This is a genomic window from Streptomyces sp. NPDC006430 (genome assembly GCF_040612395.1).
Taxonomy (GTDB): Bacteria; Actinomycetota; Actinomycetes; order Streptomycetales; family Streptomycetaceae; genus Streptomyces.
This window is the reverse complement of record NZ_JBEXQA010000011.1, coordinates 103,461-212,702: the sequence shown is the minus strand read 5'-3', so window position 1 is coordinate 212,702 and position 109,242 is coordinate 103,461. Positions and strand designations below refer to the sequence as shown.

Annotated in this window: 108 protein-coding genes, 2 tRNA genes, 3 pseudogenes and 1 riboswitch (1 of these 114 cut by a window edge); of the genes and pseudogenes, 63 read left to right on the top strand and 50 right to left on the bottom strand. The window is 71.7% G+C overall.

Going from position 1 to position 109,242, the window contains the following annotated elements; genetic code table 11:
* Nucleotides 1-2,016 carry the 5' portion of an RNA degradosome polyphosphate kinase gene (locus ABZZ20_RS18975; RefSeq protein WP_356870839.1) on the bottom strand. 258 nt of this gene lie to the left of the window's left edge, so the window shows 2,016 of its 2,274 coding nt (coding positions 1-2,016); it begins with the start codon at nucleotides 2,014-2,016; its stop codon lies beyond the left edge, outside the window.
* A gap of 223 nt (nucleotides 2,017-2,239) precedes the next feature.
* Nucleotides 2,240-3,172, bottom strand: coding sequence for a mycothiol synthase (gene mshD / locus ABZZ20_RS18970; protein ID WP_356870837.1), 933 nt, complete (start codon nucleotides 3,170-3,172; stop codon nucleotides 2,240-2,242).
* Nucleotides 3,173-3,348: 176 nt separating this feature from the next.
* Between mshD and ABZZ20_RS18965 the strand changes: the two are divergent.
* Nucleotides 3,349-4,272 (top strand): annotated as a pseudogene (locus ABZZ20_RS18965) (bifunctional metallophosphatase/5'-nucleotidase); the annotation flags it as partial.
* Nucleotides 4,273-4,360: 88 nt separating this feature from the next.
* On the opposite strand, the pseudogene ABZZ20_RS18960 reads toward ABZZ20_RS18965, so the two are convergent.
* Nucleotides 4,361-4,411: pseudogene (locus ABZZ20_RS18960) on the bottom strand (hypothetical protein); the annotation flags it as partial.
* A 65-nt stretch (nucleotides 4,412-4,476) separates the two neighbouring features.
* Between ABZZ20_RS18960 and ABZZ20_RS18955 the strand changes: the two are divergent.
* Nucleotides 4,477-5,163, top strand: coding sequence for a 5'-nucleotidase (locus ABZZ20_RS18955; protein ID WP_356870930.1), 687 nt, complete (start codon nucleotides 4,477-4,479; stop codon nucleotides 5,161-5,163).
* A 123-nt stretch (nucleotides 5,164-5,286) separates the two neighbouring features.
* On the opposite strand, the gene ABZZ20_RS18950 is transcribed toward ABZZ20_RS18955, so the two are convergent.
* A complete protein-coding gene (locus ABZZ20_RS18950) occupies nucleotides 5,287-6,066 on the bottom strand; it encodes an alpha/beta hydrolase (RefSeq protein ID WP_356870835.1) in 780 nt (259 codons plus the stop codon).
* Nucleotides 6,067-6,196: 130 nt separating this feature from the next.
* Here ABZZ20_RS18950 and ABZZ20_RS18945 point away from each other — a divergent pair, with 130 nt between their 5' ends.
* The gene (locus ABZZ20_RS18945; protein ID WP_356870833.1) at nucleotides 6,197-6,766 is read left to right on the top strand and encodes a helix-turn-helix domain-containing protein; all 570 of its coding nucleotides are present in this window, start codon (nucleotides 6,197-6,199) and stop codon (nucleotides 6,764-6,766) included.
* A gap of 102 nt (nucleotides 6,767-6,868) precedes the next feature.
* Complete coding sequence (locus ABZZ20_RS18940; RefSeq protein ID WP_356870831.1) at nucleotides 6,869-7,747, top strand: phosphatidylinositol-specific phospholipase C; 879 nt, start codon at nucleotides 6,869-6,871, stop codon at nucleotides 7,745-7,747.
* Here the strand turns inward: ABZZ20_RS18940 and ABZZ20_RS18935 are convergent.
* From ABZZ20_RS18935 to ABZZ20_RS18915, 5 genes are all read right to left on the bottom strand, one after another.
* On the bottom strand, nucleotides 7,727-9,208 hold the full coding sequence (locus tag ABZZ20_RS18935) for a HAMP domain-containing sensor histidine kinase (protein WP_356870829.1): 1,482 nt from the start codon (nucleotides 9,206-9,208) through the stop codon (nucleotides 7,727-7,729). The two genes, ABZZ20_RS18940 and ABZZ20_RS18935, sit on opposite strands and share 21 nt — an antisense overlap.
* Nucleotides 9,205-9,951 (bottom strand): response regulator transcription factor, encoded by a 747-nt coding sequence (locus ABZZ20_RS18930; RefSeq protein ID WP_356870827.1) that lies wholly within the window; start codon nucleotides 9,949-9,951, stop codon nucleotides 9,205-9,207. Before ABZZ20_RS18930 ends, ABZZ20_RS18935 begins: the two co-directional genes overlap by 4 nt.
* Before the next feature lie 52 nt (nucleotides 9,952-10,003).
* Nucleotides 10,004-11,227, bottom strand: a complete 1,224-nt coding sequence (locus tag ABZZ20_RS18925; protein ID WP_356870825.1) for a trypsin-like peptidase domain-containing protein — start codon at nucleotides 11,225-11,227, stop codon at nucleotides 10,004-10,006.
* A gap of 98 nt (nucleotides 11,228-11,325) precedes the next feature.
* Entirely contained in the window at nucleotides 11,326-12,348 is a 1,023-nt protein-coding gene (locus ABZZ20_RS18920; protein WP_356870823.1) for a LacI family DNA-binding transcriptional regulator, read from the bottom strand.
* Nucleotides 12,349-12,371: 23 nt separating this feature from the next.
* Nucleotides 12,372-13,211 (bottom strand): response regulator transcription factor, encoded by an 840-nt coding sequence (locus ABZZ20_RS18915; protein WP_356870821.1) that lies wholly within the window; start codon nucleotides 13,209-13,211, stop codon nucleotides 12,372-12,374.
* Between the two features lie 486 nt (nucleotides 13,212-13,697).
* On the opposite strand from ABZZ20_RS18915, the gene ABZZ20_RS18910 reads away from it, so the two are divergent.
* The 13 genes from ABZZ20_RS18910 (at nucleotide 13,698) to ABZZ20_RS18850 (ending at nucleotide 23,588) form a co-directional block, all read left to right on the top strand.
* Complete coding sequence (locus tag ABZZ20_RS18910) at nucleotides 13,698-13,952, top strand: MoaD/ThiS family protein (RefSeq protein ID WP_356870819.1); 255 nt, start codon at nucleotides 13,698-13,700, stop codon at nucleotides 13,950-13,952.
* A 10-nt stretch (nucleotides 13,953-13,962) separates the two neighbouring features.
* Complete coding sequence (locus ABZZ20_RS18905) at nucleotides 13,963-15,540, top strand: hypothetical protein (protein WP_356870817.1); 1,578 nt, start codon at nucleotides 13,963-13,965, stop codon at nucleotides 15,538-15,540.
* 97 nt (nucleotides 15,541-15,637) lie between these two features.
* Entirely contained in the window at nucleotides 15,638-16,348 is a 711-nt protein-coding gene (locus ABZZ20_RS18900; protein ID WP_356870815.1) for a DUF2993 domain-containing protein, read from the top strand.
* 155 nt (nucleotides 16,349-16,503) lie between these two features.
* Nucleotides 16,504-16,593 (top strand): Ms5788A family Cys-rich leader peptide, encoded by a 90-nt coding sequence (locus ABZZ20_RS18895; protein WP_350875872.1) that lies wholly within the window; start codon nucleotides 16,504-16,506, stop codon nucleotides 16,591-16,593.
* Nucleotides 16,594-16,796: 203 nt separating this feature from the next.
* Entirely contained in the window at nucleotides 16,797-17,642 is an 846-nt protein-coding gene (locus ABZZ20_RS18890) for a sulfurtransferase (RefSeq protein ID WP_356870813.1), read from the top strand.
* 62 nt (nucleotides 17,643-17,704) lie between these two features.
* Entirely contained in the window at nucleotides 17,705-17,995 is a 291-nt protein-coding gene (locus ABZZ20_RS18885) for a DUF1416 domain-containing protein (RefSeq protein WP_356870811.1), read from the top strand.
* A 122-nt stretch (nucleotides 17,996-18,117) separates the two neighbouring features.
* Entirely contained in the window at nucleotides 18,118-18,381 is a 264-nt protein-coding gene (locus ABZZ20_RS18880; protein WP_356870809.1) for a DUF3099 domain-containing protein, read from the top strand.
* A 113-nt stretch (nucleotides 18,382-18,494) separates the two neighbouring features.
* Nucleotides 18,495-19,265, top strand: coding sequence for a hypothetical protein (locus tag ABZZ20_RS18875; protein WP_356870808.1), 771 nt, complete (start codon nucleotides 18,495-18,497; stop codon nucleotides 19,263-19,265).
* On the top strand, nucleotides 19,262-20,203 hold the full coding sequence (locus ABZZ20_RS18870; RefSeq protein WP_356870806.1) for a hypothetical protein: 942 nt from the start codon (nucleotides 19,262-19,264) through the stop codon (nucleotides 20,201-20,203). Before ABZZ20_RS18875 ends, ABZZ20_RS18870 begins: the two co-directional genes overlap by 4 nt.
* Entirely contained in the window at nucleotides 20,200-21,096 is an 897-nt protein-coding gene (locus ABZZ20_RS18865; RefSeq protein WP_356870805.1) for a hypothetical protein, read from the top strand. The genes ABZZ20_RS18870 and ABZZ20_RS18865 overlap by 4 nt, the downstream gene beginning before the upstream one ends.
* A 309-nt stretch (nucleotides 21,097-21,405) precedes the next feature.
* Nucleotides 21,406-21,978, top strand: a complete 573-nt coding sequence (locus ABZZ20_RS18860) for an FABP family protein (RefSeq protein ID WP_356870803.1) — start codon at nucleotides 21,406-21,408, stop codon at nucleotides 21,976-21,978.
* A gap of 152 nt (nucleotides 21,979-22,130) precedes the next feature.
* Nucleotides 22,131-22,586 (top strand): Fur family transcriptional regulator, encoded by a 456-nt coding sequence (locus ABZZ20_RS18855; protein WP_356870801.1) that lies wholly within the window; start codon nucleotides 22,131-22,133, stop codon nucleotides 22,584-22,586.
* Between the two features lie 33 nt (nucleotides 22,587-22,619).
* Nucleotides 22,620-23,588, top strand: coding sequence for a folate-binding protein (locus ABZZ20_RS18850; protein ID WP_356870800.1), 969 nt, complete (start codon nucleotides 22,620-22,622; stop codon nucleotides 23,586-23,588).
* Nucleotides 23,589-23,647: 59 nt separating this feature from the next.
* On the opposite strand, the gene dtd is transcribed toward ABZZ20_RS18850, so the two are convergent.
* Nucleotides 23,648-24,073: a D-aminoacyl-tRNA deacylase gene (dtd, locus tag ABZZ20_RS18845; protein WP_356870798.1), complete on the bottom strand. Its 426-nt coding sequence runs from the start codon at nucleotides 24,071-24,073 to the stop codon at nucleotides 23,648-23,650.
* 162 nt (nucleotides 24,074-24,235) lie between these two features.
* Between dtd and ABZZ20_RS18840 the strand changes: the two genes are divergently transcribed.
* The 4 genes from ABZZ20_RS18840 (at nucleotide 24,236) to ABZZ20_RS18825 (ending at nucleotide 27,747) form a co-directional block, all read left to right on the top strand.
* The gene (locus ABZZ20_RS18840) at nucleotides 24,236-24,847 is read left to right on the top strand and encodes an AmfC protein (protein ID WP_356870796.1); all 612 of its coding nucleotides are present in this window, start codon (nucleotides 24,236-24,238) and stop codon (nucleotides 24,845-24,847) included.
* A gap of 71 nt (nucleotides 24,848-24,918) precedes the next feature.
* Entirely contained in the window at nucleotides 24,919-26,163 is a 1,245-nt protein-coding gene (locus ABZZ20_RS18835; RefSeq protein WP_356870794.1) for a GNAT family N-acetyltransferase, read from the top strand.
* Nucleotides 26,164-26,213: 50 nt separating this feature from the next.
* The gene (locus tag ABZZ20_RS18830; RefSeq protein WP_356870792.1) at nucleotides 26,214-26,990 is read left to right on the top strand and encodes a putative protein N(5)-glutamine methyltransferase; all 777 of its coding nucleotides are present in this window, start codon (nucleotides 26,214-26,216) and stop codon (nucleotides 26,988-26,990) included.
* A 244-nt stretch (nucleotides 26,991-27,234) separates the two neighbouring features.
* Complete coding sequence (locus ABZZ20_RS18825; protein ID WP_356870790.1) at nucleotides 27,235-27,747, top strand: hypothetical protein; 513 nt, start codon at nucleotides 27,235-27,237, stop codon at nucleotides 27,745-27,747.
* 215 nt (nucleotides 27,748-27,962) lie between these two features.
* Here the strand turns inward: ABZZ20_RS18825 and ABZZ20_RS18820 are convergent, their stop codons facing one another.
* On the bottom strand, nucleotides 27,963-29,162 hold the full coding sequence (locus ABZZ20_RS18820) for an SMI1/KNR4 family protein (protein ID WP_356870788.1): 1,200 nt from the start codon (nucleotides 29,160-29,162) through the stop codon (nucleotides 27,963-27,965).
* 328 nt (nucleotides 29,163-29,490) lie between these two features.
* Here ABZZ20_RS18820 and ABZZ20_RS18815 point away from each other — a divergent pair, with 328 nt between their 5' ends.
* The 3 genes from ABZZ20_RS18815 to ABZZ20_RS18805 all read left to right on the top strand — a co-directional run bounded on the left by ABZZ20_RS18815 (nucleotide 29,491) and on the right by ABZZ20_RS18805 (nucleotide 30,984).
* Nucleotides 29,491-29,883 carry a helix-turn-helix domain-containing protein gene (locus tag ABZZ20_RS18815; protein ID WP_356870786.1) on the top strand — a complete coding sequence of 131 codons (393 nt, stop codon included), beginning with the start codon at nucleotides 29,491-29,493 and terminating at the stop codon, nucleotides 29,881-29,883.
* Between the two features lie 25 nt (nucleotides 29,884-29,908).
* Nucleotides 29,909-30,481 (top strand): hypothetical protein, encoded by a 573-nt coding sequence (locus tag ABZZ20_RS18810; protein ID WP_356870784.1) that lies wholly within the window; start codon nucleotides 29,909-29,911, stop codon nucleotides 30,479-30,481.
* A 158-nt stretch (nucleotides 30,482-30,639) separates the two neighbouring features.
* Nucleotides 30,640-30,984 (top strand): DUF2516 family protein, encoded by a 345-nt coding sequence (locus ABZZ20_RS18805; protein ID WP_356870782.1) that lies wholly within the window; start codon nucleotides 30,640-30,642, stop codon nucleotides 30,982-30,984.
* 88 nt (nucleotides 30,985-31,072) lie between these two features.
* Here ABZZ20_RS18805 and ABZZ20_RS18800 read toward each other — a convergent pair whose 3' ends face one another.
* The 3 genes from ABZZ20_RS18800 to ABZZ20_RS18790 form a co-directional block, all read right to left on the bottom strand.
* On the bottom strand, nucleotides 31,073-32,401 hold the full coding sequence (locus ABZZ20_RS18800) for a SpoIIE family protein phosphatase (protein ID WP_356870780.1): 1,329 nt from the start codon (nucleotides 32,399-32,401) through the stop codon (nucleotides 31,073-31,075).
* Nucleotides 32,402-32,740: 339 nt separating this feature from the next.
* Nucleotides 32,741-33,811: an NlpC/P60 family protein gene (locus ABZZ20_RS18795; RefSeq protein WP_356870778.1), complete on the bottom strand. Its 1,071-nt coding sequence runs from the start codon at nucleotides 33,809-33,811 to the stop codon at nucleotides 32,741-32,743.
* A gap of 210 nt (nucleotides 33,812-34,021) precedes the next feature.
* On the bottom strand, nucleotides 34,022-34,858 hold the full coding sequence (locus tag ABZZ20_RS18790) for a class I SAM-dependent methyltransferase (protein ID WP_356870776.1): 837 nt from the start codon (nucleotides 34,856-34,858) through the stop codon (nucleotides 34,022-34,024).
* Nucleotides 34,859-35,123: 265 nt separating this feature from the next.
* Here ABZZ20_RS18790 and mshA point away from each other — a divergent pair, with 265 nt between their 5' ends.
* Together mshA and ABZZ20_RS18780 are read left to right on the top strand one after the other, a co-directional pair.
* On the top strand, nucleotides 35,124-36,461 hold the full coding sequence (gene mshA, locus ABZZ20_RS18785; RefSeq protein WP_356870928.1) for a D-inositol-3-phosphate glycosyltransferase: 1,338 nt from the start codon (nucleotides 35,124-35,126) through the stop codon (nucleotides 36,459-36,461).
* Nucleotides 36,454-36,942 (top strand): YbjN domain-containing protein, encoded by a 489-nt coding sequence (locus ABZZ20_RS18780; RefSeq protein WP_356870774.1) that lies wholly within the window; start codon nucleotides 36,454-36,456, stop codon nucleotides 36,940-36,942. Before mshA ends, ABZZ20_RS18780 begins: the two co-directional genes overlap by 8 nt.
* 105 nt (nucleotides 36,943-37,047) lie before the next feature.
* Here ABZZ20_RS18780 and ABZZ20_RS18775 read toward each other — a convergent pair whose 3' ends face one another.
* Nucleotides 37,048-38,391 (bottom strand): MFS transporter, encoded by a 1,344-nt coding sequence (locus ABZZ20_RS18775; RefSeq protein WP_356870772.1) that lies wholly within the window; start codon nucleotides 38,389-38,391, stop codon nucleotides 37,048-37,050.
* 152 nt (nucleotides 38,392-38,543) lie between these two features.
* On the opposite strand from ABZZ20_RS18775, the gene ABZZ20_RS18770 reads away from it, so the two are divergent.
* Nucleotides 38,544-39,302, top strand: a complete 759-nt coding sequence (locus ABZZ20_RS18770) for a phosphoglyceromutase (protein WP_356870770.1) — start codon at nucleotides 38,544-38,546, stop codon at nucleotides 39,300-39,302.
* 81 nt (nucleotides 39,303-39,383) lie between these two features.
* Here the strand turns inward: ABZZ20_RS18770 and ABZZ20_RS18765 are convergent.
* The 3 genes from ABZZ20_RS18765 to phoU form a co-directional block, all read right to left on the bottom strand.
* A tRNA-Trp gene (locus ABZZ20_RS18765) sits at nucleotides 39,384-39,458 on the bottom strand.
* Between the two features lie 134 nt (nucleotides 39,459-39,592).
* On the bottom strand, nucleotides 39,593-39,742 hold the full coding sequence (locus tag ABZZ20_RS18760) for a hypothetical protein (RefSeq protein ID WP_356870768.1): 150 nt from the start codon (nucleotides 39,740-39,742) through the stop codon (nucleotides 39,593-39,595).
* 108 nt (nucleotides 39,743-39,850) lie between these two features.
* The gene (phoU, locus tag ABZZ20_RS18755; RefSeq protein WP_112449136.1) at nucleotides 39,851-40,528 is read right to left on the bottom strand and encodes a phosphate signaling complex protein PhoU; all 678 of its coding nucleotides are present in this window, start codon (nucleotides 40,526-40,528) and stop codon (nucleotides 39,851-39,853) included.
* 215 nt (nucleotides 40,529-40,743) lie between these two features.
* On the opposite strand from phoU, the gene ABZZ20_RS18750 reads away from it, so the two are divergent.
* Both ABZZ20_RS18750 and ABZZ20_RS18745 read left to right on the top strand, forming a co-directional pair.
* Complete coding sequence (locus ABZZ20_RS18750) at nucleotides 40,744-41,982, top strand: ATP-binding protein (protein WP_356870766.1); 1,239 nt, start codon at nucleotides 40,744-40,746, stop codon at nucleotides 41,980-41,982.
* A gap of 36 nt (nucleotides 41,983-42,018) precedes the next feature.
* Nucleotides 42,019-42,699, top strand: coding sequence for a response regulator transcription factor (locus ABZZ20_RS18745; RefSeq protein ID WP_007265514.1), 681 nt, complete (start codon nucleotides 42,019-42,021; stop codon nucleotides 42,697-42,699).
* A gap of 115 nt (nucleotides 42,700-42,814) precedes the next feature.
* Here ABZZ20_RS18745 and ABZZ20_RS18740 read toward each other — a convergent pair whose 3' ends face one another.
* Complete coding sequence (locus ABZZ20_RS18740) at nucleotides 42,815-43,468, bottom strand: DUF461 domain-containing protein (RefSeq protein WP_356870764.1); 654 nt, start codon at nucleotides 43,466-43,468, stop codon at nucleotides 42,815-42,817.
* A gap of 671 nt (nucleotides 43,469-44,139) precedes the next feature.
* Here ABZZ20_RS18740 and ABZZ20_RS18735 point away from each other — a divergent pair.
* From ABZZ20_RS18735 to ABZZ20_RS18710, 6 genes are all read left to right on the top strand, one after another.
* Nucleotides 44,140-44,622, top strand: a complete 483-nt coding sequence (locus ABZZ20_RS18735; protein WP_003953493.1) for a CarD family transcriptional regulator — start codon at nucleotides 44,140-44,142, stop codon at nucleotides 44,620-44,622.
* Nucleotides 44,623-44,859: 237 nt separating this feature from the next.
* The gene (ispD, locus tag ABZZ20_RS18730) at nucleotides 44,860-45,606 is read left to right on the top strand and encodes a 2-C-methyl-D-erythritol 4-phosphate cytidylyltransferase (protein ID WP_356870762.1); all 747 of its coding nucleotides are present in this window, start codon (nucleotides 44,860-44,862) and stop codon (nucleotides 45,604-45,606) included.
* The gene (gene ispF, locus ABZZ20_RS18725) at nucleotides 45,596-46,207 is read left to right on the top strand and encodes a 2-C-methyl-D-erythritol 2,4-cyclodiphosphate synthase (protein ID WP_356870760.1); all 612 of its coding nucleotides are present in this window, start codon (nucleotides 45,596-45,598) and stop codon (nucleotides 46,205-46,207) included. Before ispD ends, ispF begins: the two co-directional genes overlap by 11 nt.
* A 116-nt stretch (nucleotides 46,208-46,323) precedes the next feature.
* Nucleotides 46,324-47,724: a cysteine--tRNA ligase gene (cysS, locus tag ABZZ20_RS18720; RefSeq protein WP_356870758.1), complete on the top strand. Its 1,401-nt coding sequence runs from the start codon at nucleotides 46,324-46,326 to the stop codon at nucleotides 47,722-47,724.
* Nucleotides 47,725-47,837: 113 nt separating this feature from the next.
* Nucleotides 47,838-48,794 carry a 23S rRNA (guanosine(2251)-2'-O)-methyltransferase RlmB gene (gene rlmB / locus ABZZ20_RS18715; RefSeq protein ID WP_356870756.1) on the top strand — a complete coding sequence of 319 codons (957 nt, stop codon included), beginning with the start codon at nucleotides 47,838-47,840 and terminating at the stop codon, nucleotides 48,792-48,794.
* Between the two features lie 155 nt (nucleotides 48,795-48,949).
* Entirely contained in the window at nucleotides 48,950-50,500 is a 1,551-nt protein-coding gene (locus ABZZ20_RS18710) for a DoxX family membrane protein (protein ID WP_356870754.1), read from the top strand.
* 79 nt (nucleotides 50,501-50,579) lie between these two features.
* On the opposite strand, the gene ABZZ20_RS18705 is transcribed toward ABZZ20_RS18710, so the two are convergent.
* The 3 genes from ABZZ20_RS18705 to ugpC form a co-directional block, all read right to left on the bottom strand.
* Complete coding sequence (locus ABZZ20_RS18705) at nucleotides 50,580-51,362, bottom strand: nucleotidyltransferase family protein (protein ID WP_356870752.1); 783 nt, start codon at nucleotides 51,360-51,362, stop codon at nucleotides 50,580-50,582.
* 48 nt (nucleotides 51,363-51,410) lie between these two features.
* Nucleotides 51,411-51,824, bottom strand: a complete 414-nt coding sequence (locus ABZZ20_RS18700) for a hypothetical protein (protein WP_356870750.1) — start codon at nucleotides 51,822-51,824, stop codon at nucleotides 51,411-51,413.
* A 179-nt stretch (nucleotides 51,825-52,003) separates the two neighbouring features.
* Nucleotides 52,004-53,092, bottom strand: coding sequence for a sn-glycerol-3-phosphate ABC transporter ATP-binding protein UgpC (gene ugpC, locus ABZZ20_RS18695; protein WP_356870748.1), 1,089 nt, complete (start codon nucleotides 53,090-53,092; stop codon nucleotides 52,004-52,006).
* 243 nt (nucleotides 53,093-53,335) lie between these two features.
* On the opposite strand from ugpC, the gene ABZZ20_RS18690 reads away from it, so the two are divergent.
* Nucleotides 53,336-53,411, top strand: a tRNA-Thr gene (locus ABZZ20_RS18690).
* Nucleotides 53,412-53,505: 94 nt separating this feature from the next.
* On the opposite strand, the gene ABZZ20_RS18685 is transcribed toward ABZZ20_RS18690, so the two are convergent.
* A complete protein-coding gene (locus ABZZ20_RS18685) occupies nucleotides 53,506-54,885 on the bottom strand; it encodes an FAD-dependent oxidoreductase (RefSeq protein WP_356870746.1) in 1,380 nt (459 codons plus the stop codon).
* A 109-nt stretch (nucleotides 54,886-54,994) separates the two neighbouring features.
* On the opposite strand from ABZZ20_RS18685, the gene ABZZ20_RS18680 reads away from it, so the two are divergent.
* Nucleotides 54,995-55,474: a GNAT family N-acetyltransferase gene (locus ABZZ20_RS18680; RefSeq protein WP_356870744.1), complete on the top strand. Its 480-nt coding sequence runs from the start codon at nucleotides 54,995-54,997 to the stop codon at nucleotides 55,472-55,474.
* 33 nt (nucleotides 55,475-55,507) lie between these two features.
* Here ABZZ20_RS18680 and ABZZ20_RS18675 read toward each other — a convergent pair whose 3' ends face one another.
* On the bottom strand, nucleotides 55,508-56,011 hold the full coding sequence (locus ABZZ20_RS18675) for an FBP domain-containing protein (protein WP_356870742.1): 504 nt from the start codon (nucleotides 56,009-56,011) through the stop codon (nucleotides 55,508-55,510).
* 135 nt (nucleotides 56,012-56,146) lie between these two features.
* Between ABZZ20_RS18675 and ABZZ20_RS18670 the strand changes: the two genes are divergently transcribed.
* Nucleotides 56,147-56,824: a pentapeptide repeat-containing protein gene (locus tag ABZZ20_RS18670; protein ID WP_356870740.1), complete on the top strand. Its 678-nt coding sequence runs from the start codon at nucleotides 56,147-56,149 to the stop codon at nucleotides 56,822-56,824.
* 177 nt (nucleotides 56,825-57,001) lie between these two features.
* Here the strand turns inward: ABZZ20_RS18670 and ABZZ20_RS18665 are convergent, their stop codons facing one another.
* The 3 genes from ABZZ20_RS18665 to ABZZ20_RS18655 all read right to left on the bottom strand — a co-directional run bounded on the left by ABZZ20_RS18665 (nucleotide 57,002) and on the right by ABZZ20_RS18655 (nucleotide 59,367).
* Nucleotides 57,002-57,505 (bottom strand): hypothetical protein, encoded by a 504-nt coding sequence (locus ABZZ20_RS18665; protein ID WP_356870738.1) that lies wholly within the window; start codon nucleotides 57,503-57,505, stop codon nucleotides 57,002-57,004.
* Nucleotides 57,506-57,631: 126 nt separating this feature from the next.
* Nucleotides 57,632-58,255 (bottom strand): response regulator transcription factor, encoded by a 624-nt coding sequence (locus tag ABZZ20_RS18660; protein WP_356870736.1) that lies wholly within the window; start codon nucleotides 58,253-58,255, stop codon nucleotides 57,632-57,634.
* Nucleotides 58,252-59,367: a sensor histidine kinase gene (locus ABZZ20_RS18655; protein ID WP_356870926.1), complete on the bottom strand. Its 1,116-nt coding sequence runs from the start codon at nucleotides 59,365-59,367 to the stop codon at nucleotides 58,252-58,254. Before ABZZ20_RS18655 ends, ABZZ20_RS18660 begins: the two co-directional genes overlap by 4 nt.
* A 312-nt stretch (nucleotides 59,368-59,679) precedes the next feature.
* Here ABZZ20_RS18655 and ABZZ20_RS18650 point away from each other — a divergent pair, with 312 nt between their 5' ends.
* Complete coding sequence (locus ABZZ20_RS18650) at nucleotides 59,680-60,252, top strand: heme-binding protein (protein ID WP_356870734.1); 573 nt, start codon at nucleotides 59,680-59,682, stop codon at nucleotides 60,250-60,252.
* A 124-nt stretch (nucleotides 60,253-60,376) separates the two neighbouring features.
* A complete protein-coding gene (locus ABZZ20_RS18645; RefSeq protein ID WP_356870732.1) occupies nucleotides 60,377-61,798 on the top strand; it encodes a M1 family metallopeptidase in 1,422 nt (473 codons plus the stop codon).
* Between the two features lie 185 nt (nucleotides 61,799-61,983).
* Here the strand turns inward: ABZZ20_RS18645 and ABZZ20_RS18640 are convergent, their stop codons facing one another.
* A complete protein-coding gene (locus ABZZ20_RS18640; RefSeq protein ID WP_356870730.1) occupies nucleotides 61,984-62,559 on the bottom strand; it encodes a TerD family protein in 576 nt (191 codons plus the stop codon).
* Nucleotides 62,560-62,813: 254 nt separating this feature from the next.
* Here ABZZ20_RS18640 and arfB point away from each other — a divergent pair, with 254 nt between their 5' ends.
* Entirely contained in the window at nucleotides 62,814-63,239 is a 426-nt protein-coding gene (gene arfB / locus ABZZ20_RS18635; RefSeq protein ID WP_356870728.1) for an alternative ribosome rescue aminoacyl-tRNA hydrolase ArfB, read from the top strand.
* Nucleotides 63,240-63,252: 13 nt separating this feature from the next.
* Here arfB and ABZZ20_RS18630 read toward each other — a convergent pair whose 3' ends face one another.
* A complete protein-coding gene (locus tag ABZZ20_RS18630) occupies nucleotides 63,253-63,798 on the bottom strand; it encodes a flavin reductase family protein (RefSeq protein WP_356870922.1) in 546 nt (181 codons plus the stop codon).
* Between the two features lie 326 nt (nucleotides 63,799-64,124).
* Between ABZZ20_RS18630 and cdgB the strand changes: the two genes are divergently transcribed.
* On the top strand, nucleotides 64,125-65,822 hold the full coding sequence (gene cdgB, locus ABZZ20_RS18625; RefSeq protein WP_356870726.1) for a diguanylate cyclase CdgB: 1,698 nt from the start codon (nucleotides 64,125-64,127) through the stop codon (nucleotides 65,820-65,822).
* A gap of 68 nt (nucleotides 65,823-65,890) precedes the next feature.
* Nucleotides 65,891-66,895: a carbohydrate-binding protein gene (locus ABZZ20_RS18620; protein WP_356870724.1), complete on the top strand. Its 1,005-nt coding sequence runs from the start codon at nucleotides 65,891-65,893 to the stop codon at nucleotides 66,893-66,895.
* A 16-nt stretch (nucleotides 66,896-66,911) separates the two neighbouring features.
* On the opposite strand, the gene ABZZ20_RS18615 is transcribed toward ABZZ20_RS18620, so the two are convergent.
* From ABZZ20_RS18615 to ABZZ20_RS18605, 3 genes are all read right to left on the bottom strand, one after another.
* Nucleotides 66,912-67,829 (bottom strand): 1-phosphofructokinase family hexose kinase, encoded by a 918-nt coding sequence (locus ABZZ20_RS18615; protein ID WP_356870722.1) that lies wholly within the window; start codon nucleotides 67,827-67,829, stop codon nucleotides 66,912-66,914.
* 93 nt (nucleotides 67,830-67,922) lie between these two features.
* On the bottom strand, nucleotides 67,923-69,110 hold the full coding sequence (gene nagA, locus ABZZ20_RS18610) for an N-acetylglucosamine-6-phosphate deacetylase (RefSeq protein ID WP_356870720.1): 1,188 nt from the start codon (nucleotides 69,108-69,110) through the stop codon (nucleotides 67,923-67,925).
* Nucleotides 69,110-70,066 (bottom strand): ROK family protein, encoded by a 957-nt coding sequence (locus ABZZ20_RS18605; protein WP_356870920.1) that lies wholly within the window; start codon nucleotides 70,064-70,066, stop codon nucleotides 69,110-69,112. Before ABZZ20_RS18605 ends, nagA begins: the two co-directional genes overlap by 1 nt.
* 199 nt (nucleotides 70,067-70,265) lie before the next feature.
* Here ABZZ20_RS18605 and ABZZ20_RS18600 point away from each other — a divergent pair, with 199 nt between their 5' ends.
* The 3 genes from ABZZ20_RS18600 to otsB all read left to right on the top strand — a co-directional run bounded on the left by ABZZ20_RS18600 (nucleotide 70,266) and on the right by otsB (nucleotide 72,787).
* Entirely contained in the window at nucleotides 70,266-71,567 is a 1,302-nt protein-coding gene (locus ABZZ20_RS18600) for an extracellular solute-binding protein (RefSeq protein ID WP_356870718.1), read from the top strand.
* 80 nt (nucleotides 71,568-71,647) lie between these two features.
* Nucleotides 71,648-71,884 carry a DUF3263 domain-containing protein gene (locus tag ABZZ20_RS18595; protein ID WP_356870716.1) on the top strand — a complete coding sequence of 79 codons (237 nt, stop codon included), beginning with the start codon at nucleotides 71,648-71,650 and terminating at the stop codon, nucleotides 71,882-71,884.
* A 54-nt stretch (nucleotides 71,885-71,938) separates the two neighbouring features.
* On the top strand, nucleotides 71,939-72,787 hold the full coding sequence (otsB, locus tag ABZZ20_RS18590) for a trehalose-phosphatase (RefSeq protein WP_356870715.1): 849 nt from the start codon (nucleotides 71,939-71,941) through the stop codon (nucleotides 72,785-72,787).
* A 79-nt stretch (nucleotides 72,788-72,866) separates the two neighbouring features.
* On the opposite strand, the gene ABZZ20_RS18585 is transcribed toward otsB, so the two are convergent.
* Nucleotides 72,867-74,318: a trehalose-6-phosphate synthase gene (locus ABZZ20_RS18585; protein ID WP_356870714.1), complete on the bottom strand. Its 1,452-nt coding sequence runs from the start codon at nucleotides 74,316-74,318 to the stop codon at nucleotides 72,867-72,869.
* 167 nt (nucleotides 74,319-74,485) lie between these two features.
* Nucleotides 74,486-75,499, bottom strand: coding sequence for a glucosyl-3-phosphoglycerate synthase (locus ABZZ20_RS18580; RefSeq protein WP_356870918.1), 1,014 nt, complete (start codon nucleotides 75,497-75,499; stop codon nucleotides 74,486-74,488).
* Between the two features lie 197 nt (nucleotides 75,500-75,696).
* A riboswitch (SAM riboswitch) is annotated at nucleotides 75,697-75,846 on the top strand.
* A gap of 17 nt (nucleotides 75,847-75,863) precedes the next feature.
* On the opposite strand from ABZZ20_RS18580, the gene thrC reads away from it, so the two are divergent.
* From thrC to groL, 4 genes are all read left to right on the top strand, one after another.
* Nucleotides 75,864-77,138 (top strand): threonine synthase, encoded by a 1,275-nt coding sequence (gene thrC / locus ABZZ20_RS18575; protein WP_356870712.1) that lies wholly within the window; start codon nucleotides 75,864-75,866, stop codon nucleotides 77,136-77,138.
* Between the two features lie 92 nt (nucleotides 77,139-77,230).
* Nucleotides 77,231-77,506 (top strand): MoaD/ThiS family protein, encoded by a 276-nt coding sequence (locus ABZZ20_RS18570; RefSeq protein ID WP_356870710.1) that lies wholly within the window; start codon nucleotides 77,231-77,233, stop codon nucleotides 77,504-77,506.
* Between the two features lie 411 nt (nucleotides 77,507-77,917).
* The gene (locus ABZZ20_RS18565; protein ID WP_005315736.1) at nucleotides 77,918-78,121 is read left to right on the top strand and encodes a cold-shock protein; all 204 of its coding nucleotides are present in this window, start codon (nucleotides 77,918-77,920) and stop codon (nucleotides 78,119-78,121) included.
* A gap of 322 nt (nucleotides 78,122-78,443) precedes the next feature.
* The gene (groL, locus tag ABZZ20_RS18560) at nucleotides 78,444-80,063 is read left to right on the top strand and encodes a chaperonin GroEL (protein WP_356870708.1); all 1,620 of its coding nucleotides are present in this window, start codon (nucleotides 78,444-78,446) and stop codon (nucleotides 80,061-80,063) included.
* Nucleotides 80,064-80,222: 159 nt separating this feature from the next.
* Here the strand turns inward: groL and ABZZ20_RS18555 are convergent, their stop codons facing one another.
* On the bottom strand, nucleotides 80,223-80,558 hold the full coding sequence (locus ABZZ20_RS18555; RefSeq protein ID WP_356870916.1) for a helix-turn-helix domain-containing protein: 336 nt from the start codon (nucleotides 80,556-80,558) through the stop codon (nucleotides 80,223-80,225).
* 387 nt (nucleotides 80,559-80,945) lie between these two features.
* Between ABZZ20_RS18555 and ABZZ20_RS18550 the strand changes: the two genes are divergently transcribed.
* Nucleotides 80,946-81,545: a phosphoribosylanthranilate isomerase gene (locus ABZZ20_RS18550; RefSeq protein ID WP_356870706.1), complete on the top strand. Its 600-nt coding sequence runs from the start codon at nucleotides 80,946-80,948 to the stop codon at nucleotides 81,543-81,545.
* Nucleotides 81,546-81,635: 90 nt separating this feature from the next.
* On the opposite strand, the gene ABZZ20_RS18545 is transcribed toward ABZZ20_RS18550, so the two are convergent.
* Nucleotides 81,636-81,971: a protease inhibitor I9 family protein gene (locus ABZZ20_RS18545; RefSeq protein ID WP_356870704.1), complete on the bottom strand. Its 336-nt coding sequence runs from the start codon at nucleotides 81,969-81,971 to the stop codon at nucleotides 81,636-81,638.
* Between the two features lie 374 nt (nucleotides 81,972-82,345).
* Here ABZZ20_RS18545 and ABZZ20_RS18540 point away from each other — a divergent pair, with 374 nt between their 5' ends.
* Both ABZZ20_RS18540 and ABZZ20_RS18535 read left to right on the top strand, forming a co-directional pair.
* Entirely contained in the window at nucleotides 82,346-83,533 is a 1,188-nt protein-coding gene (locus ABZZ20_RS18540; protein ID WP_356870702.1) for a S8 family peptidase, read from the top strand.
* A 113-nt stretch (nucleotides 83,534-83,646) separates the two neighbouring features.
* Nucleotides 83,647-85,044, top strand: coding sequence for a PQQ-binding-like beta-propeller repeat protein (locus ABZZ20_RS18535; protein ID WP_356870700.1), 1,398 nt, complete (start codon nucleotides 83,647-83,649; stop codon nucleotides 85,042-85,044).
* A 59-nt stretch (nucleotides 85,045-85,103) separates the two neighbouring features.
* On the opposite strand, the gene ABZZ20_RS18530 is transcribed toward ABZZ20_RS18535, so the two are convergent.
* Together ABZZ20_RS18530 and ABZZ20_RS18525 are read right to left on the bottom strand one after the other, a co-directional pair.
* Nucleotides 85,104-85,364 (bottom strand): DUF397 domain-containing protein, encoded by a 261-nt coding sequence (locus tag ABZZ20_RS18530; protein WP_356870698.1) that lies wholly within the window; start codon nucleotides 85,362-85,364, stop codon nucleotides 85,104-85,106.
* A complete protein-coding gene (locus tag ABZZ20_RS18525; RefSeq protein ID WP_356870696.1) occupies nucleotides 85,348-86,184 on the bottom strand; it encodes a helix-turn-helix transcriptional regulator in 837 nt (278 codons plus the stop codon). Before ABZZ20_RS18525 ends, ABZZ20_RS18530 begins: the two co-directional genes overlap by 17 nt.
* A 115-nt stretch (nucleotides 86,185-86,299) precedes the next feature.
* Between ABZZ20_RS18525 and ABZZ20_RS18520 the strand changes: the two genes are divergently transcribed.
* Together ABZZ20_RS18520 and ABZZ20_RS18515 are read left to right on the top strand one after the other, a co-directional pair.
* Entirely contained in the window at nucleotides 86,300-86,518 is a 219-nt protein-coding gene (locus tag ABZZ20_RS18520) for a hypothetical protein (protein ID WP_356870694.1), read from the top strand.
* Between the two features lie 83 nt (nucleotides 86,519-86,601).
* A pseudogene (locus tag ABZZ20_RS18515) lies at nucleotides 86,602-86,700 on the top strand (type II toxin-antitoxin system VapB family antitoxin); the annotation flags it as partial.
* A gap of 87 nt (nucleotides 86,701-86,787) precedes the next feature.
* Here ABZZ20_RS18515 and ABZZ20_RS18510 read toward each other — a convergent pair.
* Nucleotides 86,788-87,906, bottom strand: coding sequence for a serine hydrolase domain-containing protein (locus tag ABZZ20_RS18510; protein WP_356870692.1), 1,119 nt, complete (start codon nucleotides 87,904-87,906; stop codon nucleotides 86,788-86,790).
* A gap of 186 nt (nucleotides 87,907-88,092) precedes the next feature.
* Between ABZZ20_RS18510 and ABZZ20_RS18505 the strand changes: the two genes are divergently transcribed.
* The gene (locus tag ABZZ20_RS18505; RefSeq protein ID WP_356870690.1) at nucleotides 88,093-88,752 is read left to right on the top strand and encodes a TetR/AcrR family transcriptional regulator; all 660 of its coding nucleotides are present in this window, start codon (nucleotides 88,093-88,095) and stop codon (nucleotides 88,750-88,752) included.
* Nucleotides 88,753-88,902: 150 nt separating this feature from the next.
* On the opposite strand, the gene ABZZ20_RS18500 is transcribed toward ABZZ20_RS18505, so the two are convergent.
* From ABZZ20_RS18500 to ABZZ20_RS18485, 4 genes are read right to left on the bottom strand one after another with little or no spacing between them, the layout of a single operon-like run.
* Nucleotides 88,903-89,277 (bottom strand): hypothetical protein, encoded by a 375-nt coding sequence (locus ABZZ20_RS18500; RefSeq protein ID WP_356870688.1) that lies wholly within the window; start codon nucleotides 89,275-89,277, stop codon nucleotides 88,903-88,905.
* Between the two features lie 28 nt (nucleotides 89,278-89,305).
* Nucleotides 89,306-90,784, bottom strand: a complete 1,479-nt coding sequence (locus ABZZ20_RS18495; protein ID WP_356870686.1) for a PTS transporter subunit EIIC — start codon at nucleotides 90,782-90,784, stop codon at nucleotides 89,306-89,308.
* Nucleotides 90,785-90,844: 60 nt separating this feature from the next.
* Nucleotides 90,845-91,771: an N-acetylmuramic acid 6-phosphate etherase gene (gene murQ, locus ABZZ20_RS18490; RefSeq protein WP_356870684.1), complete on the bottom strand. Its 927-nt coding sequence runs from the start codon at nucleotides 91,769-91,771 to the stop codon at nucleotides 90,845-90,847.
* Nucleotides 91,768-92,622 (bottom strand): MurR/RpiR family transcriptional regulator, encoded by an 855-nt coding sequence (locus tag ABZZ20_RS18485; RefSeq protein ID WP_356870914.1) that lies wholly within the window; start codon nucleotides 92,620-92,622, stop codon nucleotides 91,768-91,770. The genes murQ and ABZZ20_RS18485 overlap by 4 nt, the downstream gene beginning before the upstream one ends.
* Nucleotides 92,623-92,956: 334 nt before the next feature.
* On the opposite strand from ABZZ20_RS18485, the gene ABZZ20_RS18480 reads away from it, so the two are divergent.
* Together ABZZ20_RS18480 and ABZZ20_RS18475 are read left to right on the top strand one after the other, a co-directional pair.
* The gene (locus tag ABZZ20_RS18480; protein ID WP_356870682.1) at nucleotides 92,957-93,334 is read left to right on the top strand and encodes a hypothetical protein; all 378 of its coding nucleotides are present in this window, start codon (nucleotides 92,957-92,959) and stop codon (nucleotides 93,332-93,334) included.
* Between the two features lie 7 nt (nucleotides 93,335-93,341).
* Nucleotides 93,342-93,608 (top strand): DUF4031 domain-containing protein, encoded by a 267-nt coding sequence (locus ABZZ20_RS18475; protein WP_356870680.1) that lies wholly within the window; start codon nucleotides 93,342-93,344, stop codon nucleotides 93,606-93,608.
* Between the two features lie 121 nt (nucleotides 93,609-93,729).
* On the opposite strand, the gene ABZZ20_RS18470 is transcribed toward ABZZ20_RS18475, so the two are convergent.
* Together ABZZ20_RS18470 and ABZZ20_RS18465 are read right to left on the bottom strand one after the other, a co-directional pair.
* Nucleotides 93,730-94,953: a Cmx/CmrA family chloramphenicol efflux MFS transporter gene (locus ABZZ20_RS18470; protein WP_356870912.1), complete on the bottom strand. Its 1,224-nt coding sequence runs from the start codon at nucleotides 94,951-94,953 to the stop codon at nucleotides 93,730-93,732.
* A 56-nt stretch (nucleotides 94,954-95,009) separates the two neighbouring features.
* Nucleotides 95,010-95,708 carry a hypothetical protein gene (locus ABZZ20_RS18465; protein WP_356870678.1) on the bottom strand — a complete coding sequence of 233 codons (699 nt, stop codon included), beginning with the start codon at nucleotides 95,706-95,708 and terminating at the stop codon, nucleotides 95,010-95,012.
* Between the two features lie 118 nt (nucleotides 95,709-95,826).
* Between ABZZ20_RS18465 and ABZZ20_RS18460 the strand changes: the two genes are divergently transcribed.
* Nucleotides 95,827-96,531, top strand: coding sequence for a copper homeostasis protein CutC (locus ABZZ20_RS18460; protein ID WP_356870676.1), 705 nt, complete (start codon nucleotides 95,827-95,829; stop codon nucleotides 96,529-96,531).
* 252 nt (nucleotides 96,532-96,783) lie between these two features.
* On the opposite strand, the gene ABZZ20_RS18455 is transcribed toward ABZZ20_RS18460, so the two are convergent.
* Nucleotides 96,784-98,781, bottom strand: a complete 1,998-nt coding sequence (locus tag ABZZ20_RS18455; RefSeq protein ID WP_356870910.1) for an AAA family ATPase — start codon at nucleotides 98,779-98,781, stop codon at nucleotides 96,784-96,786.
* Between the two features lie 521 nt (nucleotides 98,782-99,302).
* Here ABZZ20_RS18455 and ABZZ20_RS18450 point away from each other — a divergent pair.
* Complete coding sequence (locus ABZZ20_RS18450; RefSeq protein ID WP_356870674.1) at nucleotides 99,303-99,488, top strand: hypothetical protein; 186 nt, start codon at nucleotides 99,303-99,305, stop codon at nucleotides 99,486-99,488.
* A gap of 173 nt (nucleotides 99,489-99,661) precedes the next feature.
* Complete coding sequence (locus ABZZ20_RS18445; RefSeq protein WP_356870672.1) at nucleotides 99,662-100,585, top strand: glycosyltransferase family 87 protein; 924 nt, start codon at nucleotides 99,662-99,664, stop codon at nucleotides 100,583-100,585.
* On the opposite strand, the gene ABZZ20_RS18440 is transcribed toward ABZZ20_RS18445, so the two are convergent.
* The 4 genes from ABZZ20_RS18440 to ABZZ20_RS18425 all read right to left on the bottom strand — a co-directional run bounded on the left by ABZZ20_RS18440 (nucleotide 100,551) and on the right by ABZZ20_RS18425 (nucleotide 107,199).
* Nucleotides 100,551-102,194: a DNA repair helicase XPB gene (locus tag ABZZ20_RS18440; RefSeq protein ID WP_356870670.1), complete on the bottom strand. Its 1,644-nt coding sequence runs from the start codon at nucleotides 102,192-102,194 to the stop codon at nucleotides 100,551-100,553. The two genes, ABZZ20_RS18445 and ABZZ20_RS18440, sit on opposite strands and share 35 nt — an antisense overlap.
* A 237-nt stretch (nucleotides 102,195-102,431) precedes the next feature.
* Nucleotides 102,432-103,718 carry an LPXTG cell wall anchor domain-containing protein gene (locus ABZZ20_RS18435; RefSeq protein ID WP_356870668.1) on the bottom strand — a complete coding sequence of 429 codons (1,287 nt, stop codon included), beginning with the start codon at nucleotides 103,716-103,718 and terminating at the stop codon, nucleotides 102,432-102,434.
* Between the two features lie 328 nt (nucleotides 103,719-104,046).
* Complete coding sequence (locus ABZZ20_RS18430) at nucleotides 104,047-104,658, bottom strand: DUF4291 domain-containing protein (RefSeq protein WP_356870666.1); 612 nt, start codon at nucleotides 104,656-104,658, stop codon at nucleotides 104,047-104,049.
* Between the two features lie 78 nt (nucleotides 104,659-104,736).
* Complete coding sequence (locus tag ABZZ20_RS18425) at nucleotides 104,737-107,199, bottom strand: helicase C-terminal domain-containing protein (protein WP_356870664.1); 2,463 nt, start codon at nucleotides 107,197-107,199, stop codon at nucleotides 104,737-104,739.
* A 106-nt stretch (nucleotides 107,200-107,305) separates the two neighbouring features.
* Between ABZZ20_RS18425 and ABZZ20_RS18420 the strand changes: the two genes are divergently transcribed.
* Entirely contained in the window at nucleotides 107,306-108,331 is a 1,026-nt protein-coding gene (locus ABZZ20_RS18420; RefSeq protein WP_356870662.1) for a hypothetical protein, read from the top strand.
* Nucleotides 108,332-108,493: 162 nt separating this feature from the next.
* Complete coding sequence (locus ABZZ20_RS18415; RefSeq protein WP_356870660.1) at nucleotides 108,494-109,156, top strand: HAD family hydrolase; 663 nt, start codon at nucleotides 108,494-108,496, stop codon at nucleotides 109,154-109,156.
* Nucleotides 109,157-109,242: the final 86 nt, after the last annotated feature.

Genomic DNA, 109,242 nt, shown 5'->3' with positions numbered 1-109,242 from the left:
CCACACCTCGGGTTCGCCGCCGTTGCCGAAGGCGAAGACCCGCGAGTGTTCCAGGAAGCGGCCGAGGATCGAGCGGACCCGGATGTTCTCCGAGAGTCCGGGGACCCCGGGGCGCACGGCACAGATGCCGCGGACCCAGATGTCGACGGGCACCCCCGCCTGGGAGGCCCGGTAGAGGGCGTCGATGAGGGCCTCGTCGACGATCGAGTTCATCTTCATCCGTACGTACGCGGGGCGGCCGGCCCGGTGGTGGGCGGCTTCCTTGTCGATCCGCGTGATCAGTCCGTCGCGCAGCGAGCGCGGGGCGACGATCAGCCGGCGGTAGGTCTCGCGGCGCGAGTAGCCGGACAGCCGGTTGAAGAGGTCGGAGAGGTCGGCGCCGACCTGCGGGTCGGCGGTGAGCAGGCCGAGGTCCTCGTACAGGCGGGCGGTCTTGGGGTGGTAGTTGCCGGTGCCGACGTGTGAGTAGCGGCGCAGGGTGTCGCCCTCCTGGCGGACCACCAGCGACAGCTTGCAGTGGGTCTTGAGGCCCACCAGTCCGTAGACGACGTGGCAGCCGGACTCCTCCAGCTTGCGGGCCCACTTGATGTTGGCCTGCTCGTCGAAGCGGGCCTTGATCTCGACGAGGACGAGGACCTGCTTGCCGGAGTCGGCGGCGTCGATCAGGGCGTCCACGATCGGGGAGTCGCCGGAGGTCCGGTACAGCGTCTGCTTGATCGCGAGGACGTCCGGGTCGGCCGCGGCCTGCTCCAGGAAGGCCTGCACCGAGGTGGAGAACGAGTCGTACGGGTGGTGCAGCAGTACGTCCCGCTCGCGCAGCGCGGCGAAGATGTCGGGCGCGGACGCGGACTCGACCTCGGCGAGGTCCCGATGGGTGCCGGCGATGAACTTGGGGTACTTCAGCTCGGGCCGGTCCAGGGAGGCGATGCCGAAGAGGCCGGTCAGGTCCAGCGGGCCGGGTAGCGGGTAGACCTCGGCGGCGGAGACGTTCAGCTCCTGCACGAGGAGGTCCAGGACGCCGGGGTCGATGGACTCCTCGACCTCCAGGCGCACCGGCGGGCCGAAGCGGCGCCGCATGAGCTCCTTCTCCAGGGCCTGGAGCAGGTTCTCGGCGTCGTCCTCCTCGACTTCGAGGTCCTCGTTGCGGGTCACGCGGAACATGTGGTGCGCGAGCACCTCCATGCCGGGGAAGAGCTCCTCCAGGTGCGCGGCGATGACGTCCTCCAGGGGGACGTAGCGCTGCGGGGAGGCTTCCAGGAAGCGGGAGAGCAGCGGCGGGACCTTGACGCGCGCGAAGTGGCGGTGCCCGCTCACGGGGTTGCGTACGACGACGGCCAGGTTCAGCGAGAGGCCGGAGATGTAGGGGAAGGGGTGCGCGGGGTCCACGGCCAGCGGGGTGAGCACCGGGAAGATCTGGTTCCGGAACAGCGTGAAGAGGCGGGCCTGCTCCTTCTCGGTGAGGTCGGGCCACCGGATGAGGTGGATGCCCTCTTCGGCGAGCTGCGGGGAGATGTCCTGCTGGAAGCAGGCGGCGTGCCGGGCCATGAGCTCGCGCGAGCGCGTCCAGATGAGGTCGAGCACCTCGCGGGGCTGCAGGCCGGAGGCCGAACGGGTGGCGACACCGGTCGCGATGCGGCGCTTGAGGCCGGCGACGCGCACCATGAAGAACTCGTCGAGGTTGCTCGCGAAGATCGCCAGGAAATTGGCGCGCTCCAGGAGCGGGGTCGCGGGGTCTTCGGCCAGTTCGAGCACCCGCTCGTTGAAGGCCAGCCAGCTGCGCTCGCGGTCGAGGAACCGTCCGGCGGGGAGTTCGCCGCCGTCCTTGTCGTCGTAGGCGTCGGGGTCGGCGTCGAGATCGGGGGCGAGACCGGGTTCGAGGCCGGGGTGCGGGCGGTGCGCGGCTATCGACCCGATCCGCGCGTGCGCGGTCGCCGGGCCGGTGGAGGCAGCGGCGGACGTGTGAGACGGGTGCTGTGCGGGGACCTCGGTGGGGCCTGCGCTGGGCTGGTGGCTCATGACTCCATTCTTCCGCGCAAGCGGCAGGACGGGCGCGTCGGAATCGTTCGCCGTCAGTCGGAGTCGGGGCTGCATGCGGGGAGAGTCGCAAGCGCGTCTTAAGGTCCGGTGAATGGCGTATGGCTTCCAGGGTCCGGATGGTGCACGAGTGCTTGTTTTCGCGCCCGACATGCGCCCGTACGGGGCTCCGCGCGCCGGCGGGCCCCGTACGGCGCGGTGGTGCTCAGCTCTCGGTGCGGTACATGAGGTCCACCTCGTGGGTGCTGAAGCCCAGGCCCTCGTAGACGGCGAGGGCCGCCGGATTGTCGGCGTCCACGTACAGCATCGCGGTCGGTAGGCCCGCCGCGGCGAGGTGCTGTAGGCCGATGGCGGTGAGGGCCTTGCCGAGGCCGCCGCCCTGGGCGCCGGGGCGGACGCCGAGGACGTAGACCTCGCCGAGCTGCTCCGCCGCGTGGATCTTCGTCCAGTGGAAGCCGATGAGCTCCCCGTCCCGTTCGGCGAGGAAGAAGCCCTTGGGATCGAACCAGGGTTGCGCGATGCGGTCGTCCAGGTCCCGCTGGGTCAACGCACCCTGTTCGGGGTGGTGGGCGAAGGCAGCCGCGTTCACCGCGAGCCAGGCCGCGTCGTCCTGGCCGGGGACGAACGTCCGCACCGTCACCCCGGCCGGCAGGACCGGCTCGGGCAGCGGGGGAGCGTCGGGGCCGAGCGGGCGGCGCAGCTGGCGCAGCTCGCGGAACAGGGTCAGGCCGAGGACCTGCGCGAGATGGCGGGCGGCGGACTTGCCGCCGTGTGCCCACACCCGGATGCGTTTGCCGGAGGCGGCCAGGAGGGCCGAGCCCAGGGCCCGTCCGTGGCCGCGTCCGCGCAGTGCGGGGTGGACGACGAGCTCGGCGGCGGGGGCCTCCACCGGGTCGGTGTCCTCCAGCTGTCCGTACCCGGTGAGCCGGCCCTTCTCGGTGAGCAGGAAGTGCCGGATCCCCTCGCGGCGTCCGCCGCGCAGCTGGAGGCGGCCCTGCTCGGATACGGCGGTGGTGCCGTCCGTGCGTGCCGCGTCCTCGATGAGGGCGAGCACCGCGTCGGCCTGTTCTCCCGTCAGTTCGTCGAGCGTCTGAATCTGGCGTCCCGGCTCCAGGGCCGCTGCTGCGTCGTCAGTCATGTGTCGAGCGTACGACTGCGGGAGGGGGCTGCGGGGGTGTGCGGGCCTGGTCCGGGCGGTGATCCGTCTTCTGCACGTAACCAGCTCGATACCCGGTACCCCCTGTCGTGCTACGCGCGTTGACCATAGGCTGCGGCCGACCTCTCATGTTTTACCGCTGTCCAAAAGGGGACTAAATGTCAGCGACGCCACAACGACACCGCCGAGTACGCCGGTTGACCCTCACCGCTCTCGCCGTCACGGCCGGCGCCGGAGCCATGGTCGCGGGCGCGTTCCCGGCCGGTGCCGCGAGTGGTGGCGGTGCCGCCAAGGGCCGCACCGTCGACGTGCAGATGCTGTCGTTCAACGACTTCCACGGCACGCTGGAGCCGCCGCAGGGCTCCTCCGGCAACGTGACCGAGCGTCAGGCGGACGGCACCACCAAGGCGATCCCCGCCGGTGGTGTCGAGTACCTGGCGACCAGCCTGCGCGAGGCCCGCAAGGGCCACCAGTACTCCGTCACCGCTGCGGCGGGCGACATGATCGGCGGCAGCCCGATGCTGTCCGGTCTCTTCCACGACGAGCCGACCGTCGAGGCCCTGAACGACCTGAAGCTCGACGTCACCAGCGTCGGCAACCACGAGTTCGACGAGGGCAAGACCGAGCTGCGCCGCATGGCGTACGGCGGTTGCCACCCGGTCGAGGGGTGCTTCGAGTACGGCAAGGAGTTCACGGGCTCCCAGTTCAAGTACCTCGCCGCGAACGTCACGGACGAGAAGACCAAGCGCCCGCTGATGTCGCCCACCTTCATCTGGAAGAAGGGCGACGTGAAGATCGGCTTCATCGGCGTCACCCTGGAGGGCACTCCGGACGTCGTGACCGCCGACGGCGTCAAGGGCCTCAAGTTCGGTGACGAGGTCGAGACGATCAACAAGTACGCCGAGGAGCTGAACAAGCAGGGCGTGAAGTCGATCGTGGCGCTGATCCACGAGGGCGGCCTGCCCGCGAACGGCGCGTACAACTACGACTGCGACTCCCCGGGCGCCGGCGCGGGCATCTCGGGCGCCATCGTGGACATCGCGAAGAACGTGAACCCGAAGGTCGACGCGCTGGTGACCGGCCACACGCACCAGGCGTACGCGTGCAACATCCCCGACCCGGCGGGCAATCCGCGCATGGTGACCTCGGCCGCCTCGTACGGCCGCCTGTTCACGGACACCACGCTGACCTACGACCGGCAGACCAAGGACATCGTCCGCACGCCGGTCTCCGCGCCGAAGCCGGTCAACAAGGTCGTCACCCGGGAGCAGCCCAAGGCCGCGGACATGACCGCGCTGATCGACCGCTGGAAGAAGCTGGCCGCCCCGATCGCCAACCGTCCGATGGGCTACATCTCGGCGGACATCACGGGCCGTGGCACGGAGGCGTACGAGAAGCCCCTCGGTGACCTGCTCGTCGACGCGCAGCTGGCGGCCACGGCCCCGGCGGACAAGGGCGGCGCGCAGCTGGCCCTCACGAACCCGGGCGGCATCCGTGCCGACCTCGCCTACAAGGCCGCGGGTGACGAGGGCGACGGCGTCGTGACGTACGGCGAGTCCTACACGGTCCAGCCGTTCAACAACCTGATGAACGTGGTGGACCTGACCGGTGCGCAGCTGATCACCGCGCTCCAGCAGCAGGTCAGCGGCCCGGTCAACGGTGCGAACCCGAAGATCCTCCAGGTCTCGAAGGGCTTCACGTACACGCTGGACATGACGAAGACGGGCGCGGACCGCGTCGTCGTGGACTCGGTGAGGCTGAACGGCGCGGCCATCGACCCCGCCAAGACCTACCGGGTCGCGATGAACGAGTTCCTCGCGGGCGGCGGTGACGGCTTCACCGTCCTGAAGGAGCACAAGAACAAGCTGAACGGCGCCTCCGACCTGGAGTGCTTCAACGCCTACCTGGCGAAGTCGACGGCGGCGACCCCGATCGCCCCGCCGGTGGCGGACCGCATCACGGTCATCAAGTAACACCTGCGTGCAGCACGCCCGAAGGGGCGGCGGGCCTTCCGGCCCGCCGCCCCTTCGGCGTTCCCCCCGCCGCCCCGTTCCCCCGTGACGGAGGGGCCAGAAGGGTCAGAGGGGTCGGCGGGGTCAGAGGGTGGCGAGGAACTTCCCGATGGCCCCGTGGAACCCCTCCGGGTCGGTGAACGGCACGAAGTGGTCCCCGTCGAGGGGTGCGTACGTGGTCCCCGGGCGCCGGGACACCATCGCGTCGGCCTGCTCCTGCGGGAGCGACGCGCTGCGGGTGCCGTGGATCAGCAGCGCCGGGCACTCGCTGCCGAGCCATGCGGCCCAGTGGTCGCCGCGGCAGGCCTCGACGGAGTCGAGCATGTCCTGCGGGTGGAACGGCAGCCGCCAGCCTCCGTCGGGGAGCGGGCGGAGCGCCTGGGCGACGATCTGGGAGCCCACCGGCCCGGCCGCGGCGAGGAGTTCCTCCCGGGTGGGCGCGGTGTACCGCATGCCCTGGAGGAAGGCCATCCACTCGTTGCCGGCGGGGTTGATCTCCACGGCGGCGTCCACGTCGATGAGCGCTGAGATCCGGTGGGGGTGGGCGGCGGCCAGGTGGACGGCGTTGAGCCCGCCGAGGGAGTAGCCGAGGAGGGCGACGGGGGCGTCGAGGCCGAGGTGGTCGAGCAGGGCGACGGCGTCGCTGACGTACCCGGCGCGGGTGTAGTCGGCGGCCCGGTCGGAGTCCCCGTGGCCGCGCTGGTCGGGGGCGATGACCCGCCATGCGTCGCCCAGGGCCTCGGCGAGGCCGGCGAACGCGAATCCCTCGGACATGCCTCCGTGTAGCGCGAGCAGCGGGCGGCCCGGCCCGCCGAAGTCCAGGTACGACAGCGTGCGGTCGTCGATCTTCAGCTCGTGGCGCATGGTTTGGCTCTCCCCTGTGTGCGTCGTGGGCGCGTCGTGGTGACAGTGGCAGCCTGACAGGATTTGGGCAAGCGCGCAATACGATTGTCTTGCGCGCTTGCCCAAGAAGGGGCGCGGATACGATCCCGCCATGGGAAATCGCGAGGACCTGCTGGCCGGAGCGCGCCGCTGCCTGGAGGAGAAGGGGTACCTGCGTACGACGGTGCGCGACATCGCCTCGGCGTCGAACGTGAGCATGGCCGCCATCGGATACCACTTCGGTTCGCGCGAGGCCCTGCTCAACCTCGCGCTGTTCGCGGCCATGGACGAATGGGCCGCGGGGGCGGGCCGACTCGCCGGCCAGGGCGACACCGCCCGGGAACGGTACGCCGACACCTGGGACCGCAAGATCCGGGACTTCGGCGACATGCGCTGGCTGTGGACCGCCTCCGTCGAGGCCTTCGTCCACGCACAGTCCTCGCCCGAGCTGCTCGCGATCCTCGCCGAGGGCCAGCGCCGGTCCCGGCGCATGGTGGCCGCCCAGTTGCGCGGGGTTCCCGAGGACGCGGTCACCGAGGAGGACGTACGGGTCCTCGGGTCGGTGCACGTCGCGCTGCTGACCGGGGTGATGGTGCAGACCCTGACCGACCCCGAGCACGCACCGAGCGGTCGGGATTTGGCTCAAGGGCTGCGCGACATGGCGGAGTTGCTCGAAAGGTGAGCCCTACCGACGGGTAGTAAAGCCTGCTTCCGCACGCCAGAATCTGGGGCACCTCCCAGCGGTGGCTGGGGGACCAACCATCGGGTCGGCAAAGGGGCGGGCATGACACTGGATCGTCGGGCATTTCTGGTCGGGGCGATGGCGGCGGGAGCGGGCGCCGTGGGACTCGCGGCGGCCCCGGCCTCCGCCCGGACCCGCGCCACCCTCGGCACGCAGGACTGGATGGCCGGACTCGGCGACGCCACCGCCCTCCAGCGGATGACCGTTCCCGGCACCCACGACTCGGGCGCCCGTCAGGGCGGGCTCTACGTCGCCTGCCAGAACACCTCGATCGCCGAACAGCTCGACTCGGGCATCCGCTTCCTCGACGTCCGGTGCCGGGTCACCGGGGGATCGTTCGCGATCCACCACGGCTCCTTCTACCAAGGCATGATGTTCGGCGACGTGCTCGTCTCCTGCGCGAACTTCCTCGCCGCACACCCCTCCGAGACCGTGCTGATGCGCGTCAAGCAGGAATACTCCGAGGAGAGCGACGCGACCTTCCGCGCCGTCTTCGACGACTACCTCGACCACCGCGGCTGGCGTCCGCTGTTCCGGATCGCCGACAGCCTGCCGACCCTCGGCCAGGCCCGCGGCAAGGTGGTGCTGCTCGCCGACAACGGGGGGCTGCCCGGGCTCCGGTACGGCGACGGCAACGTCTTCGACATCCAGGACGACTACATGGCCGAGCCCTTCGCGAAGCGCGGAAAGATCGAGAACCAGTTCCGGCGGGCCGTCCAACAGCCCGGCAAGCTCTTCGTGAACTACACCAGCACCTCGGCGTACATGCCGCCGCGCTGGAACTCCGACCGCCTCAACCCGCAGGTGCACGCCTTCGTCGACGGGTCTGAGCTGGCCGGCCGGACCGGGCTCGGGATCGTTCCGATGGACTTCCCGAACACCCGCTCCGGCCTGGTCGCCTCATTGATCCGACACAACTGACCCGTCTGACGGCGCTGCCGGCTGCGCCACCGGCTGTGGAGCCGGCGGCGGCGTCGGCGGCGGCGTCGGCGCGCCCGGGACGTGCAGCACCGCCTCCGCCCCCGGGCCGCCGTCCACCGGGGCCCGCAGTTCGACGGTGCCCCCCGTGCGCTGCACCGTACGGGCCACGATCGACAGACCGAGCCCGCTGCCCGGCAGGGCCCGGGCCGACGGAGACCGCCAGAACCGCTCGAAGACGTGCGGGAGGTCGTCGGCCGGGACACCCGGACCGTGGTCGCGCACGGTCAGCTCGCCCGCCCGCAGCGACACCTCCACCGAGCCGCCCGGAGGGCTGAACTTCACCGCGTTGTCCAGTACGTTGACCACCGCCCGCTCCAGCGCAGCCGCCTCGCCCCGCACGTACCAGGGCTCCAGCGTCGAAGCGAAGTGCAGCTCCGGGCCGCGCAGCCGGACCCGGGACAGCGCGCTCTGCACGACCTCGTGCAGGGCCACCACCTCCAGCCGGGCGGGCGGGGCCTCGTCCGGGCGGGACAGCTCCTGGAGGTCCCCGATCAGCGCGGCCAGCTCCGTCATCTGCGCCTTGACCGAGGCCAGCAGCTCCTTGCGGTCCTCCGCGGGGATGGCCCGCCCGGTCTCCTCGCTGCGGGCCAACAGTTCGATGTTGGTGCGCAGGGAGGTGAGGGGCGTGCGCAGCTCGTGGCCGGCGTCCGCGATCAACTGGGCCTGCCGCTCCTGGGAGGAGGCGAGGGCGGCCGTCATCGAGTTGAAGGAGCGCGACAGGCGGGCGATCTCGTCGTCGCCCTCGTCGGGGATCCGTACCGTCAGGTCCTCGGTGCGGGCGATGTGCTCGACGGCGCCCGTGAGTTCGTCGACGGGCCGCAGTCCCGTACGGGCCACCCACAGCCCGGCCGCGCCCGCGCCGACGACACCCACCCCGCTGACGAAGAGCAGCACCCAGGCGAGGGTGGACAGCGGCTTGTCGATGTCGGCCAGTGGTTTGGCGACCGAGATGGCGACGCTGCCGCCCACCGGCCCGGTGACTTCCACCGGCTGGGTGTAGACGCGTACGGGGGTGCCGTCGGTGGTGCGGCCGTCGTACATCACCGGTCCGCGCTGGCCCTGGGCGACCTGGAGGTCGTATCCGGTCACCGGGAGGGTGTTCTTGCCGTCCACCCAGCAGCGTCCGCCGGTGGGCAGCACGATCTGGACCTGGGCGCTCAGGTTGTTCACGATGGCGCCGGGCACCTTCTCCCGGCAGCCGAGCTGCGGCAGCGTCTGGTTGGCCTGCGCGCTGGCGTTGGTGGACCGCAGCGAGCTGTCCAGCTGGTCCTTCAACTGCGCGCGGACCATGAACCAGCTGACGACGGCGACGGCCGCGACGGCGACCGCCACCGCGACCGTGACCAGCAGCGCGAGCCGGGAGCGCAGGGGCAGCCCGCGGAATCTGGCGGCCGGGCTCACTCGGGACCTCCGGAGTCGCCCGCCCCGGCGGAGCGCAGCACGTAGCCCACCCCACGCACGGTGTGGACCAGGCGGGGCTCGCCGCCGGCCTCGGTCTTGCGGCGCAGGTACATGACGTACACGTCCAAGGAGTTGGAGCTCGGCTCGAAGTCGAAGCCCCACACCGTCTTGAGGATCTGCTCGCGGGTCAGGACCTGGCGCGGGTGCGCCAGGAACATCTCCAGCAGCGTGAACTCGGTGCGGGTCAGCTCTACCGGGCGCCCGGCCCGGGTGACCTCGCGGGTGGCGAGGTCCATGCGCAGGTCGCCGAAGGACAGCACGTCCTCCGGCTCCGCGCCGCCTGCCGGCGGCGCTGCGTACGCGCTGCGGCGCAGCAGGGCGCGGACCCGGGCGAACAGCTCGTCGAGTTCGAAGGGTTTGACGAGGTAGTCGTCGGCGCCCGCGTCGAGGCCGGTGACGCGGTCGCCGACGGTGTCGCGGGCGGTGAGCATCAGGATCGGGGTGGTGCTGCCGGCGGCACGCAGCCGGCGGGCCGCCGTCAGGCCGTCCATGCGGGGCATCTGGATGTCGAGGACGATCAGGTCGGGTGCGTACGAGGCCGTCTTGTCGAGGGCGTCGAGCCCGTCGACCGCGGTCTGTACGGCGTACCCCTCGAAGGCGAGGCTGCGGCGCAGGGCCTCCCGCACGGCCGGCTCGTCGTCGACGACGAGGATGCGGTGCGGTTCGCCTTCGGCCGGATTCATGCTCGTTCCCCCAGGGGTTCGTGGTCGGTGCTACCAGGCTCGCACGGGACGCTCAGTAGGAGGTCCCGAAGCCGTTGGCGGCGTTACCACTGCCGTTGACGCTCCCGTCGCTGGTGGAGCCCGCGCCGCCGCTGCCGCCCTTGCGGAGGGAGGCCAGGTCGGCCTTGATCGTGTTGACCGGGATGGCGAAGCCGAGACCGACGCTGCCGGCGGTGGACCCGTCGCTGGAGGGGGAGTAGATCGCGGAGGGCATGCCCACGACCTCGCCGTTCATGTTGACCAGGGCGCCGCCGGAGTTGCCGGGGTTGAGCGAGGCGTCCGTCTGGACGGCCTTGTACGAGGTGGTGTTCGAGCCGGTGTTCCCGTTGAACTGCCGACCGCCGTACGAGAAGGGCCAGCCGCCGTCGCTGCGCTGGCGCTGCGGGGACTGCTGCTCGGACTTGGGCACGTTCACCTCGCGGTTCAGCGCCGAGACGATGCCGCTGGTGACCGTGCCGGTGAGGCGGTCGGGGGAGCCGATCGCGACGACCTGGTCGCCGACCCTGAGGCCGTCGGAGTCGCCGAGCCGGGCCGGCTTGAGGCCCGCCGCACCCTGGAGCTTGATCAGGGCGAGGTCCTTGTCGGGGTCGGTGCCGAGGGTCTTGGCCGGGTACTTCTTGCCGTCGCTCATCGTCACCTGGATCTCGGTGGCGCCGTCCACGACGTGGTTGTTGGTGGCGATCTCGCCGTCGGCGGTGAGCACGATGCCGGAGCCGGTGCCCTGACCGGACCCGGTGCGGGTGTCGATCCGGACGACGGAGGGGCTGACCTGCTCGGCCACGCCGGCGACGGTGCCGCTGCTGGACTGCGAGACGTTGGTGCCGTTGACACCGCTGCCGCTGCCGCCCTTGTCGCCGAGCAGCTGCTGTACGGCCGCGGCGGTGCCGCCCCCGACGACGGCGGCGGCCAGCGCCACGGCCACGAGCAGGGCGACGGGCCGCTTGGCGCGGGCCGCGTGCGCGGGCCCCACGAAAGCCGGCGGGACCGGGGGAGCGGGGGGAGCGGGGAAGACCGGGGGTTGGTGCGCCTCGTGCCAGCCGGGCGCGGCGGCGGCCGGGTCGGGGACGGCCGGGTCGGGGACGGCCGGGTACCCGGGTGGCGGCGGGTAAGCCGCCGCCGCGCCCGGTGCCGCTGCCGGCTGGTCGCGGCCGTGCTCCCCGCCCTCGCCGGACTGCGCGCTCGGGGTCGGGCGGTGCTCCTGCGGGTACTCGCCTGCGCGGCGGAAGCTCTCGGTCATGGATACGACTGTGTCCACGGTTCATGAGAGCTTCCTGAGTCCAGGCTGAGAAGCCCGACAGAACCTCGTATGCCCGATATAAACCCGGCTCGGAGCGGTCAGTGGCAGCCGCAGGAGCGACGGATGACCAGCGCCGACGGGAACTGCTTCAGGCGCTCGCGGCGCGAGCCCGCCACCCGGAGGGCGTCGTCCAGGACCAGATCCACCGCGGCCCGCGCCATGGCGGGGCGGTCCGAGGCGATCGTCGTCAGCGGCGGGTCGGTCAGGGCCGCTTCCTTGACGTCGTCAAAGCCGGCCACCGCCAGTTCGCCGGGAACGTCGATGCGCAGTTCGCGCGCCGCCCGCAGCACGCCGATCGCCTGGTCGTCCGTGGCACAGAAGATGGCCGGCGGCCGGTTCGGCCCCGACAGCACCTCCAGCGCCACGCGGTACGCGTCGTAGCGGTTGTACGGCGCCTCGAAGAGCCGGCCCTCCACCGAGCGGCCGGATTCCCGCATGGCCCGGCGCCAGCCCTCCACGTGGTCGGCGACCGGGTCGCCGACGGACGGGGTGTTCTCCACGCCGCCGATGCAGGCGACGTACTCGTGCCCGTGTTCCAGCAGGTGGCGGGTGGCGAGCTGGGCGCCGCCGATGTCGTCCGTGACGACCGCGACGTCGTCGATGGCCTCCGGCCGCTCGTGCAGCAGGACCACCCGGGCGTCCCAGGCCTCGATCTCCGAGGCGGCGCGTTCGCTCATGCCCTGGCTGACCAGGATCAGGCCCGACACCCGCATGCCGAGGAAAGCGCGCAGGTAGTGGACCTCGCGCTCGTCCCGGTAGTCGGAGTTCCCGACCAGGACCATCTTTCCGCGCTCGGCGGCGGCCTGCTCGACCGCGTGTGCCATCTCCGCGAAGAACGGCTGGCGGGCGTCGGGGACGATCATGCCTATGAGGTCGGTGCGCCGCGAGGCCATCGCCTGCGCGACCCGGTCCGGGCGGTAGCCCAGCTCCTTGATCGCAGCGAGTACACGCTCGCGCGTGGCCGGGGCGACCGGCCGGGGTCCGTTGTTGATGACGTAGCTCACGACGGCGGTAGAAGTACCCGCAAGTCGCGCCACGTCGTCCCGCGTCACCTTGGCCACGCTCGGAGTCTACGCGGGGTGACCTACCTCTGGGCAGGCCGTCCTGCCGACTGGGCGATCACAGGAGGTTCCTCCATACGGGGGACGTCGGTCGAGGACGGGGCCGCGGCCTGCGACGAGGCCTTGGACGCCGCCTGCGACGCGGCCTTGGCGGCTGCCTGCGCCGCCGCTTCCGCCGCTGCCCGTTCGACCTTCTCCGGCGTGACGAAGCGGTAGCCGACGTTGCGGACCGTGCCGATCAGCGACTCGTGCTCGGGGCCGAGCTTCGCGCGCAGCCGCCGTACGTGGACGTCCACGGTCCGGGTGCCGCCGAAGTAGTCGTACCCCCACACCTCCTGCAGCAGCTGGGCCCGGGTGAAGACCCGGCCCGGGTGCTGCGCGAGGTACTTGAGGAGCTCGAACTCCTTGAAGGTGAGGTCCAGGACCCGGCCCTTCAGCTTCGCCGAGTACGTCGCCTCGTCGACCGACAGGTCGCCGTTGCGGATCTCCATCGGGGAGTCGTCGGAGCCCAGCTGCTGGCGGCCGGTGGCCAGCCGCAGCCGTGCTTCGACCTCGGCCGGGCCGGCGGTGTCGAGGAGGACGTCGTCGATGCCCCAGTCCGCGGTGACGGCCGCCAGGCCGCCCTCCGTCACGACGAGGATCAGCGGACAACCGGGACCGGTGGAGCGCAGCAGCTGGCACAGCGACCGCACCTGCGGCAGATCGCGACGGCCGTCGACGAGGATGACGTCCGCGCCGGGGGTGTCCACGAGGGCCGGGCCCTCGGCGGGCGCCACCCGGACGTTGTGCAGCAGCAGGCCGAGGGCGGGCAGCACCTCGGTGGACGGCTGTAGGGCGTTGGTCAGCAGCAGGAGGGAGCTCATGCCCGACCACCTGCCCGGTCGGCGGCACTGCCCAACCGTTGTTGGGTGTGGTTCTGCACGGTTCGCTGGTCCATCACGTCGGTTCCTCCTCGGTCCCGTCGAGGACTTTCGCGGTACTGCTTCGTACGTGGTGCGTGGTGCGGTGTGGCGGCCGTGCGGTCCCCGCGCCCTGAGGCCCGGACGGACAACACTGTTCTCGATCCGTTCAACGTGCTGAAAGCACAAAAGGACCCGGGGGCAACGTTGCCCGGATCCTCTCGCCAGCAGAATAGCCCACCCGCCCGGGCGGGGCCGAGGCTTCGTTGATCCCCGTTCTGTGGTTCCGGACACCCTTACGCCCAGCTTATGCCCCGGTTTCACCGGATCGATGGACCTGGGACGGGCAGCCCGGGCGCACACGGGGCGCGCGGAGGTACGCCGGACCAGCGGGCGGAAGGGTTCATCATGGAGGCCGACGACGGTAGAGAGCCGACGATAGGAGCTGCAGTGGCAACCGGAACCATCCGCTACTGGGCGGCGGCCAAGGCCGCCGCCGAGACGGCGGAGGAGCCGTACTCGGCGCACACCCTGGCCGAGGCGCTCGACGCCGTGCGGGAACGCCACCCAGGGGAGCTGACCCGGGTCCTGCTGCGCTGCTCCTTCCTCGTGAACGACGAGCCCGTGGGCAAGCGCCCGCACGATGCCGTCCTGCTGACCGAGGGGGGCACCGTCGAGGTGCTCCCACCGTTCGCGGGCGGGTGAGCGGAAACCGATGAGCACTCCCGAGGAACAACAGCACCAGCAGCACCAGGACCCGTACGGGACCCAGACCTGGCAGTCGGACACCTGGGACACCGGGTACCAGCCGGTTCACGAGGGCCTGCCGGAGCCGTACGCCCAGCACCTCCAGCCCGACCAGTCCGGGCAGCCCGCCCAGCCGCGGCTGGGCGGGCTGCCCGGTCAGTCCGTGGCACCCGAGGGCTGGTTCCGTGACGATGCCCCGGCTCCCCGGGACCCGGCCGGGGCCCCGGGTTGGTCCCAGGGGAGTACGGGCGCGCCGTGGGCGGACGGAGCCGGCGCCGCCGAGCAGACCGCCTACCTGCCGCCCCAATCGGCGCCGAACGCGGCCGAGCCGCAGCCGGCCGCTCCCGAGGGCTGGTTCCGCCACGAGGCCCCCAACTGGTCCGCTCCGGCGGCGGAGACCGCGTACCTGCTGCCGTACCCGGGGCCGGGTGCGGTGGACCCGCAGCCGGCCGCCCCGGAGGGCTGGTTCCGCGACGAGGCGCCCGCATCCCCGGCGCCCGCATCCCCGGCGTCCGCTTCAGCCCCGGCCCCTGCGGCCGGCTGGTCGCAGGGCGGCGGTTCGGCCGCGGCCTGGACCGGGCCCGCGGCCGAGCAGACGGCCTACCTCCCGCCCCAGGCCCCCGCACCGGTGGGCGGCGCCGCCGAGGAGACGGCCTTCCTGCCGCCGTACCCCGGCCCCGGGGGGCCCGCCGCCACCCCTTCGGCGTCCGGCGTGGCGCCCGCGGCGCCCGACGCTCCGGGTGAGGCGCCGGCGTACTCGCCGCCCACCCTCGGCGGCAACACCGTGCGGGCCGTCGATCCCGCCCAGGCCCGCGCCGAAGGCCGGTCGCCGATCATCGACCCCGGCCCGCAGTCGGCCGTACTGACCGCAGGCCTCGGGCTGCTGCTGGCCGGTGCCGCTGCCGTCGGCGACCTCGCGCTGCTCGTGCCGCTGATCGCCCTCCAGGGCCTCACCGCGGCCGGCTGGTTCCGGCTCAACGGCATGTGGCCCGCCCGCCAGGGCATCGCCCTCGCCTTCCTCGGGGCCCTCGTCGCCGACGGCGCCGTCCTCGCCGTGGACGCCACGTACGGGCCCGGCGCGATCATCGGCACCCTGGGAGCCTGGGTGCTGCTCACGCTGGTCCTCCAGCTGCGCAGCCACGCCGACCCCGACGAGCGGATGTACGGCCTGATGGCCTCCGTGGCCTCGGCCGCGCTCGCCATCATCTGCGCGGGCTACCTGGCCGCCGATTCCGCCGCCGTGAGCGTCGGTGCGGTGGCCGTCGCGGTCGCCGTCTTCACCCGCGCGCTGCCGCTGCCGACCGCTGGCTCCGTCGGCGTCTCGCTGGCCGCGGCGGCCGGCGCCGGCATCGCGATCGGCGGGCTGACCGACCTCGGGGTGGGCGGGGCGCTGCTCGGCCTGGCCGCGGGGGTGTGCGCGCTCATCGGGCTGCGCGTGGCGGCGTACGACTACCCGTCCAAGTTCGTCCACATGACGGCCGGTGTCGCGCTGCCGCTGGCCGCCGCCGCTCCCGCCGTCTACCTGATCGGGCGGGTGGTGGGCTGAGGCCCCGGGCGGCGGGCGTCACGGTGGCACTGACGGCCTCCGTACGGCCGACCATGGTCCACTAGAACGCACGTACCGTCTACAGGGGGAGGGGCTCGTGCGGTTCCTGCGTGTCGTTGTGATCATCGGAGTGGTGCTGGGGGCGCTGTTCGTGGGTGCCGACCGCTGGGCGGTCGGCTATGCCGAGAACCGGCTGGCCGACCGCATCCAGGCCCGTCAGGGGCTGGCGGGGAGCGCGGAGGTGGACATCCACGGGTTCCCGTTCCTGACCCAGGCGCTCAGCCACGACCTCGAACGGGTCGACGTGCGGCTGAAGGGCGTCGAGGCCGTCGCGGACGGCCGCAAGACGCGGCTTTCCCAGCTCGACGCCAGCTTCCACAGCGTGAAGCTCAACGGGGACTACAGCGGCGGCACCGCCCGGCGGGCCGAGGGCACGGCCCTGGTCACGTACCAGGACCTGACGGAGGCCTCGCAGACCGGCGTGACGGTCACGTACGGCGGGGCGCCGGGCAAGGTGAAGGTCACCGCGTCCCTGGAGGTCCTCGGTCGGACGCTGACCCGCAGCGTGGTGTCGACCGTCACGCTCGTGGACGCCAAGGGCGGGGGCAAGACGGTCCGGGTCCGGGCCGACGAGGTGCCGGGCGAGGGCATTCCCGGGATCGAGAACGCGGTCCGGAAGAAGACCGACTTCGACCGTCGGCTCGACGGCGGCCTGCCGGCCGGGCTCCAGCTGGCCGCACTGACCTCGGACGAGGGCGGCGTCCACCTGACGCTGAGCGGCACGGACGTGGTGCTGGCCGGATCGTGAGACGGTACGGTCCGATCCGTAGAAGGATGGGCCGTACGAGGGCTCCGGAGGCCGTGCGGCGGTTGCCCGGGGCGGTTCGCATCCCACTATGCGGACGATCCTGTCTCGACATATGACACGCCGGTGACAGGGCGGCCGATTCGTCCCTACGATCCATGGCTATGAAGCATCAGCAGGCGGACCTCACGAAGCGACGGGCAGTAGACCTGTGTCGCGTCGCCGCCATGCTCTGTCGATCCATGTGACCTGTGAGCGCTTCCGCTCCATCAGCCGGACGACCGTCCTTCCCGCATGACCGCACCGCAGCGGCCCCCTCCTGCCCACTGACGCCTCCCCGCGCAGTGCCCGAGGGCGCCGCCCGCAGCGGTACGCACCCGCTGCACCCCGCACACCGCCCGCAGCACCTGCACAGCACGCCCCGCCGCACACTGCCCCGGAGGAGAACACCATGAGCCGCAGCGACGTCCTCGTAGACGCCGACTGGGTCGAGGCCCACCTGAACGACGCGAACGTCGTCATCGTCGAGGTGGACGAGGACACGTCCGCCTACGACAAGAACCACATCACCAACGCTGTCCGGATCGACTGGAAGCAGGACCTCCAGGACCCGATCCGCCGCGACTTCGTGGACCAGGAGGGCTTCGAGAAGCTGCTCTCCGCCAAGGGCATCTCCAACGACGACACCGTGGTCCTCTACGGCGGCAACAACAACTGGTTCGCCTCCTACGCCTACTGGTACTTCAAGCTGTACGGCCACCAGGACGTCCGCCTCCTCGATGGCGGCCGCAAGAAGTGGGAGCTCGACTCCCGCGACTTGGTCGACGGCGCCGAGGTCCCGAACCGCCCGGCCACCCAGTACAAGGCCAAGCCGCAGGACGCCTCGATCCGCGCCTTCCGCGACGACGTCGTGGCCGCGATCGGCGCCCTGAACCTGGTCGACGTCCGTTCGCCCGACGAGTTCTCCGGCAAGCTGCTCGCCCCGGCGCACCTCCCGCAGGAGCAGTCGCAGCGCCCCGGCCACGTGCCGAGCGCCCGCAACATCCCGTGGTCGAAGAACGCCAACGACGACGGCACCTTCAAGTCCGACGAGGAGCTCACCGCCCTCTACGAGGCCGAGCAGGTCGACCTGTCGAAGGACACCATCGCGTACTGCCGCATCGGTGAGCGCTCCGCGCTGACGTGGTTCGTGCTGCACGAGCTCCTGGGCCAGCAGAACGTCAAGAACTACGACGGCTCGTGGACCGAGTACGGCTCCCTGGTCGGCGTGCCGATCGAGCTCGGCGCCAACAAGTAATCCGACGGCCGGGCACGCGACGCCCCCGTCAGTACGACTTCTCTCAGGACAGGACAGAGAACATGTGTGGAGCACAGATCGGCGGGCCCGACCTCGCCACGCTCAAGCCCGGTGAGACCGCCATCCAGGGCCAGGTGACGAAGGACGGCGAGCCCGTCAGCGGGTACGTGCGCCTGCTCGACTCGACCGGCGAGTTCACGGCCGAGGTCCCGACCACGGCGACCGGCCAGTTCCGCTTCTACGCGGCGACCGGCAGCTGGACGCTGCGGGCGCTGGTCCCCGGCGCCCAGGCGGACCGCGCCGTGGTGGTCGCCGAGGCCGGCGGCGTGACGGACGTCGCGATCGCGGTCTGACGACCGCGCTGCGCACGCAGCGGGAAACGAACCGGCCGGAGGGCCGCACCCCAGGGGTTGGACGCCACTGGAACGGGGTGCGGCCCTTCGCGCCGTCCGCTCCCCGGCCCTACCCTGGAGGCATGTACGCCCGGCGGCGCCGCGTCTACTTCTTCCTCATGGGCGGATGCATCTTCCTCTTCGTCTCCGCCTGGTCCTTCGTGCGGCTGTTCTCGGTCGAGGCGGCCGTGGCCCTGTGCGTGGTCGCCATGGTCATCCCCCCGGTCGCCGCGATGATCGCGAACCGGCGCGGCCCGGACGACCGCTGGTGGGACGACCCCTCCGGTGACCCGAAGTCCGACGAGTGGTGGGACGAACTGGACGGAAAGCGGCGTCGCGAAGAGTGACACCCGGCGAGATACGAACGTAATAAACGTGCGTACAACCACCCCTACCTTGTACATGTCATGCGTGTGCACGGGTGATCACCCGATGCCCCATGTCCTGTGGGGGGACTTCCTTGGAACACGCACAGACCATCCCCGAGCAGTCGGAAGGGGAGGAGACCGGAGCGCGCCGCCCCCGCGGCCGCCGTACGGTCCTCCTGATCGCCGGCGCCGTCGTACTCGGCGTGCTCGCGGGCACGGTCACCGGCTACGCGATCCAGTACGACCGCGAGCCCACACCACTGCCGCCGCTGGCGCAGCAGAAGATCGACCAGCCGAAGCCGCAGGCCCCGAACGAGTCGACGAGTGCCCGCTCCGTCAACGCCAACCGCTGGCACAAGACGGACGACGACCTTACCAAGCTCCTGATCGAGGCCCCGTCCGGGGCAGAGGTCCGCTACTCGGGGATCCAGTCCCCGGACGAGTTCTCGGCGGACTACTACAAGCAGCCGGGCGGCGGTCTCACCAGCCAGATCGGCCACGGCGTGCGGCGGATCGCCGCGCTGAACTGGGCACAGGACGACCGGAACTTCGTCGAGATCCGGCTCTTCCAGTACAACGACCGCTCCGGTGCCGACTGGTACCAGCACGCCCACGGCTACCTGGACGAGAAGGAGTACGCGGGCAATTCCGGCAAGGACCTGCCCGGCGTGCCTGCCGACTTCGGCCACCTGTGGGTCGACTCGGCGCAGCGGGAGAAGCCGGGTTACCTCCCGATGAAGTCGGCCACGGTCATTGCCCGGCGCGGCGACATCGTCATGGAGGTCGAATACATGAACAACCGCGGCGCTGTCGACGAGAACGACGTCGTCGAGATCGCCAAGCGACAGTGGGAGCGGCTGTGAGCGACCCGCAGGACGGCACCAACGCCGTGACGGCCGAGCCGACGGAGCCGACGGACGCGGCGGAGGCGGCTGGCGCGGCGGAGGCGGCGGAGGCGGCGGAGGCGGCGCCCGGGACGACCGGTGCGCCGGCCCCCGAGCCGGCTGCCCCCGAGCCGGCTGCCCCCGAGACCGCGCCGGCGACCGCGCCTCGGGCGCGCAGCCGCCGGACCGCGGCGCTGATCGCGGGCGGAGTCGGCATCGCCGTTCTCGCGGGCGGGGCCCTCTGGGGGGCCGGGCGGATCGCCGATGCCGACCGCAGCGCACCGACCCGCTACTGGGCAGCCGCAAAAGCGGACCCCCGGCCCAGCGGAACGCCGGACCCGATGCCGACCGTGCCGCCGAACGAGCTGACGGGCAAACTGCTGCCGCTCCCCATCGGCTTCGAGCCCGGCCCGGACATCGACGGGGACGGAAACAACTTCTACGTGTCGGGGGAGCAGGCGCTCCAGGCCCTCAAGGAGGCGCGCTCCGGGCTGTCCGGCGACAAGCGGGCGGAACGGGACAAGGCGCTGGTCGACCTGAAGCTGAAGGGCATGGCCGGACGCAGCTACCACCAGGTACGCGAGCACCAGGTGATGGAGATCCACCTCACCCAGGCCGATCCCCAGACCCTCGCGAAGTTCTCCGAGTTCAGCAAGAGGCTCCTGGAGCTGACCGGCGACGACCGTGACGCGCCGAAGATCGAGGGTTTCCCGGACGCCAAGTGCGCCCTGGAGACCCTCGGCAAGGAGAAGACGGACGCAAAGGACAAGATCGACGCCATGGACTGCGTGGCCCTCCAGGGCGATGTGCTCGTGGCCTTCCGGATGTACGGGCCGAAGCCCTTCTCCGCGAACGCCGGCGCCGATGTGTTCAAGCGGCAGCTGAACCACCTGAAGTCCCCCGGGGAGTCCGCGTGACCGAGCTGAACACCACCGAGGCCGCCCCGGAGCAGGCGCCCGGCGGGGCCGACACCGCCACGCCGGCCGTCGAGGCCGGGCCACCCGCGCCCAAGGACCGCCGCAAGCTGTTCGCCGCGCTGCGTTGGACCGCCGCCGTGCTCGTCTTCGCGGCCGTCGGCACGGGAGTCGCGTACGGGATCACCCGGCCCGAGCGCACCGACATCCCCGGCCTGTCCACCAGGGACGACGGCCGCTGGAAGTACCCGGTGCTCGCCAAGCCGCAGCTGCCGGCCGGCGCCGCGCTGCCGTACGCCGCGGACAACCCGGAGGGCATCCATTACGCAGGTCTGACCCAGCTGCTGCTGCCCGCACCTGCCGGTGCCACCCCCGACCCCACGCTGAAGCAGGAGAAGGACGAGGTGGTGACCGTCGACACCCTCCTGGAGGAGTACCAGGCGGACCAGCGGGAGAAGCTCAAGACGCAGCTCGTGCACGAAGGGCTGCGCCAGATCGTAGGGCGCGGTTGGACCACCCCGGACGGCACCCGCACCCGCATCTACCTGCTGCGTTTCAACGCTCCGGGCTTCGTGGACGCCTTCAAGGGCTGCACCATGTCCACGAGCCTGGCCAAGGCCGCGGTGCTGGAGCCCGACCCGGTCTGGCGCGAGGTCAAGAAGAGCCAGCGCAACGACTTGGGCAGCGACAGTGCGTACTTCGGCCCCTCCCGGCACAACCCCGCCCGCGACGTCACGCTCTATCAGGAGGCCAAGCCGACGGGTGACGAGCAGGTCCGGTTCGGCTGCGTCCAGGCGGGCGACATCCAGGGGCTGGTCCTACAGACCCGCAAGGGGGAGGCTCCGGTCGTCCCCCTCCACCAGACGGTGATCCTGCAGAGCCAGCTGCTGGGCTGATCACCCCGCAAGGGGCGTGCGGCCTACCTCACGGAGTGCGCCGGTCCCCGGGCCAGTAGGCTTGGGGACCGGCCCCGTACAAGCCCACATCATTGCGAGGAGCACCCCGTGCTTGAGGCATTCTTCACCTCCCTGCTGGTCCTGGTCTGCGTCGGCGTGCTCGCCTTCACCGGCCTCGCCGTGAAGAAGCTGTACCAGGGCCAGCGCTGATCACCCCCAGACTCCGTCCGGGGGGTCGTCCGGGGTGCCCCCGGACCGGCCGCCGCCCTGACCCGGAACCCCTCCCACAGATCGCCTGAGCAGCCATTCATGATCCAGATCCCGTCCGACCTGAACCCGGGCCTCGTTCCCCTCGCCTTCCTCCTCGGTACCTGGGAGGGCGCGGGCGTCTTCGACTTCCCGGGTGAGGAGAAGTGCAACTTCGGCCAGGAGGTCGTCTTCAGCCACGACGGCCGGGACTTCCTGGAGTACACCTCCCGCTCCTGGGTCCTCGACGCCGAGGGCAACAAGGTGCGGCCGCTCGAATCCGAGTCCGGCTACTGGCGCATCGACGAGCACCGCAAGGTCGAGATCGTCATGGTGCGCGACCAGGGCGTCGTCGAGGTCTGGTACGGCGAGCTCGCCGACCAGAAGCCCCAGATCGACCTGGCCACGGACGCGGTCGCCCGGACCGCCGCCTCCGGCCCGTACAGCGGTGGCAAGCGGCTCTACGGCTACGTGAAGAGCGACCTGATGTGGGTCGGCGAGAAGGCGACCCCGGAGGTCGAGCTGCGCCCTTACATGTCGGCCCAGCTCAAGAAGGTCGTCACGCCCGAGGAGGTCGCCGAGATGGCGCGCAACCTCCCGGACATGCCGGACGACGGCATCGCCTTCTTCCGCTGAGCGGAACGCCCGGCCGCCGCGGACGCCGCGGAGGCGCCGAGCACTCGCCGACCGTCCACGGGCCGTGCGCGAAGGGGACTGCTGAGGGCCTCCCCCGGACTCCGTCCGGCCGAGACCCCCAGCGGTCCCCTTCGCGCGCTTACACTGGCCGGGTGGTGAGCACCGAGGGCACGGACAGCACCGACTGGAAGAGCGACCTGCGCCAGCGCGGATACCGGTTGACACCGCAGCGTCAACTCGTGCTGGAAGCGGTCGACACGCTGGAGCACGCGACGCCGGACGAGATCCTCGCCCAGGTGCGCAAGACCGCCTCGGGGGTCAACATCTCCACCGTCTACCGCACGCTGGAGCTCCTGGAGGAGCTGAAGCTGGTCTCGCACGCCCACCTCGGGCACGGGGCCCCCACGTACCACCTCGCCGACCGGCACCACCACATCCACCTGGTGTGCCGCGAGTGCACCGAGGTGATCGAGGCGGACGTGGACATCGCCGCCGAGTTCACCGCGAAACTCCGTGCGGCCTTCGGCTTCGAGACCGACATGAAACACTTCGCGATCTTCGGACTCTGCAAGGAGTGCGCCGCCAAGCACCGCGACGCTCCGGCATAGGAGCCGGCCGGGCCGGGTCGTAGGCTTGGTGACATGACCAGCAGCCCCTTGCTCCATCTCCCCGGCGCCGTACAGGCCGAAGGCCGCGACGAGGGCGTCGCCGCCCACTACGGAGAGCTGTACGGCGAACAACGCGCGCTCGCGGACGGCCGCGGTTTCGTCGACCTCTCGCACCGCGGAGTCGTCACCGTCACCGGGCCGGAGCGACTGAGCTGGTTGCACCTGCTGCTCACCCAGCACCTGACGGAACTCCCGCCCGGGCAGGCCACCGAGGCGCTGATCCTCTCCGCCAACGGCCACATCGAGCACGCGCTCTACCTCGTCGACGACGGCGAGACCGTCTGGGCGCACGTGGAGCCCGGCACCCAGGAGGCGCTGATCGCCTACCTGGAGTCGATGAAGTTCTTCTACCGCGTCGAAGTCGCCGACCGGACCGCCGAGTTCGCCGTCGTGCACCTGCCGGCCGGCTCCATCGCCGAGGTGGCCAAGGAGCACGTCGTGCGCGAGACCGCGCACGGCCGGGACGTCTTCCTGCCCCGCGCCGAACTGGAGGCCTTCGCCGCCGGGCACGGACCGGCCGCCGGACTCCTCGCGTACGAGGCCCTGCGGGTGGAGGCGCACCGGCCGCGGCTCGGCCTGGAGACCGACCACCGCACCATCCCGCACGAGCTGGGCTGGATCGGCACCGCCGTGCACCTCCAGAAGGGCTGCTACCGCGGCCAGGAGACGGTGGCCCGCGTCCACAACCTGGGCAAGCCCCCGCGCCGCCTGGTCTTCCTGCACCTGGACGGCTCCGAGGTGCTCCTCCCGGCGCACGGCACCCCCATCCGGCTCGCCGCCGACGGGGAGGAGGGCCGCCAGCTGGGCTTCGTGACCACCGCGGCCCGCCACCACGAGCTGGGCCCGATCGCCCTCGCACTGGTCAAGCGGAACGTTCCGGTCGACGCCCCGCTGCTCGCTGGCAAGACGGCCGCCGCGCAGGAGGTCGTCGTAGCGCCGTAACGGCGCGGGGCCGATCAGACGACTGAGACGTCTCAGACGCCTAAAACATCTAAGACGTCTCAGACGTCGATGACGAGGGTGAACGGGCCGTGGTTGGTGAGCGAGACGTGCATGTCCGCTCCGAACCGGCCCGTCTCCACCGTCGCCCCGAGCGCGCGCAGCTGCGCGACGACCTCGTCGACCAGCGGCTCGGCGACCTCGCCGGGAGCTGCGGCGTTCCACGTGGGGCGGCGGCCCTTGTGGGCGTCGCCGTACAGCGTGAACTGGGAGATCACCAGGAGCGGCGCGCCCACGTCGCTGCAGGACTTCTCCCCGTCCAGGATGCGTACCGACCAGAGCTTGCGCGCCAGCTGCGCCGCCTTCTCCGAGGTGTCGTCGTGGGTCACCCCCACCAGCACGCACAGTCCCTCGCCGACGACCTCGCCCACGGTCTCGCCGGCCACGACGACGCTCGCGCCGTCCACCCTCTGCACTACTGCTCGCATACCACCTGTGTATCAGGCGTGCACCCATCAGGGGCCGATCGGGTGGCGTGGGACTGCACCGGAAGCACGGAGAGTGGCACGATGCACGCAGGCGGTGCTTCCCCCCGGTCCCACGGGCCGGAGGAGACCCCATGCACCGGTCGAGGGGACGGACACGAACGCATGAACACCTCTGGTACCTCCGCACCTGCATCACCCGCATCACCCGCATCACCCGCAGCCGCTTCGGCGGCTGCGGTTCGACCGCCGGCACAGCGCACGGGCGGGGAGCAGGCGCCGACCACGCCCGCCACCGCGCTCGAACTGCCGGAACTGCGCACGCTGCGCCGCGACGCACAGCGCGACGAGGCCGACCTGAGCTACATCCGCAGACTCCTCCAGGGCCGCATCGACATCCTGCGCGCCGAACTGGCCCGGCGCGCCGACCCGGAGGCCCCGGTGACCCCGGAGCCGCCGGTGGTCGACCGGCTCTCGGAGATCCTCGCCGACGCGCCCTCCAGCCGGAGCGCCTCCGCCCGGCACGTAACGCTCGGCACCCCGCACGGCGAGGAGTTCCGGCTGCTGGCGGCGGACATGCTGGCCGACGTGGAGCTGTGGGACCTTGCCGCCCGCACGGACGGCGAACTGCACGAAGCGATGGGCCGGTTGGTGAGGTACGAGCAACAGGTCTCGCGGCGCCGGCAGCAACTCCAGCGCACGGCGGACGACTGCAGCGCGGAGATCACCCGGCGCTACCGGGAGGGCGAGGCACAGGTGGACGACCTGCTGGTCTAGGCAAGGGGGCCGCGGCCTCCCGACGGAAATTGGGGCGACGCGACCCCGTCGGCGCACTAGCGTGACCCGTTATGAGTGCTGACGTTCGGCCGATCGCCGCATCCGAATTCGCCGAGTGGCTGCAGGCCCTGAACACGGGTTTCCTCCGCCTCGACCAGGTGACGCAGGACGACGCCGCCCAGCGGCTCGCGAACAGTGACCTCACCCGCATCCAGGGCGCCTTCGACACCGAGACCGGCCGCTGTGTGGCGAGCTTCCGCTCCTTCGCCCAGCAACTGACCGTGCCCGGCGGGGCGGCCGTGCCCTCCAGCGCCGTCACCAACGTCTCCGTGCTGGCCACCCACCGCCGCCAGGGCCTGCTGACCCGGATGATGGTCAACGAACTGACCGCCGCGAAGGCCCGCGGCGAGGTGCTCTCGACGCTGATCGCCGCCGAGTACCCGATCTACGGTCGGTACGGGTACGGGCCCGCCACCGGCGTCTCGGAATGGGAGATCGACGTACCGCGCACCGGACTCGACCCGCGTCGGTCGGCGGCTGCCGACGGTGGCCGCATCGATCTGGTGGACGTGGAGGAGGTCCGGAAGATCGGCCCGGAGCTGCACGAGCGGCTGTGCGCGACCACGCCCGGCGCGGTGAACCGGGACACCCGCTGGTGGAGCCTGGCCACGGGCCTGGAGGAGGTCTCGCACCGCCCGTACAAGCCGCGGTTCCACGCCGTGTACCGGACGGAGGCGGGCGAGGTGGCCGGCCTGGTCGCCTACACGACGGACGACCACTGGACGGACGCGAAGCTCCCGCAGAACACCGTGCAGGTCAAGGAGCTGATCGCGGTCACCCCGGACGCGGAGCGCGCACTGTGGCACTTCCTGTGCTCCATCGACTGGGTCCTGAAGGTCCGCACCGGCTTCCGCGCCCCCGACGACCTCGTGCCGCAGCTGCTGCCCGACCCCCGCGCGGCCAGGATCGTGACCGCCTCGGACTTCCTGTGGGTGCGCGTACTGGACGTCGTACGGGCCCTCGGCGCGCGGACGTACGCCGTGCCCGGGGTCCTCGTCCTGGAGGTGACGGACGAGCTCGGCCCCGCCGCGGGCCGCTACCGGCTCGATGCGGGCACGGCAGAGTGCACGGCCACCGAGGAGCCGGCGGACCTGCGGCTGGACGTGTCGGCGCTGGGCTCGCTCTACCTCGGCGACGAGTCCGCGGTGCGCTTGGGTGCGCTCGGGCGGATCGTGCAGGAGCGGCCGGGGGCGCTGGCCCTCGCGGACGCGGTGTTCCGCACGGCCCGCCGCCCCTGGTGCCCGGACGTCTTCTGATCGCCGGCGGTTCCGGCGGCATGTGCGTCCCTGTTGGTCAGACCTGAGGAATGAGCTACTTGGCTTCGATAGTGGAAACCCTGCGTGCGGCGGGCTGCGTCTTCGCGGAGGAGGAGGCGGAGCTGCTGACGGTCGCCGCCGAGGACGACGACCACCTGGCGGCCCTGGTGGCCCGCCGGGTGGCCGGCGAACCACTGGAACACGTGGTCGGCTGGGCCGAGTTCTGCGGACTGCGGATGCGCGTGGGCGAGGGGGCCTTCGTGCCGCGCCGGCGCACCGAGTTCCTGGTGCAGGAGGCCGTGGCATTGGCCCGACCGGACGCCGTGATCCTGGACCTGTGCTGCGGGGTCGGCGCGCTGGGCGCGGCGGTGGCGGCGCAGCTCGGCCCCGGGGTCGAACTGCACGCGGCGGACATCGACCCGCCGGCGCTCGCGTACGCGCGGCTGAACGTGGCCCCCTACGGCGGGCAGGTCCACGAGGGCGACCTGTACGCGGCGCTCCCCGACTCCCTGCGCGGACGCGTCGACGTCCTGGTGGTCAACGCGCCGTACGTGCCGACGGAGGAGATCGGGCTGCTCCCCCCGGAGGCCCGCGACCACGAGCCCCTGACCTCCCTGGACGGCGGTCCGGACGGCCTGGACGTCCACCGTCGGGTCGCGGCGGGCGCCCTGCCCTGGCTGGCCCCGGGCGGTGCGCTGCTGATCGAGACGAGCGCCCGCCAGTCGCCGCGGACGGCCTCGGCCCTGTCGGCAGCCGGCCTGGCGGTCCGCGCGGTCACCTCGGAGGAGCTGTACGCAACGGTGGTGATCGGCACCCGCGAGGCCTGACGCGGGCCCGGCCTGACGCGGATCCGGCCTGACGCCCGGCCTGACGCGGATCCGGCCTGACGCCCGGCCTGACGCGGATCCGGCCTGATGCGGGCCCGGCCCTGGTTATGACCCGGCCCCAGCCGGCCGGTGCTGCCTCCCCCGCACGGGGGAGGCAGCGGTTACGGGCTCCTTCCGGCGGCGGGGGCGGGGTCCCTTCCCGGGGCCGACGTACGGCCGCCGACCGGCCGACACGATGGGGTGCATGACGACCCCAGGCCACCTCCGCCCCACCGCCGCGCCCGCGCCACGCTGGGCGGTTCGGGCGGCACACGTCACCGCTCTCCTCACCCTGCCGTCGGGCATCTGGCGCCTGCTGCTGGCCGCGGGCTTCCTCGCCGGCTACACCGAGGCCGGCTACGTGGCCGCCGGCCTGCCCGGCTGGGGCCGGGTCTACGTGGTCGCCCTCAGCGTGGCCAGCGAGGTACTGGCGCTGCTCGCGCTCGGCCTGGTGCGATCCTGGGGCGAGGTGCTCCCGCCCCGGGTTCCGCTGGTCGGTGGCCGCCGGGTCCCGCCGCGGGCGGTGACGGCCGTGGCCGGTGCCGGCGCTGTTGCCCTGACCTGCCTGTGGACCCCGTTCCTCCTGTGGTGGACCCTTCCGCACCCGGACATGACCACCCGGGGCGCCACGATCGCCGGATTCCTCTACCTTCCCCTGGTCGCCTGGGGTCCCCTCCTGGCGGCGATCACCGTCGCGTACCGCCGCCGCCACCGCTGATGTGCCGACGCACGGTAGCTGTCACCGAGTCCAGCGATGACCTGCGGTTATGGGTGGGCGAGGCACGACAGTTGTCACCAGATCAGCGCGCTGCTTGGCACCGCTGGCCTCTGCAGCCTGGCTCCCGGCTATCTCATCCACCCCGAGCAGGGCGGCGCGAGCGCGACACCCAGTGCACCGGCCGGACGGGCACCCGGGCGATCGCCAGCTTAGGGTCACCAGTAGGCGCGGTCGTCCCAGGACCGGAAGTCCGCGAACTCTACAGGGTCGTCGTCCTCGTCCAAGGCGGCGAACCCGTGCGTGACCAGTGTGCCGCGCTGCCAGTCGAGGAGGGTGTCGATCAGACCGTCCTCGAGCGGCGGCCCCTGGTCCGCGTGGCGGGGCCAGACGATCAGCGGCCATGTGTCGGGATCCCCGCTCTGGGTGAGCCAGCCGAGGTAGTCGCCGTCGATGGAGTTGGCGAAGGGGAGGAAGCCGCCGGGCTCGGGCCAGATGGCCAGCGGGTACCAGCTCGCGTTGCCGTCCTTGAGCTGCCTGTAGGCGTCCGCTGTGTCCTCGACGTGCGTGAGGAAACGCCGCTCGCCGGTCCGAAGCGGGGTGTGGAAACGCAGCCACCCGCTCCAGATGCCGGCGCCGTACCCGTCCATCAGCCGCACGTACTCCCCGGGCAGCCGTGTGCCCAGCTCGGCGAACAGCCCCTCCCAGGAGCCGTCCCCGAGGTACGGCCGCTCAGGTGGCGGCGACAGTAGCCGCAGCCCGTCCAGTCCGAAGCCGGTCTCCAGCGCGATTCGGCGCTCGGCCTCGGTGAGCCGAGGCGGGACCGGCGCGGGCGGGATCCACGCCTCGGGGTCGGGAAGAAAAGCGGTCGGCGCGACGGTGCCCGGCAGCGGGCCCAGTAGCGGGCCGGGAGGAGAAGGGAGCTCCCAGGTGTCGCGGACGGTGTGCCGCAGATATTCGGTGAGCGTCAGGCAGTACCGGTGCCACCGGAGCAGGCCACTGCCCGGCACCGCCCCCGAGTGCTGCACCACCACGGTCCACTTGTCAGGGTCGACGGAGGCCGAGGTGTCCCAGAACAGTACGTCGCTGCCCCGCGTGCAGCCCCAGGCCAACAGGCCACCGGGCTCGGGGTGGAGCACGGGCCGCTCGGCCTCGGGCAGCTCCCGCGCCTCGATCCGCGCCTCCCGGTGCGTCGCGCGCAGCCACTCGCCGTAGTCGAAGCGGTCCCGCTGGACGCACGGCACGTGGATCCACACGTACTCACCGAAGTCCAGCGGCCCGTACCGGTCGGCGAGCCGCTTGTAGTCAGCCGGCAGCCGCAGTCCGAGCCAGTTCTCGACGGCCGCCCAGTCGATGGGTACAGAGGAGGGCGGCCGCTCGGTGGAAGGGGTGGCAAACGTGCTTATGTCCGATGTCAATTGACGTCCTTCTAGCGTGCGCCATGTGCTCGGCAGATTGTTCCGTCTCTGGCGGGCCAGGCGGAAATCGGACGGCGGGTATGCCTCGGGGGTCGGACTGGCGCGCCTGGAGGACGAGATCGCCCGCACGTCGGCGAACTGGACGCGGATCGGAGTGGACCAAGGTGGCCCGAGGAAGCACAGCGCGCACCGGTTGACCTGACCTTGGTGACAGCAAGCTTGCCTACGTGACAACTACCCTGCTCGGCTCAGCTGGGGCCCGCCCCGCCGTGGGTGCTATTGCAAGCGGGTGCTTGCAATAGTTAGCAGAGTGCGGCAGGATCGAGGCATGGCATCGCTCAACGTCGGAAACCTCGGCGAGTACCTCCGCGAGCAGCGGCGGCAGGCTCAGCTCTCGCTGCGGCAGCTGGCCGACGCTGCGGGGGTGTCGAATCCGTACCTGAGCCAGATCGAGCGCGGGCTGCGCAAGCCGAGCGCGGACATCCTGCAACAGCTGGCCAAGGCGCTGCGGATCTCCGCGGAGACGCTGTACGTGCAGGCCGGGATCCTCGACGAGCGGGATCGCGACGAGGTGGAGACGCGGGCCGTCATACTCGGCGATCCGTCCATCAACGAGCGGCAGAAGCAGGTGCTGCTCCAGATCTACGAGTCGTTCCGCAAGGAGAACGCGCTCGAGGCCGACCAGGCCGCCGCTGACGACGAGATGCACCCTACGAACTGAACTGTGATCCGGGAGGACCAGCCACATGGCCATCGCCGATGACCTGAAGAAGACCCTCACCGACCCGACTCCGCTCTACTTCGCCGCCGGCACCGCCGACCTCGCGGTGCAGCAGGCCAAGAAGGTCCCCGGCCTCATCGAGCAGCTGCGCGCCGAGGCTCCCGCACGCATCGAGGCCGTGAAGAACACCGATCCGAAGATCGTGCAGGAGAAGGCCAAGGAGGCGCAGGAGGCGGTCACCGCCAAGTTCGCCGAGGTGCTCACCGCGATCGACCCGAAGAAGCTCGGGGAGACCGCCCAGGACCTGGCGCTGCGCGGGGTCGGGGTAGCCGCCGAATACGCCGTGCGGGCCAAGGAGACCTACGACAAGGTCGCCGAGCACGGTGAGCAGGCCGTGCGGACGTGGCGGGGCGAGGTCTCCGAGGAGATCGTCGACATCGCCGTGGCCGTCGAGCCCGACCCGGAGCCGGCAGCTCCGCGGGCCGTCGCCGAGGCCTCGGTCGACGGCTCCGCCGAGGAGAAGCCCGCCGCCCGCAGGACCACGGCGCGCAAGAACAACGCGAAGAAGGCCGCCGTCCTCGCGGGCGACGAGAGCTGATTCGCGAACCGAACGACACGGCCACGGGCCGGGCACCAGCGCGGTGTCCGGCCCGTTGTTGTTTGCGAAGGCCGCTCTGCCGGTAGCGTGGAGAGCGGGCGGCACCAGGCGGCACCAGGAGTGCGAAGCGTGCGAAGCGCGAGAGGGCGGTCAAGGCGATGTTGATGAACGGGTTCGATAACGGAGTGCTTCCGTTGCTCGGGTTCGCCATGCTGGCGCTCGCCGTCTTGGCCTTCGTCTTCGCGCTGCTGGCGCGCGAGGATGCGTACCGCGCCGCCGAGAAGCAGACCAAGACGTTTTGGCTGGTCATCCTCGGCGTCACCGTGGTGGTGGACTTCTTCCTCGGGATGCTGTTCCTGCAGATCGCCGGTCTCGTGGCCAGCATCGTGTTCATGGTCGACGTACGCCCGGCCCTCAAGCAGGTCTCGGGCGGTGGGCGCGGCCGGCGTAGCGGCGGTAGCAGCAGCGACGGGCCGTACGGGCCGTACAACGGCGGACGGTAGCCGCCGGCCGTAGCAGCCGGCGGCCCCGTGCGGCCGTACCGAGACCCGGGCGCGGTCGGGGCTCCGTCAGCCGCCCCGCTGCCCTCCGTCAGCTTTCCGCGCGGGAGAGCATGACCACGGCCACGTCGTCGGTGAGCTCGCCACCGTTGAGGCGGCGGGCCTCGGTGACGGAGGCCTCCAGCAGGGCTTCGCCGCTCAGGCCCTGGTCGAGGTGCCGGTTGATCATCTCGACCATCCCGTCCTGGCCGAGCCGCTCCTTGCCGTCGCCGATGCGGCCCTCGATCAGGCCGTCGGTGTAGAGCATCAGGCTCCAACTGCCACCGAGCTCCACCTGGCGGCGCGGCCAGCGGGCCTTGGGCAGCAGTCCGAGGGCCGGGCCGTTGTTCTCGTACGGCAAGAGCCGTGCGGGGCGGCCCGGCCGGGTTATCAGCGGGGCCGGATGGCCGGCCAGGCACAGGCCCGCGCGGCGGCCGTCGGGGGAGATGTCCACCGTGCACAGCGTCGCGAAGATCTCCTCGCAGGGGCGCTCCACCTCCAGCACCTCCTGGAGGGTGGACAGCAGGTCGTCTCCGCACAGGCCGGCGAGGGTCAGGGCGCGCCAGGCGATGCGGAGCTCGACGCCGAGGGCGGCCTCGTCGGGGCCGTGGCCGCAGACGTCGCCGATCATGGCGTGGACCGTGCCGTCGGGCGTGCGGACGGTGTCGTAGAAGTCCCCGCCGAGCAGCGCACGGCTGCGGCCGGGACGGTAGCGCGCGGCGAAGCGGAGGTCGGAACCTTCGAGGAGGGGGTTGGGGAGCAGCCCGCGCTCCAAGCGGGCGTTCTCCTGGGCCCGCAGTTTCGATTCTGCGAGCTTGTACTGGGCGATGTCGGCCCGTTTTCTCTCCACCGCGTAGCGGATCGCCCGGCTGAGGAGGCGGCCGTCCAGCTCGTCGCGGAGGAGGAAGTCCTGCGCGCCGACCCGGACGGCCTCGGCGGCGCGCTCGGCGTCGGCCTCGGCGGTGAGGACGAGGACGGCGTGGCGGGGCGCGATGCGCAGGACCTCGCGGAGGATGGCCAACTGGTCGACGGCGGTATCGGTGGCGACCGCCGTGCGCGAGCCTGCGCCTGCCGTCGCCGCCCCTGGTTCGGGGAGGGAGAGGTCCAGCAGGATGCAGTGCACGTCGGGGGTGAGCAGCCGCGCGGCCTCGGTGAGGTTGCGGGCGGTGCGGAGCCGGATGCGGTGTCGGTCGGCGTCGAGGATTTCGGGGACGGTGAGTCCGCCTGCGGGGTCGTCCTCGATCACCAGCAGGGTCAGGGACGTCTGCGGTGCGGTCGCGTGCACGACTGCCTGAGAGGCGTGTGCGACGTGAGCGGTGTGAGCGGTGTGAGCGCTCTCCGTGGCCGAGGTGTCCCTCTGCCGCGGTACGGGTACGGGCATCGTCTCCGGTTCCTTCCCTCCCCCCGAGGGTGCGCTCGTGCGGCCGACCCTAGCGGTCGATGGCGGGGAAGCGGAATGGTGTTCTGGGCCAGGGCCACCGTCATATGCCGTTATCGCGGGGGAAAGTCCGCCTCAGGGGATGGCCACCGAATGACAAACGTCACGGTGGGGGCGTCGCCGTTCTGCTCGACAAGGCGGTGCCGGCGCCCGTCGGGGTTGCCTCGTTTCGCCGTTCTTGCAGCCCCGGGGCTGGCCGGGGCGGAGGGCAGGGAGGAAGGCAGAGCGGAAGGCAGGGCGGAGCCAGGGCCCGGGCGGGGTCCTGCCTCCGCGACGGGCCGTTTACGCGTCGGGACGGACCACTGCCTTGATCGGCATCGAGCCCGCGCCCGCCAGGGTGACGTTGCGGCCCGGGCGGGGGGCGTGGACGATCGCGCCGTCGCCCACGTACATTCCCACGTGGCTCGCGTCGTCGAAGTAGATGATGAGGTCACCCGGGCGCATGTCCTTGAGCGCGACCTTCGGCAGGAGCCGCAGCTGCTCCTGTGAGGTGCGCGGGATGCCCTTCCCCGCCGAGCGCCAGGCCTGCGAGGTGAGTCCCGAGCAGTCGAACGAACCCGGGCCCTGGGCGCCCCACACGTACGGCTTGCCGATCTGCGCGGTGGCGAACTGGACGGCCTTCTTCCCGGATTCCGACGCCGAGGCGTTGATCTCCTTCAGTACGCCCGTCGACAGCCAAGCCGTCTGCGCCTTGTACTGCGCCTCCTGCTCCAGCTGGATCAGCCGGGCCTTCTCCTCGGCCTCCAGCTTGCTCTCCAGCGACTCCGCCGCCTTGATCTTCTCCTCGATCTGCTTCTTCGTGGACTCCTGCTTGATCCGGTTGGCTTCGAGCTTCTCCCACTGCGCGTTCGCGTCCTTCGCGTACTGCTGCAAGTCGCTCTGCGTGCGGTTCATTTCGGAGAGGAGGTCCGTGGTGGCCTTCTCGCCCTGCCGGATCCGGTCCGCCCCGTCGAGGAAGTGGCTGGGGCTGTTGCTCAGCGCCAGTTGCGCGCCCGCGGGCATCCCGCCCGAGCGGTACTGGGCGCGCGCGGCGGCACCCGCGCGGTTCTTGAGGGAGGTGATCCGGTCCTGGCCGGCCACCACCTGCTTCGCGATCTCCACGATCTTGGCGGACTGGGCCTTGGCCTCGCTCTCGGCGAGGTTGTACGCGTCCGTCGCCGTACCCGCCTGGCGGTAGAGCTCGTCGATTTCCTTGCGCACCTGCTCAAGGGAGGCGACGCCCGGGTCGGGCATCGGCGCCGCCTGCGCCACGCCCGACGAACCCACCACACCCGACACCGCGAGCAGTGCCGTCGCACACAGCAGGGTCAGCGCGGACGCACCCCTCCACCGCCTACGCTCCACGGTCCCCATGGTCCCCCCAGGTGCCCCGAGTCGGATCCCGCATCAGATCTGACTATTCATCAGTAACTTTGTACTGCCTTCGGGATGGTGCCACGAGTCGGCGAATTCCAACACCCTCACGGGCGCTCCCCGATCTTGTCCCGGCCCCAACGGTTCTCCACACGCATCCCGGACGGCTCAACGGGCCGCCCCGGCAGTCGGTTCCCACGCGCGCCACTTTCACCCTGCCGGGCGCAACGCCTCCCAGCGCACCGTCAGTTCCCCCTGCCGCCACCGCCCCGGACCGTCCGTCAGCGGCCAGTCCGCGGCCAGGTCCCGCGCCGTCCGGATCCAGCGCTGCCGCGCCCCGTACGAGGCGTACGGAGCGGCTGCCGCCCACGCCCGGTCGAAGTCCCGCAGGAACGCGTACACCGGCTCGCCCGGCACGTTGCGGTGGATGAGCGCCTTCGGTAGCCGCTCCGCCAGGTCCGACGGGCGTTCGAGGGAGCCCAGTCGGGTCGCGAACGTCACCGTGCGCGCCCCCTCGGGCCCCAACGCGACCCACACGTGGCGCCGCCCGACCTCGTCGCACGTGCCCTCCACGAGCAGTCCGTCCGGAGCGAGCCGGGCACACAGCCGCTCCCACACCGCCGCCACCTGCTCCTCGTCGTACTGGCGCAGTACGTTCGCCGCTCGGATCAGCGTCGGCCGGACCCCGCCCTCCAACGGCACCTCGAAGCCGCCGTGCCGGAAGCTGAGTCCCTCCCGCTCGTACGGCTTCGCCCCCGCGACCCGCGCCGGCTCGATCTCGATGCCGACCACCCGTACCCGCGGCGCCGCCTCCCGCAGCCGGGCCAGCAGCTCCACCGCCGTCCACGGCGCGGCCCCGTAGCCGAGGTCCACCGCGACGGGCGCCTCCGAGCGCCGCAGCACCGCCCCGTGCACCGCAGCGATCCAGCGGTCCATCCGGCGCAGCCGGTTCGGATTGGTCGTCCCGCGCGTCACCGCGCCCACGGGGCGGGCCCGGCCACCCGGGCTGCCGGCACGGCTCGGGGGCGGAGTGGAGCGGGAGGACATGGTGCGAGCGTAAGCGGAGCGCCCCCGCCGGATGAAAAGCGGGCAGACCACGAAGCAAACGGCAGGGAAAAAAGAGCGGCCCCCGGAATGCGGGACGGGGCCGTCCGGGTTGCACTCCTTGCAGGGCGCCCGGCGCGCTCCGTCGCCATGCCCCGCACCGCCCGCCGTCATGCCGTCCGAGCATCGTCCGAGTGTCGTCCGAGCGAGAGGAACTGCTCCCTTGAGCCAGTACGTGTCCCGCATCGGCGGCAGCCTCGGTGGCCGGATCGCCGCCGCCCGCGCTGCCCGCCACGAGCCGCCCCGCCTGCGGCTGCCGGCCGTCGGCCACCACCGCAAGCCGCGCCGCGTGGCCATGCTCAGCGTGCACACCTCACCGCTCCACCAGCCCGGCACCGGTGACGCCGGCGGCATGAACGTGTACATCGTGGAACTGGCCAAGCGCCTCGCCGCGATCAACATCGAGGTCGAGATCTTCACCCGGGCCACCGAGGGGGGCCTGCCGCCCGTGGTCGAGCTGGCCCCCGGGGTCCTCGTACGGCACGTGGACGCGGGCCCGTACGAAGGCCTCGCCAAGGAAGAGCTCCCCGCCCAGCTGTGCGCCTTCACCCACGGTGTGATGCAGGCCTGGGCCGGCCACCGTCCCGGCTACTACGACCTGGTCCACTCCCACTACTGGCTCTCCGGCCACGTGGGCTGGCTCGCCGCCGAGCGCTGGGGCGTCCCGCTCGTACACGCCATGCACACCATGGCCAAGGTCAAGAACGCGGCGCTGGCCGAGGGCGACACGCCGGAGCCGGCCGCACGCGTCATCGGCGAGACCCAGATCGTGTCCGCCGCCGACCGGCTCATCGCGAACACCACCGGGGAAGCCGACGAACTCGTCCGGTACTACGACGCCGACCCCGGCAAGGTGGCCGTCGTCCACCCCGGCGTGAACCTCGACCGCTTCACCGTCGGCGACGGCCGGGCCGCCGCCCGCGCCCGCCTGCGGCTGCCGCAGGACGCCGTCATCCCGCTCTTCGCCGGCCGGATCCAGCCGCTCAAGGCCCCCGACATCCTGCTGCACGCCGTCGCCGAGCTCGTGGACCGGGATCCTTCGCTGCGCCGGCGTCTCTTCGTCCCCGTCGTCGGCGGCCCCAGCGGCAGCGGCCTCGCCAAGCCGGAGGGGCTGCAGAAGCTCGCCGCGAAGCTCGGCATCGCGGACCTCGTCCACTTCCATCCGCCGGTGCGCCAGGACGAGCTCGCCGACTGGTTCCGCGCGGCGTCCGTGCTGGTCATGCCCTCCTACAGCGAGTCCTTCGGGCTCGTCGCGATCGAGGCCCAGGCCACCGGCACGCCGGTGCTGGCCGCCGAGGTCGGCGGACTGCCGGTGGCCGTCAACGACGGGGTCACCGGAATCCTGGTCCCCGGGCACGATCCGGTGGACTACGCCCGCGAGCTGCGGCGCTTCGTGGACGACCCCGGCCTCACGGACCGGATGGGCGCGGAGGCGGCACGGCACGCGCAGTTCTTCGGCTGGGACACGGCGGCGAGCGGCACGGCGGACGTGTACACCGCGGCCATGCATGATCATCGCCGTCGCGTACGCTCCCACCATGGCTGACACCGCCGCGATCATCGAGAGCACGCTGACCCTGGCCGGACTGGGCTGGGAGAGCCCCGAACCCGGCTCGTACGTCGTCCAGCTGCCCGGCACCCACAAGCTGTCCACGACCTGTGCGATCCGGGTCGGCCGGCACTCGCTGTCGATCAACGCCTTCGTGATCCGCCACCCCGACGAGAACGAGGCCGGTGTCCACCGCTGGCTGCTGGAACGCAACCTCAAGCTGTACGGCATGAGCTACGCGGTGGACCGCCTCGGCGACGTCTACCTGACGGCCCGGCTTCCGCTGTCGGTGGTGAACCCGGAGGAGCTGGACCGGCTGCTCGGCACCGTCCTGGAGGCCGCGGACGGGGCGTTCAACCCCCTGCTGGAGCTGGGCTTCGCGGGGGCGATCAAGCGCGAGTACGAATGGCGCGTCGCCCGCGGCGAGTCCACCCGCAACCTGGACGCCTTCCGCCACCTGACGCAGCCCACGTCCTGACGGCCTCACGTCCTGACGGCCTCACGTCCTGACGTCGTACGGGCACGCCGCCTCCCCCCGTCCGGAGCAGGACGGGACGTGACGCCCCGCGCCCGTATCCGGCGGCTACGCCTGCACCTCGGCGGGAACGGAAGCCGGGGCGTCCCCGCCACCGGCACGGCCGCCGTCACCGCGACCGGTACCGCCACCCGCACCGGCACTGCGGTCGGCCTCCACACCGCTCTCGGCGGGCAGCCTCCGCATCAGCAGCCAGTACCCCATCGCGGCCACCGTGCCCACGACGCCCGTGGCCCCCCACAGCCACCCGGCCCCGAACCGGTCGATCACGAAGCCCGCCAGCAGCGGCGCCACCAGCGCGGCCACCGCCCACGACATGGTGTACATCCCCTGGTAGCGCCCGCGCCCGTGCAGCGGAGACAGCCGGACCACCAGGCTCATCTGGGTCGGGGAGTTGAGGATCTCCGCCAGCGTCCACACGCACACGGTCAGCGCGTACGCCCACAGCGACCCGGCGAAGGCCGTCAGCGCGAACCCGTACCCGGCCAGCAGCGCGGAGGCCACCAGCAGCTTCTGCGGGTCCCGGTGCTCGATGAACCGGGTGACCGGGATCTGGAGCAGCACGATCAGCAGGCCGTTCACGGCGATGATCAGCCCGTAGTCGCCGGGGGAGAAGCCCGCGGCCCCCATCGCGACCGGCAGGCCGACGGACCCTTGCGTGAAGACCAGCGAGATCAGGAACGACAGCCCGACCACGCCCATGAACCGCCGGTCCCGCAGGACCGTGCCCAGCCCGACCTCCGGCCCGGCCGTACGCTGCTCCGCCGTCCCTGCCGTCCCTGCCGTCCCCGTCTGCTCCGGTCGGGACTCCGGCAGCTTGACGTACACGAGGACCGCGCACACCAGGGTCAGCGCCGCCTCGCCGAGGAACCCGGCCAGGTAGCTGTACTCCGCGATCAGGCCCGCCGCCGTCGCGCTCACGGCGAAGCCGAGGTTGATGGCCCAGTAGTTGAGGGCGAAGGCCCGTACCCGGTCCTCGGGACGCACGATGTCCGCCATCATCGCCTGCACCGCCGGGCGCGAGGCGTTCGAGGTCAGACCGACCAGCAGGGCCACCGCCGCGATCGCCGCCGGATCCTCCATGAACCCCAGCAGCGCCACCGAGAACGCCGTCGAGGCCTGCGCCGCGATCAGCGTGGGGCGCCGCCCGAGCCGGTCGGTCATCACCCCCGCGGCCAGCGAGGAGATCACCCCGCCCAGACCGTGCAGTGCCGCCACGAGTCCCGCGAACGAGGCCGAATAACCCCGCTCCAGCGTCAGGTACAACGCCATGAACGTGGCGACGAAGGCCCCGAGCCGGTTGACCAGCGTGCTCGCCCACAACCACCAGAAGGCTCGCGGCAGCCCCGACACGCTTTCGCGCGCAGCCCGTCTCACCTTGGCAACGGACATACGGAATCCCCCCGGAAATGTAAGTGGCTCTCCTGCTCAACGCACCCTACGGTTAGACCGTCTTCGGGAGCCACCGGATTGACGCCGATCGTCAATCCACGGCCGTGGACACCGCGCGCAAGCGCCCCCGCGCGTCCATTAGGCTCGTACGCATGGCCGACGCACCGTACAAGCTGATCCTCCTCCGCCACGGCGAGAGCGAGTGGAACGCGAAGAACCTGTTCACCGGCTGGGTGGACGTCAACCTCAACGAGAAGGGCGAGAAGGAGGCGGTCCGCGGCGGTGAGCTGCTCAAGGACGCCGGTCTGCGCCCCGACGTCGTGCACACCTCGCTCCAGAAGCGCGCGATCCGCACCGCGCAGCTGGCGTTGGAGGCCGCCGACCGTCACTGGATCCCGGTCCACCGCTCCTGGCGCCTGAACGAGCGCCACTACGGCGCCCTCCAGGGCAAGGACAAGGCCCAGACCCTCGCCGAGTTCGGCGAGGAGCAGTTCATGCTGTGGCGCCGCTCGTACGACACCCCGCCGCCGGCCCTTGAGGACGGTACGGAGTTCTCGCAGTCCGAGGACCCGCGCTACGCGACGATCCCGCCGGAGCTGCGCCCCAGGACCGAGTGCCTCAAGGACGTCGTCGTCCGCATGCTGCCGTACTGGTACGACGGCATCGTCCCCGACCTGCTGGCCGGCCGCACTGTCCTGGTCGCCGCGCACGGCAACTCCCTGCGCGCCCTGGTCAAGCACCTGGACGGCATCTCCGACGCCGACATCGCGGGCCTGAACATCCCGACCGGCATCCCGCTCGCCTACGAGCTGGACGCCGACTTCAAGCCCCTCAAGCCGGGCGGCACCTACCTCGACCCGGCCGCCGCGGCAGCCGCCATCGAGGCGGTCAAGAACCAGGGCAAGAAGTAACCCCCACGCACGAAACGGCCCCCCACCTGCTGGTTCTCAGCGGGTGGGGGGCTCTTCGTCGCTCGGGGTGGTGGGGAGGGACGGAGCCGGCCGGAATCGAACCGGCGTCCTCGCAGTTTTGGAGACCGCGCGCGACGACCTCTGCGCTACGGCTCCGCCCCACCGGAAGGGTAAGGGCACTCGATTCCGTCGTCGTGCGGGGCGCGGGGCGGTTCGACGGGCGGTGTCGTGCGAAGGGCCCCGACCCGGGCGGGTGGGGCCCTCCTGTGCGGGATGCCGGGCGGGCGGGGTCAGCCGCCGCACTGGCAGGGTGCGCCGGACTGGCAGCCGCAGCCGCAGCCCGAGCCGCAGCCGCAGGCCGCGAGCAGCGGGAGCCGCAGTGGTTCGGGTCGCGGCGGCTGCTCGTGTTCCGGGGTGACGGGGACGGGGGAATCGGGCATGGATCCTCCTCGCAGGGCGGCGTACGGGACTTCGCACGACGGACCGCCTTCGCCCTCATTCATGCCCAGCCACACCGGCGCGTCAACGGCGCACTGGGGCAGAACGGCTCAGACGCCCTCGACCTGCGTCGGCGGCTGGAGCTCGTCCGCGTGCTCGCCCGTCACCAGGTAGACGACGCGCTTGGCCACCGACACCGCGTGGTCCGCGAAGCGCTCGTAGTAGCGGCCCAGCAGGGTCACGTCCACCGCGGTCTCGATGCCGTGCTTCCAGCGGTCGTCCATCAGGTGCTGGAACAGCGTGCGGTGCAGCTGGTCCATCTCGTCGTCGTCCTGCTCCAGCTGGAGCGCCAGGTCGACGTCCTTCGTGATGATGACCTCGGCCGCCTTCGCCATCAGGCGCTGCGCCAGCTGACCCATCTCCAGGATGGTGGCGTGCAGGTCCCGCGGCACCGCCGTGTCCGGGAAGCGCAGCCGGGCCAGCTTCGCCACGTGCTGGGCCAGGTCGCCCGAGCGCTCCAGGTCGGCGCTCATCCGCAGCGAGGTCACCACGATGCGCAGGTCGGTGGCCACCGGCTGCTGGCGGGCCAGCAGGGCGATGGCGCGGGCCTCCAGGTCGTGCTGGAGGTCGTCGACCTTCTGGTCGGCGGCGATGACGCTCTCGGCGAGCTTCAGGTCGGCGTCGAGCATGGACGTGGTGGCCCGCCCGATCGCGGAACCGACCAGCCGGGCCATCTCGACCAGACCTTCACCGATCGAGTCCAGTTCCTCGTGGTACGCGTCACGCATGGGTGGTGTCCCTCTCTTGACCTACTGCGTTACTGCCCGGGGGCCGGGCCGGGGCGGCCTCGTGCCCCACGTTGACACGTTGAGCCGCTAACGCGTCCGACTCCGGCATCACAAGTGAATCAACCCCGTCGCCACGGTGAACTCTGGGCGACGACTGTTCGAGGTGCCACCCGAACGGCTGTGGAAGTGTCGTCGTGCCTGCTTAACCTGGATGCATGGACGTGAACGCGGCGGTCGCCGCAGCTGCAGCGATCGCCGGTCTTTGCACCGGTGTGATCGCGATGCTGGCGTTCCGCTGGAGCGAGCGCGACCAAGCACGCCCCACCCGGAGCTCCATGCGCCCCGACATCAACGCGGTGCTGCCGCCCGGCGTGGACACCGTCCTCTCCGTACTCCGCTCCTCCGCCGTCGTACTCGACGAGGGCGACGCGGTGGTCAAGGCCAGCTCGGCCGCGTACGCCCTCGGGCTGGTCCGCGGCGGCAAGCTGGCCGTCGAGCCCATGCTCCACATGGCCCGTGACACCCGCCGCGACGGGGAGATACGCCAGGTCGAGCTGGACCTGCCGCGGCGCGGCACCGGGCGCGGCGAGGCCCTCGCGGTCTCGGCGCGCGTCGCCCCGCTCGGCTCCCGGCTCGTACTGCTCCTGGTCGAGGACCTCACCGAGGCCCGCCGCATCGAGGCCGTACGGCGCGACTTCGTCGCGAACGTGTCGCACGAGCTGAAGACGCCGGTGGGTGCGATCTCCCTGCTGTCCGAGGCCGTCATGGACGCCGCGGACGACCCCGAGGCGGTCAGCCGCTTCGCCGGCCGCATGCAGATCGAGGCGACCCGCCTGATCAACCTCGTACAGGAGCTCATCGACCTCTCCCGGGTACAGAACGACGACCCGCTGGAGGACGCGGAGCCCGTGCGCGTGGACACGCTGGTCGCCGAGGCCATCGACCGCTGCCGGCACACGGCGTCGTCCAAGCAGATCACCATGGCGTCGGGCGGCACCGCCGACCTGCGCGTCTGGGGCAACCGCGGACAGCTCGCGGCAGCCCTCGGGAACCTGGTCGAGAACGCCGTCAACTACAGCCCCGCCCGCACCCGCGTCGGCATAGCGGCACGCAGGGTGACGGCTCCCGGCGGAGACTTGATCGAGATCGCCGTGACCGACCAGGGCATCGGCATCCCGGAGAAGGACCGCGAGCGCATCTTCGAGCGCTTCTACCGCGTGGATCCGGCCCGCTCCCGCGCCACGGGAGGAACCGGGCTGGGCCTTGCGATCGTGAAGCACGTGGCGGCCTCGCACGGCGGGGAGGTGTCCGTGTGGAGCTCGGAGGGTCAGGGCTCGACGTTCACCCTGCGCCTTCCGGAAGCAGCTGCTCCGGGTTCCTCGACCTCCCCGGCCTCCTCGACCTCCCCGGCCGCGGAACAGGCCCCAACACCCAGCCATCCGACCCCTGCCTGAACCAGAACCAGCCACCCCTGCCCCGGAGGTCCTTCCGTGACCCGAGTGCTCGTCGTCGAGGATGAGGAATCCTTCAGCGACGCCCTGTCCTACATGCTCCGCAAGGAGGGCTTCGAAGTCGCGATCGCCGCGACCGGGCCCGACGGGCTCGACGAGTTCGAGCGCAACGGCGCCGACCTCGTTCTCCTCGACCTGATGCTCCCCGGCCTGCCCGGCACGGAGGTCTGCCGGCAGCTGCGCGGCCGCTCCAACGTCCCCGTCATCATGGTGACGGCCAAGGACAGCGAGATCGACAAGGTCGTCGGGCTGGAGATAGGAGCCGACGACTACGTCACGAAGCCCTTCTCCTCGCGGGAGCTGGTCGCCCGCATCCGCGCGGTCCTGCGCCGCCGCGGCGAGCCGGAGGAGGTCACCCCTGCCGCGCTGGAGGCGGGGCCCGTACGGATGGACGTCGACCGTCACGTGGTCACCGTCGCCGGAGCCAAGGTCGACCTCCCCCTGAAGGAGTTCGACCTGCTGGAGATGCTGCTGCGCAACGCGGGTCGGGTACTGACGCGCATGCAGCTGATCGACCGGGTCTGGGGCGCCGACTACGTGGGCGACACGAAGACCCTGGACGTCCACGTCAAGCGCCTCCGCGCCAAGATCGAGCCGGACCCGGGTGCGCCGCGCTATCTGGTCACGGTGCGCGGCCTGGGCTACAAGTTCGAGCCGTAAGCCGCGCTCAGCCGCGCTCCGCGAGCCGTAACCGGCACGAGGCGAGCGGTACACGAAAGGGCCCCCTTCCGCCGGTTGAAGCGGAAAGGGGCCCTTTCGTACGGTGTCGCCCGCCTCAGTGGCCGGCGCTCTGCGAGGGGGAACCCGACGGCACGCCCGAGGCGGCGCCCGACGGGGCACCCGAGGCGGCCCCCGACGGGGCGGTGGACGGGCTGCCGGAGGGGCTGGTGGAAGGGCTGCCCGACGGGCTGGCGCCGGCGGTGGGGCCGAAGCCCGCGTACGGGCCGGTGTTCGGGACGACGAACGCCTCGAGCTCCACGTCGCCCGTGCTGCTCAGCTGGAAGACGACCGCCTGCGCGTTGCCGTTCGTCACGGCGTCGCCGCCCTCGATCACGGCGGAGGCGTTGCCCTTGCCGCCCAGGACGACGGAGCCGCCGGCCGGCACGGTGACCTTGCCGGCACCCTCGGCACCCTTCAGCACGACCTTGGCCTTGCTGCCCGGGAGGGTGATGCCGTCGAGGGTCTGCGCCTTGGTGCCGGTGTTGAAGACCGTTGCGGAGACGGCGGCGGGGCCGCTCTTCTTGTCCTTCTCGCCCTGGGTGATGACCAGTGCGTTCTGGATCTTGATGTCGCCCTTGGTGGCGGCGGCGTTGTCCGGCTTGATCTGGAGCGTCTGCGCGTCGTTGCCCGCACCGCAAGCGGCCAGCGAGGCGATCGAGAACACGATGGCGGTGGCGGCGAGGGCGCCGCGTCGAAGGCTGCGGCTCACGGCGGCGGCAACTCCTTGGACGTACGGAACGGAAGGATGGGCAGTCTCGGGGCGACCGAGGTAAAGCCGCCCTAAGGGTGTGTCAGCGCGCTTAGGTTACCGAGCCGCCGCCCCGCCCCCGCACCCGACCCTCCGCAGTGCACGGGCCACCGTGCACCGCCCCCGCGATCTTGCATTCCGGCCCTGCTTCCGGCCGGCCTTCCGGCCGGGCCTCCCGCGGCGTTCCGCCCGCGTTCTGCCCGCCGTTCCGCCCGCGACTTCCCGCCCCGTTCATCTGTGGCTCATGTGCCGTCCGCATATCGCGGCCCTGCTCTCCGGTGATCAATTCCGGGATTCCTTCGAACGCCCCCGCGTGATCAATTCCGGATTGGGCCGGAACCGCTCCGTACTGGTGGTCGCCAGTCGAACGGAGTAGTTCGGTTTCCCGGCTTCGAAACCGGCAAAACGGGACGTACATCACACTCGTGGAGCCATCGGTGCGGTGTAACGTGGCCGTTTCGGCCGGTCCGTACAGCACCTCCGACCTGCGAATACCCCCCTCCGGAAGCCCTTCGCAGCACGTTCGTGTCTCTGTTGTCAAGCCCTGAGATGTGCCCTGACCTGCGAAAACGCCATTCATAACAGTCAGTTCTCGTGTTACCCTGGATAGCCACGGAAGGGGTACCTGTCACATGACGTTCAAGGTTGGCGACACCGTGGTCTATCCCCATCACGGGGCCGCGCTGATCGAGGCCATCGAAACTCGCCAGATCAAAGGCGTGGACAAGACCTACTTGGTGCTCAAGGTCGCCCAGGGCGACCTGACGGTTCGTGTGCCTGCGGACAATGCAGAGTTCGTCGGCGTTCGCGACGTAGTCGGCCAGGACGGGCTGGACCGGGTCTTCGAGGTGCTTCGCGCGCCGTATGCCGAAGAGCCGACGAACTGGTCCCGGCGCTACAAGGCAAATCTGGAGAAGCTCGCTTCTGGCGATGTCATCAAGGTCGCCGAAGTGGTGCGTGACCTGTGGCGTCGTGAGCGTGAGCGCGGGCTTTCCGCGGGCGAGAAGCGCATGCTCGCGAAGGCGCGCCAGATCCTGGTGAGCGAGCTCGCGCTCGCTGAAAACACCAACGAGGACAAGGCCGAGGCCCTCCTCGACGAGGTTCTCGCGTCCTGACGCGAAACATCGTTCACAGCAGTCGTGCCGTGGTGCCCGATGACGAGCCCTCTCCTCTACGAGAGGGCTGTTGCCGGGCGCTGCGGCATGTCTGTGCCCGTGCCTTTTTCCACCGGCATGCCGGGTCCGGACAGCCTGCTCGACCGGTCGTCACGGAAGGGGCGAGGGCGTCGCACCCGGCACCCTTCAGGCCATACCCATGTCGGCCGAAGTCACAAACCTGGCTCGGAGCTACTGATGTCTGACGAATCGCGCCGCCACCGCACCGCCGCGGTGATTCCGGCCGCCGGCCGTGGGGTACGCCTCGGCCCGGGCGCCCCCAAGGCCCTGCGGACCCTCGGCGGGACCCCGATGCTCATCCACGCCGTCCGGGCGATGGCCCGGTCCAGGGCCGTGTCCCTCGTGGTGGTCGTCGCGCCCCCCGACGGAGCCGTCGAGGTCCGCCGGCTCCTCGACGAGAACACGCTGCCCGACCGCACCGAGGTCCTGGTCGTCCCCGGTGGGGAGACCCGCCAGGAATCCGTACGTGCCGGCCTCGCCGCCCTCCCGGCGGACGTCACCACCGTGCTCATCCACGACGCGGCCCGCCCGCTCGTCCCCGTGGACACCGTCGACTCGGTCATCGAAGCCGTCCACGACGGATCGCCCGCCGTGGTGCCCGCGCTGCCGCTGGCCGACACCGTCAAGGAGGTCGAGCCCGGCAAGCCCGGCGAGCCCGAACCGGTCGTCGCCACCCCCGAGCGCGCCCGGCTGCGCGCCGTCCAGACCCCGCAGGGCTTCGACCTCCCCACCCTCGTGCGCGCGCACGAGACCATCGCCGTCGACGGCGATGGCGCCACCGACGACGCCGGAATGGTGGAACGGCTCGGCATCACCGTCGTGGTGATCCCGGGCCACGAAGAGGCCTTCAAGGTCACCCGTCCGCTCGACCTGGTCCTCGCCGAGGCCGTACTCGCCCGCAGGAGGGCCACCGATGCCTACTAGTTCCGCAGGTTTCGAGGAGTCCGCCGGGGCGGGTTCGCAGGCGGCCACCGCCCCGGGCGGCGCCACCGGGCCCGCTGCTGCGCCGGGTTCCGCCGCCGTGGCCGGTGCCGCCGTCGCGCCCGTGATCCCGCTCGTGGGGATCGGCACCGACGTGCACGCCTTCGAGACCGGCCGCGAGCTGTGGTGCGCCGGCCTGCTGTGGGAGGGCGAGGACGGGCTCGCCGGACACTCCGACGGGGACGTCGCCGCCCACGCCGCGTGCGACGCCCTCTTCTCCGCCGCCGGCGTGGGCGACCTCGGCGCGCACTTCGGCACCTCCCGCCCCGAGTGGTCCGGCGCCGCCGGCGTCACCCTTCTGGGGGAAGCCGCCCGCATCGTCCGAGCCGAGGGCTTCGAGATCGGCAACATCGCCATCCAGGTGATCGGGGTCCGCCCGAAGATCGGCAAGCGGCGCGAAGAAGCACAGAAGACGCTCGCCGCAGCCGCCGGCGCCCCCGTCTCCGTCTCCGGCACCACGACCGACGGCCTCGGCCTCACCGGCCGCGCCGAAGGGCTCGCCGCGATCGCGACGGCCCTCGTGTATCGGACGAACCGGGCCTGAGTACGACGTACGGCACCGCACCGCACCACACCGCACGACACCGCTTCGGCAACAAACCGCCCCCGCGCCCCGAAAGGGTCGCGGGGCACTGCCGCAGGCGCACTACCCTGGATGCCGTGACTATTCGCCTGTACGACACCAGCGCCCGGCAGATCCGCGACTTCACCCCCCTCGTTGCGGGTTGCGTCTCGATCTACCTCTGTGGCGCCACCGTGCAGGCCGCCCCGCACATCGGGCACATCCGCTCCGGCCTCAACTTCGACATGCTGCGCCGCTGGTTCGCCTACCGCGGGTACGACGTGACCTTCGTCCGCAACGTCACGGACATCGACGACAAGATCATCACGAAGTCCACGGAGCAGCGCCGCCCCTGGTGGTCCATCGGCTACGAGAACGAGCGGGCCTTCAACGACGGCTACACCGCCCTCGGCTGCCTCCCGCCCAGCTACGAGCCGCGCGCGACCGGGCACGTCACCGAGATGGTCGAGATGATGCGCGGCCTCATCGAGCGCGGCCACGCCTACGAGTCCGAGGGCAACGTCTACTTCGACGTGAAGTCCTACCCGGACTACCTCTCGCTCTCCCGCCAGGAGCTCGACAACATCCGCCAGCCGGAGTCGACCGGCGAGACCGGCAAGCGCGACCCGCGCGACTTCGCCATGTGGAAGTCCGCCAAGCCCGGCGAGCCCTCCTGGGAGACCCCGTGGGGCCGCGGCCGTCCCGGCTGGCACCTCGAATGCTCCGCCATGGCGCACAAGTACCTCGGCGAGGCCTTCGACATCCACGGCGGCGGACTGGACCTGATCTTCCCGCACCACGAGAACGAGATCGCCCAGGCCAAGGCCTTCGGCGACGAGTTCGCGAAGTACTGGCTCCACAACGCCTGGGTCACCATGTCCGGCGAGAAGATGTCCAAGTCGCTCGGCAACTCGGTGCTCGTCTCCGAGATGGTCAAGCACTGGCGCCCCATCGTCCTGCGCTACTACCTCGGCACCCCGCACTACCGGTCGATGATCGAGTACAGCGAGGAGGCGCTGCGCGAGGCTGAGTCCGCGTTCGCGCGCATCGAGGGCTTCTACCAGCGGGTCATCGAGACGGCCGGCAAGACCGTCGATCCCGCCCCTGAGGTCCCGCCCGCCTTCGCCGAGGCGATGGACGACGACCTCGGCGTCCCGCAGGCGCTCGCCATCGTCCACACCACGGTCCGGCAGGGCAACAGCGCCCTCGCCGCGGACGACAAGGACGCGGCCATCGCGCGCCTGTCGGAGGTACGGGCCATGCTGGCCGTCCTCGGCCTGGACCCGCTCGACCCGCACTGGGCCGAGGAGACCGACCGCGGAGAGGACCTCCACGGCGCCGTCGACACGCTCGTACGCCTCGTCCTGGACCAGCGCGAGTCCGCCCGGGCCCGCAAGGACTGGGCGACCGCCGACGCCATCCGCGACCAGCTCCAGCAGTCCGGGCTCGTCATCGAGGACAGCCCCGCCGGTCCGCGCTGGACGCTCGGACCGCGCTGACGCGACCCCGCCGCCGAGTCGGTCGGCTCGGCGTCTGTTGTGCCGCCCGGCGCTCCGGGCGGCACACTCTTCATACGTACATATCGCAGCACCAACGAAAACAGGTAGAGGTCATGGCCGGGAACAGCCAGCGCAGGAACCGCCGCACGTCGAACAAGAAGGGCCCGACGGTCGGCAGCGGTGGCCAGCGGCGCAAGGGCCTGGAGGGCAAGGGCCCCACCCCGCCCGCCGCCGAACGCAAGGGCCACAAGAAGAACCGCATCACCAACGCCATGGCCAAGCAGGCGGCCAAGCGCCGGCCCGCCCCCCGCCGCGGCGGCCCCAAGGGCACCAGCGAGATGGTCGTCGGCCGCAACCCGGTCTTCGAGGCGCTGCGCGACGGCGTCCCCGCCACCACCCTCTACGTCCAGCAGTTCATCGACAACGACGAGCGCGTGCGCGAGGCCCTCCAGCTCGCCGGCGAACGCGGCAACATCAACCTGATGGAAGCCCCGCGCCCCGAGCTCGACCGGATGACCAACGGGCTCAACCACCAGGGCCTGGTCCTCCAGGTCCCGCCGTACGAGTACGCGCACCCCGAGGACCTCACCGCCGCCGCCTACGACAACGGCGAGGACCCGCTGATCGTCGCCCTCGACGGCGTCACCGACCCGCGCAACCTCGGCGCGATCGTCCGTTCGGTCTCCGCTTTCGGCGGCCACGGCGTGGTCATCCCCGAGCGCCGCGCCGCAGGTATGACCGCCGGCGCCTGGAAGACCTCGGCCGGTACCGCGGCCCGTACCCCGGTCTCCCGCGTCACCAACCTGACCCGCGCCCTCCAGGAGTACAAGAAGGCCGGCATCGCCATCGTCGGCCTCGCCGCCGAGGGCGAGCACACCGTCAGCGACCTCGAAGCGCTCGCCGGCCCCGTGGTCATCGTCGTCGGCTCCGAGGGCAAGGGCCTCGGCCGCCTCGTCGGCGAGAACTGTGACTACCTCGTCCGCATCCCGATGCCGGGTGGCGCCGAGTCGCTCAACGCCGGCGTCGCCGCGGGCGTCGTGCTCTACGAGGCCGCCCGCCGCCGCGCCTGAGCGCGATCCGCGGTCGAGCTCTGCCGAACGGCCTACGGTCCGTGACCCGTGAGCGTGCCACCCCGTCCGTTTTGGGCGGGGTGGCTTGATCTTGACGGGCCTCGGACACATCCCTCCTGTCAAGGCAGTGTCCTAAACACTGATCACTCGGTTAGATGAGTGTGGACACCAGAACGTCAGGGTTCGACGACCAGCCCGCGCTGAGCATGGTCAAGGTGCCGTGCGACCCCGCACAGGTCATCGTCAACCACGCCAGCTTCCGCGTGCGGCTCGCACCGAGCCCGAGCGCGCGTTCCAAGCCCGCGAACGCCCCCGGCCGGGTGCCCGTCCTCGGCGGCGCCGCGGTCGCCGCCGGCGTCGGCCGCCGTCGGGCCCCCGTCGTCTGGAGCGGCAGGTCCGCTCCCGGCGACACCGCCGCCATGGGCGGACTCCTCCAGGCCGTACGCGACAACGGGCGCGGCCACGACGACCTCGACGGCGGCGCCACCCAGACCATCCCCCGCGTCGACCTCGACCACGACCGGGCCGGCGAGACCCGGGCCACCCCGACCGTCATCGGCCAGCGCACCTACGGCGATCCGGCCGAAACCCGCCCCCTGACCCCGGTCCGCGACCTCCCCCACGCACCGCAGTACACCGGGGGCGGCCCCTACGACGGCGGCCCCTACGACGGCGGACCCGCGGCCGACTCCCGGCGGTCCCCCTCCGACACCCGCGGGCAGGCCTCGTACTACCCAGGCCGCCGGATGAACCTCGGCGTCGTCCTCCTCCCGCTGCGCGTCTTCCTCGGCTTCATCTCCATCTACGCAGGCATGGGCAAACTGTGCGACCCCGTCTACTTCGACGGCGGCGAACGCGGCTCCATGGTCACCTGGCTGCGCACCCTGCAACCCTGGGCACTCGCCGAACCCCTGCGGGACTTCGCCCTCGCCCACCCGGTCGGGGCCGGGCTCACCGTCGCCTTCCTCCAGGTCATCGTCGGCGTGCTGACCGTGCTGGGCCTGTGGCAGCGGTTCGCCGCCTGCATCGGCGCACTCCTGTCCGCCGCACTCCTCATGACGGTCAGCTGGAAGACGGTCCCCGCCTACGACGCGCCCGACATCATCTACCTCGCCGCCTGGAGCCCGCTGATCATCGCCGGCGCCCCCGTCTACTCCCTCGACGGCCGACTGGCGAGCGAAGCCTGGCGCACCCTCGGACCGCGCTCCGAGATCTGGCGGCTGCGCCGCCGCGTCCTGCGCCGCGGAACCATCATGGCCGCCGTCGTCTGCGGACTCACCCTGCTCATCGGCTCGCTCCTCGGCGGAGCCGTCCGCTCCACCACCGTGGTCACCGTGCCCGGACCGGGCGAGGCCCCCAGTAACTACCTGCCCGGCACCCCGCTGCCGCAGGCCCCGACCAAGCAGCAGCAGGCCCCCGTGCAGCAGCCCTCCAAGCCGGCGGCGCCCACCGCCAGCGCCTCCACACCCGCAGCCAAGTCCAGCCGTGCCGGCACCGGTTCCACTGCCAAGGAGACCGCGGGCACCGGCGCGCAGTCACCCACCGCCACCCGCGGCTCCGGCAGCGGCCAGACCTCCAGCACCACCACCCCGAAGCAGTCCACCTCCAAGCCGCCCGCCTCCAAATCGGTGAGCAGCGGCACCACCGGCGGCACCGGCGACGCACCGTCGAAGAAGCCCGGTCTGGTCGGCGGCCTCCTCGGCTGACGACAGGACGCAGCGAGAACACGGCGGGGCCCGGAGCGCGAAGAGCGCACCGGGCCCCGCCCGCACGGTCCGGAAAGCCTCAGGAGCCGCTCTGCGCGGCCAACTCCCGTGCCGCCTCGGTCAAGTCCTTCGCCGTGTCGATCGCCCGCCAGTAAGCCCCCTGGGGCAGCGGGAAGCCCGCCAACCGCCGCTCGCGTGCCAGCCGCGGGAAGGTCGTCCGCTCGTGATCACCCAAGTCCGGCAACAGCGAGGCGAATTCCGGGCCGAACACGTACACCCCCGCATTGATCAGGTACGGCGACGGCGGCGACTCGATGAAGTCCAGCACCTGCCCGAACTCGTTCGTCTCCACCGCCCCCCACGGAATCCGCGGCCGCGCCAACGCCAGCGTCGCCACCGCCCCGCGCTCCCCGTGGAACGCCGCCATCTCGCGCAACGAGAACCGCGTCCAGATGTCGCCGTTCGTCGCGTACCAGGGCCGGTCCGGGTACGGCAGGTGCTTCGCCGCGTACTTCAACCCGCCACCGCGCCCCAGCGGCTCCTCCTCCACCACCGTGGTCACCCGCAGCGGAAGGTCGGCCCCCGCCAGCCAGTCCTGCAACACCTCCGCCAGGTGCCCGCAGGACACCACGGCGTCCGTGACCCCTTCGGCCGCCAACCAAGCCAACTGGTGTCCGATGATCGGCACCCCCGTCCCCGGGATCTCGACCATCGGCTTCGGCCGGTCGTCCGTGTACGGACGCAGCCGCGAACCCTGCCCACCCGCCAGCACGACCGCCTGGGCGGGTGCCTGCGCGAAGGGAGCCGGGTACGCGGCTGCGGAATCGGAAGAGCGGGACGCGGGAGGCGGGGCATCGGTCATGGCGGCCAGCGTAGAGGCGCCGCCCCGGAGGGAGTACGAGGACGCCCGTCAGCCCATGGAGGCGACACCGGACGCGTACGAGGTGTCACAGACGGGACGGGCGAAGGACTGCGCCTTCGTCGGACCGTAGGCGTCCACGGCAGCCCGACCCAGCGCCCGCGCGATCCCCACGCAGTGCTCGGCCAGCGACGGACGCCGGTCCACCTCCTGCTGGAGGTGCGTCAGGACGTCACCCGGCATCTCGCCCTGCTGCAACTCGCTCAACAGCTTCTCGCGCAGCACGTCCTGTGCGGCGCGCGGCTTCGCGGGAACGGAGACGTCCTCGGCGGACGCGGTCAGGATCTGGGAGGGCGAGTTGTCCGCCCAAGGGACCATGGTGACCGCGAGGGTCCCGGACAGGACCAGGACGACGGGCAGGACCAGGGCGAGGGAACGGCCGATACGGCGGGCAGTGTGGGTCACGAGGGCGAGAGTAGCGCTCGGTGAAGATTTGGCGACATTTAGTCACCCGGTCGGGGGATGGTTCGATGCGGTTTTTCGAATCAGGGGTTGACGGGTGGGGCCGAATGGCCCGGTCTGCCCGGGAAGACGAAGGGGGGCGCCCCCACCGAGGAGCGCCCCCTTCACGAACCTGCCGGCCGTCAGTCGGCCAGCCGCGCACCCGACGAGGTCGAGAACACGTGGATCTCATCGGCCCGCGGCACCACGTGCAAGGTGGCGCCCTTCTCGGGCACATGACGGCCACCGACGCGCACGACGATGTCCTGCGAGCCCTCGGCCGCGCTGGTGCTGCCGTAGACGTACCCGTCGGCGCCGAGTTCCTCGACCACGTTCACGGTGATCGTCAGACCACCCTCGCTGCCGATGTCGAAGTGCTCGGGGCGCACGCCGACCGTGACCGTACGGTCGCCCGCGTCCGCGGCGGCGGACAGTGCCTCGCGCGACACCGGGACCACGCTCTCGCCGAACTTCACACCGCCGTCAGCGATCGGAACCTCGACCAGGTTCATCGCCGGAGAGCCGATGAAGCCGGCGACGAACAGGTTCGCCGGACGGTCGTACATGTTGCGCGGGGTGTCGACCTGCTGCAGCAGACCGTCCTTGAGGACCGCCACCCGGTCACCCATCGTCATGGCCTCGACCTGGTCGTGGGTGACGTACACCGTCGTGATGCCGAGGTCGCGCTGGAGCGCCGCGATCTGCGTACGGGTGGAAACGCGGAGCTTGGCGTCGAGGTTCGACAGCGGCTCGTCCATGAGGAACACCTGCGGCTTGCGCACGATGGCGCGGCCCATGGCGACGCGCTGGCGCTGACCGCCGGAGAGCGCCTTCGGCTTCCGGTCGAGGTACTGGGTGAGGTCGAGCATCTTCGCCGCGTCCTCGACCTTCTTGCGGATGGTCGCCTTGTCCTCGCCGGCGATCTTGAGCGCGAAGCCCATGTTGTCGGCGACGGTCATGTGCGGGTAGAGCGCGTAGTTCTGGAACACCATCGCGATGTCCCGGTCCTTGGGCGGCAGGTGCGTGACGTCGCGCTCGCCGATGCGGATGGCACCGCCGTTGACGTCCTCCAGACCGGCCAGCATCCGCAGAGAGGTGGACTTGCCACAACCGGACGGGCCGACGAGAACGAGGAACTCGCCGTCCTCGATGTGCAGCTCCAGCTCGTCGACGGCGGGCTTGTCGCCGCCGGGGTACAGCCGGGTCGCCTTGTCGAAGGTGACAGAAGCCATGGTGATGAATCCCTTCTACCGGCAGGAACGTGCCGGACGATCCGAGTGGAAGGTCTAGTCCAGAAAATCGGACTCCGCCCGACGCTACCCGCACCGCGCGCTCCTGTCAGTACCCGCAGGACAGTGACTTCCGCCGCTGTCGGTGCCGGGTGCAGCCCGTACGCCGCTGGAAAGCTCTTCGCGGCGAGGTATGGAGCCTGTGTAAAGTGAGGGCGATTCTGCGCGCTGTGCAGCGTCGTACATGCCGCCTTAGCTCAGTTGGTAGAGCAGTTCACTTGTAATGATCAGGTCATCGGTTCGATTCCGATAGGCGGCTCCATCCCAGGTCAGAGGCTTGCTGGCCAAGGGATTCGTGCAGAAGCGGAAGGTCCCGGACCGTCATGGTCCGGGACCTTCCGCGTGTGCGGGGTCGGTCAGTGCCGGCCCGAGATGCGGTCGGCCAGGCGGGCCAGGGGGGTCGTGGTCGGCCTGTGGGTGGAGGCCTCGTGGCGGTCCGCCTCGCGGTAGGCCGCGTAGAGGGCCTGGACGCCGAGCCAGCGGAAGGGCTCCGGCTCCCAGCGGCGGACCCGGTGGTTGACCCACGGGAGGGTGGTCAGCTCCGTGGTGTCCCCCAGGACCAGGTCGCGCAGGGTGCGACCGGCGAGGTTGGAGGTGGCGACCCCCGAGCCGACGTAGCCGCCGGCCCAACCGAGGCCCGTGGTGCGGTCCAGGGTCACCGTGGCGCACCAGTCGCGGGGGACGCCGAGGACGCCCGACCAGGCGTGGGTGATCTCCACTCCCGTGAGGATCGGGAAGAAGGAGGTCAGCAGGTCGGTCAACGAAGTGATCGTCGAGGGCTGGGTCGTGCCGTCGGTGTCCGTGCGCGAGCCGAAGCGGTACGGGACGCCCCGGCCGCCGATCGCGATGCGGTCGTCCGCCGTGCGCTGCGCGTACATGTAGGCGTGCGCCATGTCGCCCAGGGTGGCGGCGTCCGACCAGCCCAGGCGGGACCACACCTCGGGCGGCAGCGGGGCCGTCGCGATCATCGACGAGTTCATCGGGAGCCAGGCGCGCTTGTGGCCCTTGAGGGCCGCCGTGAAGCCCTCCGTGCAGCGCAGGACGTACGGGGCGCGGACCGTGCCGTACGGGGTGACGGCCTGGCGGGGGGAGATTTCGGTGACGGGGGTGGATTCGTGGATGACCACGCCGAGGCGTTCGCAGGCGGTGGCCAGGCCCTTGACCAGCTTGAGGGGGTGGATGCGGGCGCCGTGCGGGGTCCAGCTGGAGCCGACGGCGTCCGCGACGTCGATGCGGGCGCGGGTGTCGGTGGCGTCGTAGAGCTCGCGGTCCGTTTCGCCGAAGTCGAGTTCCGTGGCGTGGAAGGCCTTGAGGCGGCCGAGTTGGGCGGGGGTGCGGGCGACTTCGAGGACGCCGCCCCGGCGGACGTCGGCGTCGATGCCCTCCTTGGTCGCCATGTCGATGACCTCGGTGACGGTGTCGTTCATGGCCCGTTGGAGGCGGCGGGCGGCTTGGTGGCCGTGGAGTTCGGCGTAGCGGTTGCGCCCGGCGATGCCGTTGTAGAGCCAGCCGCCGTTGCGGCCGGAGGCTCCGTAGCCGCAGAACTTCTTTTCGAGGACGGTGACGCGGAGATCGGGGGCGGAGGTCTTGAGGTAGTAGGCGGTCCACAGGCCGGTGTAGCCGCCACCGACGATGACGACGTCTGCGGTGCTGTGGCCGGTGAGGGGAGCGCGGGGTGGCTGGGCGGCGGTGTGGTCCGTCGCGTACCAGAAGGAGATGCCGCCGTTGATCGTCATGGGGGAGTTGGTACACGGGGTTCCGGACGGGTGTCCAGGTACGGGGTGCCCAGTTTCCGGGTGCCGGGGGCGGCCTTTTGGTGGGTGCGACGCGTCTTAGGCTGCGGGCATGATCCGTAGTGCTGTTGTCGAAGACGTCCCCGTCATCCATGCCATGATCCGCGAGCTCGCGGACTACGAGAAGGCGCCGCACGAGGCGCGGGCCACCGAGGAACAGTTGCGGGAGGCGTTGTTCGGGGAGCGGCCCGCGGCGTTCGCGCACATCGCGGAGACGGAGCGGGGGAAGGCCGTCGGGTTCTCGGTCTGGTTCCTGAACTTCTCGACGTGGCGCGGGGTGCACGGGATCTACCTGGAGGACCTGTACGTACGGCCGGGCGCGCGCGGTGGCGGGTACGGGAAGGCGCTGTTGGCGGAGCTGGCGCGGATCTGCGTGGAGCGCGGGTACGAGCGGCTCGAATGGTCAGTGTTGAAGTGGAACGAGCCGACGATCGCGTTCTACGAGGCTCTGGGTGCTCGGCCGCAGGACGAGTGGTCGGTGTACCGGCTGACGGACGAGGCGTTGAAGCAGTTGGGCTCGGCGCAGGGTTGAGGCCGCTGCGCCGAGCCGTGGGATGCGGCGGCGTCAGCCGGTGATCTTGGCGGTGAAGGCGTCGAGGTGGGTGCGGGCGCGGTCGATCTTCTCGTCGAGGGTGAGGGTTTCCTCGTAGCGTCCGGCCCTCAGTTTCGGTTGGCGTTTGCCCCGCAGGTAGAGGGAGCAGGCGAGGTCGGCGCAGACGTAGATGCCGACGGTGTTGCCCTCTCGGCCGCGGGCTCCGGCGAGGGGGGCGACGAGGAGGGAGACGCCGGAGGCGGCGTGGCCGGTGAGGCAGATCTGGCAGACGCTGGACTTGAGGGCGCTGGTGCGGCTGGTGCCGGGGACGCGCAGGGTGATGCCGAGGGGGGTGCCGTCGGGGCTCTGGCGGACGAGGTGGGCGCGCAGCGGGGCGCCCGGGTCCACCCAGCCGAGGAAGTCGAGGTCTTCCCAGGGGGTTTCGGTGAAGTCCAGGGGCAGCTTGAGGCGGGCTGCCTCTCCCTTGGTGCAGTTCACGAAGGACGTACGGATCTGGTGTTCGGAGAGCGGGTCCACGGATGGGGACGGTACGTGGGGGTACGTGGCGCCGTCATCCGATATTCCCGGGGCGGGGCGGGGCGGGGCGGGGCGGGGCGGGGCGAGGCGAGGCGGGCGCCGGGCGTTGTCAGTGGTGCGGGGGACGATGGGGGGATGGCGCGTAGAGGACATCAGCAGGAGACGGTGCGGGCGGCGCGGCGGCCGGAGGTGCGGTTGCCGGAGCTGAGCGTGTGGGAGGGCGGCGAGCTGGAGCCGGACGGGGACTACGACGGGCTGGAGTTCGTCGACCTGGACCTGGCGGGGCAGGCTGCTGTCGGGGCCCGGTTCATGGACTGCGTGCTGCGGCGGTGCGCGCTGGACGAGGCGGGGTTGGCGAAGGCGCGGATCTTGGACTCGGTGCTGGAGGGGGTCCGGGGAGTGGGGACGGATCTGGCCGGGGCTTCGCTGCGGGACGTGGAGCTGGTGGAGGCGCGGCTGGGCGGTGTGCAGCTGCACGGGGCGGTACTGGAGCGGGTGGTGGTCCGCGGGGGCAAGATCGACTATTTGAACCTGCGCAAGGCGCACCTGAAGGACGTGGTCTTCGAGGGGTGCGTCTTGGTGGAGCCGGACTTCGGGGGTGCGGTGCTGGAGCGGGTGGAGTTCGGCGGCTGCGTGTTGCGGGGGGCCGATTTCTCGGGGGCGCGGATGGCGGACGTGGATCTGCGGGGGGCCGCGGAGCTGGACATCGCGCGGGGGGTGGACGCGCTGGCCGGGGCGGTGATCAGCCCCGGGCAGCTGTTCGACCTGGCCCCGTCGTTGGCGGCGCAGCTGGGGGTGCGCGTGGTGGCCTAGCTGTATTGCCCGGTGCGGGTGCGGGTGCGGGTGGGGGTTCTCGTGCCCGCGGCGTCCGGTGTGGTGCATCGCAAGGCGGAGGGCCACGGCTCGTGCGGGACGTACGTGCGTGGTGCGGCAACGCGGCGAGGTGCCGTGCCGGACACCGCGGGCCGGTGAACCCTTCCGGTCACAGCACTAGGCCGGGACGCGGGGGAAGCGGGACTGGAGGGTCCAGATCACGGGGTTGTCGGCGAGTCCGTCGTGCATGTCCACGAGGTCCGCGATCAGGTCGTGCAGGAAGTCGCGGGCCTCGCGGCGCAGCAGGCGGTGGCTGAAGGTCAGGGGTTCTTCGTCCGGCGCCATCCAGTCGGCTTCGATGTCGACCCAGCCGAAGCGGCGCTCGAAGAGCATCCGGTCGGTGGACTCCGTGAAGTCGAGTTCGGCGTACTGGCGGTTGGCGGAGCGGCTGCCGCGGGGGTCCTGGTCGAGCTGCTCGACGATGTCGCAGAGCGCCCAGGCGAAGTCCAGTACGGGCACCCATCCCCAGGCTGTGGACACTTCCCTGTCCTTGTCGGTGTCGGCGAGGTAGACGTCCCCGCAGAACAGGTCGTGGCGCAGGGAGTGGACGTCCGCCGAGCGGTAGTCGGTCTGCGGGGGATCCGGGAAGCGCCGGGAGAGGGAGTAGCCGATGTCGAGCACGTACCCGATGGTGTCACGGGCGGGCGGCCGTCCCCACCGCGGCCGTCCCCCTGCGGCGGTAGGCGGCGGTGAGGGGGCGGCGGCGCGGGTGGGCGTGACGCGACGGGCGTGCGGGTCCTGCTGCCGTCAGGGGAGGAGGCGTTGTTCCTTGGCCACCGAGACCGCTCCCGCGCGGGTGTCCACGCCGAGCTTGTCGTAGATGCGGCCCAGGTGGGTCTTCACCGTGGCCTCGCTGATGAACAGGGCCCGTGCGATGTCCCGGTTGCCCAGGCCCCGGGCCAGCTGCCCCAGGATGTCCAGTTCGCGGTCCGTCAGTGTCGGCCGGGAGCCCCGCATGTGGGCCATCACGCGGCTCGCCACCGGTGGGGAGAGCGTGGTGCGGCCCGCTGCCGCCGAATGGATCGCGGAGAACAGTTCCTCCGGGCGCTCCGCCTTCAGCAGGTAGCCGGTGGCGCCGGCGCCGATGGCCCGGGTGACGTCCGCGTCCGTGTCGTAGGTGGTGAGGACCAGTACGTGCGGGGGGTCGGCCGCGGCCGTGATGCGGCGGGTCGCCTCGACGCCGTCGATGCCCTCGCCCAGCTGGAGGTCCATCAGCACCACGTCCGGGTGGAGTCTGGCGGCCAGGGCCACGGCCTCCTCGCCGCTGCCCGCTTCGCCGAGCACCTCGATGTCCGGTGCGCTGCCCAGCAGTGCCAGCAGGCCGGCGCGGACCACTGCGTGGTCGTCGCACAGGAGGATCGTCGTCGTCATCGGGTGGGCTCCAGGGGTACGGCCGCGGAGAGGACGGTGCCCTCGCCGGGTGTGGATTCGAGGGTGAGGGTGCCGCCGAGCTGGCGGACCCGGGCACGCATCGCGGGGAGCCCGTGTCCGCGGTCCCCGACCGCGCCCCGTCCTTCCGCGAAGCCCTCGCCGTCGTCGGCGATGTCCAGGACCACCTGGTCCCCCAGGAAGCTCAGGGTCAGGGCCGCGGTCCGGGCGTGCGCGTGTTCGCGTACGTTGGCCAGGGCGCCCTGCGCGATCCGCAGCAGTGCCGACTGGACGCGGTCCGGAAGCGGGGTCGGCGTGCCCTCCAGGTGGAAGCGGACCTCGACGTCCGGTCCCGCGTCGAGCGCGCGCAGCGCGTCCGCGAGGCCGCCGCCCCCTTCGAGTTCCGGCGGGGCCAGGTCGTGGACCAGTCGTCGGGCCTCCGCCAGGCCGCGCGCGGTGATGTCGGTGGCGGTACGGACGTGAGCGCGGGCGGTGCGCGGGTCGCTGTCCCAGGTGCGGTCAGCGGCCTGGAGCAGCATCTGCTGGCTGGATAGGTGTTGTGCGAGCGTGTCGTGGATCTCCATCGACAGCCGCTGTCGTTCGGCGAGGGTGCCTTCGCGCCGCTCGGTGGCGGCCAGTTCCCGGCGGGTGCGGATCAGGTCGTCGATCAGCGCGCGCTGGGATGCGGCCTGGCGTTCCATGTGGACGAAGACCGCGGTGGCGAGTGCCGCGACCGCCGGCGGGGCGAGGAGCAGGTTCGGGTCGAACCCTTGGGAGAGCTTGAGCTGGGCCGCCACCACGAACACCGTCAGCAGGGCCACCAGCACGATCGCTGCTCGGGGCGGCAGGGTGCGCAGGGCGGTGTAGAAGAGGGGGACGGCGCACCAGGCGAAGCTGGGTGCGAGGACGACCAGGACGACCCAGGTCGCCACCACCAGTCCGAGCCAGAGCAGCCGCCGCAGGGTGGGTGCGGCCCCGAGGGCGGGGCCGAGGACGTACAGCAGGGCCAGCGTGATGCTGAGGGCGATGATCCACGGGGTGCTGGGCGAGCCGGGATGGCGCAGCAGGAAGCGGGCCACCGAGGCACCGAGGAGCAGGAAGAACGCCGTGTGCATGACGGTGGCGAGCGCGCGCGTGTCCGCATTGGGCGGCGTCCGCCGCGCCCGAGGTGTGTGCGGCGTCCGCGGCGGTGCGTGGCTCACGGCGGGCTCCCGGGTCGGTGTCTGGCTCCTCCATCGTGCCTGGTCGCAGGTGATGGCGCCGACCAGCCAATCCGTAGCGGTACCCGGTCCGCATCGACCGATCGGTTGACCCGCGGGTCAACCGGTGCGGCAGCCGATGCGAGCCGGTACGGGGACGGGTGGGCCTCGGGTGCGGCCCCAGGCTGGAAGCAGTAGAACGAGCCGACGCACTCAGGAGTAGCAGACATGAACACCCGCACCCGCGTTCTCACCGGTACCGCCCTCGCCGTCGCGCTCGGCGCCGGGACCTTCGGCGCGGTCAGCGCCAGCGCCGCGCAGCCCGGGTCCGCGCAGCCCGGGTCCGCGCCGGCCGTCGCCGTCGCCGGGAAGGACGGCGGGGCGAGCGACAAGAACTTCACCACCACGACCCACCTCACCGTCGACGCCGCCACCCGCGCCGCGCAGGCCGCGCTCGAAGCCGCGCAGAAGGAGAACCAGAGGGTGACGGTCGCCGTCGTGGACCGGAACGGCAACACCATCGTCACCCTGCGTGGCGACGGTGCGGGTCCGCAGTCCTACGAGTCGGCGCAGCGCAAGGCCTTCACGGCCGTCTCCTGGAACGCTCCGACGTCGGTGCTCGTAAGCCGCCTCGCCCAGACCCCGAACCTGAAGGACATCCCGGGCACCCTCTTCCTCGGTGGCGGCACTCCCGTGCAGTCCAAGGGCGCCCCGGTCGCGGGCATCGGCGTGGCGGGCGCCCCGAGCGGCGACCTGGACGAGAAGTACGCCAAGGCCGGCGTCGACGCCCTCGAAAAGTAGCCCGCGGTGCTCCGCGGTGCTCCGCGGTGCTCCTGTGAGCGTCCTCGCGGAGCGGCCCTCGGGATTCGGCCACCGCGGGATTTGACCCGAGGTGTCGCAACGGGTCCCCCGTAGGATCGAACGCGTGGAACTCCGCGCCCGCTCCCGCTCCCGCTCCCGCCTCGCCGCCTCTGCCGCTGTCGCCCTGCTCGCCCTCACCACGGCGTGTACGGCCGGCACGGTGCAGGGGCGGCCGGGTGCGTCCGGGCTGCGCGACCCGTACTTCCCCAAGGCCGGGAACGGCGGCTACCAGGTCGAGCACTACGCGCTGGACCTCGACTACGACCCCGGCGACGGGCAGTTGAACGCCACGGCCGTCATCACCGCCCGCGCCGAGCAGGGGCTCAGCTCCTTCAACCTCGACCTCAGTGGCCTCGACGTCGAGGGGGTCACGGTGCAGGGGAGCGGCGCCCGGTACAACCGCAGCGGGCGGGAGTTGACGGTGCGTCCGGCCGAGGACCTCAAGAAGGGCGAGGTCTTCCGTACGGAGATCGACTACGGCGGGAAGCCGAAACCGATCACCGATCCGGACCGTTCCAAGGAGGGCTGGATCACCACCGCGGACGGCGCCGTGGGGGTCGGCGAGCCGATCGGGTCGATGGCGTGGTTCCCGGGGAACCACCATCCCAGTGACAAGGCCACGTACGACATCACGCTGAGCGTTCCCCGGGGCTACGAGGCCGTTTCGAACGGCGAGTTGCGATCCCGTGCGGACACGGCCGACGGGCGGACGGAGTTCGTCTGGCACAGTCCGGAGCCGATGGCGAGCTACCTGGCCACCGCCGCCGTCGGAAAGTTCAAGGTGACGACCGGGCGGACCGGGTCGGGTGTCGCCGTGTACGAGGCGGTGGCGCCCGGGGAGGCGGCCGCCAGTGCTCCGGGGCTGGCGAAGCTGCCGGAGATCGTGGAGTGGGGGACCGGCCGGTTCGGCCCCTACCCCTTCGGTACCGCCGGCGCGATCGTGCTACCGACCGGCTCTCTCGCGTACGCGCTGGAGACGCAGACCAAGCCCGTCTTCTCGGGCGCGCCCGACGAGGAGCTCGTCCTGCACGAGGTGGTCCACCAGTGGTTCGGCAACTCGGTGTCGCCGAAGTCCTGGAAGGACATGTGGCTCAACGAGGGTTTCGCGACGTATGCGGAGTGGCTGTGGTCCGAGGACCACGGTGGGACCACTGCGCAGCAGTCCTTCGACGCCTTCCTCGCGGGTGACACCGCGGTGGACGCCGACGCCGGCGAGGACTGGGACGCCTTCCCGCCCGCGTCGCCGCCCGGGCCCGCGGACATCTCGGAGGATCCGGTGTACTACCGGGGGGCGATGGTCCTGCAGCGGATCCGTCAGGAGGTCGGTGACGAGAAGTTCTTCGCCCTGCTGCGCGGCTGGGCCACGGACCACCGGCACGGGAACGCGAGCACGGCCGATTTCACCGCGTACGCGGAGCAGAAGACGGGCCACGACCTGAAGAAGGTCTGGGACGTCTGGTTGTACGGCGAGGACCGCCCTTCGTAACGGGGGCGGAGCCGTCGCCGGGGTCGCGGTCCACGGGGCGCATGGTGGACCGTCTGTCGAGTTGCCGGCGGAACCGTCTGCCGGACCGCCTGCCCAGCGCAGCGAAGCCCCTCTCCGGAGTCCGCCGGACGGCCGGGAGGGGCTTCTGCCATGGTGCTGTCAGCCGGTCAGGCCGATGCCCGGGCTCAGACGTTGACGCCGAAGTCCTGGGCGATGCCGGTCAGACCGGAGGCGTAGCCCTGGCCGACCGCACGGAACTTCCACTCGGCGCCGTTGCGGTAGAGCTCGCCGAAGACCATGGCGGTCTCGGTGGCCGCGTCCTCGGAGAGGTCGTAGCGGGCGATCTCGGCACCGCCGGCCTGGTTCACGACGCGGATGTACGCGTTGCGGACCTGGCCGAAGTTCTGGCTGCGGGAGTCGGCGTCGTAGATGGACACCGGGAAGACGATCTTGTCCACGTCGGCGGACAGGCCGGCCAGGTTGACGTTGATGGACTCGTCGTCGCCGGAGCCCTCGCCGGTGCGGTTGTCACCGGTGTGGACGATGGTCTGGTCCGGGGTGGACTTGTTGTTGAAGAAGACGAAGTGACCGTCGGAGACGACCTTGCCCATGGCGTTGACCGCGATGGCGGAGGCGTCCAGGTCGAAGTCGACACCGGTCGTCGTACGGACGTCCCAGCCGAGGCCGACCGTGACGGCGCTGAGGCCGGGGGCCTCCTTCGTGAGCGAGACGTTGCCGCCCTTGGACAGGCTTACTGCCATTTTGACTGGTGTCCCTTCCTCTTCGCTTGGCCGCGAGATTGTGGCCAAGGTACCGCTGACCTTCATAACGCGGGGAGGGGGTCGGTAGGTTCCACCTCCGGATTTCACCCCCGGATTGCGCAGTCGGATCGAGCATTCGGGTCCCGCACCAGGTCCCGCACGGTGCCGCACCCGGTCCCGCACCAGGTCCTGCGCCGGGTCCCGCGGCGAAAAATGCGCGTGACGGGCCTTGCGCGGGGCTGGATCATAGGGGCATGCCTGGTCCCCATGTCATCCGTGGTTCGGTCGTGCTCCCCGAGGCGGAGCTCGCCTGGCGGTTTTCGCGATCCTCCGGGCCGGGTGGACAGCACGTGAACACCTCGGACTCGCGGGTGGAGCTGCTGTTCGACGTGGCGGCCACCAAGGCGCTGCCGGAGGTGTGGAAGGAGCGGGCGCTGGAGCGGCTCGCGTCGCGGCTGGTGGACGGGGTGCTGACCGTACGGGCTTCCGAGCACCGGTCCCAGCTCCGCAACCGGGAGATGGCGCTGGTCCGGATGGCGTCCGTGCTCGCGGAGGCCACCGCCCCGCCGCCGAAGGCGCGGCGCGCCACGAAGATTCCCCGGGGGATCAACGAACGCCGCCTGCGGGAGAAGAAGGCCAGGGGCGAGACCAAGCGGGGCCGCACCGGCCGGGACTGGTAGTCGCCGGGGGCCCTCAGCCCGCCAGGTGGCGGTATCGGCCGCGGAAGTACGTGAGCGGCGAGGAGTCGGGGGCCGGCACGGCCGAGGCGAGGACCCGGCCGATGACCAGGGTGTGGTCGCCCGCCTCCACACGGTTCTCGGTACGGCATTCCAGGGTGGCCAGGGCGCCCGTCAGCAAAGGGGCTCCCGAGACCTCGCCCCTGACGTGGGGGAGGTCCGCGAAGAGCAGGCGGTCGCTGATGCGGCCCTTCATCGCGAAGCGGCCGGCCACTTGGAGTTGGTGGTCGGCCAGGACCGAGACGGCCCACAGCGGCTGCTCCGCCAGGAGGTCGTCCATGCGGGAGCCCTCGCGCAGGCTCACCAGGACCAGCGGGGGGTCGAGCGACACGGACATGAACGCGGTCGCCGTCATGCCGACGTCCTCGCCGCTCGGGCCGTCCGGCGTCAAGGGGGCTTCGTGTGCGGTGATCAGGCACACGCCCGCCGCCAGCCGGGACATCGCGGCACGGAACTCGTCGTTGCTCACTCCCCCAGGATGAAGGGTGGAGGCGGTCGGCATGGGTACGGGGGTCGTCTTCGGCACGTGGGGAACGCTAGTCTCGCCCCCCGCGCCGCACATCGGGCCCGAGTCCGAGTCGCGTCCCGGCCCCTCGGCCTAGGCCCAGGCGTATCGTTTGCTGCCGAGAATGCGGGGGAGCGCTCCCAGGTGACAGGGCCTCCATCGACCACCTTTATTCATCTCATGTGACTTGAGTCACAGAGGGCAAGATTTGTTGACCCTGTGTACCTGCCGCACAGCTCACTGTGATTCAGTGGACGGGACACCGCAACGAAACGCCGATGACAAACCTGGAGTTGCTGTCGAGGTCTCGGGGAGAGCGAGCAATGGAGACCGAGTCGGAGCCGTACGTCCGTCTTGCGACCCTGCGGCAACTTCACCAGGTGGTGGCCGAGCTCAATACGGCCAGGAGCCTGGCGGACACCCTGCAGACCGTCGTGGACGGCATCGTCGTGGGCCTCGGCTACGAACTCGCCTGCGTCAACCTCGTACGCCCTGACGGAGATCTCGTCGTCGCAGCCTTCGCCGGCGACCCCGCCGCTGAGGCCCTCATCACCGGTCGCGTGGGCTCCCGCAGCTCCTGGGAACGCCGTCTGACGATGGGCGAGAACTGGGACGGACTCCGCTTCATCCCGCACACCGAGGGCTGGGTCCTCCTGGAGGACGACGTGCCCCAGTGGCACACGGACGGCCCCGATCCGCGCTTCGAGGACGAGTGGCACCCCGAGGACCGGCTCTACGCACCCATGTACGCGTCCGGCGGGGAACTTCTGGGTGTCATTTCGGTGGACAGGCCACGCAACGGGCGCCGCCCCGGTGCGTGGGGGCGCGAAGCGCTCCAGATGTACGCCTTCCAAGCGGCGATTGCGATCAGCAACGCACGGCTGCGCGCGAACATGCAACGGGCCCTGGTCCGGCTGGAGCGCGAGCAGCAGGCGCTGCGCGCGAGCGAGGAGTCCTTCCGGCAGGCCTTCGAGTACGCGCCCAGCGGCATGGCGATCGCCGAGATGGGCGGGGACCAGCACGGGCGGCTGCTGCGGACCAACGACGCGCTGTGCCGCCTGCTGGGCAGGCCGGCCTCCGTGCTGCGCCGGTACTCCTTCTCCGACCTGGTCCATCCCGAGGACATCGGGACCCTGCTGCGCACCTCCGCCGAGGGCGGCCGGGCCGAACTGCGGCTCGGGCGGCGCGACGGTACGTACGTCTGGGTGTCGCTGCGCAATTCCGTCGTCGCGGACGCCGCCGACGGGCCGCGCTTCCTGCTCACGCACGTCGAGGACATCGAGGAGCGCAAGCGCCACGAGCTCCAGCTCGCCCACCGGGCCAGCCACGACTCACTGACCGGTCTGCCCAACAGCGCCGAACTGCGCTCCCGCCTCGGTGCGCGGCTGTGCCGCAGGCCACAGTCGGTCCGTGCCACCGCCGTGGAGGCGCTCGACGCGGCCTACGAGGGGCAGGGCGCCGGCGTCGAGGCGGGTGGTGGTGCCGGTGAGCACGGCTTTCATGCCGACGCCTTCCCGGAGCCCTTCGAGTTCCCCGGGGCGCCCGGTGTCCCCGGGGCGGGGGTGGGCCCGTACGACCACCACGTGCACACCGTGGCGCCGGCGACGGACATCGACGACGGGACGAAGGGACTCGCGGTGCTCTTCTGCGATCTCGACGGCTTCAAGTCGATCAACGACCGGTTCGGGCACCACACGGGTGACGCGGTCCTGATCGAGGTGGCCCGGCGCCTGACGACGTGCGTCAGGGACGGTGACACGGTCGCCCGGCTGGGTGGTGACGAATTCGTCGTCCTGGCGGACGGCCTGGGTGCGGCCGATGCCGCCGACCTGGCCGTCCGGCTGCGCAACGCGATCATCCCGCCGATCCGGGTGGACGGCCGCGCGGTCCGTGTGGGCGCGAGTTTCGGCATCGGCTGGGCCAGCTGCGGCATGTCGGCGGACGAGGTGCTGCGCTCGGCCGACCAGCGGATGTACATCGAGAAAAGGTCCCGTTCCAAGGCGCACCGGCGGGCGGGCTGAGGCGATCGGCCGCCCGTGGGTGCACCTGTTCGGGGTAGGCTCCCGTGGGTCGAAAGGAGTGACCTGCGATGACGACGCCCGCGAACCACGGCCCGAACAGTGGGGCGAACCAGCCCGAGGACGACGACCCGTTCGGCTATCTCTACGCGGACGGCCAGGCCGCCGGAGCCGCCCCGCCCACGTCGGGCGGTGGATACGGCTACCCCGGCCCGACGGTCGGTGGTCAACCCGGCGTGCAGCCCGGTGTCCCCCGTACCTCGTACAACCAGGTGCGTACGGTCGGCGAGCGGACGTACGGGGGCCAGCGCGGCCACGTTCCGGCCCAGCAGCCCCCGGCCTACCAGGCGCAGTACCAGGCCCCGGAGGCGCTCCAGGCGGGCGGTTACGGCGCTCCGCCGCTCCAGCAGCACACGGCGGCGATGCCCGCGCCGGGCAGCCGTGGTGGGGGCAGCTCCAGCCGCAAGGGCATGCTCATCGCAGCCGTTGCGGTGGTCGCCGCGGTCGCGATCGGCATCGGTGCGGCCCTGACCTTCGGCGACAAGGGCAAGGACAAGGACGGCAAGAACAACCAGGCGGGCCAGAACCAGTCGGCGGCCCCGCAGCACTCCGGCTCGCCCCAGCCGAGCGGCGCCTCGACGTCGCCGGAGGCGGAGCTGCCCAGGGCGGACGCCTCGGGTGCGGGCATGACCCTGACCGGCGGTGCGAAGCTGGACGGCACGGTGCCGGGCGCGAAGAGCGCGGGCGGCCAGTACGTGGGCGGGCTGAACGCCCCGGGTGCGGCGGCGACATGGACCGTGGACGTGGCCAAGGCGGGCCAGTACAAGCTGAAGATGGTCTACGGGGTGCCGGGCAAGGACGCCAGCACCACGCTGACCATCAACGGTGAGCAGCAGTCCCGGCCGATCAACATGAAGAACTTCAGTCAGGCCAAGCCGGGCGAGTGGGACAAGGGTTGGACCAACACCTGGTCGCTCGTGACGCTCAAGCAGGGCACGAACACGATCAAGATCTCGTGCGAGGCCGGCAACCAGTGCGACGTCAACCTCGACCAGCTCTGGCTCGAAAAGGGCTGATCCCGGCCCGGACCGCTCAGCACGCCGTCAGTTTCACCGACCCCCTTACCTCTTCGTAGGTGCGGGGGTCGAACTCTCCTGCCACCGGGGAGCGGACCGTGGCCGCGGAGAGGGCGACCGCGCGGGTCAGCCGGTCGGGCCAGTCCAGGCCTTCCATGAGGCCCGAGAGCAGCCCCGCAACGGCGGAGTCGCCCGCTCCGGTCGGGTTGCCGGTCAGGGCGCGGGGCGGGGTCGCCTGCCAGGTGCCCTCGGCGGTGGCCGCCAGCAGCCCGTCGGGGCCGAGCGAGGCGACCACGGAGTGCGCGCCCCGGCGGCGGGCGTCGCGGGTTGCCTGTACCGGTTCGCGGGAGCCGGTCAGTTCGGCGAGTTCCGCGACGTTCGGCTTGATCACCTCGGGGCGGGCGGCCACCCCGCGGCGCAGGGCCTCGCCACTGGTGTCGAGGAGTACGGGTACGCCGGCCGCGCGGGCCGACCGTACGAGGGTGGCGTAGGCGCCGACGGGCACGCCCGGCGGGAGGCTGCCGCACAGGGCGACCGCGCCGGCGCCGGCGAGCAGGGCCTCGTAGTGGGCGAGGAAGGCGGCCCATTCCGCGGAACCGATCAGGGGGCCGGGCTCGTTGAACTGCGTGGTGTCACCGGAGGCCGCGTCGACCACGGCCAGGGTGCGGCGGGTGGTGCCGGCGCAGGGGACCAGGGCGTCCGTCACCCCCGGTGATGCGGCGAGCAGTTCGCGTACGACGGTGCCCGTGCGCCCGCCCGCGAAGCCGGTCGCGGTGACCTCGTGGCCGAGGGCGGCCAGCACGCGGGCGACGTTCAGGCCCTTGCCGCCGGGCCGTTCGGTCACGGCGGTGACCTGGTGCGAGGTGTGCGGAATCAGCCTCGGTACGTGGTGGGTGACGTCGAGTGCGGTGTTGAGCGTCACGGTCAGGATCATGGCAAGCCCCGGTCTCGGTGTGTGCCGGGATCATGTCAAACGGGAGTGCGGGCGGCCCAGTCCTGCGGGCCGCCCGCTTCGCCGGTCCCCCGATCAGCGCTGTTCTGCGGCGGGCCTGACGATCCATTCGCCGCGCCGCATGACGCCCTCGACGTCGAACTCGGCGTTCAGGACGACCAGGTCGGCGTACTTGCCCGGCTCCAGCGACCCGACCTCGTCGTACAGTCCCATCAGCTTGGCGGGGTTGACGGAGATCGCCTGGACCACGGACTCGACGGGCAGCTTGTCGATGGTCACCGACCGCTTGAAGGCGGTGTCCAGGGTGAGCGTGGAGCCGGCGATCGAACCGCCCTCGACGAGGCGGGCGACGCCCTCCTTGACCTCGACCTCCAGCGGTCCGAGGTGGTAGGTCCCGTCGCCGAAGCCGGCCGCGTCCATGGCGTCGGTGATCAGTGCCACGCGGTGGGCGCCCGCGTGGTGGAAGGCCAGTTCCAGCATCGCCGGGTGCAGGTGGGTGCCGTCGTTGATCAGCTCGACGGTGACCCGCTCGTCCTCCAGCAGCGCGGCGATCGGGCCGGGGGCGCGGTGTTCCATGCCGGGCATCGCGTTGTAGAGGTGGGTGGCCACGGTGGCGCCCGCGTCGATGGCCTGGCGCGTCTGGTCGTACGTGGAGTCGGTGTGGCCGATCGCGGCGATGACCCCGTGCTCGGCCAGCAGCCGTACGGAGTCCAGCCCGCCCGGTAGCTCGGTGGCGAGGGTGAACATGCGGGCGGCGCCGTGCGCGGCGTCGATCAGCTTGCGGACCTCGGCCGGATCCGGGTCGCGGAGCAGTTCCTCCTTGTGCGCGCCCTTGCGGCAGGGGTTGATGAACGGCCCTTCGAAGTGGATGCCCGCGATCTCGCCCTGCTGGGTCAGTTCGGCGAGCAGGCCGGCGCGGCGGGCGAGTTCGTCCAGGTCACCCGTGACGGTGGAGGCGACGAGCGTGGTGGTGCCGTGCGCGCGGTGGGTCCGTACGCCCTTGAGGACCTCCTCGGCGGTGCCGGAGGTGAAGGAGGCGCCGCCGCCGCCGTGGTTGTGCATGTCCACGAAGCCGGGGACGATCCAGTGCCCGGTCAGGTCGACGATCCGCGCGCCCTCGCCGGCGCTGCCGGCGATGCGGTTGCCGTCGACGATGACGCGCCCGCCCACCACGGTCCCGGTGGGCAGTACCACCCTGGCGCCGGAGAGAATGCTCCCGCTGCCACCGGGGGTACCCCCGGTGCTGTGTGCGCTTCCGGACATCAGGCAGGTACCTCCGTGGCGAGTAGGTCCCAGGCGAGCAGGCCTGCGCCCAGGCATCCGGCGGTGTCCCCGAGGGCCGCCGGAACGATGTCGGGCAGCCGCTGGAACGTCACGCGCTCCTCGACGGCCGTCCGTAGGGGTGTGAACAAGGTTTCCCCCGCCTCGGCGAGCCCGCCACCGATGATCAGCGTGCGCGGGTCCAGCAGGGTGATCGCGGTGACCAGGCCGTCGGCGAGGGCGCCGACCGCGGCCAGCCAGACCGCTCGGGCGCGTTCGTCGCCGGACTCGACGGCCTTGGCGCAGTCCGCGGCGTCCGCGCCGGGGTCGCCGGAGGCGGAAGCCCAGGCGCGGCTGACGGCGGATGCGGAGGCGAGGGTCTCCAGGCAGCCGTACTGGCCGCAGCCGCAGGCGGGGCCGCCCGGGCGGACCACGATGTGGCCGATCTCGCCCGCGTACCCGTGCGCGCCGGCCTCGATGCGGCCGGCGATGCCGATGGCGCCGGCGATGCCGGTGCCGAGGGGGACGAACAGGAAGCGGTCGGCGCCCTGTCCGGCGCCGATGCGGCCTTCGGCGAGTCCACCCGTGCGGACGTCGTGGCCGAGGGCCACCGGGAGGGAGCCGAGCCGGCTGCTGAGCAGCTCGCGCAGCGGTACGTCGCGCCAGCCGAGGTTCGCCGCGTAGACGGCGATCCCGTTCTCGGCGTCGACGATGCCGGGGACGGCGACGCCGGCCGCGGAGGCGGCCACGCCGAAGCGTTCGCGGCCGATCTCGAACAGCTCGGCGGCGAACTCCAGGATCGTCTCGACGACGGCGTCGGGGCCCCGGTCGCGGCCGGTGGCGCGGCGCGCTTCGTGGAGCAGGTGGCCACCCCCGGCTGCCGCTGGGTGGTTCCCCCGGGCGATGAGGGCGGCCTTCATCCCGGTGCCGCCCACATCGAGGGCGATGACGTGTTTCACGGGTTTCACAGGTGACAGTCTCGCGTGCTCGGCGTGGAAAGGTCTAGTCCATTGAAGGGGATTGTTGAGCTGCCATACAAATTCGGGATCCCGGTCGGGACACGAACCGGACACGGTGCGTTTCCGGATGTGGATGAGCCGGCAAAGTGGTGTAGACCTTACGTGGATCGTACGTACAACAAGGGGTGGATCGAGAACTGTGAAGGGCCGTTACCTGAGCCTGGCCGCGACCGGCGCCGCACTGTGCCTGACCGCGGTGACGCTGACCGGCTGCGGAAGCGTGGGAAGCCTCACCGGGAACAACGAGGTGACCCTGCGGGTCGTGGCGGCCGACTACGGGGACAATCCGCAGAATTCCTCGACGGCGTACTGGAAGGACCTCGCCGCCGGCTTCGAGAAGGACCACCCCGGCATCAAGGTCGAGGTCAACGTCTACTCCTGGTCCGAGGTCGACGCCAAGGTCGCGGCGATGGTGAAGGCCGGTCACGCCCCCGACGTCGCACAGATCGGCGCCTACGCCGACTACGCGGCGGCCGGCAAGCTGTACACGGCCGACGAACTGCTCTCCGTCAAGACCGAGGCAGACTTCCTCGCGCCGCTCGCCGACGCCGGCAAGGTCAAGCGGGTCCAGTACGGCATGCCCTTCGTCGCGAGCACACGCCTGCTCTTCTACAACGAGAAGCTGCTGGCGGACGCCGGCGTGATCGCGAAGGACGCCAAGGGCGGCTGGCAGCCGAAGAGCTGGGCCGACCTGGAGGCCGCCGCGAAGAAGCTCAAGGCCGCGGGCGTGCCGACCCCCTTCGCGCTGCCGCTGGGACGCGAGGAGGCGCAGGCGGAGACGATGATGTGGATGCTCTCCGGCGGTGGCGGCTACACCGACAACGAAGAGGCGTACGCGATCGACTCCCCGGAGAACGTCAAGACCTTCGAGTTCCTGCGCGACAAGATGGTCGGTCAGGGGCTGACCGGGTCCGCAGAGCCGGCCAAGACGGACCGTCAGACCGCCTTCGACGCCTTCGTACGGGGCGAGGTCGGCATGCTCAACGGCCACCCCACGCTGCTGAAGCAGGCGGGGGAGAAGGGCGTGAAGTTCGGCATGGTGGCCATGCCGACGGCGGACGGGACCGACCACTCGACGATGGGCGTCGCGGACTGGGTGATGGCGTTCAAGAACGGGCACCGTACGGAGTCCGGGAAGTTCCTGGACTACCTGTACGAGGCCAAGAACGTGACGACCTTCACCAACAAGTACGACCTGCTGCCGGTCACCACCAGCGGCTACCGGGCGATGGAGTCCGCCACCGGAGGTGCGGCCCCGCAGCTGAAGACGTTCCTCCAGGCCCTGCCGAACGCGCGGCTGTACCCGGTCGGCAAGAAGTCCTGGGCCGGGGTGAGCGAGGACGTCAAACAGAAGATCGGCAAGAGCGTGCAGCCGGGCGGGCAGCCGGCGAAGGTCCTGGAGGACATCGCGGCGGCGGCGCGCACGGCGGACGCCCACTGAGCGGACGCCCACCGGGCGGTCGACCACCGGGCGGACGTGCGCGCCCGGTGGCTGTCGGCGCCCGGCGTTAATCTGGCCGTATGACGGACGACGGGCGGCTGACGGCTACCGAGGCCGCGGTGCTCTCGTACGAGGGACGCACCTGGCCCGGGCCCGGGGCCAAGGAGCGGGCCATACGGGAAGGGCTGGGGATGACCCCCGTCCGCTACTACCAGCTGCTCAACGCGCTCATGGACGATCCGCGGGCGCTGGCCCACGCGCCGGGCACCGTCAACCGGCTCCGCCGCATCCGCGAGGCACAGCGGGCCCGGCGCTGACCGCCGGCGTCGGCGCCGTAGCCGTCGTCCGGCAGGGCCGTTAGGGTCGTGCGTATGGGGAGCCATCCGCACAGCCTGCCGATGCCCGTCACAGCCGCTGGACGGGAGGGACTCGAAGCCCTCCTGCGCATACCCGGCCGCAGCGTGGTCGCCCTCGACTTCGACGGCACCCTCGCCGAGATCGTCCCGGACCCGGACCAGGCGCGGGCCCACCCGGCGGCCGTCGGAGCGCTGGCCGCCCTGGCTCCGCAAGTCGCCTCGATCGCCGTCATCACCGGCCGGCCCGCGGGCGTCGCGGTCCGCTACGGGGGCTTCGCCGGGGTCCCCGGTCTGGAACACCTGGTGGTCCTTGGCCACTACGGAGCCGAACGGTGGGACGCCGTGAGCGGCATCGTGACCGCGCCGGCCGAGCACCCGGGGGTCGCCGCCGTACGGGCCGAACTGCCCGGGTTCCTGGACTCCATCGGCGCCTGGCGCGGCACGTGGATCGAGGAGAAGGGCCGGGCGCTGGCCGTCCACACCCGGCGCGCCGAGGACCCGGAAGCGGCCTTCGCCGCGCTGCGCGAGCCGCTGGGCGAGCTGGCGGCGCGCCACGGGCTGATGGTGGAGCCGGGGCGGGCCGTCCTGGAGCTGCGGCCCCCGGGCACGGACAAGGGCGTCGCCCTGACCGAGTACCTGGCGGAGACGGGCGCCGAGGCCGTCCTGTACGCCGGGGACGACCTCGGAGACCTCGCCGCCTACGCGGCCGTCGAGAAACTGCGCACGGACGGCCTTCCGGGCCTCCTGGTGTGCAGCGGCTCCGCGGAGGTTCCCGAACTCGCCTCCCGCGCCGATCTCGTCCTGTCCGGCCCGGGCGAGGTCGTCGCCTTCCTGGCGGACCTCGCCGGGGCGATCCGCGGCTGACGCGCCACCGCACGGGGGCCGGGGCCGGGTCCGGTCCGCGGCCGGAGCCGTCTCCGCTCGGCGGCGGTGGCAGCGGCGGTCACGCCTCGGCGAGGGCCGCGAGCTGGGCCGTGAACCACTGCGTCGGCGGGAGGGCCGTGGCCGCCGCGGCCAGCCGCTTCGTGCGCTCGCTCCGCTCGTTCGCCGGCATGGACAGGGCCACGTGCAGGGCCTCCGCCGTCTGCGTCACGTCGTACGGGCTCACCGTCAACGCGTCCTCGCGCAGTTCCTCGTACGCGCCCGCACCCGTCGAGAGCACCAGCGCGCAGCCCGCGTCGGAGACCACCGGGATCTCCTTCGCCACCAGGTTCATCCCGTCCCGCACCGGGTTCACTAGGGCCACGTCCGCCAGCCGGTACGCCGCCAGGGAGCGCGCGAAGTCGTCCTTCACCGACACCAGCACCGGCTGCCAGTCCTGCGTGCCGAACTCCGCGTTGATCTCCTCCGCCAGTTCGGACACCGCCTCCGTGTACGACCGGTACACCGCCAGGTCCTGCCGGGAGGGGTAGGCCGAGGCCAGGTGGACCACCCGCTCGCGCCACTCGGGATGCGTGGTGAGCAGTTCCCGGTAGGCCAGCAGCCCGCGCATGATGTTCTTCGACAGCTCGGTCCGGTCCACCCGGACGATCGACTTGCGGTCCCCGACCTCCGCCCGCAGCACCGCCAACCGGTCGTTCACCTCCGGCCGGTGCGCCAGGGCCCGCAGCTCGTCCCCGTCCACGCCCAGCGGGTACACCGACACGTCCGTGCGCCGGTGGTGCACCGGGCCCGCCGGGACCTTCTCGATGAACTGCTCACCCGTGTCCGACGGGGAGAGCGGCTGGGCCACGCCCCGCTGGTCGTCCATACGGGCACAGGCCATGAAGCTGTTCGCCCACGCCCAGGTGTGGAAGCCCACGACGTCCGCCCCGAGCATCCCCCACATCAGCTGGGACCGGATGTCGGTGGGGAGCATGTCCAGGAACTCGTGTGACGCCCACGGGGTGTGCGTGAAGTGGCTGATCTTCAGGTCCGGGCGCAGTTCCCGCAGCTCACCGGGGACCAGTGCCAGGTGGTAGTCCTGCACCAGCACCGCCGCGCCCTCGGCCGCTTCCTCGGCCAGGGCCACCGCGAAGGCGTGGTTGTAGGCGACGTAGGACTTCCATTGCTGACGGAACCGGGCGTCGAAGACCGGCTCGCGCGGGATGTCGTACAGGTGGTGGTGCGTGAACCAGAGCACCGAGTTCGCGATGCCGTTGTACGCGTCGTCGTACGTCGTGGGATCGATGTCCAGCATGCGGACGCCAGGCTCGGCGACGCCCCGGCGCACCGCCTCCCGGTCCGCGTCCGAGAGCGCCGCGCAGATCCACAGCGCCTCCGGCTGCTGTGCCAGAGCGGCGGAGAGTCCGGAGACGAGACCGCCCCCGCCGCGCCGGGCGGTGAGGGCGCCGTCGGCGTCGAGGGCGTAGGAGAGCGGGCCGCGGTTCGCTGCAACGAGTACCTGGGAAGCCATGCCGCGAACCTAGCCCGGCCCGCTTCCGCTCAAACGTCCTACCCCGGCCACCTCCTCCCGGCCACTTCCCCCGGCCACCCGTCCGGTTCGTGAGGTTCCGCCGGGAAGTGCCGCCGGGAGGTGCCGCCGTCGGACCCGGCCGGGCGACAAGGCCGACCGGGCGGCCGTCACGCCACGCGGCGCCCCGCGTACTCCTCGATCTCGACCATCGGCGGTCGCTCCTCCGTGTCCACGGGGTACGTCCGGTACACGAACCCGTCCCGCCCGCGCTCGAACTGCGTCAGCTCCGGCCGTACGTGGGGGTACCCCCGGCGGTAGCTGGGGGAGTGCCCGCGCGAGAGCCGCAGCTGCGCCGTCCGGTAGATCGCTGCGGCCATCCGGCCCAGTGCCTGGCCGTCCTGGTGGCGGTGGAGCCGTACGCCGACGTCCACCTGGGCCAGCGCGTCCAGTCCGACGGTGTGCAGCGCGTCGACCAGCAGGCCGAGCTCGACGCCGTACCCGACGGGGAAGGGCAGGCGTTCCAGCAGCGAGCGGCGCACGGCGTACTCGCCGCCCAGCGGCTGCACGAAACCGGCCAGTTGCGGCCAGTGGAGATTGAGGAGCGGGCGGGCGACGAGCTCGGTGACCCTGCCGCCCTGGCCGGGGGGCCGGCCCGGGCTCCCGGCGGGGGGCCCGTCGAATTCCGCGCCGAGCGGACGGTCGTACATCGCCTTGACGAACTGCAGGTCCGGGTCGGTCAGCAGCGGGCCGACGATCCCGGACACGAAGACGGAGGAGAAGTCACGCAGGTCCGCGTCGATGAAGCAGACGATGTCTGCGGTGGTCTCCAGCAGCGAGCGCCACAGCACCTCGCCCTTGCCGGGCAGGGCCGGGATCCGCGGCAGGATCTCGTCGCGGTGCACGACGCGGGCTCCGGCCTTTGCGGCCACCTCGGCCGTCCGGTCGGTGGAGCCGGAGTCGACCACCACTAGTTCGTCGACCAGCGGGACCGGCAGCCCCTCGATCAGATCGCGCCGGATCACTTCGACGATGGCGCCGACCGTCTCCTCCTCGTCGAGTGCGGGCAGCACGACGGAGACCGTGGTGCCTGCCGCACGTTTCGCGGAAAGCAGCTGGTCGAGCGGTCGGTCGGCCGCGGACCAGGAGCGTTCCGCGAACCAGCGCTCCACCTCTTCCAGCACGTTCAGCACTCCCTGATTCCTCGGCGTTCCCCGGCGGTTCCGGCCGAAAACTGATCCATCTCGCGGTTCGGACGGCTGTCTCAACCGCGCAGGCCTTCGGTTACAGTCTTGAACAACGCGAACGACCACCGCATGCCGGGGGTCCTCGCGCACAAACGCCCGGACGCGCCCGAGAGCGCGCGACCCCGGTGCCATACCGCTCATCCAGAGGGGCAGAGGGACACGGCCCGTTGAAGCCCCGGCAACCCTCCAGTCGGTTCTCGCGCTTGCTTGCAGCAGCGAGGTCCCCGGCTAGGGAAGGTGCCAATTCCGTCTCATGGCGAAGTGCGCCATGAGGAAGATGAGGAGAAAGGGCCTCGCCATCATGGCTGCACAGACTGTTGCCACCTCTGTCGATCTCGGACCTGCCACCGGCCTTTCGTGTCGCGAGTGCGGTACCCGCTTCGAGCTCGGCCCCATCTTCGCCTGCGTCGAGTGCTTCGGACCGCTGGAAGTCGCCTACGACCTCCCCACCGGTGACCCCGAAGCCCTGCGCGCCGCGATCGAGGCCGGTCCGAACAACATCTGGCGCTACGCCCCCCTGCTGCCCGTCCCCGCGGACGTGGCCTCCAAGCCCAGCCTGAACCCCGGCTTCACCAAGCTCGTCGACGCCGCGAACCTGGCCAAGGAGCTGGGCGTCACCGGCAAGCTGTACGTCAAGGACGACTCCGGCAACCCGACGCACTCCTTCAAGGACCGCGTCGTGGCCATCGCCGTCGAGGCCGCCCGCGCCTTCGGCTTCACCACCCTGTCCTGCTCCTCGACCGGCAACCTGGCCGGCGCGGTCGGCGCCGCGGCCGCCCGGGCCGGCTTCCGCTCCTGCGTCTTCATCCCGCACGACCTGGAGCAGGGCAAGGTCGTCATGGCCGGTGTGTACGGCGGTGACCTGGTCGGCATCGAGGGCAACTACGACGACGTCAACCGCTTCTGCTCCGAGCTCATCGGCGACCCGCTGGGCGAGGGCTGGGGCTTCGTCAACGTCAACCTGCGCCCCTACTACGGCGAGGGTTCCAAGACGCTGGCGTACGAGATCTGCGAGCAGCTCGGCTGGCAGCTGCCCGACCAGATCGTCATCCCGATCGCGTCCGGCTCGCAGCTGACGAAGATCGACAAGGGTCTGCAGGAGCTGATCAAGCTCGGCCTCGTCGAGGACAAGCCGTACAAGATCTTCGGCGCCCAGGCCGAGGGCTGCTCCCCGGTGTCGACCGCCTTCAAGGCCGGCCACGACGTGGTCCGCCCGCAGAAGCCGAACACCATCGCCAAGTCGCTCGCCATCGGCAACCCGGCCGACGGTCCGTACGTCCTGGACATCGCGCGCCGCACCGGCGGCTACGTCGAGGACGTGACCGACGAGCAGGTCGTCGAGGCCATCAAGATCCTCGCGCAGACCGAGGGCATCTTCGCCGAGACCGCTGGTGGCGTGACCGTCGGCGTGACCAAGAAGCTCATCGAGAACGGGCAGCTCGACCCGACGCTGACCACGGTGGTCCTGAACACCGGTGACGGCCTCAAGACCCTGGAGGCGGTGGCCGCCGACAGCGGGCAGACCGCCACCATCCGCCCGAGCCTGGACGCGTTCCGCGCCGCCGGCCTGGCTTAGGGAGTACCCGGCGGATCATGGCCAGACTCGGCCATGATCCGCCGGACACTCCCTCAACCCGCCCCCCTGCACACCGGAAAGGCAGTAGCGCCATGAGCGTCAACGTCCGCATCCCCACCATCCTGCGCACCTACACCGGCGGCGCCGCCGAGGTTCCTGCCGAGGGCGCGACCCTGGCCGAGGTCATCGAGTCCCTGGAGCGGAGCCACCCGGGTATCGCCGCCCGCGTCCTGGACGACCAGGGCAAGCTGCGCCGCTTCGTGAACGTCTACGTCAACGACGACGACGTGCGCTTCGAGGGCGGTCTGGACGCGGTGACGCCGGACGGCGCCGGTGTCTCGATCATTCCCGCCGTCGCCGGGGGCTGACCGGGCGCGCGGTGCCGGCTGCCGCTGACACGCGAAAGCTCTGAATTGCCCCCTCCGCTAAAAGTGGAGGGGGCAATTCTGCTTGGTTGGGCGCGGTAAGGTTGGGGAAGTCCCCTCCGCTGTACTTGCCCGCCGCATATGAGCGGGTCGCGTGAGGGTTGACATTGAGTCAACATGCAGGCGCGGTATGGGGCTTTGGCGAGATATGCCGGGTCCGAGTTGCCCGGGAATATTCCAAATTTTCACTCTATTTCAATGTATCCCCGTGTCCGGATTTCTCGTCGGATTGACCTGTTGCAGACAGCAGTCGTGCAGATACATTCAGCCCCGGTCGAGGCGTTCCGGCGCAAGTTCTGACCCGGGACCGCGAAGTGCGGTCCTGCGCAAGGGCCAGTAATAGGGGAGTTAGGCATGGCTCAGGGCACCGTCAAGTGGTTCAACGCGGAGAAGGGCTACGGCTTCATCGCGGTCGACGGTGGTGCGGATGTGTTCGTCCACTACAGCGCCATCCAGATGGACGGTTACCGCACCCTTGAAGAGGGTCAGCGGGTCGAGTTCGAGATCTCGCAGGGCCAGAAGGGTCCGCAGGCGGACATGGTCAAGCTCGCCGTCTAGTCCCGGCGCGATCGACCACCGACGCATACGCACGAAGGGCCCACATCCCCGACCGGGATGTGGGCCCTTCGTGCTGCCGGCCGGGTGTTGCCCCGAGCCGCTTGCACTCGCGGGGGTCGAGTGCTAATCATTGGCGTTAGCACTCTCCTGGTGAGAGTGCTACTACACAGGACCGGGTCGGTGAGGCCCGCAGGGTCCGGCGGGAAGGAACCGCCGGGCACGCAGGCCGTCCGTCGCGGGCGCGGGCGCGGTCCGGAGCAATCCAACCCTCCCCTCGCGCCGGTGGCGCAGGGGGAACCCCAGTCCTGGAGGACCACTTCAGATGGCCAAGATCATTGCGTTCGACGAGGAGGCCCGGCGCGGTCTCGAGCGCGGGATGAACCAGCTCGCTGACGCCGTCAAGGTCACCCTTGGCCCCAAGGGTCGCAACGTCGTCCTTGAGAAGAAGTGGGGCGCCCCCACGATCACCAACGATGGCGTCTCCATCGCCAAGGAGATCGAGCTCGAGGACCCGTACGAGAAGATCGGCGCCGAGCTGGTCAAGGAAGTCGCCAAGAAGACGGACGACGTCGCGGGCGACGGTACGACCACCGCCACCGTGCTCGCCCAGGCGCTCGTCCGCGAGGGCCTGCGCAACGTGGCGGCCGGCGCCAACCCGATGGCCCTCAAGCGTGGCATCGAGAAGGCCGTCGAGGCCGTCTCCGGCGCCCTGCTGGAGCAGGCGAAGGATGTCGAGACCAAGGAGCAGATCGCTTCCACGGCCTCCATCTCCGCCGCTGACACCCAGATCGGCGAGCTCATCGCCGAGGCCATGGACAAGGTCGGCAAGGAAGGCGTCATCACCGTCGAGGAGTCCCAGACCTTCGGTCTGGAGCTGGAACTCACCGAGGGCATGCGCTTCGACAAGGGCTACATCTCGGCGTACTTCGCCACCGACATGGAGCGTATGGAGGCGTCGCTCGACGACCCGTACATCCTGATCGTCAACTCCAAGATCGGCAACGTGAAGGACCTCCTTCCGCTGCTCGAAAAGGTCATGCAGTCCGGCAAGCCGCTGCTGATCATCGCCGAGGACGTCGAGGGCGAGGCCCTGTCGACCCTGGTCGTCAACAAGATCCGCGGCACCTTCAAGTCCGTCGCCGTCAAGGCCCCGGGCTTCGGCGACCGCCGCAAGGCCATGCTCGGCGACATCGCCATCCTCACGGGCGGCACGGTCATCTCCGAGGAGGTCGGCCTCAAGCTGGAGAACGCCGGCCTGGACCTGCTCGGCCGCGCCCGCAAGGTCGTCATCACCAAGGACGAGACCACCATCGTCGACGGTGCCGGTGACAGTGACCAGGTTCAGGGTCGCGTCAACCAGATCCGCGCCGAGATCGAGAACTCCGACTCGGACTACGACCGCGAGAAGCTCCAGGAGCGCCTCGCGAAGCTGGCCGGCGGCGTGGCCGTCATCAAGGCCGGTGCCGCGACCGAGGTGGAGCTCAAGGAGCGCAAGCACCGCATCGAGGACGCCGTTCGCAACGCGAAGGCGGCCGTCGAGGAGGGCATCGTCGCCGGTGGTGGCGTGGCCCTGCTCCAGGCCTCCGCGGTCTTCGAGAAGCTCGACCTGTCGGGTGACGAGGCGACCGGCGCCAACGCCGTGAAGCTCGCCCTGGAGGCCCCGCTCAAGCAGATCGCCGTCAACGGTGGTCTTGAGGGTGGCGTCGTCGTGGAGAAGGTCCGCAACCTGACCGTCGGCTGGGGCCTGAACGCCGCGACCGGCGAGTACGTCGACATGATCGCCGAGGGCATCATCGACCCGGCGAAGGTGACCCGCTCTGCCCTGCAGAACGCGGCCTCCATCGCGGCGCTGTTCCTCACCACCGAGGCCGTCATCGCCGACAAGCCGGAGAAGGCCGCCGCCGCTCCGGGCGGCATGCCGGGCGGTGACATGGACTTCTGATCGGCCCCCGGCTCCGGCCTCTGGTTGATCGGCTGTTCTCGAACGAGGGCGGCACCCCCCGCGGGGGGTGCCGCCCTCGGGCGTTTCGGACGCCTTCAGAAACCCGAGCTGTCGATGTCGAAGCCGAAGGGGTCCGGGACGGGCAGGGGCACGCCGACTTCAGGCGGCAGGGCGCGCGACGAAGGTGACCTCTTCCCGGTCCTCGCTCAGCGCGATGTTCAGCGACGCGTCGAGGGCGTGTGCCAGGCGGCGCAGCAGGGGCAGGGTGGGCACTGCATCCGCCCCCTCCACGCGGGAGATCTTCGCCTGGGTGAGGCCGGCCCTCTCGGCCAGCTCGGCCTGGGACAGCCCCAGGGCCTTGCGCCGGTCGTACACGGCCTTGGCGAAGGCCATCGCGAGGCGGATCTCAGCCCGCTCGGCCTCGACCTCGTCCGACTCGACGTACGCGCGTGCGGCCTTCTTCTCCCGAGCCAGCTTCCAGCGGGCGTGGTTCATGAGGCGTCCCCTTCCTCGCCGCGGCCATATGTCATGTGGGCCGGTCCGTGGGAGCCGCGGCCGGACGTTGATCCGAGTGGCGACCCCGTCAAGCGTGGGCCGCAGCTCGTACACCCCATCCCTGAGCGGCCGAGCGAAGGGCATCGGGGTCCGGGCGGCATGGACCGCGAGCAGCTCCGCGTACTCCTCGACCTTTCGGTACTGCTTGTCCGGTAGCAGTTCCAGCCGGCTCCGCACTTCAGGCTCTAGCTCGATCACGTGCAGATCGTTCATGCCGCGCAACATATTATGTCGTCAACGACATAATATGCTGCGGCGGCGGATTGCACCTCATCCGGTGGGGGACGTCCGTGCGGTTGACGAGGCGCGTTTGGTTGACTGGGCGGTATGAGCGCTCTCTTCGTCAAGATCTGCGGGTTGCGGACCGAGCGGGACGTCGATGCCGCCGTGGCCGCCGGGGCCGATGCCGTCGGGTTCGTCTTCGCCGCCGGGAGCCCCCGGACGATCGACGCCGCCACGGCGCGGGGCCTGGCCGCGCGGGTGCCCGCCGGGGTGCTGACCGTCGGGGTGTTCCGCGGGCAGCCGGTCGAGGAGGTCAGGAGGTTGGCCGAGGAGAGCGGCGTACGGGGAGTGCAGCTGCACGGCGAAGAGGGCCCCGAGTACTACGAGGCGCTGCGCGCCGAGGCCCGCACCCTGCTGCGGGCCACCGCCCGGCACGTCGAGCGCTGCGGGGAGTACGGCGAGGACCTGCTGCTCATCGACGCCCCCGACCCCGGCTCCGGCAAGCCCTGGAACTGGGCCTCGCAGGAGTTCACCGCCCCCCGCGGCCACTGGCTGCTGGCCGGCGGGCTCACTGCGGGGAACGTACGGGAGGCCGTGGAGACCACCGGCGCCTGGGGCGTGGACGTCTCCAGCGGTGTCGAGAGCGCACGCGGTGTGAAGTCCCCGGACCTCATCCGGGCGTTCATCGAGACGGCCCGCGGGTAGTCCGGGTAGCCGCGACGGGCAGCCCCGACGGGTAGCCCCGACGGGTAGCCCCGACGGGTAGCCCCGACGGGTAGCCCCGACGGGACGCGGCTAGAAGCTGCCCATCGCGGACGCGGTGCCGTCCTCCTCGATGGACTCCACGCCCGGTAGTGCCTGGAGGGCCGCGACCTGTGCGGGGGTGAGCCGGGCGGCGAAGCCGTGCAGGGTCTTGTGGAAGACGTGCACCGGTCTGGCCCCGACCATGTCCGCCACCTCGGCCGGGTCGAGGCCCTCGTGGACGGTGACGATGTACGTGGGGTGATCGACCGAGGCCGTGGGGGGCACGGGTGCGCGCACGGCGGCGCCGGCTGCGGATACGGGCAGGGCGGTGACGGCGGCCAGGACGGCGACGGCCACAGGCAGGGCTCGGCTCAGGCGGATGCGCATGGGCCGAGGCCATCACGCGCGGCGGGAGCCGTCAACGACGTGCGCGGGTGTGGCGGGGGCACGGGGAGCACACGCGCCGTGCGCTCCCCGGTTCGGCGGCGGCCCGTAAGGGTGATCTCGTCGGTGACCGCCGGCCCCCGGGCGCGGCGAGGGGAGGGCACGGGCTCAACGCAGGAGGTCAACCCCTTTCTGCACCGTGTCGGACACGCCGTACGGACGGGACCGCCGGGTGATCGGCCAGGCGGGGGGAGGCGGTTCAAGCCGTGCTGCGGCGGCATCCGATGGAAGGGGAGGCCGCACCCGCAGACCCACTCGTCGCCATGGGGGCGGCTCACTCGTGCCGACCTTCCCCACCCCGCCAGGGAGCCCCTCTCATGCGCCTGATGACCCGTCTGGCCACTGCCGTCCTCCTCACCGTGACCCCGGTCGTGGCCGGTACGGCCTCCGCCGCCGGCCCGGAGCCGACCCCGGCCCCGGCCCCCCTGCACACGTCCGCGAACGCGGTCCCCGGCCAGTACATCGTGACCTTGGAGAAGGGCCAGGACGCGGCGAAGGTCGCACAGCAGCTGGGCTTGAAGCCGTCGTTCGTCTACACCTCGGCGATGAACGGCTTCGCGGTCCCGTTGACCCCGCTCCAGCTGACGATCGTGCGCAACAGCCTGGGCGTGAAGTCGGTCGAGGAGGACGCCGCGGTGCAGTCCGTGCCGGTGCCGTCCTCCGGGAGCGGGCTGCGGGCGCCGGCCTCGTCGTGGGGCCTGGACCGGATCGACCAGAAGGCTCTGCCGCTCGACGGCAACTTCACCACCGAGGGCAACGGCGCCGGGGTGACCGCGTACATCCTCGACACCGGCATCGACTACGCCCATGACGAGTTCGGCGGGCGCGCCACCTTCGGCTACGACGCCATCGGCGACGGCAGGAACGGCCTGGACTGCCAGGGTCACGGCACGCACGTCGCGGGCACGGTCGCCGGCAAGACGTACGGGGTCGCGCGCAAGGCGAACCTGGTCAGCGTCCGCGTCCTCGGCTGCGACGGCAAGGGCACGTGGTCGGGGATCATCGCGGGCATGGACTGGGTGGCGAAGAACGCCAAGCAGCCGGCCATCTTGAACGGCTCCCTGGGCGGGGACAAGGCGGACGCGGTCAACAACGCGGCCACCGCCCTGTCCGATGCGGGCGTCCTGCCGGTGATCGCGGCGGGCAACTCCGCGAAGGACGCCTGCCTGGTCTCACCCGCGTCCGCCGCGCGCGTGCTGACGGTCGCGGCGAGCAACCAGTGGGACGAGGAGACCTCCTTCTCCAACTACGGCACGTGCGTCTCGCTCTACGCACCCGGGCAGGCCGTCGTCTCCGCGAAGCTGGGCGGCGGCAGCGTGGCCCTCGACGGTACGTCGATGGCCGCGCCGCACGTCGCCGGTGTCGCCGCCCTCTACAAGGCGGCCCACCCGACGGCGGACCCGGCGGAGATCAACGAGTTCATCGCCAGCGAGTCCACCAAGGACGTCATGACCAGCGTCAGCAAGGGCAGCCCCAACCAGCTGCTCTTCACCGGCGGTCTCTGACCGCCACCGGGTCCTGACGGACTCGGCCCAGGCCCAGGCCCGTGCGCTGAGGTCCGCGCACGGGCTGCCGCAGGCGCCGCCCCATCGCGGATAGGCTGCAGGTCGGGGGGATCATGGACACGCCACTGCCGCTCGTGAAGCGGCTCGGGGACCACGTTCGGCTTGCCGCGGCCTGCGCGTTTACCGCCGTCGCGGTGCTGTACGCCGTCCTGTGCATCAAGTTGACCGTCGCGGACATGTCCGATGTCGTGTGCAGCTCCGGCGGCTGCCCGCGCGGGCTGGGCCCGCTGGTGCTGTGGGCGCTGGTCGCGGGGCTCGCCGCGGGCGGCCTGTGGTGGTCGGCCGTGCAGGGCCGCGGGTACCGCTCCACCGTCGGTTGGGTCGTGGCCGTCGCTGTTGCGCTCGTCGCCCTGTGGCCCGGCTGGCTCGGATTCTCGTGGCTGCGCGGCCCGCACATGGACCTCTTCTCGTACCAGGTCCCGGACGGCCCGGGCGCGGACAAGCCGCTCGGCTCCTGGGCGGGGGACCCGGACTCGGGGTTCGTGATCCGGGCCCGCGCGGACGCCGTGACCGGCTACAACGGCGAGGGCCGCCACGGCTGGGGCTTCCCCGCCCCGGCCGGCGGCGCGGTGTGCGCGATGAGCAGGGGCACCCCCTCCGGCACCGGCCTGCTCACCGTGACCAGCGCGGAGAGCACGTGCGGCAACCGCCTGGTGGCGGTGGACATCACGTCCGGCAAGCAGCGCTGGACCAAGGACATCCCGAAACTCGTGGGCAAGCCGTCCGCGGGAGGCTCCCTGGTCGTGACCGCGACCGCGGACGCCGTACTCGCCCACGACCTGGCCACCGGTGCCGAGCTGTGGCGCTCCCCGCTGCCCGCCGGCGCAGCTGCTTCGGAGGTCGCCGCCGGCCCCGACCGGGTCCTGCTCCTCGCCCGGACCGGCAAGAGCGTCGAGCTGGTCGCGTTCGACGCCCGCACCGGTGCCCTCGCCTGGCGGTTCCCGATGCCGGTCGGGTACGAGCCCCCGCGCATCGTGTCGGCCTCCCCGGCCGCCGCCGTCGGTGACGGGCGCCTCCTGGTGTTCGACGACGGGGGCCGCCCGCGTCCCGAGTCGCAGGCACCGTACGTCCCTACCGCGGACGCCACGGCGTGGCTGGTCGCCGGCGACGTGCTGTACGCGGCGGTCCCGGAACGGGAGGAGCGGGAGGTCCTGGCGGCGTTCTCCCTGAAGGACGGCCGCCACTTGTGGACCCGCACGTTCGACCACGACTGGCGGATCCGCGCCCTGGCCGCCGACCGGACCGGCCGGATCGCCGTGGTCACGGAGGGCGCGTACACCCACCTCTGGCACCTCGACCCGCACACCGGAAAGCCGGGTGGCGAGTCGACGGTCCTGCGAGACCTTCCACTGGGCGAGTCGTTCGCCCTCTACGGTCGGACGTTCGTCAACCTCGACGACAACGGCCGACTCCCGCCGATTTTCGACATCGACCCGGTCCTGGGCTGGTGAGTCACGTCGCGAAGCAGCCAGTTGGGCGCTACCTCCAAGCCCGGTCCTTCAGGACCGGGTCAAGTTGACAGGGCGGTGACGAACGCGGCCCAGGCCGGGGCGTTGAAGACGAGGTGCGGGCCGTCCGGGACCTTGGAGTCCCGGACGGGCACGACACCGGTGTGCCCGTCGCAGACTTCGAGGCAGCTGCCGCCGCTAGCGTCGCTGTGGGTGGACTTCCGCCAGGTGGCCATCTCCAGGCAGTCGCCGCCGGTGCCATCGCTGTAACTCGACTTGTGCCAGGTGGCCGCCGACAGGTCGTATTCAGGCGTGCTGGTCATGTTCGTAATCCTCCGCCACCGACTCGATCAGGGCCAGGGACTTACGCGGCGAGAGCGCATTGGCCGTGAGGAGATCGTAGGTCAGGGTGTGCCGGGCAACAGTGGCAGGATCGTCCAGCAGCACTCCTATCGCGTTGCCTTGGACGTATGCGAGTGGAGGGGCGTCCTCGAAGGTCATCAGCTTCAGGGTGCCTCCCATGGAGGAATGTGCGCCTGCGCTGAACGGCAGTACCTGCACGAAGATCCGGCGTGTACGGATCAGGGCGGCGATGTGACGCAAGGCTTCTGCCATCACCGCCCTACTGCCAACGATTCTCCGGAGGACAGCTTCGTCAAGCACGCACCACAACAGGGGTGTTGTTGGATCGGACAGCAGCTTGGCGCGGTCCAGCCGGTTCGTGACCAGCTCGGTGATGAGTTCCTCTACGGCCGTCGGTTGGTACGCGAGAAAGACCTCGCGCGCGTACGCCTCCGTCTGGAGCATCCCCGGCAGCGCCAGGGGCGCATACTCACGGATCGTCTTTGCTTCCGCTTCTGCCTCTGCGGCCTCAGCGAAGTGGTTCGGGTACTTCGACTTGGCCAAGGCCCCGCAGTTGCGGACGAAGAAGCCGTTGGTGTTGAGGATGTCGTCTATCTGTCGCGCGAACTCGATGTGCATCCTGCGCGTGCCCGCCTCCAGTTGGCCGATGAACGAGCCGCTGACGAAGAGGGGTTCGCCCAACTCGGCCTGGCTGAGGCCCGCGCGTTCGCGTGCCACGCGGAGTTCGGCGCCGAGGAGGGCGCGGGGTGAGGAGGACGGGTCAAGGTTCTTACCAGCCATGGCAACTCCTGCGGCAACACGTGCCGTTGTTGCGGTGTCCTTATTGAAAGGCTAGCGGGCCCGTCGCCACTCTGTGTGTCGAAGCTGAACACACAGAGTAGAAAGGTGACATGTCATGGTGCTCACGTCGAAGGAGCGGATGCAGGCGGCCGAGGAAGCCGTGCAGCAGCTGAAGGAATCCCTGGCGGGGGTGGGGGTCCTGTTCCCCTCGCTGGGGGTGGACGGGGTCTCGGCCGCCGGTACGTACGGCCTGCCGCTGGTCGACCTCGGCCGCTGCAACCTGGACACCGCCCTCCGGCTGGCCGCCGTACTCCACGAGCGGGCCCACCCGTGACCGGATCGGCGGGCGGGCGGGGCGATGCGGCGGCGTACCGGGCCGCTCGGGCCGCACGCCTGGAGGAGGCGTTGGCACGCACCATGGTGGACGTGGACGAGGTGCTTCTCGCCGCGGCGGCCGAAATGCTGGGTACGACGACCAAGCGGGCGACGATCAACGGAGCGTTGGCGGAGTTCGTGGCGGTCCGCTCTGGCGCGTTCGGAGGGAGCCGGGCTTGGACGGCGGCTGGCTCCGGTGACGCCCCTTGCGGGGCGACACCGGAACGGTCAGCCGTACATCGCCACGCGGCACAGAGTCGCCAGCGCGTCGTCGATGGGATGGGGCTGCGGCTTGCCGGAGGAGTCGAGCCTGTTCCACCTCTGGAGGTTCACCGCGACAGCCATCTGCCGCTCGCCGTCGGCGCGGGTCATGGCCAGCGCCCCGCCACCCCAGACCGTGCCTCCGTGGCCCCAGAAGGTGGCCTGCCCGGGAGCCTCCGTCGGGTGCAGGCCGAGGCCGTAGGCGATTGTCCTTCCCTCTTGGGAGATGACCGGGACGGTGCGTTGCATCTGGGCCAGCGACGACGGGCTGATGATCTCGCCGGCCAGTAGCAGGCGGTAGAAGCGGTTGAGGTCCGCGACGGTCGATATCAGGGAGGCCGCCGGGCCCACCCATGACATGTCGTAGACGCTGTAGTCGCGCGGCGGGTCGATCATGCCGAACCACGACTCGTAGAGCTGCGAGTGCGGCCCGTCGACGTACGGGCCGGTGGGGAGTTCGGTGTCCCGGAGCCCGGCGCGCTCGATGACGTTCCGGGTGATGTACTGCTCGGCCGTGGTGCCGGTCACCTGTTCCAGGAGCTGGGCGAGGAGAAGGTAGTTGGTGTTGGAGTACACCCCCGGCGTACTGCCCGGGGCGCCGACGGCAGGTGCGGTGACCCCCATCTCGATCAGTTCAGTGGGGTCGAACCGGGTGAACCGGTGGTCGTCCAGGCTCTGGGGTCCGGTGTCGGCGAGGGCGGGGAACGCGTTGAGGGACGGGTAGGCGTAAGGGAGGTACTCGGCGAGGCCGCTGGTGTGGTTGATCAGCATCCGGACGGTGATCGTGTCACCGCGTTCTCCGGGAACCAGCTTCGGAAGGTACCGGCCGATCGGTGTGTCGAGACCGATCCGACCGCTCTCGACCTGCTGCAGAACCGCTGCGGCGGTGAAGGTCTTGGTGGTGCTGCCGACGCGGTGCCGCATGTCGGCGGTGACGGGGCGACCGGTGGCGACATCGGCGACTCCGGCGGCGCCGCGCCAGACCTGCTCGCCGTCACGCACCTCGGCGAACAGGCCCGGCACCCCGGCGCGGTGGACGTTCTCGATGGCGGCGTCCAGCGCCGCGGGATCCAGTGAGTTCCTCACGACATGCGTCCTTTCGCATTGCTCGGGGCGGGCCCCACATCGGTCGCCCGAGCCGGGTGACAGGGCACGCGTGGCACGTCGGCCCGCCTGCTGCCGGGTCGCTCGGCACGCTCATGTCCTCATTATGCACGCGGTGCGTGCAACAGTGCGCGCATGGATAGAATGAGTTCGACGAGAGGGGCGAAAATGGCAGGTCGAAGGCGTTGGTCGACCGAGGAAATCCTGGATGCGGCAGGGGAGTTGCTGCGCACGAGCGACACGGAGTCGTTCAGCGTGCGCAAGCTCGCCGCGACTCTTGGGACCGATTCCTCCAGCCTCTACCGGCACTTCCGCAGCAAGACCGAACTGCTACGCGCGGTCGCCGACCGGATCCTCCTGGCTTCTATGGAGGGCTACCGCGCCGAGGGCGACTGGAAGCAGCGCATCACCGCCCTGGCCCTGCGCGTGAGGGGGGCGTTCGTCCAGCAGCCCCAGCTCGCCGCGATCTGGGGACGGTACGCGTCGGGCGGCGCCGGTTCCCGGCTGGTCATGGAAGAGGTACTGCAGGCCCTGCGCGCGTCGGGACTGCCCGACGAGGAGATCCCGGCGTGCTACCACCGGCTCGCGGTCCTCATCGCCGCGCTGATCGCCTCCGAGGCCGGAGTCAGCACCATCACCCCGGAAGAGCGTGAACAGGGCATGGAGCTGTTCCGTGTCGCAGTACTCGGCGCCGACCCCGAACGCTTCCCCGCCCTGGCCCACTTCGCCCGCGACGTCCGCCCCCTCGGGGCGGATCGCCGCGCCGCGTTCGAAGAGATCCTCGCCGCCCAACTGGCCCACATCGAATCCGCAACCTGCCCGAGCTGAGTCGACCGGCTCGGGAGCGTCGGCAAACCATCGAATGACGACCGGCTTTGCCTGCGTCCAATGAACCAGGACCTTCCGAGGCCTGATGACGGCCCAGATCCATTGGGTCCGATGTCGGTTGACGAGTACTACCGAGACTCCCCCCGTACGTCAGGCTGCGTCGCGGAAGTGTGCCAACAGCGCATCCGCCTCGGCGTTGCCCTCCGTGATGGTGTCGAAGGCCAGCTCCGCCGGGACGGCCGATCCCCACAGCCACGCACGGTGACAGCTGAAGCAGAAGACCAGTTCGAACAGCGGCTGTTCGGCGGCGTCGTACGCGCGCAGGCCCCAGCCCGGGGCGAAGCACAGGCGGGGCTCGCCGGGCGACATGGAGGAGATCAGGGCGAGTGAGTCGGCGGCTTCTCTGCCGGTCCAGCGGTTGACTACATCACCGGTCATCGGCTCGCCGTAACGCTCGGGGCGCCCGACGAGACGTACGACCTCGATCAGGGCGGTGGCGGCAACGGCATCGGCGGGGAGCTGCATGCGGGCAGTTTCCCCGCCGCACCTATATTTACGCCATAGCGGGCGCGTGGGACGGCGGGTTGGTGGCCGGAATTGATCCCGGCTCGGCGTTCAGTTCGGCGAGCATCCGTCGGGTGAATCCGAAGAAGTAGGTGGCGACGAAGCCCACCAGGTAGCCGACCGTCAGCCCGCCCGCGTAGATCGCGATGGTCGTGCCCATGCCCGACCGACCGTCGAGCAGGGGGAACAGGGCCCAGCCCGACGGCCCGATGGCCGTGGAACCGAAGGCGTAGCCGAGCTGGTTGAAGAGGCCGACGAAGGCCCCGCCCGCCGCACCGCCGACGCAGGCGGTGACGAAGGGGCGGCCCAGCGGCAGGGAAACGCCGTAGATCAACGGTTCGCCCACGCCCAGGAAACCGGCGGGGAGCGCGGACCTGATGGTCGTGCGCAGGGAGCGGTTGTGCGGCAGGCGGTAGTAGACGGCGACGGCCGCACCGACCTGGCCGGCTCCGGCCATGGCGAGGATGGGCAGCAGGACCGTGTACCCGGACTGCTCGATGAGGGTGGTGTGGAGGGGGATGAGGGCCTGGTGCAGGCCGAGCATCACGAGGGGGAGGAACAGGCCGCCCAGGACCAGGCCGGCGAAGGCACCACCGCTGGCGAGCAGCCAGGTGGCGAACGCACCGATGGCGGTGGACACCTCACCGGCCACGTACATCAGGCCGAACAGGGTGACCAGACCGGTGACCAGGACCGTGACGGTGGGCGTCACGAGGACGTCCACCGTCTCCGGGACCACGCGCCGGCACGCCTTCTCCACCTGGACCGCGAGCAGCGCGGCGGCCAGGGCTCCAAGGACCCCGCCCTGGCCGGGGGAGAGGTGTTGGCCGAAAACATCGATCTTCGCGACGCCCGGGAAGACGATGACGGCGGCGACCGCGCCGCCCAGGACCGGCGTGCCGCCGAACTCCTTGGCGGTGTTGAAGCCCACGAAGACGGCGATCAACGACATGAAGCCGGACGCGATCGCGGCGAGGGCCGGGACGACGCCGGGCAGCCAGCCCAGGTTCGTCAGCAGGCCGCCCAGGCCCGCGATGATGCCGCAGCCGATCAGGGCGGGGATCAGCGGGACGAAGACGTTCGCGATGCGGCGCAGGAACAGTTTGAAGGGCGTGGCGTTCTTCGCCTTCCGCGCCTCCTTCAACGCAGCGCCCCGGGCGGCGAGTTCCTCGGCCGTGACGCCGGCCCCGGCCTGCGGGGTCGGGGAGCGGCCCTCCGCCACCAGCGCCTCGAACTCCGGCGTGATGCGGGCGACGGCCCCCGGCCCCAGCACGATCTGGTAGGTGTCGTCCTCGACCACGCCCAGGACGGCCGGCAGCGCCTTCAGCGCCTCGTCGTCGACGAGCGAGCGGTCGTGCAGGGTGATGCGCAGGCGGGTCATGCAGTGTGCGATCGAATCGATGTTGTCCGGGCCGCCGACCAGAGGGAGGATCGCGGCGGCTGCGGCGCGGTTCTTGTCAGTGGACATGTGGTCGCCTTGCGTGCGGGATGCGGGCGGGTCGGTGTCAGGGGTCAGCGGGTCAGCGGGTCAACGGGTTCGGTCGAGGGCCGTACGGAGGTGGCCCTGCGCGGCGGTCAGCAGTTCGGCCGCGGCCGGGCCGTCCACACCGCCGAGGAGGACGAGGATGGCGGGCTTGACCTCTCCGCCGGTGGCCGTGAGCGCGGCCTCGATCTCCTCGTCGGGGGCGCCGGTGGCCAGGGCCACGATCCGGTGGGAGCGGGCGCGCAGCTTCTCGTTGGAGGCGCGCAGGTCGACCATCAGGTTCCCGTACGTCTTCCCGAGCCGGATCATGGTGATGGTCGAGATGAGGTTGAGGACCAGCTTCTGCGCGGTGCCGGCCTTCAGACGGGTGGATCCGGTCAGCAGCTCGGGTCCGACGACGACTTCGATGCCGTGCTCGGCGGCAGCCGCCAGGGCCGAGCCGGCGTTGCAGGACAGGCCGACGGTGAGCGCGCCGCGTCCGCGGGCGAAGGCGACGGCGCCGACGGCGTACGGGGTGCGGCCGGAGGCGGAGATGCCGACGACGGTGTCCTCGGCGGTCAGCCCCCGCGCGGCCAGGTCCCCGGCGGCCAGTTCGGCGGAGTCCTCGGCGCCCTCCACGGCCTCGACCATCGCGGACGGTCCGCCCGCGATGAGGCCGATGACCCGGGACGGGTCGGTGTTGAAGGTGGGCGGGCACTCGCTGGCGTCCAGGACGCCCATCCGGCCGGCGGTCCCGGCCCCGGCGTAGATCAGCCGCCCGCCGCGGGCCATCCGCGCCGCGATGGCGTCGATCGCGGCGGCGATCCGGGGAAGTTGTGCCTCGACGGCGGCCGGGACGGTGGCGTCCTCGGCGTTCATGGTGCGGGCGATGTCCAGGGTGGAGCGCCGGTCGATGTCGGCCAGTTCGGGGCGGAACGCCTCCGTGGTCAGGGTGTCCAGCTGGGCGCGGAGCGCGGCGAGCGGCGCGGTCATGGGCGGGGGCTCCTGGCGGATCGGCGGGGGGCGAGTGCCTCGTACGAGGCGGCGAGGGCGGGAGCGGCCCGCTCGTACGTCTGCTGCGCGACGGCGACGAACAGGCAGTCCACGACGAGGAGCTGGCTCGTCCGGCTGGACATGGCGGCCGGGCGCAGCTCGCTCTCGTGGGCGGCGGAGGTGGCCAGGACGAGGTCGGCGTACCGGGTGACGGGGGCGTTCGAGCGGCTGGTGAGGGCCACCGTGGTGGCCCCGCGTTCGAAGGCGACGCGCAGCGGTTCGATGACGTCGTCGGTGGATCCGGAGTGGCTGACGGCGACGGCGACGTCCCCGGGGCCCAGCTGGACGGCGCCCGTGACCGCGAGGTGGGGGTCGCTGTGGGCGTGGGCGATCAGGCCGATGCGCAGCAGTTTCTGGGCCAGGTCCTGGCCGACGAGGGCGGAGGCGCCGACGCCGTACACGTCGATCCGGTGGGCGGCGCAGAGCGCGGCGACGGCGGCGCCGAGCCGGCCGAGGTCGAGACCGGCAGCGGTGTCGGCGAGGGTCCGGGACTCCTCGTGGGCCAGTTTGGCGACGACGTCGGCGAGCGGGTCGTCGACGGCTATGTCGACGGTCAGGGCGGGGGACGCGCCCGGTTCCTGCTGGGCGGCGAGTGCGGCGAGGGCGAGGCGCAGGTCGCGGTAGCCGGCGTAGCCGAGGAGGCGCGCGGTGCGCACGACGGTGGCCTCGCTGGTGCCGGTGCGCTCCGCGAGGGCGGTCACGGTGAGCCGGGCGCAGCCCGCGGGGTCGGCGGCGACGGCGTCCGCGACGGCCTGTACGGAGCGGGTCAGGGAGGGGCCGAGCGCTCGGATCCGGGCCCGTAGGGCGCCGGGGGCGGGCGCGGCGGACGCGGACGGGGACGGGGACGGGCTTCGGGCCGCGGCAACGGTCGGTGCGCCGGGCCGGGCGACGGTTCCCGGGCGGCCTCCTCCCGGGCGGCCTCTTCCCGGGTGGTCTTCCGCCGCGGTGTCGCGTCGGCTCGTGCCGGCCTCCGCCGGGGGTCCCGGAACCGCCGGTCTGGAAGTTTCCTTCGCGTCTCGGCTCACCTCTGAAAGCTATTTTCGGCAGCCCGGGCAGTCAAGGCGCCATGAGCGCCGGACGGAAAGGACCTTCGCCACCTGGGCCGTACGGGTTCACAATGACTCCATGGACCACGCGACCCCCCTGGAACAGGCGCTGCACGCCGCCCGCGCCCTCGTCCTCGCCGATCTCGTCGCGGGCGAGGTCGCCGAGGCCGATGTCGTCTCCCTCGTCGAGGACTCGGTCACGCACCGCCGGTGGTGGGTGGAGCAGTGGCCGGAGGGGGCCGGCTACCTCGCCGGACTCGTCGCCCAGGACGTACAGGACGCGCTGCTGGAGAAGTACGGGCGCTGGCCGCTGTGCCCGGTCTGCTCGCACGGCGACCCGCACGCCCTGGACGTCGAGCCGGAGTTGGGACCCGACCCGCACTGGGTGTGCGGCAAGGCCGGAGTGAAGGTCGCCGCGGTCGGCGGCCTCGGTCCCGTCTTCGGCCCCGGCCGGTGAGCCGCCTGTGACGCTCTACATCGACCCGCCGACCTGGCCGGGCCACGGTCGCATGTGGTCGCACCTGGTCAGCGACGTCTCGTACGAGGAACTGCACGCCTTCGCGGCGTCGATCGGCTGCCCGCGGCGCGCGTTCGAACGCGACCACTACGACGTGCCGTCGTACCGCTACGCGGACGCGGTCGCGGCGGGCGCGGTGGAGGTCGGCAGCAAGGAGCTGGTCCGCCGTCTCACGACCGCCGGGCTGAGGCGGCCGAAGGGCCGCCCCGCGTAGCGGCCCCGGGGCGGCCGGCGTCTGGCACAGGTCGGCGGTCGTGCGGTCGGCGTAGCGGCCCGCAGCTCAGCGGTGGGCGGCCTTGCTGACCTCCGGGGACGTCCCGGGACCTCCCCGGAGGTCAGCGGAGGTCAGCGGGGGCGGGCTGCGGGGTCGCGGCCTGCGCCGACGAGGCGATCAGGCGGGTTGCCCGGGGCGGTGTACGGCGGTGCAGGCGCAGCGCGACCAGTACGAGCCCGATCGCGACCAGTGTCATCGCCGCGCCCGCCCAGGCCGTGGCGGCGAAGCCGTGGCCCGCGTCGATCACGGCGCCACCGAGCCACGGGCCGCTCGTGTTGCCCAGGTTGAACGCGGCCGTGGTGGTGGCCCCGGCGAGGGTCGGGGCCGCGCCGGCCACGTTGAACATGCGCGCGTTGAGCGCCGGCGCCGTGAAGAACGTCGAGAACCCGATCAGGAACGACAGCCCCACCGCTGCCACCGCCGACGGCGCCAGCAGGGCCAGCGCGACGAGGAACCCCGTGGACGCGGTGATCCCCCACAGCATCACCCCGAACAGGTGCGCGTCCGCGACCCGCCCCCCGACCGTGGTGCCGACCAGTGCGCCCACGCCGAACAGCGCCAGGATCCACGGCACCCAGCCGGAATCCAGCCCGGCGACCTCCGTCAGCAGCGGCGACAGGTAGCTGAAGGCGCAGAACACGCCGCCCGCGGCCAGCGCCGTGATGCCGATGGACAGCCACACCTGCCGGTCGCGGTAGATCCGCAGCTCGCGGCCCAGCGAGGGCTTCTCGGCGGGCAGCGGGATCTTCGGGATCAGCGCCAGGATGCCGGCGAGGGCGATCGCGGAGGCGGCGCCGACCGACCAGAACGCGGAGCGCCAGCCCAGGTGTTCGCCGAGGAAGGCGCCGGCGGGGACGCCGAGGACGTTCGCGATGGACAGGCCGCCGATCATCACGGCCATGGCACGGGCCCGCTGGTGCTGCTCGACCATGGCGATGGCCACGGCCGCGCCGACCGCCCAGAAGCCGGCGCAGGCGAGGGCGGAGACGATGCGGGAGGCGAAGAGCAGCTCGTACGAGGGGGCCAGCGCTCCGGCGACCTGCCCGAGGCCGAAGAGGCTGATGAGCGAGATGAGGGTGGTGCGACGTGGGAGGCGCAGGGTTGCCACCGCCAGCAGCGGGGCGCCGACGACCATGCCGATCGCGAACGCCGATATCAGCAGGCCCGCCTGCGGGATGGTGACGTCCATGTCCTCGGCGATGGGCGGCAACAGCCCGGAGAGCATGAACTCGCTGGTGCCGAGTGCGAAGACGGACAGGCCGAGGACGTAGACGGCGACGGGCATGCGGGAGCGTGCGGGGGCTACGGGCATGACATGCACGAACCACCGCGAACGGGATCTCATTCCCCGGGCTCGCCCTCGGGGCCCGTCGGATCGGCCAGGTCGGCCAGCTCGGCGGCCAGGTTGCGGCGCGCCGGGGCCTCCCAGTGCGCGCTGCCGTGGGGCGTGCGGAAGAGCCGGGGCAGGGCGAGCAACTGGCGCAGCACGGCGGCCCGGCCGGTGCGGAAGGCGGCTTCGGGGACGAAGCCGTACTCGGCGCGCACGGCGGCGACGTACGCCGCGTACGCATCCGGGTCGCCCGCCAGTACGGCCAGGTCCGCGTCGCAGAGCACTTCGCCGTTGGTGTCCCCGGGGGCCGGGTCGTGGGTGACGGTGAGTCGGACGAGGCGGGCGACCTCGGAGGTGCGGACCGCGTCGATGCCGAGTTCGGGCAGGGCGCGCTCGGCGAGGGCGGCGCTGCGCTCCTCGTTCTCCGAGCGGTCGGGGCGGTAGACGGCGTCGTGGAACCAGGCCGCGAGCTCGACGGCGGCGGGGTCTGCGGCGTGCGGGGCGAGCAGGTCGATCCGTGCCAGTACATCGGCCAGGTGCGCGGTGGTGTGGTACCGGCGCTGCGGCTCCGCCCAGGCGGCGAGGAGCCGGTCGGCGTAGGGGGCGGGGTCGCGGTCCGTAGCGGCCCCGGCGGCGCTGGCGGTCACGTGCCAGCGGGCGCGGAGCGGTGCGGTGTCGGGATCGGAGTCCATGCGGTCCATGCGGTCCATGCCCACATTGTGCGGGTGGCGTGATGGTGCTGGTGGAGGGTGGGCGGAGGCCCGTACTCTAGATATTGGACTAGACCTATTTTGCATACCAGCAGCTTTTCCGGAGGAGTGGGGCCCAATGAGCAACCGTGCAGTCCTGGAGGTGATCGCCCTCGACGTGGAGGACGCGGTCGCGGCCCAGGCCGGTGGGGCGGACCGACTTGAACTGGTCACCGACATGGCCGCCGACGGGCTCACCCCGCCGCGCGAGACCTTCGCGGCGATCAGGGCCGCGGTCGACATCCCGCTGCGCGTGATGCTCCGCACGGCGGACGGCTTCTCGGCGGGCTCTGCCGCGGACCTGGACCTGCTGGCCGCGGAGGCGCGGGCGTTGCGGGCGGAAGGGGCGCAGGAGTTCGTCCTCGGGTTCCTGGCCTCGGACGGCAGCCCGGACCTGGCGGCGATCGAGGCGGTCGTGGCGGAGCTGGGCGGCTCCCGGTGGACCTTCCACCGGGCGATCGACCGGGCGGCGGACCGGGACCAGCTGCGCAAGGCGCTCGCGGAGCTGCCGGAGCCGACCGGGCCGGACACGTACCTGACGGCGGGATCCGCGGCCGGCGTCGAGGACGGGCTGCCGGTCCTGCTCGCCGAGGCGGCACGGCAGGGGGAGCCGGGGTACACCGCGCAGATCCTGGTGGGCGGCGGGCTGGAACTGCCGCACCTGCCGGTGCTGCGGGCCGCCGGGATCGACGCGTTCCACATCGGTGGCGCGGCCAGGCCCTCCGGGTGGGGCCGTCCGGTTTCCGCCGCTGCGGTGGCCGAGTGGCGAGCCGCACTGTCGTGACGGCGGTACCCGCCCGCCGGGGTGGGCAGGGCCGTCGCCGGGCCGGCCGCTTCGGCGTCCCGTCCTGGCCGGCCGCGTTCCCCGTCGGCGGCGCGGCCGGGCCCTCCGGGTGGGGCCGCCCGGTGACCGACCGGCGGTCCGCCCTGTCGTGACGCCGGCGTCCGAGCCGCCCCGCGCCACCCGGCTCGTGTGCCGCTCGTGTGCCGCCCGGCTCGGGGAGCCACCGGGGACGGGGCCTTCGCGGGGCGGCCCTCAGGCCAGCGACGGGGGGAGGGGGGCCGCGTGGAGGGCCGTCAGGCCGGAGACGGCACGGGTGAGGCAGACGTACAGGCGCCGCAGGCCGGTGCGCTCGTCCGGCTCCCCCGAAACGATCGCGGCGGGCTCGTCCAGCACCACGTAGTCGTACTCCAGGCCCTTCGCCAGCGACGCCGGCACCAGGGTCAGACGGGCCTGCCCCGTCGTCTCCTCACCCGGCGACAGATACGCCATCCCCGCCGCCCGCAGGGCCCGGGCCAGCTCCGGGACCCGCGCGTCCGCCGCGATCAGGCCGATCGAGCCCTCGTGCTCCAGCGAGGCCCGGCAGGCCTCGACCACCGACGCCGTCAGGTCGGACGTCGGCGCGACGACCAGCGAGCCCGGCGTCTCGCGGACCGAGGAGACCGGGGCCAGCCCCGGGGAGATCGACGGCAGCAGTCGCGAGGCGTAGGCGATCACCTCCCGCGGCACGCGGAAGCCCGCCGTCAGCTCCTCCAGCACCGCCTCCGGCTTGCCCAGGTGGGCCAGGGCCTCGTCCCAGCTGCGCGTGGCCCACGGGGTCGTGCCCTGTGCGAGGTCGCCCAGGACCGTCACCGAGCCCGTCGTGCAGCGCCGCCCCACCGCGCGGTACTGCATCGGCGAAAGGTCCTGGGCCTCGTCGAGGACGACGTGGCCCAGCGAGTGCGTGCGCTCCACCAGGTCCGCCGCCTCGTCGATCAGGACCAGGTCCGCCGCCGACCACTTCGCGGCCTTCACGCTCCGGAAGGGCTTGGGCCACAGCAGGAGCTGCTGTTCGGCGTCCGACAGGACGCCCTCCGCGTGTTCCGCCAGGAAGCTCGCGTCCGACAGCAGGCGCAGGACCAACTTCGCCGGCTCCACCGCCGGCCACACGGCCTTGACCGCCGCCTTCACGGCGGCGCCGCGCGCGACCGCGTCTTGGACGCGGTCGTCGGGCGCCTCGCCCGCCTGTTCCATCCGTACGAGCACGGTGTGCGCGATCCGCTGCGGCAGCGCGTCGCGGGCCGCGCCGTAGCGGATGTCCCGGTCGAGGAGCTCCGCCACGATCTCCTCCAGCTCGTACGCCGGCACCCGCCACCGGCGCGAACCGCGCACCACCATCAGCGGCTCGGTGGGAAGCGTGACGTGCGAGCGGACCGCCCGGCGCAGCACCTCCGCCATCCGGGCGTCGCCCTTGACCACGGCCGTCGCGGCCGGGTCGGTGCCGCGGACCTCCAGGCCGTCGCGGGCCACCAGATCGTCGACGGTGGCCTGCTTGACCTCCAGCTCGCCCAGGGCCGGCAGGACCTGCTCGATGTACTGGAGGAAGGAACGGTTCGGCCCGATGACGAGCGTGCCCGTACGGGCGAGCCGCTCGCGGTGGGCGTAGAGGAGGTACGCGACCCGGTGCAGGCCGACCGCCGTCTTTCCGGTGCCGGGACCACCCTGGACGCAGACGGAACCGGACAGACCGGAGCGGACGATCGCATCCTGCTCAGGCTGGATCGTCGCGACGATGTCGCGCATGGGACCGACGCGAGGCCGCTCGATCTCCTGCTGGAGCAGCCTGCTGACGGCGGCCCCCGCGGGGGAGCCGGACGGTGTCACCGCGGCCGGGCCGCAGAGGTGCTCGTCCTCGTACGCGGTCAGCTCGCCGCCCGTGTAACCGAAGCGGCGGCGCAGCGCGACGTCCTGCGGGTCGTTCTTGGAGGCCCGGTAGAAGGGCTGGGAGACGGGCGCACGCCAGTCGATCACCATGGGGTCGCCGTCGGCGTCGTGGACGTGGCGGCGGCCGATGTAGAACTGCTCGCCCTCCGCACCCTCGGCGAGCTCCGCGCCGGGCGCGTGCAGGTAGTCGAGGCGGCCGAAGAAGAGCGGCGTGTGCGCGAGATCGGCGAGGGCCTTGATGCGGTCGTCGATCTGGGCCTGCAAGACGATCGCGTTGACCCAGTTCGCGGTGACGTCGCGGATGTCGAGGGCCTCGACGTCCTCGCGCATGGCGCGGAGCGCGGCGCGGGAGGCGGTGAGGTGGGCCTGCTCGCGGGCCAGGGGACGGGCGGCGGAGTCCGGGTCGGTACCGGCGCCGGCGTCGGGACCGGCGTCGGGGACCGTGGCCGTGGCCGTGGCCGTGGCGGTGTCGGACTGGGGGGCGTGCGCGGACACGGAAAATGCCTCCTGCTGCTGATCTGGGGATCGTGCGTGATCGGTACCGGTACCGGTACTGGCGCGGCACGGCACGGTGCCCGCCGGTTTCCGTCCGGCGGGCGGCTCTCCCCGATACGGCGGCGGGAGGCGGCAAGAGCGGAGATTGTAGTCAGTGCGCAGGTGCGGCGCGAACGGATTTGTCGGCCCGCAGGTCCCCCGGAGCGGTACCTCCGTACGAGCGTCATACCGGGGAGTGTCAGACCTGAGGCAGGGCCACTAGGGGGTGGCATGGGTCGGGAGGAGGAGGCGGGAGACTCCGCGGTTCCAACCCCAGGGCGATGTGCCGACCGGGGACGAGAACGCACCATGGATGTATGAGCACCGCAACCTTCACCCCGATCCGGGGCGGTCGCCCGAGCGGCGCCACCGCCACCTCCGACTCCCCTTCCCGTCACCTCGTGGGCGACGTCCTGCGGGCCGCGAAGGTCTTCCTCGCGGCCGCCGTGAGCGTCGTCGTCCTGGGCGAGTACGGCGAGGACGCAGGCGTCATACGCCGCTGACGCCCCGCCCCTCCCAACGGACCACCACCCCGCCCGGCTCCGCGCGGACCCGCATCGTCGGTGCGTGAGCGAGGTCCGGCCGTGCGGTGTGGGTCGCACCCGTGCAGCAACCCGCTCGGCGACCTGGCCGGATACCACTGGAGGGGCCGCGCTGATCCACTAGGGTCACGCGCGTGACCCGGAGCTCCCACCCCAGCCCCTCGCAGTCGCCCCTTGCCGGTGTGCTGGTCACGGGCTCGCTCCTCGTACTCGGAGTGCTCTGCATCGTCCTGCGCATCCCGATGGCCGATGCCCTGGTCGACGGGTTCTCCGCCGCCGAGTGGAGCCCTCCCGCCGCGTACCCGCCCTTCGCGACGATCCTCTTCACGCCGGCTGCCTGGCTTCCCGCCGGAGTCCTGAAGACCGTCTTCGTCCTCGGCAACGCCGCCCTGCTCGCCCTGCTGATCCTGCTGTCCTGCCGGCTCGCGGGACTGCGGGCCCGGCCCGGTCCCGTTCTGGCCGCCACCATCGCCGGACTGTGGGCGGAGCCGCTGTTCCAGGGCCTGCTCGCCGGCCAGATCAACCTGGCGCTCGCCTGCCTGGTCCTGTGGGACCTGGGACGGCCCGGCGCCGCACTCGGCAAGGGCTTCGCGCTGGGCACCGCCGCCGGGATCACCCTGACCCCGGTGCTCTTCGTCCCGTACCTGCTGCTGACCCGCCGGATCCGGGCCGGGCTGACGGCACTGGGCGCCTTCGTCGGTACCGCCCTGCTCGGGCTGCTGGTCCTGCCGCAGGCCTCCGCCGAGTTCTGGGCCCGGCACCTGCCCGCCCCCGGCCGGGCACTGCTGCCGGACTGGCCGCACCTGTGGGTGTGGGCCGTCCCGCTGCTCACCCTGCTGGCCCGGGCCGTCCGGCACCGCCGGACGACGCAGACGCACCAGGCTCCCCTCACCGCCTCCTCCGTCCCCGTATCCGTCGTCCCCGTGCCGAGGCCGTCCCTGGGACAGCAGGACGTGGGCCGCTGCCCGGACCCGGGTCCGGGCAACAGCCCCGGCACCGGCCGGAGCCGGGCCCGGACCTCGATCAGTCGTTCGCCAGGAGCTCGTCGGCGTCCATGATCCGGTAGGCGTAGCCCTGTTCGGCGAGGAAGCGCTGGCGGTGCGCCGCGAAGTCCTGGTCGATCGTGTCGCGCGCGACGACCGAGTAGAACCGTGCCTCGTGGCCGTCCGCCTTCGGGCGCAGCACGCGGCCCAGGCGCTGGGCCTCCTCCTGCCGTGAGCCGAAGGTGCCGGACACCTGGATCGCGACCGTTGCCTCGGGCAGGTCGATGGAGAAGTTCGCGACCTTGGAGACCACCAGCACGTTGATCTCTCCCTCGCGGAAGGCGTCGAAGAGTTTCTCCCGCTGCGCGTTGGAGGTCTCGCCCTTGATGACGGGCGCGTCGAGGTGCTCGCCGAGCTCGTCGAGCTGGTCGATGTACTGCCCGATCACGAGGGTCTGCTCGCCCCGGTGCTTGCGTACGAGAGCTTCGGTGACCTTCCGCTTCGTCGCCGTCGTCGCGCAGAAGCGGTACTTCTCCTCCGTCTCGGCGGTCGCGTACGCGAGCCGCTCCGACTCGGTGAGGTTCACGCGGACCTCGACGCAGTCCGCCGGGGCGATGTAGCCCTGCGCCTCGATCTCCTTCCACGGCGCGTCGAACCGCTTCGGGCCGATGAGCGAGAAGACATCCGACTCCCGCCCGTCCTCCCGTACGAGGGTGGCGGTCAGGCCGAGCCGCCGACGGGCCTGTAGGTCGGCGGTGAACTTGAACACCGGCGCCGGCAGCAGGTGCACCTCGTCGTAGAGGATCAGGCCCCAGTCCCGGGAGTCGAACAGCTCCAGGTGCGGGTAGACGCCCTTCCGCTTCGTCGTCAGGACCTGGTACGTGGCGATGGTGACCGGCCGGATCTCCTTGCGGGTGCCGGAGTACTCGCCGATCTCGTCCTCCGTGAGCGAGGTCCGCTTGACCAGCTCGTGCTTCCACTGTCGGGCCGAGACGGTGTTCGTGACCAGGATCAGCGTGGTCGCCTTGGCCTTCGCCATGGCTCCCGCGCCGACCAGCGTCTTGCCGGCGCCGCAGGGCAGCACGACCACGCCCGAGCCGCCGTGCCAGAAGCCCTCAACGGCCTGCTGCTGGTACGGACGCAGGGCCCAGCCGTCCTCGACGAGGTCGATCGCGTGCGCCTCGCCGTCGACGTACCCGGCGAGGTCCTCGGCGGGCCAGCCCAGCTTCAGCAGGGTCTGCTTGATCTGCCCGCGCTCCGAGGGGTGCACGGCCACGGTGTCGGGGTCGAGCCGGGCGCCGACGAGCGGGGCGATCCGCTTGGACCGCAGGATCTCCTCCAGCACGGGCCGGTCGGTGCTGGTCAGCACCAGCCCGTGCACGGGGTGCTTGGAGAGGGTGAGGCGGCCGTAGCGCGCCATGGTCTCGGCGACGTCGACGAGCAGGGCGTGCGGCACGGGGTAGCGGGAGAACTCGACGAGCGCGTCGACGACCTGCTCGGCGTCGTGGCCTGCGGCCCGGGCGTTCCACAGGCCGAGCGGGGTGATCCGGTAGGTGTGGATGTGCTCGGGGGCTCGTTCGAGTTCGGCGAAGGGGGCGATGGCCCGGCGTGCCGCCCCGGCGAGCTCGTGGTCGACCTCAAGGAGGAGTGTTTTGTCGCTCTGGACGATGAGAGGCCCGTTCACAAACGTCCCTTTCCGGCGTGGGGTGGCTGCCCGAACGTGGACGGCCAAACCTCCAGTCTGCCGCATCCGCGAGGTCGGAGGTGATGGACTGCTGCGGGACTTCGGGGCGGGCATAGGTGCCCACGTCAGAGTGCGCGCTCCAGCAGTCGCGCCCGGGTGACGGGAGCGGAACGCCGAGGGGGCTCCGGCACGTGGTGTGTCGGAGCCCCTTCGGGTCTGCGTCGGGGCAGGTGGGGATCAGCCGCGGGCGACGCTGCGGCGGCGACGGGCGCCGAGCCAGGCGGCGGCCCCGCCGAGGGCGACGAGGACGGCGGCCAGACCCGTGTAGAGGCCGGCATTGGAGTCGACACCGGTGTGCGCGAGGGAGCCGGTGGTGGTACCGGTGCCGGTGGTGTTGGTGTTGCCGGCGGCGATCTGGGTGGCGGGCGCGGCGGACGAGGAGCTGCCGGACGGCTGCGGGGTGGTGGTCGTGGAGGACTTGCTCGGCGCGGGCGACGGCGAGGTCGGGGCGGCGGGCGGGGCGAACGTGAACGCGGCCTCGGCGGACGAGAACGCGTAGGTGTTGCCCTCGGCCAGGCCGATCTGCGCGTTCAGGGTGACGGCGGTCTCCTTCTTCAGCTTCGTCTTCGGGCCGAGCTTGGCGCGCAAGTGCACCTTGCGCTCGCCGGAGGCCTTGCCGAAGCCCTTCGGGATGTCGGCCAGGCGGTAGCCGTCCTTGTCCGCCAGGTCCTGCCACTTGCCGTCGACCTGGACCTGGAGCTGGATGTCGGCCTGCGCGGCCGGGGTGCCGTCGGCGAGGTTCAGGTCCAGGTAGGTGGCCAGGGCCGTGCGGAACTCGCCGTCGCCGGTGGCGCGGTAGCGCAGGTCCATCTCGCGGCACTGGTGCTCGTCGGTCTTGTCCTGGCAGGGGTTGATCTGGTCGAACCAGGTCTCCAGGGTCCCGGTCTTGATCGCCGGGTCCGCCTTGAAGGTCAGGGATGCGTCGCCGCCCTCCGCGACTTCACCCTTGTAGCTGGTGGCGCGGACCTCGAAGTCGCCGTCGTTGGTCGGGTAGTCCTTCCCGAGGCCGATGGTGACCTTCCAGGTCAGCTTGCCGCCTGCCGGAACCTCGAAGCCGTCCTTGGCCTCCTTGCCGGCCTGCTGGAACATGCCCTGCCAGCTGCCGTCCTGGGAGCCGACGGAGTACGTGGTCGCCGGGGCGTTGACGGGCTCGACCTTGAAGACCACGTCGTCGCGCTGGATCGGGCTCGCGCCGGCCGGCCGGCCGAGGATCCAGGGGTGGAAGGAGTGGGGCTTGTCCGAGGGGTTGGTGACCGTCAGCTCGAAGGACTCCGTGGCGCCGCCGCGGGTCAGCGGGCCGCTCGGTGCCGGGGCGCCCAGCGTGACCTTCAGCGCGTGCTGGTTGTCGGCGGCCGGTGCGGCGTGGGCCGACAGTGGCATCAGGACGGTACCGGCGACGGCGGCTACGACGGCGGTGGCGGCGGCGGAGCGGAGGTGACGGCGGGTGGCGGTGCGAGCGGACATGGTGGACTCCCCCCAAGGAATCAACGAGGGCGGGCGGACGGCGCAGAGCGGCGGCAGCCTGCAGAAGGCAGAAGAAGAGGGCACAGCGAGGGTGAAGAAGACGGGCGGGGGCCGTGGCAGAGCGCCGTGGCCGGGTGGTGCGGGGTGTCGCTCTCGGGCCGGTCCTACTTCCCCTCGGCCGCTGCTGCGATGAAATGATCTTCACACGTCGTGGATCACTGAACCATCGCCTCTGTGTCACCGCTGTGCAACAGCGAGCGGAACCCCCTTCGAACTCCTCTGAGCTGGGGAAATGGGCAACCGCATTCCGTTTCGGCCCGCGGTGTGGCTATGCGCCCAGGTGCTCCAGCGGCCCCGCCGGATACGGGGTCTCCACGGGCAGCAGGGCCCGCGCCGCGGCCTCGTCACCGGCCCGCACCAGGGCGTGGATCTCCCGGGCCAGCGGCGTCACGTCGCGGATGGAGACCGTCCACGCGTCGGCGTACGCCCGCGAGGCCGTCCCGGACAGGCCGAGCTGGAGCGAGCGGTGCGGCAGCACGTTCAGGTGCAGGTCGCGCTCCGGGTCCCACTGCACGCGGGCGGGGGAGTCGCGCAGCGCCTGCTGCCAGACCGCCCGGTCGGCGTGCGTACCGCGTTCGAAATGGGACAGGCAGGCGTGGCGCAGCGCGTGGTCGAAACCCTCGCGGGTGATCTCGATCGCCAGCACCGTCTCCTGGTCCGCCTTGGTGGCCCAGCCGCAGCGGTACATCATCCACAGGAAGGAGGGCTTGATCCACGTCATCCGCTCGCGCTTCCAGGCGGGCGGGAAGCGGCCGTCGCGCGCCGCGGGCACCCCGAGCCGGGGGGAGTACGCCTGGTACACGGTGACCGTGGTGTCGGTGTGGACGGCGCGGACCTGCCGGTTCGGGGTCGGCTCCGCGGTGGTGTTCGTTTCGGACATGGAGTCAGGGTGCGCGCCGGCAGGGCGACCCGGCCAGCCGTTTTCGATCACGCCGGCCGCCAACCGCCGCTCCTGCGCCTAAAGGTGCTCATCCGCCAGTTCCGCGACCCCCGTGATCCGGTGCAGGGCGTACGTGCGGACCTCGTCCGCCGTGTGGTCGTACCCGGTGACGAAGCCGCCCTCCACCCGGACCGGGGCGATGACCCGCTGGCTCGCCGCGCCCTCCGCGTTCACGTAGCCGATCCACACCGCCGACCCCGTCAGCGCAGCGGCCTGCACCGTGGCCAGGGTCTCCGCCGGGCTCGTGCGCGGGAGTTCGCCCGGCACCCCGGCCGGCGAGGACGCCGGGCCCGGCTCCTTGCGCACCGCCGTCGCCGCCAGGTCGCCCGCGCGGATGGCCCGTACAGCCGCCCCCAGCAGCGTCGCGTCCGGTACGGGCGGGCCGTCCGGCACCGGTACGGGTGCCGAGCGCACCGGGGTGCGGTGGGCGTCGGCCCGGGTGACCAGGACGTCGCCGGTGGAGGACTCGGCGGCCGGCGCGTAGCCCATGGCCCGCAACCCGTCGAGCAGGGCGGTGGGTTCGGCCTGCGCCGCCAGTACGGTCGGGGCCAGGCGTCGCAGGCCCAGCGGGGCGGAGCGCTTGTCGACCAGGATCTCGTTCAGCATGCCGTCGTCGTCGCAGCGCACGTATGAGGCCGCGGCGCCCACCCGCAGGTGCCCGTGCCGGCGGGCCACGTCGTCGATCAGGTACGCCAGCGGCTGCGGCACCGGGGTGATGCTGTGCTCGGCGAGGAAGGCGTGCAGGTCGGAGGCCGTCCGACCGGAGTCCAGGGCCCTGCGTACCGAACCGGGCGTGAAGCGATAGACGGTCGCCCCGCCCTTGGACTCCACGTCCGCGAGCACGGCCAGTACGTCACCGAGCGGCCGGCGCAGCGGCCCGGGCGCCACCGCCGTCAGGTCGGCCTGGAGCAGGACGTGGTCCACGGGCTCCGGGAACAGCGGGGCCAGCAGCGGCGCCGGGTCGCGGTGCTCCAGCAGTGCGCGGCCGAACGCGCTGAGCGCACCCCGGCCGGTGACGCCGAGCGCCTCGGCCTCGGTCAGCGTCCACTGCGCGAGCTGGGCGCGCAGCGTGCTCGTCCCCCGCACGGGGCGCTCCCAGGCGAGCCGGCCCAGCAGGGTGCCCGGGTCGGCCGAGCTGCCCTCGGGCAGGGCGGCGAGGAGTTCGAGGACGCGCCGGCGCACCTCGGGTGCGGCGGAGCGGTCGAGGTCGGGGCCGAGCACCGACAGGGTGCGCCCCTTGGCGTCCTGCTCGCCGGCCAGGCCGGCGGTCCGGGTGGCCGGCAGCCAGGCCGCCGCGAGGGCTGACCACCGTTGGGCGGGCGGGAGTTCGAGCCAGGTGTCGAAGGCGGGGGTGGGCGCGTACCGCTCGTCCGCCTCCCCGTCGCTGGCCAGCAGTCCGGCCGCGTAGGCGAGTTCGATCCAGAACGCGGTCGTCCGCTCGGTGGCGTCCAGGGTGGCGGCGGTCCGCTTCAGGTCGCGTACGGAGAGCCCGCCGGCCCGCAGCACCGGCGGCCCGGTGTGCTCCCAGGACTTCACGAGCTCCTCGACGGTGGACAGCGCGGCCAGCGCCTGCCCGGCCGCGTTGGCGTCCACAAGCTGTGGACGGTGTTCGCGGTGTGCGGTCACCTGCGGCGGGAGCGGCTCGGTCAGCCGGTGCGCGAGGCCGCCGCGTAGGTGGAGCGCCACCTCGCGGGGCAGCACGACGGTCCGCGCCGACGCCGGCAGCAGCAGACCCCGGTCGCGCAGCCAGCGCACCGGCGGGGTCGGGTTCGGCGTCACCTCCCCGTACGGCGGCCCCCACACGAGCCGTCCCAGCACCTGGTGGGCCTCCGCCGGGGCCTCGTCCAGGAGGGCCGACATCCGTTCGGGGTCGGTGAACAGGCTGCTGAGGGCGGCCACGGCGGACACCGGGTCGTGCGTGGCGGGCAGCCCCGCTGCCGCCACGATCTCCTGGATGCGCGTCGGTGACATCCCGGCGGTGGCCTCGGCGACGGTCGGACCGAGGCCGGTGGGGGAGGGGCGGGCGGCGGAGGGCGCGAGGAGTTCCCGGGCGGTGCGGACCAGGCGCAGTCGTGCGTCGTCGCCCCAGACCAGGGCCTGGTCGCGCAGGGTGGTCAGGGCGCGGGGGAGTTCGGCCCGGGCGCCGTTGTCCTCGCCGGTGGTGCCCTGTTCGCCGGCCAGCAGCGATTCCAGCACCGGGTACGGGCACGGGTCCGGGGCCACCGCGAGGGCCTCCGCGGTCTGGAGCGCGAACCGGTCGAGCCGGTCCAGGGCGCGCACCACCGAGGCCCTGGTGCCGGCCCGGGTGGCCAGCTGCGTCACGTCGCCCGGCACGGGGTTGAGCAGGTCCGGGCGGGCGTGCAGCAGAGCGGCGAGCGCCGCGTCGTCGCGGGTGCGCAGCGCCTCGGCGAGGGAGCGCGGGGCGCTGCTCGTCGTGGCGCTTCCCGTAGCGCTGCTCGGCTCAGGCACGGTCGCCTCCATGGTCGCGTCGGCCGGTCCCCATCCGGCCAACGGTATCCGCTGTGCCCTCGGCCGCTCCACGGGCGCACGCGCTACCTTTCGGGAGGGTGGTACGGGAGGAGCGGGCGTGGGGATCGAGAGCGACCATCTGGTCTACGCATATCTGAGCCGGGTCGGGGACTTGGCGCAGCAGCGGCAGCTGTCTTCCGGGGACCGGATGCGGCTGGTGGCGGGGCTGCGGGACGAGATCGACCGCCGGCGCGCCACGTACGAGCCGGAGACCCCGGCGGCCGTACGCCGCATCCTGGAGCGGATCGGTACGCCCGAGGAGGTGCTCGACGGGCTGGGCGCGTCGACGTCCCCGGCCCCCTCCCCGGCTTCGGCGCCCGACCAGGTTCCGGCGGTGCCGACCCAGCGGGGGCCCGGTCGGCTGCGCCGCAAGGCGGTGCCGCCGCGCCCGGAGTCGACCGCCCCTGCGCCGCCGCACCTGGCCGGGCTCGACGAACTCGGCTCCGGCGGTGGCCTGGAGCCCGACTGGTGGCGGGTCGCGTCGGGGCCGTACGGCGCCGGGCCGCAGGTGGAGGGCTTCGCGGGCGGCGTGGAGATCCCGGAGCTGTTCAAGCAGCCGGTGGAGGAGAAGCCGGCGCCCGCAGCGGGTGCGGGTGCGGGGGCGGGTACGGGCGCGGGGCCGGGGGCGGCTGCGGCGGACGAATCCGCCGTACGGGGCCTCGTACGGTACCTGCGCGAGCGGCGGCGTGCCGCGTCGGACGGGGCTGCGGTGGATACGGGTCCCGCGCCCGCGGCGGCCATCGTCCCGCGCCCGAAGCCGCACGCGTTCCTGCTGCTGGCCGCGGCCGTGCTCGTGGTGGGCGCGGTGACCGGGTCGTGGCTGGTGCTGATCGGCGGCTGGCTGCTGGCGTACGCCTCACGGGTGTTGGGGCCGGCGGAGCGGAAGTGGGTCGTCTTCGGGCTGCCGGGTGTGGTGTTCGCGGGGGCGGTGGTGTGGTTGTGGGGCCGGCTGGACGGGCGCTGGGGCGCGCCGCTGACGGACGAGGGGCTGGGCGGGGTCTTCCAGGGGATGTGGCCCTGGCTGGCCAGGGGCGCGGCGCTCACCTCGGCCCTTTACCTGGCCTGGCGCTCGCGCCGCCGCTGACGGGCGCCCGGTGCCCGGCGCCCGGTGGGCCCGACCCCGGTCCGTTCCGGCAGGGCGCACCGGCCGGGGGCTGTGCGGTGGCTCCGGCAGCCCCTGTCCTTCACCGTCCCGGTGGGGCGGGGCCGGGACCGCGTTCCCGGCCGTCCGTTCCGGCTCGGCACAATGGCTGCCATGAGCTTCGAGACCCCCGCTGCGCCCGTCGCGTCCGCACCGCTGACCGTCGGCTTCGACCTCGACATGACCCTCATCGACTCGCGTCCCGGAATCAAGGCCGCCTACCAGGCGCTTTCCGCCGAGACGGGTACGTTCATCGACGCCGACGAGGCCGTCACGCGGCTCGGTCCGCCGCTGGCCGAGGAGCTCGCGTACTGGTTCCCGGAGACGGAGATCGAGGCCGTGGCCGACCGCTACCGGGAGATCTATCCCGCGTACGCCATCGCGCCGACGACCGCCATGCCCGGCGCCCGCGAGGCGATCGAGGCCGTCCAGGCGCTCGGCGGTCGCGCGATCGTCGTCACGGCGAAGCACGAGCCCAACGCCCGGCTGCACCTGACCCACCTCGGCATCGAGCCGGACGCGGTCATCGGCTGGCTGTGGGCCGAGGCCAAGGCGGGCGCGCTGCGCGCGTACGGGGCGCAGGTCTACGTCGGTGACCACGTGGGCGACGTGCGCGGCGCGCGTACGGCCGGTGCGCTGTCGGTGGCGGTCCCGACGGGCCCGTGCCCGGAACCCGAACTCCGGGACGCGGGCGCGGACGTGGTCCTGCCGGACCTCACGGCGCTGCCGCAGTGGCTCGCGGAGTACGTCCGCACGCAGGAACTCTGAGGGAACACCCGCCGGGAGCCGACCGCAGGACCGGCCCCCGTACGGACCGCCCCAGGACCGCTCCCGTAGGACCGACCCCGTACGGA

Coding starts and splice junctions, on each gene's coding strand:
- mshD (WP_356870837.1), bottom strand. CDS start 3,172: ATGACTGACGACGCAGCAGCGGCCCTGGAGCCGGGACGCCAGATTCAG.
- ABZZ20_RS18955 (WP_356870930.1), top strand. CDS start 4,477: ATGACCGCGCTGATCGACCGCTGGAAGAAGCTGGCCGCCCCGATCGCC.
- ABZZ20_RS18950 (WP_356870835.1), bottom strand. CDS start 6,066: ATGCGCCACGAGCTGAAGATCGACGACCGCACGCTGTCGTACCTGGAC.
- ABZZ20_RS18945 (WP_356870833.1), top strand. CDS start 6,197: ATGGGAAATCGCGAGGACCTGCTGGCCGGAGCGCGCCGCTGCCTGGAG.
- ABZZ20_RS18940 (WP_356870831.1), top strand. CDS start 6,869: ATGACACTGGATCGTCGGGCATTTCTGGTCGGGGCGATGGCGGCGGGA.
- ABZZ20_RS18930 (WP_356870827.1), bottom strand. CDS start 9,951: ATGAATCCGGCCGAAGGCGAACCGCACCGCATCCTCGTCGTCGACGAC.
- ABZZ20_RS18925 (WP_356870825.1), bottom strand. CDS start 11,227: ATGACCGAGAGCTTCCGCCGCGCAGGCGAGTACCCGCAGGAGCACCGC.
- ABZZ20_RS18915 (WP_356870821.1), bottom strand. CDS start 13,211: ATGAGCTCCCTCCTGCTGCTGACCAACGCCCTACAGCCGTCCACCGAG.
- ABZZ20_RS18905 (WP_356870817.1), top strand. CDS start 13,963: ATGAGCACTCCCGAGGAACAACAGCACCAGCAGCACCAGGACCCGTAC.
- ABZZ20_RS18895 (WP_350875872.1), top strand. CDS start 16,504: ATGGCTATGAAGCATCAGCAGGCGGACCTCACGAAGCGACGGGCAGTA.
- ABZZ20_RS18890 (WP_356870813.1), top strand. CDS start 16,797: ATGAGCCGCAGCGACGTCCTCGTAGACGCCGACTGGGTCGAGGCCCAC.
- ABZZ20_RS18885 (WP_356870811.1), top strand. CDS start 17,705: ATGTGTGGAGCACAGATCGGCGGGCCCGACCTCGCCACGCTCAAGCCC.
- ABZZ20_RS18880 (WP_356870809.1), top strand. CDS start 18,118: ATGTACGCCCGGCGGCGCCGCGTCTACTTCTTCCTCATGGGCGGATGC.
- ABZZ20_RS18860 (WP_356870803.1), top strand. CDS start 21,406: ATGATCCAGATCCCGTCCGACCTGAACCCGGGCCTCGTTCCCCTCGCC.
- ABZZ20_RS18850 (WP_356870800.1), top strand. CDS start 22,620: ATGACCAGCAGCCCCTTGCTCCATCTCCCCGGCGCCGTACAGGCCGAA.
- dtd (WP_356870798.1), bottom strand. CDS start 24,073: ATGCGAGCAGTAGTGCAGAGGGTGGACGGCGCGAGCGTCGTCGTGGCC.
- ABZZ20_RS18840 (WP_356870796.1), top strand. CDS start 24,236: ATGAACACCTCTGGTACCTCCGCACCTGCATCACCCGCATCACCCGCA.
- ABZZ20_RS18835 (WP_356870794.1), top strand. CDS start 24,919: ATGAGTGCTGACGTTCGGCCGATCGCCGCATCCGAATTCGCCGAGTGG.
- ABZZ20_RS18830 (WP_356870792.1), top strand. CDS start 26,214: ATGAGCTACTTGGCTTCGATAGTGGAAACCCTGCGTGCGGCGGGCTGC.
- ABZZ20_RS18825 (WP_356870790.1), top strand. CDS start 27,235: ATGACGACCCCAGGCCACCTCCGCCCCACCGCCGCGCCCGCGCCACGC.
- ABZZ20_RS18815 (WP_356870786.1), top strand. CDS start 29,491: ATGGCATCGCTCAACGTCGGAAACCTCGGCGAGTACCTCCGCGAGCAG.
- ABZZ20_RS18810 (WP_356870784.1), top strand. CDS start 29,909: ATGGCCATCGCCGATGACCTGAAGAAGACCCTCACCGACCCGACTCCG.
- ABZZ20_RS18805 (WP_356870782.1), top strand. CDS start 30,640: ATGTTGATGAACGGGTTCGATAACGGAGTGCTTCCGTTGCTCGGGTTC.
- ABZZ20_RS18800 (WP_356870780.1), bottom strand. CDS start 32,401: ATGCCCGTACCCGTACCGCGGCAGAGGGACACCTCGGCCACGGAGAGC.
- ABZZ20_RS18795 (WP_356870778.1), bottom strand. CDS start 33,811: ATGGGGACCGTGGAGCGTAGGCGGTGGAGGGGTGCGTCCGCGCTGACC.
- ABZZ20_RS18790 (WP_356870776.1), bottom strand. CDS start 34,858: ATGTCCTCCCGCTCCACTCCGCCCCCGAGCCGTGCCGGCAGCCCGGGT.
- ABZZ20_RS18780 (WP_356870774.1), top strand. CDS start 36,454: ATGGCTGACACCGCCGCGATCATCGAGAGCACGCTGACCCTGGCCGGA.
- ABZZ20_RS18775 (WP_356870772.1), bottom strand. CDS start 38,391: ATGTCCGTTGCCAAGGTGAGACGGGCTGCGCGCGAAAGCGTGTCGGGG.
- ABZZ20_RS18770 (WP_356870770.1), top strand. CDS start 38,544: ATGGCCGACGCACCGTACAAGCTGATCCTCCTCCGCCACGGCGAGAGC.
- ABZZ20_RS18760 (WP_356870768.1), bottom strand. CDS start 39,742: ATGCCCGATTCCCCCGTCCCCGTCACCCCGGAACACGAGCAGCCGCCG.
- phoU (WP_112449136.1), bottom strand. CDS start 40,528: ATGCGTGACGCGTACCACGAGGAACTGGACTCGATCGGTGAAGGTCTG.
- ABZZ20_RS18750 (WP_356870766.1), top strand. CDS start 40,744: ATGGACGTGAACGCGGCGGTCGCCGCAGCTGCAGCGATCGCCGGTCTT.
- ABZZ20_RS18735 (WP_003953493.1), top strand. CDS start 44,140: ATGACGTTCAAGGTTGGCGACACCGTGGTCTATCCCCATCACGGGGCC.
- ispD (WP_356870762.1), top strand. CDS start 44,860: ATGTCTGACGAATCGCGCCGCCACCGCACCGCCGCGGTGATTCCGGCC.
- ispF (WP_356870760.1), top strand. CDS start 45,596: ATGCCTACTAGTTCCGCAGGTTTCGAGGAGTCCGCCGGGGCGGGTTCG.
- rlmB (WP_356870756.1), top strand. CDS start 47,838: ATGGCCGGGAACAGCCAGCGCAGGAACCGCCGCACGTCGAACAAGAAG.
- ABZZ20_RS18710 (WP_356870754.1), top strand. CDS start 48,950: ATGAGTGTGGACACCAGAACGTCAGGGTTCGACGACCAGCCCGCGCTG.
- ABZZ20_RS18705 (WP_356870752.1), bottom strand. CDS start 51,362: ATGACCGATGCCCCGCCTCCCGCGTCCCGCTCTTCCGATTCCGCAGCC.
- ugpC (WP_356870748.1), bottom strand. CDS start 53,092: ATGGCTTCTGTCACCTTCGACAAGGCGACCCGGCTGTACCCCGGCGGC.
- ABZZ20_RS18685 (WP_356870746.1), bottom strand. CDS start 54,885: ATGACGATCAACGGCGGCATCTCCTTCTGGTACGCGACGGACCACACC.
- ABZZ20_RS18680 (WP_356870744.1), top strand. CDS start 54,995: ATGATCCGTAGTGCTGTTGTCGAAGACGTCCCCGTCATCCATGCCATG.
- ABZZ20_RS18670 (WP_356870740.1), top strand. CDS start 56,147: ATGGCGCGTAGAGGACATCAGCAGGAGACGGTGCGGGCGGCGCGGCGG.
- ABZZ20_RS18660 (WP_356870736.1), bottom strand. CDS start 58,255: ATGACGACGACGATCCTCCTGTGCGACGACCACGCAGTGGTCCGCGCC.
- ABZZ20_RS18655 (WP_356870926.1), bottom strand. CDS start 59,367: ATGCACACGGCGTTCTTCCTGCTCCTCGGTGCCTCGGTGGCCCGCTTC.
- ABZZ20_RS18650 (WP_356870734.1), top strand. CDS start 59,680: ATGAACACCCGCACCCGCGTTCTCACCGGTACCGCCCTCGCCGTCGCG.
- ABZZ20_RS18640 (WP_356870730.1), bottom strand. CDS start 62,559: ATGGCAGTAAGCCTGTCCAAGGGCGGCAACGTCTCGCTCACGAAGGAG.
- arfB (WP_356870728.1), top strand. CDS start 62,814: ATGCCTGGTCCCCATGTCATCCGTGGTTCGGTCGTGCTCCCCGAGGCG.
- ABZZ20_RS18630 (WP_356870922.1), bottom strand. CDS start 63,798: ATGCCGACCGCCTCCACCCTTCATCCTGGGGGAGTGAGCAACGACGAG.
- cdgB (WP_356870726.1), top strand. CDS start 64,125: ATGGAGACCGAGTCGGAGCCGTACGTCCGTCTTGCGACCCTGCGGCAA.
- ABZZ20_RS18620 (WP_356870724.1), top strand. CDS start 65,891: ATGACGACGCCCGCGAACCACGGCCCGAACAGTGGGGCGAACCAGCCC.
- ABZZ20_RS18615 (WP_356870722.1), bottom strand. CDS start 67,829: ATGATCCTGACCGTGACGCTCAACACCGCACTCGACGTCACCCACCAC.
- nagA (WP_356870720.1), bottom strand. CDS start 69,110: ATGTCCGGAAGCGCACACAGCACCGGGGGTACCCCCGGTGGCAGCGGG.
- ABZZ20_RS18595 (WP_356870716.1), top strand. CDS start 71,648: ATGACGGACGACGGGCGGCTGACGGCTACCGAGGCCGCGGTGCTCTCG.
- otsB (WP_356870715.1), top strand. CDS start 71,939: ATGGGGAGCCATCCGCACAGCCTGCCGATGCCCGTCACAGCCGCTGGA.
- ABZZ20_RS18585 (WP_356870714.1), bottom strand. CDS start 74,318: ATGGCTTCCCAGGTACTCGTTGCAGCGAACCGCGGCCCGCTCTCCTAC.
- thrC (WP_356870712.1), top strand. CDS start 75,864: ATGGCTGCACAGACTGTTGCCACCTCTGTCGATCTCGGACCTGCCACC.
- ABZZ20_RS18570 (WP_356870710.1), top strand. CDS start 77,231: ATGAGCGTCAACGTCCGCATCCCCACCATCCTGCGCACCTACACCGGC.
- ABZZ20_RS18565 (WP_005315736.1), top strand. CDS start 77,918: ATGGCTCAGGGCACCGTCAAGTGGTTCAACGCGGAGAAGGGCTACGGC.
- groL (WP_356870708.1), top strand. CDS start 78,444: ATGGCCAAGATCATTGCGTTCGACGAGGAGGCCCGGCGCGGTCTCGAG.
- ABZZ20_RS18555 (WP_356870916.1), bottom strand. CDS start 80,558: ATGAACCACGCCCGCTGGAAGCTGGCTCGGGAGAAGAAGGCCGCACGC.
- ABZZ20_RS18550 (WP_356870706.1), top strand. CDS start 80,946: ATGAGCGCTCTCTTCGTCAAGATCTGCGGGTTGCGGACCGAGCGGGAC.
- ABZZ20_RS18545 (WP_356870704.1), bottom strand. CDS start 81,971: ATGCGCATCCGCCTGAGCCGAGCCCTGCCTGTGGCCGTCGCCGTCCTG.
- ABZZ20_RS18540 (WP_356870702.1), top strand. CDS start 82,346: ATGCGCCTGATGACCCGTCTGGCCACTGCCGTCCTCCTCACCGTGACC.
- ABZZ20_RS18535 (WP_356870700.1), top strand. CDS start 83,647: ATGGACACGCCACTGCCGCTCGTGAAGCGGCTCGGGGACCACGTTCGG.
- ABZZ20_RS18530 (WP_356870698.1), bottom strand. CDS start 85,364: ATGACCAGCACGCCTGAATACGACCTGTCGGCGGCCACCTGGCACAAG.
- ABZZ20_RS18525 (WP_356870696.1), bottom strand. CDS start 86,184: ATGGCTGGTAAGAACCTTGACCCGTCCTCCTCACCCCGCGCCCTCCTC.
- ABZZ20_RS18520 (WP_356870694.1), top strand. CDS start 86,300: ATGGTGCTCACGTCGAAGGAGCGGATGCAGGCGGCCGAGGAAGCCGTG.
- ABZZ20_RS18505 (WP_356870690.1), top strand. CDS start 88,093: ATGGCAGGTCGAAGGCGTTGGTCGACCGAGGAAATCCTGGATGCGGCA.
- ABZZ20_RS18500 (WP_356870688.1), bottom strand. CDS start 89,277: ATGCAGCTCCCCGCCGATGCCGTTGCCGCCACCGCCCTGATCGAGGTC.
- ABZZ20_RS18495 (WP_356870686.1), bottom strand. CDS start 90,784: ATGTCCACTGACAAGAACCGCGCCGCAGCCGCCGCGATCCTCCCTCTG.
- murQ (WP_356870684.1), bottom strand. CDS start 91,771: ATGACCGCGCCGCTCGCCGCGCTCCGCGCCCAGCTGGACACCCTGACC.
- ABZZ20_RS18480 (WP_356870682.1), top strand. CDS start 92,957: ATGGACCACGCGACCCCCCTGGAACAGGCGCTGCACGCCGCCCGCGCC.
- ABZZ20_RS18470 (WP_356870912.1), bottom strand. CDS start 94,953: ATGCCCGTCGCCGTCTACGTCCTCGGCCTGTCCGTCTTCGCACTCGGC.
- ABZZ20_RS18465 (WP_356870678.1), bottom strand. CDS start 95,708: ATGGACCGCATGGACCGCATGGACTCCGATCCCGACACCGCACCGCTC.
- ABZZ20_RS18460 (WP_356870676.1), top strand. CDS start 95,827: ATGAGCAACCGTGCAGTCCTGGAGGTGATCGCCCTCGACGTGGAGGAC.
- ABZZ20_RS18455 (WP_356870910.1), bottom strand. CDS start 98,781: ATGCGCGAGGACGTCGAGGCCCTCGACATCCGCGACGTCACCGCGAAC.
- ABZZ20_RS18450 (WP_356870674.1), top strand. CDS start 99,303: ATGAGCACCGCAACCTTCACCCCGATCCGGGGCGGTCGCCCGAGCGGC.
- ABZZ20_RS18435 (WP_356870668.1), bottom strand. CDS start 103,718: ATGTCCGCTCGCACCGCCACCCGCCGTCACCTCCGCTCCGCCGCCGCC.
- ABZZ20_RS18430 (WP_356870666.1), bottom strand. CDS start 104,658: ATGTCCGAAACGAACACCACCGCGGAGCCGACCCCGAACCGGCAGGTC.
- ABZZ20_RS18425 (WP_356870664.1), bottom strand. CDS start 107,199: ATGGAGGCGACCGTGCCTGAGCCGAGCAGCGCTACGGGAAGCGCCACG.
- ABZZ20_RS18415 (WP_356870660.1), top strand. CDS start 108,494: ATGGCTGCCATGAGCTTCGAGACCCCCGCTGCGCCCGTCGCGTCCGCA.